The organism is Xanthomonas sp. NCPPB 3442 (assembly GCF_056725145.1).
Genome location: NZ_CM161514.1, coordinates 57,201 through 172,543 on the forward strand (window position 1 = coordinate 57,201; position 115,343 = coordinate 172,543).

General features: G+C 64.8%; 95 protein-coding genes and 1 other RNA gene (2 of these 96 cut by a window edge). 50 read left to right on the forward strand and 46 right to left on the reverse strand.

Annotated features, from left to right (window positions below; all coding sequences use genetic code 11):
• Positions 1-581 carry the 5' portion of a DUF1868 domain-containing protein gene (locus tag AC1POX_RS00245; protein WP_372356603.1) on the reverse strand. The gene continues 205 nt to the left of window position 1, outside the view, so 581 of the gene's 786 nt are visible here — the first part of the coding sequence; it begins with the start codon at positions 579-581; its stop codon lies off the left edge, out of view.
• A 10-nt stretch (positions 582-591) separates the two neighbouring features.
• Entirely contained in the window at positions 592-3,249 is a 2,658-nt protein-coding gene (locus AC1POX_RS00250) for a TonB-dependent receptor (RefSeq protein ID WP_372356604.1), read from the reverse strand.
• A gap of 102 nt (positions 3,250-3,351) precedes the next feature.
• Between AC1POX_RS00250 and AC1POX_RS00255 the strand changes: the two genes are divergently transcribed.
• Entirely contained in the window at positions 3,352-4,509 is a 1,158-nt protein-coding gene (locus AC1POX_RS00255) for an ROK family protein (protein ID WP_033478806.1), read from the forward strand.
• 142 nt (positions 4,510-4,651) lie between these two features.
• Positions 4,652-6,841, forward strand: a complete 2,190-nt coding sequence (avrBs2, locus tag AC1POX_RS00260; RefSeq protein ID WP_372356605.1) for a type III secretion system effector avirulence protein AvrBs2 — start codon at positions 4,652-4,654, stop codon at positions 6,839-6,841.
• 487 nt (positions 6,842-7,328) lie between these two features.
• Here the strand turns inward: avrBs2 and AC1POX_RS00265 are convergent, their stop codons facing one another.
• Both AC1POX_RS00265 and AC1POX_RS00270 read right to left on the reverse strand, forming a co-directional pair.
• A complete protein-coding gene (locus AC1POX_RS00265) occupies positions 7,329-8,786 on the reverse strand; it encodes a ribonuclease H-like domain-containing protein (protein ID WP_372356606.1) in 1,458 nt (485 codons plus the stop codon).
• Positions 8,783-11,278 carry a DEAD/DEAH box helicase gene (locus AC1POX_RS00270; RefSeq protein WP_218489497.1) on the reverse strand — a complete coding sequence of 832 codons (2,496 nt, stop codon included), beginning with the start codon at positions 11,276-11,278 and terminating at the stop codon, positions 8,783-8,785. The genes AC1POX_RS00265 and AC1POX_RS00270 overlap by 4 nt, the downstream gene beginning before the upstream one ends.
• Before the next feature lie 177 nt (positions 11,279-11,455).
• On the opposite strand from AC1POX_RS00270, the gene trhA reads away from it, so the two are divergent.
• The 4 genes from trhA (at position 11,456) to AC1POX_RS00290 (ending at position 12,870) form a co-directional block, all read left to right on the forward strand.
• Complete coding sequence (gene trhA / locus AC1POX_RS00275; protein WP_011345814.1) at positions 11,456-12,118, forward strand: PAQR family membrane homeostasis protein TrhA; 663 nt, start codon at positions 11,456-11,458, stop codon at positions 12,116-12,118.
• A 65-nt stretch (positions 12,119-12,183) separates the two neighbouring features.
• Complete coding sequence (locus AC1POX_RS00280) at positions 12,184-12,441, forward strand: type II toxin-antitoxin system prevent-host-death family antitoxin (protein WP_008574056.1); 258 nt, start codon at positions 12,184-12,186, stop codon at positions 12,439-12,441.
• Complete coding sequence (locus tag AC1POX_RS00285) at positions 12,429-12,731, forward strand: type II toxin-antitoxin system RelE/ParE family toxin (RefSeq protein WP_218540448.1); 303 nt, start codon at positions 12,429-12,431, stop codon at positions 12,729-12,731. The genes AC1POX_RS00280 and AC1POX_RS00285 overlap by 13 nt, the downstream gene beginning before the upstream one ends.
• A gap of 63 nt (positions 12,732-12,794) precedes the next feature.
• A non-coding RNA gene (locus AC1POX_RS00290) (sX9 sRNA) lies at positions 12,795-12,870 on the forward strand.
• Positions 12,871-12,912: 42 nt separating this feature from the next.
• On the opposite strand, the gene AC1POX_RS00295 is transcribed toward AC1POX_RS00290, so the two are convergent.
• Together AC1POX_RS00295 and AC1POX_RS00300 are read right to left on the reverse strand one after the other, a co-directional pair.
• Positions 12,913-13,812 (reverse strand): SDR family NAD(P)-dependent oxidoreductase, encoded by a 900-nt coding sequence (locus AC1POX_RS00295; RefSeq protein ID WP_372356607.1) that lies wholly within the window; start codon positions 13,810-13,812, stop codon positions 12,913-12,915.
• A 59-nt stretch (positions 13,813-13,871) separates the two neighbouring features.
• Positions 13,872-14,609 carry an SDR family oxidoreductase gene (locus AC1POX_RS00300; protein ID WP_008574050.1) on the reverse strand — a complete coding sequence of 246 codons (738 nt, stop codon included), beginning with the start codon at positions 14,607-14,609 and terminating at the stop codon, positions 13,872-13,874.
• A 125-nt stretch (positions 14,610-14,734) separates the two neighbouring features.
• On the opposite strand from AC1POX_RS00300, the gene AC1POX_RS00305 reads away from it, so the two are divergent.
• Together AC1POX_RS00305 and AC1POX_RS00310 are read left to right on the forward strand one after the other, a co-directional pair.
• A complete protein-coding gene (locus AC1POX_RS00305; protein ID WP_372356608.1) occupies positions 14,735-15,646 on the forward strand; it encodes a LysR family transcriptional regulator in 912 nt (303 codons plus the stop codon).
• 199 nt (positions 15,647-15,845) lie between these two features.
• The gene (locus AC1POX_RS00310; RefSeq protein WP_136733083.1) at positions 15,846-16,556 is read left to right on the forward strand and encodes an SEL1-like repeat protein; all 711 of its coding nucleotides are present in this window, start codon (positions 15,846-15,848) and stop codon (positions 16,554-16,556) included.
• 221 nt (positions 16,557-16,777) lie between these two features.
• On the opposite strand, the gene AC1POX_RS00315 is transcribed toward AC1POX_RS00310, so the two are convergent.
• Both AC1POX_RS00315 and AC1POX_RS00320 read right to left on the reverse strand, forming a co-directional pair.
• Positions 16,778-17,386 (reverse strand): NAD(P)H-dependent oxidoreductase, encoded by a 609-nt coding sequence (locus tag AC1POX_RS00315; protein ID WP_372356609.1) that lies wholly within the window; start codon positions 17,384-17,386, stop codon positions 16,778-16,780.
• A 250-nt stretch (positions 17,387-17,636) separates the two neighbouring features.
• Positions 17,637-17,771: a hypothetical protein gene (locus AC1POX_RS00320; RefSeq protein ID WP_008574043.1), complete on the reverse strand. Its 135-nt coding sequence runs from the start codon at positions 17,769-17,771 to the stop codon at positions 17,637-17,639.
• Between the two features lie 502 nt (positions 17,772-18,273).
• On the opposite strand from AC1POX_RS00320, the gene AC1POX_RS00325 reads away from it, so the two are divergent.
• Positions 18,274-18,417: a hypothetical protein gene (locus AC1POX_RS00325; RefSeq protein WP_338339432.1), complete on the forward strand. Its 144-nt coding sequence runs from the start codon at positions 18,274-18,276 to the stop codon at positions 18,415-18,417.
• Between the two features lie 1,152 nt (positions 18,418-19,569).
• On the opposite strand, the gene AC1POX_RS00330 is transcribed toward AC1POX_RS00325, so the two are convergent.
• The 7 genes from AC1POX_RS00330 to AC1POX_RS00360 form a co-directional block, all read right to left on the reverse strand.
• Positions 19,570-20,019 (reverse strand): hypothetical protein, encoded by a 450-nt coding sequence (locus AC1POX_RS00330; protein WP_011345820.1) that lies wholly within the window; start codon positions 20,017-20,019, stop codon positions 19,570-19,572.
• 124 nt (positions 20,020-20,143) lie between these two features.
• Entirely contained in the window at positions 20,144-20,365 is a 222-nt protein-coding gene (locus tag AC1POX_RS00335; RefSeq protein ID WP_005921785.1) for an XAC0095 family protein, read from the reverse strand.
• A 399-nt stretch (positions 20,366-20,764) separates the two neighbouring features.
• Positions 20,765-22,597: an XVIPCD domain-containing protein gene (locus AC1POX_RS00340; RefSeq protein WP_372357125.1), complete on the reverse strand. Its 1,833-nt coding sequence runs from the start codon at positions 22,595-22,597 to the stop codon at positions 20,765-20,767.
• 77 nt (positions 22,598-22,674) lie between these two features.
• On the reverse strand, positions 22,675-23,313 hold the full coding sequence (locus AC1POX_RS00345; RefSeq protein ID WP_031420504.1) for a hypothetical protein: 639 nt from the start codon (positions 23,311-23,313) through the stop codon (positions 22,675-22,677).
• A 262-nt stretch (positions 23,314-23,575) separates the two neighbouring features.
• A protein-coding gene (locus tag AC1POX_RS00350; protein ID WP_372356361.1) for an IS3 family transposase occupies positions 23,576-24,678 on the reverse strand; the annotation gives its coding sequence in 2 pieces (ribosomal slippage) (positions 23,576-24,420 and positions 24,420-24,678; 1,104 coding nt in all).
• A gap of 1,162 nt (positions 24,679-25,840) precedes the next feature.
• On the reverse strand, positions 25,841-26,029 hold the full coding sequence (locus AC1POX_RS00355) for a CsbD family protein (protein ID WP_008575250.1): 189 nt from the start codon (positions 26,027-26,029) through the stop codon (positions 25,841-25,843).
• Between the two features lie 240 nt (positions 26,030-26,269).
• Positions 26,270-27,439, reverse strand: a complete 1,170-nt coding sequence (locus tag AC1POX_RS00360) for an HDOD domain-containing protein (RefSeq protein ID WP_218196626.1) — start codon at positions 27,437-27,439, stop codon at positions 26,270-26,272.
• A 213-nt stretch (positions 27,440-27,652) separates the two neighbouring features.
• Here AC1POX_RS00360 and AC1POX_RS00365 point away from each other — a divergent pair, with 213 nt between their 5' ends.
• Positions 27,653-28,183, forward strand: coding sequence for an SRPBCC family protein (locus AC1POX_RS00365; protein WP_372356610.1), 531 nt, complete (start codon positions 27,653-27,655; stop codon positions 28,181-28,183).
• A gap of 300 nt (positions 28,184-28,483) precedes the next feature.
• On the opposite strand, the gene AC1POX_RS00370 is transcribed toward AC1POX_RS00365, so the two are convergent.
• From AC1POX_RS00370 to AC1POX_RS00380, 3 genes are all read right to left on the reverse strand, one after another.
• Entirely contained in the window at positions 28,484-28,795 is a 312-nt protein-coding gene (locus AC1POX_RS00370; protein ID WP_014088915.1) for a protealysin inhibitor emfourin, read from the reverse strand.
• On the reverse strand, positions 28,792-29,862 hold the full coding sequence (locus AC1POX_RS00375; protein ID WP_277574200.1) for a M4 family metallopeptidase: 1,071 nt from the start codon (positions 29,860-29,862) through the stop codon (positions 28,792-28,794). The genes AC1POX_RS00370 and AC1POX_RS00375 overlap by 4 nt, the downstream gene beginning before the upstream one ends.
• 109 nt (positions 29,863-29,971) lie before the next feature.
• Positions 29,972-30,628 carry an SDR family oxidoreductase gene (locus AC1POX_RS00380; protein ID WP_372356611.1) on the reverse strand — a complete coding sequence of 219 codons (657 nt, stop codon included), beginning with the start codon at positions 30,626-30,628 and terminating at the stop codon, positions 29,972-29,974.
• 257 nt (positions 30,629-30,885) lie between these two features.
• Between AC1POX_RS00380 and AC1POX_RS00385 the strand changes: the two genes are divergently transcribed.
• The 5 genes from AC1POX_RS00385 (at position 30,886) to proP (ending at position 38,486) form a co-directional block, all read left to right on the forward strand.
• The gene (locus AC1POX_RS00385; protein WP_057682005.1) at positions 30,886-31,329 is read left to right on the forward strand and encodes an NUDIX domain-containing protein; all 444 of its coding nucleotides are present in this window, start codon (positions 30,886-30,888) and stop codon (positions 31,327-31,329) included.
• Positions 31,330-31,608: 279 nt separating this feature from the next.
• On the forward strand, positions 31,609-35,331 hold the full coding sequence (locus AC1POX_RS00390) for a M48 family metallopeptidase (protein WP_372357126.1): 3,723 nt from the start codon (positions 31,609-31,611) through the stop codon (positions 35,329-35,331).
• Between the two features lie 383 nt (positions 35,332-35,714).
• Complete coding sequence (locus AC1POX_RS00395) at positions 35,715-36,113, forward strand: host attachment family protein (RefSeq protein WP_008577854.1); 399 nt, start codon at positions 35,715-35,717, stop codon at positions 36,111-36,113.
• A gap of 20 nt (positions 36,114-36,133) precedes the next feature.
• On the forward strand, positions 36,134-36,463 hold the full coding sequence (locus AC1POX_RS00400; RefSeq protein WP_071117546.1) for a thioredoxin family protein: 330 nt from the start codon (positions 36,134-36,136) through the stop codon (positions 36,461-36,463).
• A gap of 532 nt (positions 36,464-36,995) precedes the next feature.
• Complete coding sequence (gene proP, locus AC1POX_RS00405; RefSeq protein WP_014088919.1) at positions 36,996-38,486, forward strand: glycine betaine/L-proline transporter ProP; 1,491 nt, start codon at positions 36,996-36,998, stop codon at positions 38,484-38,486.
• A 343-nt stretch (positions 38,487-38,829) separates the two neighbouring features.
• Here the strand turns inward: proP and AC1POX_RS00410 are convergent, their stop codons facing one another.
• The gene (locus tag AC1POX_RS00410) at positions 38,830-39,303 is read right to left on the reverse strand and encodes an SRPBCC family protein (protein ID WP_008577858.1); all 474 of its coding nucleotides are present in this window, start codon (positions 39,301-39,303) and stop codon (positions 38,830-38,832) included.
• 170 nt (positions 39,304-39,473) lie between these two features.
• On the opposite strand from AC1POX_RS00410, the gene AC1POX_RS00415 reads away from it, so the two are divergent.
• Both AC1POX_RS00415 and AC1POX_RS00420 read left to right on the forward strand, forming a co-directional pair.
• Positions 39,474-40,268 (forward strand): EcsC family protein, encoded by a 795-nt coding sequence (locus tag AC1POX_RS00415; protein ID WP_017157982.1) that lies wholly within the window; start codon positions 39,474-39,476, stop codon positions 40,266-40,268.
• 220 nt (positions 40,269-40,488) lie between these two features.
• Positions 40,489-41,145: a DUF938 domain-containing protein gene (locus AC1POX_RS00420; RefSeq protein ID WP_014088921.1), complete on the forward strand. Its 657-nt coding sequence runs from the start codon at positions 40,489-40,491 to the stop codon at positions 41,143-41,145.
• 259 nt (positions 41,146-41,404) lie between these two features.
• Here AC1POX_RS00420 and AC1POX_RS00425 read toward each other — a convergent pair whose 3' ends face one another.
• From AC1POX_RS00425 to AC1POX_RS00470, 10 genes are all read right to left on the reverse strand, one after another.
• On the reverse strand, positions 41,405-43,186 hold the full coding sequence (locus AC1POX_RS00425) for a carboxypeptidase regulatory-like domain-containing protein (protein ID WP_372356612.1): 1,782 nt from the start codon (positions 43,184-43,186) through the stop codon (positions 41,405-41,407).
• Positions 43,187-43,343: 157 nt separating this feature from the next.
• Positions 43,344-45,602, reverse strand: coding sequence for a hypothetical protein (locus AC1POX_RS00430; RefSeq protein WP_372356613.1), 2,259 nt, complete (start codon positions 45,600-45,602; stop codon positions 43,344-43,346).
• Positions 45,599-46,798: a BatA domain-containing protein gene (locus AC1POX_RS00435; RefSeq protein ID WP_031420520.1), complete on the reverse strand. Its 1,200-nt coding sequence runs from the start codon at positions 46,796-46,798 to the stop codon at positions 45,599-45,601. The genes AC1POX_RS00430 and AC1POX_RS00435 overlap by 4 nt, the downstream gene beginning before the upstream one ends.
• Before the next feature lie 43 nt (positions 46,799-46,841).
• Positions 46,842-47,738 carry a DUF58 domain-containing protein gene (locus AC1POX_RS00440; RefSeq protein ID WP_372356614.1) on the reverse strand — a complete coding sequence of 299 codons (897 nt, stop codon included), beginning with the start codon at positions 47,736-47,738 and terminating at the stop codon, positions 46,842-46,844.
• Positions 47,739-47,751: 13 nt separating this feature from the next.
• Positions 47,752-48,744, reverse strand: coding sequence for an AAA family ATPase (locus AC1POX_RS00445; protein ID WP_372356615.1), 993 nt, complete (start codon positions 48,742-48,744; stop codon positions 47,752-47,754).
• Positions 48,745-48,856: 112 nt separating this feature from the next.
• Positions 48,857-49,675, reverse strand: a complete 819-nt coding sequence (locus tag AC1POX_RS00450; protein WP_136733077.1) for a DUF4159 domain-containing protein — start codon at positions 49,673-49,675, stop codon at positions 48,857-48,859.
• The gene (locus tag AC1POX_RS00455) at positions 49,672-51,006 is read right to left on the reverse strand and encodes a TldD/PmbA family protein (protein WP_008573991.1); all 1,335 of its coding nucleotides are present in this window, start codon (positions 51,004-51,006) and stop codon (positions 49,672-49,674) included. Before AC1POX_RS00455 ends, AC1POX_RS00450 begins: the two co-directional genes overlap by 4 nt.
• Before the next feature lie 14 nt (positions 51,007-51,020).
• On the reverse strand, positions 51,021-52,655 hold the full coding sequence (locus AC1POX_RS00460; RefSeq protein WP_372173194.1) for a TldD/PmbA family protein: 1,635 nt from the start codon (positions 52,653-52,655) through the stop codon (positions 51,021-51,023).
• A 718-nt stretch (positions 52,656-53,373) separates the two neighbouring features.
• Positions 53,374-55,002, reverse strand: coding sequence for a TldD/PmbA family protein (locus AC1POX_RS00465; RefSeq protein ID WP_372173195.1), 1,629 nt, complete (start codon positions 55,000-55,002; stop codon positions 53,374-53,376).
• Between the two features lie 371 nt (positions 55,003-55,373).
• Entirely contained in the window at positions 55,374-55,763 is a 390-nt protein-coding gene (locus AC1POX_RS00470) for a hypothetical protein (RefSeq protein ID WP_011345843.1), read from the reverse strand.
• On the opposite strand from AC1POX_RS00470, the gene AC1POX_RS00475 reads away from it, so the two are divergent.
• A complete protein-coding gene (locus AC1POX_RS00475; protein ID WP_481108593.1) occupies positions 55,763-56,164 on the forward strand; it encodes a hypothetical protein in 402 nt (133 codons plus the stop codon). The genes AC1POX_RS00470 and AC1POX_RS00475 overlap by 1 nt on opposite strands.
• 36 nt (positions 56,165-56,200) lie before the next feature.
• Here the strand turns inward: AC1POX_RS00475 and AC1POX_RS00480 are convergent, their stop codons facing one another.
• From AC1POX_RS00480 to AC1POX_RS00495, 4 genes are all read right to left on the reverse strand, one after another.
• Positions 56,201-56,587 carry a hypothetical protein gene (locus tag AC1POX_RS00480; RefSeq protein ID WP_372356617.1) on the reverse strand — a complete coding sequence of 129 codons (387 nt, stop codon included), beginning with the start codon at positions 56,585-56,587 and terminating at the stop codon, positions 56,201-56,203.
• Positions 56,588-56,666: 79 nt separating this feature from the next.
• Positions 56,667-57,134 carry a hypothetical protein gene (locus AC1POX_RS00485; RefSeq protein WP_031420529.1) on the reverse strand — a complete coding sequence of 156 codons (468 nt, stop codon included), beginning with the start codon at positions 57,132-57,134 and terminating at the stop codon, positions 56,667-56,669.
• Between the two features lie 322 nt (positions 57,135-57,456).
• Entirely contained in the window at positions 57,457-58,467 is a 1,011-nt protein-coding gene (locus AC1POX_RS00490; protein WP_008573980.1) for a class 1 fructose-bisphosphatase, read from the reverse strand.
• 267 nt (positions 58,468-58,734) lie between these two features.
• The gene (locus tag AC1POX_RS00495; RefSeq protein ID WP_277575496.1) at positions 58,735-59,937 is read right to left on the reverse strand and encodes an amino acid aminotransferase; all 1,203 of its coding nucleotides are present in this window, start codon (positions 59,935-59,937) and stop codon (positions 58,735-58,737) included.
• A gap of 156 nt (positions 59,938-60,093) precedes the next feature.
• Here AC1POX_RS00495 and AC1POX_RS00500 point away from each other — a divergent pair, with 156 nt between their 5' ends.
• The 5 genes from AC1POX_RS00500 (at position 60,094) to AC1POX_RS00520 (ending at position 65,840) form a co-directional block, all read left to right on the forward strand.
• A complete protein-coding gene (locus AC1POX_RS00500) occupies positions 60,094-62,232 on the forward strand; it encodes a TonB-dependent receptor family protein (protein WP_372173198.1) in 2,139 nt (712 codons plus the stop codon).
• A gap of 110 nt (positions 62,233-62,342) precedes the next feature.
• A complete protein-coding gene (locus tag AC1POX_RS00505) occupies positions 62,343-62,639 on the forward strand; it encodes a hypothetical protein (protein ID WP_031420532.1) in 297 nt (98 codons plus the stop codon).
• Positions 62,640-62,833: 194 nt separating this feature from the next.
• Complete coding sequence (locus AC1POX_RS00510; protein ID WP_014088935.1) at positions 62,834-63,352, forward strand: hypothetical protein; 519 nt, start codon at positions 62,834-62,836, stop codon at positions 63,350-63,352.
• A 386-nt stretch (positions 63,353-63,738) separates the two neighbouring features.
• Entirely contained in the window at positions 63,739-65,268 is a 1,530-nt protein-coding gene (adh, locus tag AC1POX_RS00515) for an aldehyde dehydrogenase (RefSeq protein ID WP_008573955.1), read from the forward strand.
• A 176-nt stretch (positions 65,269-65,444) separates the two neighbouring features.
• Entirely contained in the window at positions 65,445-65,840 is a 396-nt protein-coding gene (locus AC1POX_RS00520) for a DUF779 domain-containing protein (protein ID WP_372356618.1), read from the forward strand.
• Positions 65,841-65,942: 102 nt separating this feature from the next.
• On the opposite strand, the gene AC1POX_RS00525 is transcribed toward AC1POX_RS00520, so the two are convergent.
• The gene (locus AC1POX_RS00525) at positions 65,943-66,122 is read right to left on the reverse strand and encodes a hypothetical protein (protein ID WP_008573948.1); all 180 of its coding nucleotides are present in this window, start codon (positions 66,120-66,122) and stop codon (positions 65,943-65,945) included.
• A 150-nt stretch (positions 66,123-66,272) separates the two neighbouring features.
• Between AC1POX_RS00525 and AC1POX_RS00530 the strand changes: the two genes are divergently transcribed.
• On the forward strand, positions 66,273-66,671 hold the full coding sequence (locus AC1POX_RS00530) for a hypothetical protein (protein ID WP_033478792.1): 399 nt from the start codon (positions 66,273-66,275) through the stop codon (positions 66,669-66,671).
• Positions 66,671-67,630: a non-homologous end joining protein Ku gene (gene ku, locus AC1POX_RS00535; RefSeq protein ID WP_008573931.1), complete on the forward strand. Its 960-nt coding sequence runs from the start codon at positions 66,671-66,673 to the stop codon at positions 67,628-67,630. The genes AC1POX_RS00530 and ku overlap by 1 nt, the downstream gene beginning before the upstream one ends.
• 137 nt (positions 67,631-67,767) lie before the next feature.
• On the opposite strand, the gene lldD is transcribed toward ku, so the two are convergent.
• The 4 genes from lldD to AC1POX_RS00555 all read right to left on the reverse strand — a co-directional run bounded on the left by lldD (position 67,768) and on the right by AC1POX_RS00555 (position 71,819).
• Positions 67,768-68,934 carry an FMN-dependent L-lactate dehydrogenase LldD gene (gene lldD / locus AC1POX_RS00540; RefSeq protein ID WP_008573929.1) on the reverse strand — a complete coding sequence of 389 codons (1,167 nt, stop codon included), beginning with the start codon at positions 68,932-68,934 and terminating at the stop codon, positions 67,768-67,770.
• Between the two features lie 139 nt (positions 68,935-69,073).
• Complete coding sequence (locus AC1POX_RS00545) at positions 69,074-70,588, reverse strand: carotenoid oxygenase family protein (protein WP_011345856.1); 1,515 nt, start codon at positions 70,586-70,588, stop codon at positions 69,074-69,076.
• 26 nt (positions 70,589-70,614) lie between these two features.
• Positions 70,615-71,037, reverse strand: a complete 423-nt coding sequence (locus AC1POX_RS00550; RefSeq protein ID WP_031420540.1) for a DUF2141 domain-containing protein — start codon at positions 71,035-71,037, stop codon at positions 70,615-70,617.
• Positions 71,038-71,252: 215 nt separating this feature from the next.
• Entirely contained in the window at positions 71,253-71,819 is a 567-nt protein-coding gene (locus AC1POX_RS00555; protein WP_008573922.1) for a methyltransferase family protein, read from the reverse strand.
• A 60-nt stretch (positions 71,820-71,879) separates the two neighbouring features.
• Between AC1POX_RS00555 and AC1POX_RS00560 the strand changes: the two genes are divergently transcribed.
• The 4 genes from AC1POX_RS00560 to AC1POX_RS00575 all read left to right on the forward strand — a co-directional run bounded on the left by AC1POX_RS00560 (position 71,880) and on the right by AC1POX_RS00575 (position 75,545).
• On the forward strand, positions 71,880-73,079 hold the full coding sequence (locus AC1POX_RS00560; RefSeq protein WP_372356619.1) for a sensor histidine kinase: 1,200 nt from the start codon (positions 71,880-71,882) through the stop codon (positions 73,077-73,079).
• Positions 73,076-73,708: a response regulator transcription factor gene (locus AC1POX_RS00565; protein ID WP_014088941.1), complete on the forward strand. Its 633-nt coding sequence runs from the start codon at positions 73,076-73,078 to the stop codon at positions 73,706-73,708. Before AC1POX_RS00560 ends, AC1POX_RS00565 begins: the two co-directional genes overlap by 4 nt.
• Positions 73,709-74,308: 600 nt before the next feature.
• The gene (locus AC1POX_RS00570; protein WP_218557703.1) at positions 74,309-74,707 is read left to right on the forward strand and encodes a hypothetical protein; all 399 of its coding nucleotides are present in this window, start codon (positions 74,309-74,311) and stop codon (positions 74,705-74,707) included.
• Positions 74,708-74,996: 289 nt separating this feature from the next.
• The gene (locus AC1POX_RS00575; protein ID WP_218557702.1) at positions 74,997-75,545 is read left to right on the forward strand and encodes a hypothetical protein; all 549 of its coding nucleotides are present in this window, start codon (positions 74,997-74,999) and stop codon (positions 75,543-75,545) included.
• Positions 75,546-75,666: 121 nt separating this feature from the next.
• On the opposite strand, the gene AC1POX_RS00580 is transcribed toward AC1POX_RS00575, so the two are convergent.
• Both AC1POX_RS00580 and AC1POX_RS00585 read right to left on the reverse strand, forming a co-directional pair.
• Complete coding sequence (locus AC1POX_RS00580; protein WP_031420549.1) at positions 75,667-76,065, reverse strand: hypothetical protein; 399 nt, start codon at positions 76,063-76,065, stop codon at positions 75,667-75,669.
• A complete protein-coding gene (locus AC1POX_RS00585; protein WP_372356620.1) occupies positions 76,062-79,409 on the reverse strand; it encodes an nSTAND1 domain-containing NTPase in 3,348 nt (1,115 codons plus the stop codon). The genes AC1POX_RS00580 and AC1POX_RS00585 overlap by 4 nt, the downstream gene beginning before the upstream one ends.
• A 279-nt stretch (positions 79,410-79,688) precedes the next feature.
• Between AC1POX_RS00585 and fabV the strand changes: the two genes are divergently transcribed.
• Both fabV and AC1POX_RS00595 read left to right on the forward strand, forming a co-directional pair.
• Entirely contained in the window at positions 79,689-80,897 is a 1,209-nt protein-coding gene (fabV, locus tag AC1POX_RS00590) for an enoyl-ACP reductase FabV (protein ID WP_057681988.1), read from the forward strand.
• A gap of 167 nt (positions 80,898-81,064) precedes the next feature.
• The gene (locus tag AC1POX_RS00595) at positions 81,065-81,352 is read left to right on the forward strand and encodes a hypothetical protein (protein ID WP_008573901.1); all 288 of its coding nucleotides are present in this window, start codon (positions 81,065-81,067) and stop codon (positions 81,350-81,352) included.
• 182 nt (positions 81,353-81,534) lie between these two features.
• Here AC1POX_RS00595 and AC1POX_RS00600 read toward each other — a convergent pair whose 3' ends face one another.
• The gene (locus AC1POX_RS00600) at positions 81,535-82,557 is read right to left on the reverse strand and encodes a PfkB family carbohydrate kinase (protein WP_372356621.1); all 1,023 of its coding nucleotides are present in this window, start codon (positions 82,555-82,557) and stop codon (positions 81,535-81,537) included.
• 286 nt (positions 82,558-82,843) lie between these two features.
• On the opposite strand from AC1POX_RS00600, the gene AC1POX_RS00605 reads away from it, so the two are divergent.
• From AC1POX_RS00605 to AC1POX_RS00635, 7 genes are all read left to right on the forward strand, one after another.
• Entirely contained in the window at positions 82,844-85,624 is a 2,781-nt protein-coding gene (locus AC1POX_RS00605) for a TonB-dependent receptor (protein ID WP_014088948.1), read from the forward strand.
• A 364-nt stretch (positions 85,625-85,988) separates the two neighbouring features.
• Positions 85,989-89,855: a LamG-like jellyroll fold domain-containing protein gene (locus AC1POX_RS00610; RefSeq protein ID WP_372356622.1), complete on the forward strand. Its 3,867-nt coding sequence runs from the start codon at positions 85,989-85,991 to the stop codon at positions 89,853-89,855.
• 187 nt (positions 89,856-90,042) lie between these two features.
• Positions 90,043-90,252: a hypothetical protein gene (locus AC1POX_RS00615; protein WP_180968550.1), complete on the forward strand. Its 210-nt coding sequence runs from the start codon at positions 90,043-90,045 to the stop codon at positions 90,250-90,252.
• Positions 90,253-90,312: 60 nt separating this feature from the next.
• Positions 90,313-90,696, forward strand: coding sequence for a hypothetical protein (locus AC1POX_RS00620; RefSeq protein WP_323550314.1), 384 nt, complete (start codon positions 90,313-90,315; stop codon positions 90,694-90,696).
• A 119-nt stretch (positions 90,697-90,815) separates the two neighbouring features.
• On the forward strand, positions 90,816-90,950 hold the full coding sequence (locus tag AC1POX_RS00625; protein WP_372357127.1) for a KTSC domain-containing protein: 135 nt from the start codon (positions 90,816-90,818) through the stop codon (positions 90,948-90,950).
• 96 nt (positions 90,951-91,046) lie between these two features.
• The gene (locus tag AC1POX_RS00630; RefSeq protein WP_323550313.1) at positions 91,047-91,313 is read left to right on the forward strand and encodes a hypothetical protein; all 267 of its coding nucleotides are present in this window, start codon (positions 91,047-91,049) and stop codon (positions 91,311-91,313) included.
• A gap of 73 nt (positions 91,314-91,386) precedes the next feature.
• Entirely contained in the window at positions 91,387-92,556 is a 1,170-nt protein-coding gene (locus AC1POX_RS00635; RefSeq protein WP_372356623.1) for a DUF4062 domain-containing protein, read from the forward strand.
• Between the two features lie 351 nt (positions 92,557-92,907).
• Here AC1POX_RS00635 and AC1POX_RS00640 read toward each other — a convergent pair.
• Positions 92,908-94,010 (reverse strand): IS3 family transposase gene (locus tag AC1POX_RS00640; RefSeq protein WP_372356259.1). Its coding sequence is split into 2 segments (ribosomal slippage): positions 92,908-93,752 and positions 93,752-94,010, totalling 1,104 coding nucleotides; the frame shifts between segments, so codons are not numbered across the junction.
• Positions 94,011-94,110: 100 nt separating this feature from the next.
• Here AC1POX_RS00640 and AC1POX_RS00645 point away from each other — a divergent pair.
• The 3 genes from AC1POX_RS00645 (at position 94,111) to AC1POX_RS00655 (ending at position 96,268) form a co-directional block, all read left to right on the forward strand.
• Positions 94,111-94,467: a DUF4279 domain-containing protein gene (locus AC1POX_RS00645; protein WP_244149636.1), complete on the forward strand. Its 357-nt coding sequence runs from the start codon at positions 94,111-94,113 to the stop codon at positions 94,465-94,467.
• Positions 94,468-95,232: 765 nt separating this feature from the next.
• Positions 95,233-95,442 carry a hypothetical protein gene (locus AC1POX_RS00650; RefSeq protein WP_014088960.1) on the forward strand — a complete coding sequence of 70 codons (210 nt, stop codon included), beginning with the start codon at positions 95,233-95,235 and terminating at the stop codon, positions 95,440-95,442.
• A 349-nt stretch (positions 95,443-95,791) separates the two neighbouring features.
• Complete coding sequence (locus AC1POX_RS00655; protein WP_218499697.1) at positions 95,792-96,268, forward strand: hypothetical protein; 477 nt, start codon at positions 95,792-95,794, stop codon at positions 96,266-96,268.
• A gap of 172 nt (positions 96,269-96,440) precedes the next feature.
• Here AC1POX_RS00655 and AC1POX_RS00660 read toward each other — a convergent pair whose 3' ends face one another.
• Positions 96,441-97,298 (reverse strand): SDR family oxidoreductase, encoded by an 858-nt coding sequence (locus tag AC1POX_RS00660; protein ID WP_014088962.1) that lies wholly within the window; start codon positions 97,296-97,298, stop codon positions 96,441-96,443.
• Between the two features lie 7 nt (positions 97,299-97,305).
• On the reverse strand, positions 97,306-97,794 hold the full coding sequence (locus AC1POX_RS00665; protein ID WP_372356624.1) for a MarR family winged helix-turn-helix transcriptional regulator: 489 nt from the start codon (positions 97,792-97,794) through the stop codon (positions 97,306-97,308).
• An 865-nt stretch (positions 97,795-98,659) separates the two neighbouring features.
• Here AC1POX_RS00665 and AC1POX_RS00670 point away from each other — a divergent pair.
• The 5 genes from AC1POX_RS00670 (at position 98,660) to AC1POX_RS00690 (ending at position 109,225) form a co-directional block, all read left to right on the forward strand.
• Positions 98,660-101,776 carry a maltotransferase domain-containing protein gene (locus AC1POX_RS00670; protein WP_372356625.1) on the forward strand — a complete coding sequence of 1,039 codons (3,117 nt, stop codon included), beginning with the start codon at positions 98,660-98,662 and terminating at the stop codon, positions 101,774-101,776.
• Positions 101,773-105,123, forward strand: coding sequence for a maltose alpha-D-glucosyltransferase (treS, locus tag AC1POX_RS00675; protein ID WP_372356626.1), 3,351 nt, complete (start codon positions 101,773-101,775; stop codon positions 105,121-105,123). The genes AC1POX_RS00670 and treS overlap by 4 nt, the downstream gene beginning before the upstream one ends.
• 11 nt (positions 105,124-105,134) lie before the next feature.
• Positions 105,135-107,318, forward strand: coding sequence for a 1,4-alpha-glucan branching protein GlgB (gene glgB / locus AC1POX_RS00680; RefSeq protein WP_372356627.1), 2,184 nt, complete (start codon positions 105,135-105,137; stop codon positions 107,316-107,318).
• A gap of 195 nt (positions 107,319-107,513) precedes the next feature.
• Positions 107,514-108,008, forward strand: a complete 495-nt coding sequence (locus tag AC1POX_RS00685) for a metallophosphoesterase family protein (protein ID WP_071118692.1) — start codon at positions 107,514-107,516, stop codon at positions 108,006-108,008.
• A 68-nt stretch (positions 108,009-108,076) separates the two neighbouring features.
• Positions 108,077-109,225 carry an aldo/keto reductase gene (locus AC1POX_RS00690; protein WP_014088968.1) on the forward strand — a complete coding sequence of 383 codons (1,149 nt, stop codon included), beginning with the start codon at positions 108,077-108,079 and terminating at the stop codon, positions 109,223-109,225.
• Between the two features lie 45 nt (positions 109,226-109,270).
• Here the strand turns inward: AC1POX_RS00690 and AC1POX_RS00695 are convergent, their stop codons facing one another.
• Both AC1POX_RS00695 and AC1POX_RS00700 read right to left on the reverse strand, forming a co-directional pair.
• Entirely contained in the window at positions 109,271-110,893 is a 1,623-nt protein-coding gene (locus AC1POX_RS00695) for a carboxylesterase/lipase family protein (protein ID WP_042841087.1), read from the reverse strand.
• Positions 110,890-111,966 carry an alpha/beta hydrolase gene (locus AC1POX_RS00700; protein WP_372356628.1) on the reverse strand — a complete coding sequence of 359 codons (1,077 nt, stop codon included), beginning with the start codon at positions 111,964-111,966 and terminating at the stop codon, positions 110,890-110,892. The genes AC1POX_RS00695 and AC1POX_RS00700 overlap by 4 nt, the downstream gene beginning before the upstream one ends.
• 138 nt (positions 111,967-112,104) lie before the next feature.
• Here AC1POX_RS00700 and AC1POX_RS00705 point away from each other — a divergent pair, with 138 nt between their 5' ends.
• The 4 genes in view from AC1POX_RS00705 to AC1POX_RS00720 are tightly spaced (at most 37 nt apart) and all read left to right on the forward strand, a layout consistent with a single transcriptional unit that may run on beyond the window.
• On the forward strand, positions 112,105-112,926 hold the full coding sequence (locus AC1POX_RS00705) for a 2-keto-4-pentenoate hydratase (RefSeq protein ID WP_008574478.1): 822 nt from the start codon (positions 112,105-112,107) through the stop codon (positions 112,924-112,926).
• A 37-nt stretch (positions 112,927-112,963) separates the two neighbouring features.
• Complete coding sequence (locus AC1POX_RS00710) at positions 112,964-113,962, forward strand: TRAP transporter substrate-binding protein (RefSeq protein ID WP_008574481.1); 999 nt, start codon at positions 112,964-112,966, stop codon at positions 113,960-113,962.
• Positions 113,963-113,972: 10 nt separating this feature from the next.
• The gene (locus AC1POX_RS00715; protein ID WP_031420591.1) at positions 113,973-114,494 is read left to right on the forward strand and encodes a TRAP transporter small permease; all 522 of its coding nucleotides are present in this window, start codon (positions 113,973-113,975) and stop codon (positions 114,492-114,494) included.
• Positions 114,494-115,343 carry the 5' portion of a TRAP transporter large permease gene (locus tag AC1POX_RS00720; protein WP_008574485.1) on the forward strand. It continues 434 nt past the right edge of the window, so only the first 850 of its 1,284 coding nucleotides appear in the window; its start codon is at positions 114,494-114,496; its stop codon lies off the right edge, out of view. The genes AC1POX_RS00715 and AC1POX_RS00720 overlap by 1 nt, the downstream gene beginning before the upstream one ends.

A 115,343-nucleotide genomic window follows, 5' to 3' on the forward strand; every position in this document is an offset into this window, starting at 1 on the left:
TGCAAGCGTGTCAGTTGCATCAGCGCCTGGCGCGCAGCTTCCAGGCGCTGCGCGGTTTGCGTGTCGGCCGGCTTCAACGGAATCAGCAGATTGTCGTTATTGCCGGTGCTGGCTGCGGTCGGGTTGACCAGGAAGCGGCAAGCGCCCAGCGGCGGTGCGGCGCGCTCCTTCAACCGCGCCAGATAGGCCGCGTTGATATCCGCCAAGGCATGGTCGCGCGGCAGATCGCTCGGCCAGGGCCCACGCGCACGATCGATCTCGTTGACCCCGCCCAGCAAGGTCACGTGGTAGCTGCTCGGCGGCAGCACGGCGAACTTGTGGGCAAAGCGCTGCTCGGGGAATTGGCGGTAGATGTTCAGCACGCGGTCGAAGCTGTCGTAGCCATCGCCCTGTTGTTCCAGATGACCCACGAAGGTATTGCCGGCAAACGGCATCGGCCGTCGCGAGCGCAGAAACTTGCGGCCCACATCCGAGGGCGGTGGCGTCATGGCCGGAGTGGCGAGACTGGTGGCCAGCAGCGAGGTGCCGGCGGCAGCCATCAGGCGACGGCGGCTGATGCGTGTGTCCAGAAACGACGACATGGGAAAACCCTCAGAGTTTGACGTTGACGCCGAGCATCACGGTGGGTGCCATTTTCCAGGCCGATTGCACGTATTCCTGGTGGCGGCCGATGCGGTATTCGTAGCCCTGGCCGGTCAGGTTGAGCACATCCAGGCTCACTGCCACTGCCGGCGAGACATCCCAGGCCAGTTTCAGGTCGAGACGGTCCAGCGGCTGTTGGTAGCGGTTGCGATAAAACTCCTGCTGGTTGCTGTAGTTGGGGTAGCGGTCGTCCCACAGCTCGCCGGTACGGCTCCAGGCCAGGGTGCTGCGCAGCGGCCCACGGGCGTAGTTCAGGGTCAGATTCCACAGCTGCTTGGGCTGCTGCGGCAGCACCGACAAGGTGGTGCGGCTGCCATCGCCGAGCACCACCGGGTAGTCCACGTCCAGGAAGGTGACATTGGCACCGACCGACAGCCCGGCCAGCGCGGGCAGCCACGGGCCCAGTTCCTTGATCGCGCCGAGTTCGGCGCCGCGCATGCGGACCGGCCGGTCGGTATTGCGCGGTTGGGTGACCAGCACCTGCTCGCCGTCGATGTTCTGCAGCTGGCCGTAACGGAAAATCTCGTTGTCGATGGTCTTGTGGAACAGCGCGATCGACAGCAGGCTGCCACCGTCGTCGAACGTCCAGTCGTGGCCAAGGTCCAGATTCTGCGAGCGACGCGGCTGCAGGTCCGGGTTGCCCTGGTTGAGCGTGGGCGGGTTGCTGCCCAGCGTGAGCACGCCGCCGTTCAACGCCATCTGGTCCAGGCGCGGTCGCCCGATCGAGCGCGAGGCGCCGAAGCGTAACGTGCCGTTGGCACTGGTCTGCACCTGGCCGGCCAGCGATGGCAACCAGTTGCGGTAGGTGCGTTGCGCACTGACAGGCGCCCAGACGGTGCCGCTCAATTGCTGGCCGCTGCTGCCGAAGCGGGTCTGCTCCAGGCGCACGCCGCCGGCCAACCGCCAGCGCTCGCCGCGCCACTGTGCTTGTGCGAAGCCGGCGCGCACCTGCTCATCCACGCTGTAGGTGCCACTGTTCTGCGCGGTGATGTCCGCCACGCCGCGCGCCTGGCCGGACACCGCATCCCAGCGCGCGTCGGCCAGGTCCGGGTCGATGATCAACATGGGCGCATTGCAACCCAGGGCGCAGGTGGGGTTGCCCAGCACATCGGCCAGCGAATAAGGCAACCCGCTCCAGGTCGTGCGCTGGAACGCGGTCTGCATGTGCGTGCGCACCTGTCGCAGGCCAAAGGCCAGTCCCAGCCCCTGGCTGTCTTCGTCCATGTTGCGACGGAGCTCCAGTTGCAGGTCGCTCACCCGTTCGGCGTAGGTCGTGCGCTCCTGCTGGTGGTTGAGGTTGGCGTAACGGGTCGGGTCGTCGGCCAGGGCCGGGTCCAGGGCCGTGAATGCCGGCAGGGTGCCATTCCAATCGAAGCCGTAAGCCAGGCCATTCTGCTGGAAGCGGTCCCAGGTCTGCGGGTTGTCCACCGTGGCGCGCGAGGTGCTTGCGCGCAGCGCGCCGCGCCACTGGTCAGGCAGCTCGGCCAGCAATTCGCCGTTGATGCCGGACAGCCCGCGCTTCCAGCGCAGCTGCCCCAACTCGACGAGCTGGTTGAGATTGTCCAGCGTGCCGCTTTGCGGGCCGCTGCGGGTCAGGCGCGCGCTGTTCTGCACCTGGGCGACCTGGGCATTGCGGTCGGAAGATTCGTGCTGGTTGAACGTGTAGCCGGACACATGGCCGCTGAGCGGACCATCCGGCTGCCAATCCACGCGTGCGGTCACGCTGCGCCGTTCGCGGGTGTTGTCGTAGTTGTACCAGCGCCGTTCGCTGGGCACCGCCGCGCCGGTGCCGCCATAGGCCGAAGACGCGCGCGTGCCGTCGGCGTTGTACCAATTGAGGGCGCCGCCATTTTCCTGCTGCGGCACCGAAATCTCACGGCGCCAGACACTGGCCGCCCCCAAAAACGCGAACTGGCCGTCACGCCCGAAGCGCTTGCCCCATTTCAGCTCGCCTTCGCCCACCGGCGTGCGGCCGCCATAGCGGCTTCCCATGAGGTTGGCGCCGCCCTTGGCCGAGGCGGTCAGCAGGCCGTCGGGCCGGGCAAAGCCGGTGGCGGTGACCAGATTGGTGACACCACCGATCGCGCCGCCATCGTTCTCCGGCAGCAGCGACTTCACCACATCGATGCGGTCCACGAAGTTGGCCGGCAGCACATCCATCAGCGCCTGGCGGCTACCGATGTCGTTGCTGGCGAAGGCAAAGCCGTCGATCAGCATGCTGTTGTAGTTGCCGTTGAGGCCGCGCACCGTCACATAGCGTGGTTCGCCCTGGTACTCGACCGTGCTCACGCCGGTGACCCGGCGCAGCGCATCGCCCACATTGAAGTCCGGCAGTTGCCCGATGCTGTCGGCGGCGACCGAATCGACGATGGTGGGCGCCGCCTGCTTGGTGGCGATGGCGCGCGTGTTCTGCGACTGGAACGGGTTGCGCACCTGCACCGCGTCCATGGTCAGCGCGTCGCCTCCGCCGGACATGTCGGCGGCGGTGGCGTGCGAGGGAAGCCAGCCGATCAAGGCCAGCCCCAGCGCAAGCGACAGCGCATGCGGAGGCTGTGGCCAAGACGGGGCAATGCGAGTGGGGCGGGAAGGGGGATGCAACAGGCGCATGGCACGATATCAACGTCGGTGGCCCCAACGCAGGGCCGCGGACGGATTAAATTAAGCTGCTTAATTAAAGCAATTATGACAACGACGAACGTTTCGCCCTGCATGCCCTCTTTGTTCGCAAACGCAGCCATTCGTTCGCATTACCGTCGTCGCAGCGATGGGCAGGCCGCCGGTTCCAGCGAGCGCCTGCTGCTGGATCTGATCCGCAGGGCAGGGCAATTCGAGCGTGCGGATCTGCCGCGCGCCAGCGGGCTCAGCGTGCCCGGCATCAAGGGCATCGTCGACCCGCTGGTGGCGCACGGCCTGCTGCAGCTGCGGCCCTCGCTGCGGCGTGGCCGTGGCCAACCCAGCGCGCAGGTGAGCCTGGTGCCGGGGTATGCATACAGCGTGGGGGTGTCGGTGATGGTCGATGGCTTTGCGGTGGTGCTGATCGACTTCGCCGGCCAGGTCCGCGGCATGCGCCAGCTCACGGCCTTCCCGCTGACGCTGGCGGTGGTGCGTGCACAACTGCCGGCCCTGGTGGAGGCGCTGCTAACGGCGGCCGGCGTGGATCGGCAGCATGTGTTCGGCGTCGGTCTGAGCATGACCGGCCCGCGCATCGGCGACGGCACCCGGGTCAATCCGCCCTTGTCGCTGGCAGCGGAATGGATGCAGGTGGAGCTGGACCGGTTTGTCGCCGATTGCCTGCAGCTACCGGTCTGGATGGACAACGACGCCCATTGCGCCGCCCTGGCCGAGGCCGTGTACGGCATTGGCCGCCAATCGCCGGACCTGGTGTATCTGTCGATCTCCGACGGCTTTGCTGCCGGCGTGATTGCGGCCGGCAACGTGCGCCGCGGCGCGCACGGCAATGTGGGCGAACTGGGGCGCATCTCGGCCATCACCGGCATGGCCCGGCCAACCCTGGAAAGCCTGCGCCAGGCGCTGGCCGCCGATGGCCACGCGCTGCCGGACCTGCACACCATGCTGCAGCACTACGATGCGGCCTGGCCGCAGATCGATGCGTGGCTGGATGCAGTGGAGCCGACCGTGACGCTTGCGGTGGCGGCGATCATTGCGTTGATCGATCCGCGTGTGATTGTTTTTGGCGCGCGCCTGCCCACCGATCTTGCGCAACGGCTGATCGCCCGCATCGCCTTCGAACCTGCGCCGCGGCGTGGCGTTGCATTGCCGTATCCCACGCTGCAGGTCGGGCAGGTGACGGCGCATGCCACCGTGCTGGGCGCGGCCATGCTGCCGTTCAAGGAAACGCTGTTCTAGCGCACCGCATGCGCGGCGATATGCGCGCCAAGTGCTGGCAACGCGTCAAAACAATGCCTGCGCCGCACGCCTGCCAGCGCGCGCAACGCAGGCATCGTTTCGCATCCGGGCGGTACTTTTCGCCTAATTTGCCAATTGTCATATGCCACGCGCTTTACTGGCCGCCCGCCGCGTTTTCGAGGTCATCATGCGTATCGGTCCTCTGCAACCTTCTATCGCGCACACTGCCGCGCCGGCACTACCGACGCACACCAGTGCGATCAGCCCGACGCAGGTGCCGCACATGCCGGGCAACACTCCGCCACTGCGAGAAAGGCCGCGTCGCCGCGCCACCAATATGCCCCCGCTGGTGCCGTTGAACGACAGCGCGATGACCGGCAAGCCGGCCCTGGTGGCGCTCGACAGCGAATTCTCAGAGCAGCGTCTGGCCGAAGTGCAGGCGCGCCAGATCACCGTGCAGACACTGCAAGCCAAGCTTGCCACGCATCTTGCGCAGGCCGGCACGGCGCTCAAACCCGACAGCATTGCCGCACGCTTTGTCGCCGGCACACTGGAGCCGGTGTATCTGGATACCGCCGCCTTCAATGCCATGTCGCGCGGGCTGCCCGCACGCGCACGTGCGGCCGCAGGCCCGGTGCTGATCGATGCACAACAAGGTCGCATCATCTTCAATCTGCAGCGCGCGTTTGCCCCTGGCGACACCTTCAGCGACGCGGCGCTTGCCGCGCTTGGCAAGCAGTTGAATCTCTCCGGCCACGGGCTGGCAACGCCGAACTGGCTGCAGCCTGCCGCAGGCACGCCGGGGCGGCGCAAGCTGCAGCAAGCCGCGCGCTATCACGGCCACGAGGTGCCGGCCCGCGACGGTGGCGCCGGGTTCTTCAAGGCCAACGACCATCGCCTGCTGGAAGGCAAGCAAGCGCTGTTGCGCAATCATCGAAAATCGCTCGTGCACGACCACTACTTCGAGGCACCCAGCACGCGTGCGTTCGGAAAGGACGTCATGGTGCATCGCGGGCTGTTCGATAATCACGCCGGCATTCCGGAAAACTCGCTGGCGTCCATCGATCATGCCTACGAGCAGGGCTACCGCAATCTGGAGCTGGACGTCGAAGTCAGTTCCGATGGCGTGCCGGTGTTGATGCACGATTTCAGCATCGGCCGCATGGCAGGCGACCCGCAGAACCGATTGGTGTCGCAGGTGCCGTTTGCCGAGCTGCGTGAAATGTCGTTGGTGATTCGCAACCCGTCTGATGGAAACTACGTCAAGACCGACCAGACCATCGCCGGTGTGGAGCAGATGCTGGAGCACGTGCTCAAAAAGCCCGAGCCGATGTCGGTGGCGCTGGATTGCAAGGAAAATACCGGCGAAGCGGTGGCGATGCTGCTGATGCGCCGGCCGGACCTGCGCAAGGCTGCGGCGATCAAGGTCTATGCCAAGTACTACACGGGCGGCTTTGACCAATTCCTGTCCAATTTGTACAAGCACTACCAGATCAACCCGTTGCACTCGCAGGATGCGCCGCGCCGCGCCGCGCTGGATCGCTTGCTGGCCAAGATCAACGTGGTGCCGGTCTTGAGCCAGGGCATGTTGAACGACGAGCGCTTGCGCGGCTTCTTTCGAAGCAATGAGCAGGGCGCCGCGGGGCTCGCGGACACCGCAATGCAGTGGCTGGACAGCTGGACCAAGATGCGCCCGGTGATCGTGGAGGCGGTGGCCACCGACGACAGCGATGCCGGCAAGGCCATGGAAATGGCTCGGACGCGGATGCGCCAGCCGGACTCGGCCTACGCGAAGGCCGCGTATTCGGTGAGCTACCGGTATGAGGACTTTTCCGTGCCGCGCGCCAATCACGACAAGGACTACTACGTTTACCGCAACTTCGGTGAGCTCCAAAAGCTCACCAACGAGGCCTTCGGCGTCAAGCGCACCACGGCCGGCGCGTTTCGCGACGATGGCGAAAGCCTGTTGACCGATCAGCCCGAGGCCGAATTGCTCGCCATCCTGGAAAACCGCGCGCTGGCCCGGGGCCATACCGGCAATGAACTCGACGTGCCGCCGGAAACGCCCATCGATATCAACCGGGATGCCGAGATCGTGAAGCAGCGAACCCAGCAATTTCAGGCCAGCTCCATCCCCGCTGACCCGAACCACATCTCCGCGGTTCGCGAAGGCAAGCAACACGATCACACCGCAGACATGGTCAATGACCCTGCGGCAACGCGTGCGCTGGACAAGCGCGCCAAAGCGCTTGGTTTGCTGACCGACAAATACCGTGGCGCGCCTGTGACCCACTATCTCAATGAGCAGGCCAGGCAGACGGAGACGGATTGAACCTTCCAATCACGGCTTCGGTTGGCAGGTCGAGCGTGTGGGGCAGCATGCAGATGCTCCAAGCCACGCTCGGGCAGCGTCAGGGATTGGGAGAGATCACGCGCCTGTACCGGCAAGCCGGCGCCGGGAGCGGTGGGGCGGCCGATCAGCCGCGTTGCAGTGCCCTGCGTGCAGGTGCCGCGGCGTGCGCTGTCGCGTTACCTGCATACGCATCCGCCGTTGCCTCCCATCGATTCATCGGTGGAGGCGACTGCGTGGCCTGATCGGAATGACCCGCGGACGCCTGCGGTGCGCCATCACGGCGTTGCATGTCGTCCACCGCAAGCATCCACCCATGGCTGGCGCGCCACGTGGCTCAACACGCCGCAATGAATGGCCGGACGGGTGGTCGTGGAGTGCACGCAGCGTGCGTCAAGCGCCCTGTCGTGGGGCAAGTCCGGCCAACCTCCTGCCCCGCACCAACTCCTCACCCAAATCGCATGACCGGTCAAGGCGTGCGCGCCAACGTCAGCGCATTGCGCTCCTGCGCGTCCACTGCCACCAGCCGTTGCATCAGTAGCGACAGCGTCACCACATCCTGGTGGTTGTGTTCGGCCACGCGGCGCAGGTTGCGCGCGCTGCCGCCGCGCAGGTAACTCAACCAGGCGGCCGGGGCCTCGGAGCCGGGCAGGTCGTCTTCGCGCACCACGCGCAGCAGTCGCTGTTCGATGGTGGACAGCTTGCAGTTCTCCCAGGTGCCGCGATAGCGCCGGCGCGTGGGGAACAGCAGATCCACATGGTCCAGTGCAGAAATCGGGTCGCCGCGACGTGCCAGGCGGTAGCGCGTCTTCAGCAGCGGGGCGTCGTAGCAGCGGCCGTTGTAGCTGGACAGGACGGTGCGCGGTGTCAGCCAGGTGCGGAACAGATCCAGCATCGCGCTTTCGGCCGCCATCGTGGACATCATCAATTGACGCACGCGCAGGCCGTTGCCCTGCACGGCATCGACCACCCAATCGGCCACGCCGATCATGAAGGCGCGGGTGCCGGTACCGCCGGCCAGGCCGGTGGTTTCGGTATCGAAGAACAGCAGGTCCATCGGGTCGACGGCATCGTCGCGTTTGGCGAAGGCCAGCGAGAGTGCCTCGGTGGGAATCGCCTGTGGCAGGAACGCCTGGATCAGATGCAGGCCGGGCGCGATCTCGTTGCCAGGCAGAGATCGGTCGGTGGATGGCGCGTGGATGGGTGCATGCGCCGAAACCGCGCGTTCGCGCAGGCCGATCATCTTGCGCAGGCCGGCGATATCGGTGCGGCGCTGTACCGGTGGTGCCGGCGACATCGATGCGGGCGATGTTGTCGCTGTGCTGCGCGCTGTGGGCCAAGGGCGCGCGCTATCCGTATTCGCGGCGATGATTGCATCGACATTCGAAGGCAGCGCCGGCTTGTGGCGCACATCGTGCTCCACCCACGCAAATACCGATGCCTCGCGCGCAGGCGGTGCAGGCATGGGCGCCTGCAAGGCGCGGCGCGTGCGTGTTGATGCGTCGCGCGCCTCGTTGGGGCGACCGGCCACGGCGCCATGACGTGCAGCCGCGTTCTCTCGCAGCGGCAAGCCCGCAGTAGGTAACGCGGCGCTGGAGACCGCGGCCCGCCGTGCACGTGTCGGCATGACCGCATCGTCCTTGCGCGCTGCCGGCGTCAGGCCGCCAACCTGACGGCGCAGCAAGCGCAGACGTTCGGCGCTGACGCCCGTGGCATGACCAGGCGCAGGCGTCGTGCCCTGCGTGTGGGCGCCGGAAGCTGGCTGCGCGGCCTCATCGACAGGCGAGGCATCCGCAGCCTGCGCATCGACCGCCGGCGCATCGTGCAGCGCATCGCCATCGCCATCGTCAGCCTTCGCCGGCGCAGGCACATCCGCCTGCCCGGCCTGACGCCGCAACAAACGCAGCCGGTCCGCACTCACACTCATGCAAGCACGTCCAGCGCCAGGTCCTCGTCCACCTGTGTGGCATGCCGCAATGGCGCATCGGCATCGAACAACAACGCCAGCACCGTCAGCGCCAGCGACTTGGGCGATTCGCCTTTGGCGGCTTCATGTGCGGCCAGCACCGGGCCCACGCAGGCCGGGCAGCCGGCGCTGCAATCGCACCGCCGCACCAATTCGTCCGCGCGCTGCAGCAGCTCGGCCTGGCGCAGCCACAGCGGCTCGCTCAAGCCCACCCCGCCAGGGAAGTTGTCGTACAGATACACCGTGGGCACGAAGGCCTGCTGCAATTCCACCGTGGCCGCATCGCCTTCTTCCACGCCGCGCAGTTGCCCACGCCCGGTCTGGTCGGCCACTGCAAACCAGGCGCCGTCGCCATTGCCCACCGCCTTTTGCAGATCGCGCGCATCGGCCATCACGGCGACCGTGGCGACCACGTGCAGTGCATAGGCAGCGCCCAGAAATCCATCCAGCGCATCCTGCTTGGATGCAAAGGCTTTGCCCAGCGTGGCCTGCGGCAACTGCCACCACACCGCGGTGGTGTGCAATTCCTGGTCGGGCAGATTCACCGGCCCGTAGCCGATGTTTTCGTGCGTGTAGTAGCGGATCTTCTTGTAGCCGGACACGCGCCGCACCACGTGCACTTCGCCGTGGTGGCAATCGCCACGGCCGGCCACGCCGCCGTCGAAGCGGTCCAGCACCTTCAACTTGGTGTAGTCGATGCTGTCGGTGTAGTAGTCCACATGCGTGCGCGTCACGTACGCCTTGCGGCCTTCCCAATCCAGCCGCTCCACCTGGTAGGGCGTGCTCTGCACCATGTGGATGGCGCCTTCGTACAAGGTGAGTGCAGCGGCCGAATAATCCACCTCGGCGATGATCTGCTGCTTGCCGTCGCTCTTGTCCACCACCACAAAGTTGCCATCGGCCACCGAGCGCAGGCTCACCGCATTGGCCGGGTAGCTGTCGGCGATCCATTCCCAGCGGTCGCCTTCCTGGTGGATCACCTCGCTTTCGGCCAGCGCTTCCAGGAACACCACCGGGTCGATCGGGCCGAATGGCTCGTCGGCAATGAACGGCAGCTCGAAGGCCGCGCAACGGATGTGATCGAACAGGATCAGCGGTTGGTCCGGTGCGGTACGCGCATGTTCGGGCGAGGCATCGGCAAAGAAATCCGGGTGTCGCACCACGTATTGGTCCAGCGGTTGCGAGCTGGCCACTAGCACGCCCAGCGCCGGTTGCTGGCGGCGCCCGGCACGGCCGAAGCGCTGCCAGGTGGCCGCCACGCTGCCGGGGTAGCCGTTGAGGATCACCACGTCCAGTGCGCCGATATCCACGCCCAGTTCCAGCGCCGAGGTGGAAATGATGCCGTCGATCGTGCCGGCACGCATTGCACGCTCCACCTCGCGCCGCTCGGTGGGCAGATAGCCGCCGCGGTAGGCGCGAATGCGTGCCGGCTTGCGCGGGTCGTGGTCGAAGATGTCCTTCAGATACTTGGTCAGCACTTCCACCATCAGGCGCGTCTGCGCAAACACCAGCGTCTTCAGGCCGCTCTTGATGGCAATGCGCGCGATGCGGTTGCTCTGCGAACGCGCCGAGGCACGCAGGCCCAGATCCGCATTGACCACCGGCGGGTTCCACAACAGCACATGCTTGTCGCCGGTGGGCGCGCCCGATTCGGTGATGGCATGCACCTGCTCTTCGATCAAGGCCTGCGCGTGCGCATGCGGGTTGCCGATGGTGGCCGAGCACAGGATGAATTGCGGGGTGGCGCCATAGAACGCGCAGATGCGCTTGAGCCGGCGCAGCACATTGGTGACGTGGCTGCCGAACACGCCGCGATAGGTGTGGATCTCGTCGATCACCACATAGCGCAGGTTCTCGAAGAACTGCGCCCACTTGGTGTGATGCGGCAGGATCGCCTGATGCAGCATGTCCGGGTTGCTCACCACGATGTCGCCATGCAGCCGGATCGCCTGGCGCGCATCGCCGGGCGTGTCGCCGTCGAAGGTGAAGGCCTTGACCCCCAGCTCGCCGGCGCGGTTCAACTCCAGCAGCTCGGCCACCTGGTCCTGCGCCAGCGCCTTGGTCGGGAACAGGTACAAGGCCTTGGCGCCGCTGGTCATCGCCGCGCTCACCACCGGCAGCGTGTAGCACAGCGATTTGCCCGAGGCGGTGGGCGTCACGATCGCCACATGCTCGCCGCGCTGTGTCGCTGCCCAGGCATCGGCCTGGTGGCTGTAGAGCTGGCTGATGCCGCGCGCCTGCAGCGCATCGGCCAGTGCGCTGGGCACATCATCGGGGATCGGCGCATAGCAGCCCGCGCGCCCGGGAATGGTGAAGCTGCCGGTGATGCGGTCGTGGTAACGCCGTTCCAGGCGCTGCGTGAGCAACGCGCCGTCGCGGCTGGGCCGGCCGTCGGTGGTGGCCAGCGCGCGTTCGGCGGTTTCGGTGCGGGGAGCGAGGGCAAACGGAGGCATACGGCAAGGGCTCCCAAAGAGGGAGATCAAACGAAAAGGATGTCTCAGGGTATGAGACCGGCGCGCCCGCGCCCAGCCTGCCTCACTGAGCGGATTCAGCAAGCCGGGTATCCTGTCGCCCCCACAGCGTCACGGCTGCCTTGCACGCTGTGGGATCCCCCACACCGAAGAAACGCCGTGCCCGTGCCTGCCAACGTCACTGCTCCGCATTACAAGTCCGTTTCTGCCCGCCGCGCCGATATCGCGGTGCATGCCGCCGGCCTGTTGCTGGCCATCGTCGGCGGCGCCTGGATGGTGGTGCGCGCGCACGCCAACCAGACCATGCTGCTGGCCACCTGCATCTACGCGCTGGGGCTGCTGGTGATGTTCGCCTGTTCGGCGGCCTACAACTTCGCACCGCCGCAGCGCCAGCCGATGCTGCGCAAGTTCGACCACGCCGGCATCTTCGTCATGATTGCCGGCTCCTACACGCCGTTTTTCCTGGTGGCGCTGGACGGCACCTGGCGCTGGGTGATGATCCTCAGCGTCTGGTGCGTGGCCCTGTTCGGCGTGTTCGCCAAGTTGTGCCTGCCCGGCATCGCCAAGGGCTTCTGGGTGGCGATCTATCTGCTGCTGGGCTGGGCCGGCATCGTGGTGATCAACCAGATGATCGCCGGGCTGGACAGCGCGGTGCTGTGGCTCATCGTTGCCGGCGGCGCCTTCTACACCGTGGGCGTGGCGTTCTACGTGCGCAAATCCATGGTCTACAACCGCGCCATCTGGCACGCCCATGTGCTGGGCGGCGCGCTGTCGCACTGGTGCGCCATCTGGCTGTGCCTGCGGCCGTTGGGCGAGGGGTGACCACGCAGTGTGGCGTCCTCGGGCCGGCCGCTTGCCCCGCCCGAAGTGATACTTGATGTCACTGCATGCGCACCGAACTTGTCACCACGCTCAAGCGTCAGGCGACCGAACCCCTTGCAGCTGCAGAGCGCGACAAGGAGCCAATCCTGATCACACAGCACGGTTTACCCAGAGCCTATGTGGTGGATGTTGCCAGCGATGAGCGCATGCAGCAGCGCATTGCGCTCCTGGAAGGAATCGCCCGTGGAGAAATGGCAGTCGCGCAAGGCCGTACGCTGCGCCATGAACAGGCACAGCAACACATGGCGCGATGGCTGAAATAATCTGGTCGGTGCCGGCATTGGCTGATCTGGACGCAATTGCCGACGACATCGCAATCGATAACGCACCCGCTGCAGCGGCGGCGCTGGTCAAATGGGTGTTGCCGCAGGTTGAGCAATTGATTGAACACCCCGACAGCGGAAGCCGGCCACAGGAACTCAAGCGCTCGCGCTATCGCCAGATTGTCGAACCACCTTGCCGCGTGTTCTACCGCGTGGATGGGCAGCACATTGTGCTGGTGCACGTCATGCGGTGGGAGCGCGCGCTTCGCAGGAACCGTCTTTCACGCTAAGAAGAGCGGCCAACAAAACCACGGCACAGCCACCAGGCGGGCGCAGCCGGTGCTCGGTGCGGCATGCACCGCGCCGACACGTCGGTTGTGAGTGCGCCGTCCACAACCAGCTGACGACTGCTCGCACCGTCTGTTAGCCGCTCTACGGCCGGCAGGCACTCCAAGCGCCTGCCGCATCCCATCATTCCACCACGCGCGGTGCCAACAGATCATCCAATCCCACACGGTGCAGCATCTCTGCGCGCAGGCGATCGAGGACCGCAAAGCCCACGTCCGCGCCATCGCCCGCCGGGTCGATATGCACCCGGAACGGCCGCTTGCCGAACGGTGCGTTCACCACCTGCACGATCGCCTGCGCCACCTCGGCCACGTCGGCGTCTTCGGGCACCAGGCGCGCAAATGCCTGCTGTACCTGTTCGCCAAAGCCCGCATACGGGCCGGCCTCGTACGCAGCGGCGCGCGCGGCATCGTCGGGCGTACCGGCATGGGCAAAGTGGTTGGTGCCCCTGGTGAAGGCGCCGGGCACGATGATCGAGGTCTCGACGCCCCAACGTGCCAACTCGCGTGCGTACTGCACCGCCAAGGCATCCATCGCCGCCTTGGCCGCGAAGTAAGGGCCCAGATACGGCGGTGTGCCGCCTGCCGAGCTGCTGCTGGACACCCACACCAACAGGCCCTGCTGCTGTGCCCGCAAGTGCGGCAGTGCCGCGCGGTTGACCCGCTGGGTGCCCAGCACGTTGATGTCGTAGACCTGCGCCAGCTGTTCGGCGGTGAACGCTTCGGCCGGGCCGAACACCATGTGCCCGGCGTTGTGCACCACCACGTCCAACCCACCGGCCTGCGCCACGATGGATGCCACCGCCGCGTCGGCCGAGGCCTGCGATTGCACGTCCAGCTCGACCGTGTGCAAGGCCAGCTGCTGCTTGTCCGCCAAGTCGGCCATCGCCTGCGCCACGCCGGCATTGCGGCCGGCGGTATCGCGCATGGAGGCGTAGACGGTGTGGCCGGCGGCGGCCAGCGTTTGCGCGGCCAATCGGCCAAAGCCGCTGGACGCGCCAGTCACCAGAATGCGTTTGCGCATGTCATTGCTCCTTGAGAGGGAAAACCAGCAGCGTGCGCACTGCCGCGCGCCACAGCGGGTCAGACCATGCCGCCGTTGGCGCGCAGGACCTGGCCGTTGATCCAGCCGCCATCCGGGCCGACCAGGAACGCCACCGCTGCCGCGATGTCGTCCGGGCAGCCAAGACGTTCCAGCGGGTTGGCCTTGGACAAGCGTTCGATCAATTCCGGCGACTTGCCGTCCAGGAACAGCGCCGTGCCGGTCGGGCCAGGCGCCACCGCGTTGACGGTGATGGCACGCCCGCGCAATTCCTTGGACAGGATCGCCGTCAGTGTTTCCACCGCCGCCTTGGTGGCCGCATACACCCCGTAGGTTTCCAGCTTCAGGCCGACCACGCTGGTGGACAGGTTGACGATGCGGCCGCCGTCGCGCAGCCGTCGTGCGGCCTGGCGCAGCGTGTTGAAGGTACCTTTCAGATTGATCGCGATGTGTTTGTCGAACAAGGCATCGTCGCTGTCGGCCAGCGTGGCCAGCTGCATGATGCCGGCGTTGTTGACCAGCACATCCACGCCGCCGAACGCAGTCTCGGCCGCGGCAAACAGGCGCTCGACGGCGACCGGGTCGCTGACATCGGCCTGCACGCTGATCGCGCGGCCACCGGCCGCTTCGATGCTGCGCACCAGTTGATCGGCCTCATCCGCATGGCCGGCGTAGTTGAGCACGACGGCAAAGCCATCGCCGGCCAATCGCTGCGCGATGGCAGCGCCAATACCGCGAGAGGCCCCGGTAATCACTGCAACAGTGTGCTGCTGAGTCATGCATGTTCTTCCGTTATGCCGCGGGCTGCGGCGTTGCGGAAACTATCCAATGCAATGACACGATAATCATCACACTAAACTGCACAGCACTGTTTCCAGCGCCCGAACAGTGGGCAAGGAGTGTCATGGATCGGTTCGACGCCATGCGGTTGTTCGTGCGGATCGTGGAGCGGCGCAGCTTCACTGCAGCGGCCAACGACATGGAAATTCCGCGCTCCACCGCCACCAAGGTCATCGCCGAGATGGAAGCGCGCCTGGGCGTGCGCCTGTTACAACGCACCACGCGCGTGGTGCGGCCCACGCTCGATGGCGAGCTCTTCCATCAACGCTGCATGCGCATCCTCGACGACGTGGACGATGCCGAAGGCAGCTTCCGTGGCGTGGCACCCAAGGGGCTGCTGCGGGTGGAAGTGCAGGGCACGCTGGCGCGGCACTTCCTGCTGCCCGGATTGCCGGCGTTCTTTGCGCACTACCCGCAGATCCAGCTGGTGATGAGCGAGAGCGACCGCTGGGTGGATCTGGTGGAAGAAGGCATCGACTGCGTACTGCGCTATGGCCCGCTGCGCGACAGCGAACTGGTTGCACGCCGCGTGGCCATGCTCGAACGCCTCACCTGCGCCACGCCGCAATACCTGCAACGTTTCGGCCTGCCTGCGCAGCTGGAAGCGCTGGAACACCACCGCATGGTTGGCTTGCGTTCGATCACCACCGGTGTGGTCACACCGCTGGAATTCCAGACCGCCCAGGGGCTGCGCACCTTCGCATTGCCCAGCCCGCTCAGCGTCACCGGGACCGAAAGCTATCTGGCCGGCATCCGGCTTGGCCTGGGCATCGCGCAGGTGCCGCGCTTCCATGTGGCGCACGACCTGCAGCAAGGCACGCTGGTGGAAATCCTGCGCGACACCCCGCCGCCCTCCAACCCGGTGTCGCTGCTGTATTCCCGCGCCCGCCAGCTGTCGCCACGGGTGCGCGTGTTTCTGGACTGGGCCGCTGGCGAATTCGCCAAACAGGCCGGCGTGACGGAGCCCGTGGGCTAGTCGCGCTGGCGGTGCTCTGCGTGACGTAGCCAGGCAGCAGCAAGCGCGAGGCGGATGCCCTGCCGGCAGAGCATGTCCACCCGCCGGTAGCGGTCTTGACCCTGCCAGCGCCGCCGCGCAAGGTGCTGGCTCACAGGGAGCAGTGCAGGGCCTGCAGTGTGCAAGCCCGGCACAGTACGCACGCCAACAGGATCGCCTCATGACATTCGCCCGCATCGCGCTGGCCGCATTCACCGCCGTGGCAGCAACCACCTGCGAACTTGCGCCGCCAACCTCGCCTGAGCACGCGCCGGCATCCATCGCGCGTGCAGCTCGCACGCGCACTGCCAGCGACAGCAACGCACCCAGCAGCGCGCCACCGTCGCAGGGAGCTCGGACCCTGAAGACCCATGCCGACACCGCGCCCTATCTCTGCCACCCCGGCTCAGACACCTGCGTCGCTGGCGGCCCGTTGCTGGCTAGCTCGCAGGCAGAAGCGCACTGGCTGATTGCCCACGGCTACCCATCGCCGGCCGAGCACGCACGCTTGAGCAAGCTGAATCTGGCCCAGTTGCAGGCCGAATCGCAGGCAGGCAATCCGGCCGCCACAGTGTTCTACGGCAGCAGGACCGCACGCAGCGGCCGCTTCGAGAGCGGCGTGGCGATCTTGCGCAAGGCCGCAGCCACCGGAAACATCTACGCCTACTACGGGCTGTCCGAGGCCTACAACGGCGACACCCCGCAAAAGAACCTGGTCGAGAGCGCAGCGTATCTGCGGCTCGCCTATCTGCTCGGCGATCGCAAGGCATCGGCGGCCATCGCACAAAGAGGCTTGAGCGGTATCGAAAACGTCGTTGCAGATGAGCGTGCGGCAGTGCTGTACCAGACCTTTGCCAAGTCCTCGCGCCCGTCTCCACGGCCGTTTGAGTGATGCGTGATGGTGGGCGACAGGTTGCTGCACGACCCCGGACGCGCGGCCGCGCAGGGTGCATGCGCTGCCAGCAAACGGTCATGCGGTTGCACGTCATGACTAGCGCGGCATCATGCAAGCGAGGTCATGACGCGCGCGCATCATCGGCACGCAGGCACGCAGGCAGCTGGCAGACCTGACCAATCACAATGACGCGGTAGCCGTAGCCTGGAGTCAGCCGGTCAGCTACATGCAGATGCTTTTGCGACAAACAACCGCGCACCAATTGCGCGCGCTGTGTCGAAGTGCGATTGCGGAAAGCCCGCATCCGGCACTGTCAGCAGCTCCGAGGTGCGCACCTGCGCACCGCAGAAATCGAAGATGCCGTGGTTGATCTGCGTTTTCATCGCACCGAAGTAGCCGTGCCGCGCGTAGGTGCGCTCGTCTGCGCCGCCAATGGCCAGCATGTGCACATCAAGGTGCTGCAGCTTCTTCATGATCTTGCCGTCGGCGCTTTCGTCGAACGCCCAGCCCAGCGTAAACACCCGGTCGATCCAGCCTTTGAGCAGTGCCGGAAACGACCACCAGTAAATCGAGAACACCAGCACCAGCGCATCGGCCCGGTCCAGCCGCGCGTGTTCGGCTGCTACATCTGGCGCAGGTGCCGCGCGCTGCTGAAAGAGCGCGATGTCAGCCTGGTTGAAGCGCGGGTCGAAACCTTCCTGCGCCAGGTCAGCAACCTCGAACGTGTGGCCGCCGCCGGCTTTTGCCAGTCCTGCGCCTACCTGCGCGGCAATGGCGTGCGTCAGCGAGCGCGGCTCGGGGTGTGCAACAACAATCAGGGCATGCATGCGGGGAATCACTCCAAAGAAAAAATAAGCGCGGCTTCACGTGCAGCCGCATCAATGCGACAGCACGCTACCGGCGTGTTGCAAAAAGCGCCGTCAACGCGAAACGGGATGCGGTCAGGTAGCGAGCCACGCCAGCGATGGCGGGCAAGGTCGCCCGACCACGCGCGGTGTAAAAAGGCCAGCAAGAAGCGAGCACAGCAGTGGCCATCTCACCCCACGCAGCGCCACACGCATCACCACGCAGAGCGCATCAATGAATTCGCAGCGCCGCAATCTTGCCGTCCACTAACCGGAACACATGCTCCAGCTGCAGCGGGCTCTGCGGGAAGGCGCCCGAAACCTGCGCCTCGGTGCTCGCGACCTTCGTCGTATACCACCACAGCATCGGCCAGGTGGGGCAGCAACAACGCCGCATCGCCGCTATTGCTGGCCGCAAAGAAGCAGGCAACCGCATCGGGCAGGGCAAATGCCATGGCGGGGTCTCCATTACAAAACGTGTGTGCCATCATCGGCAGCCGCCACGCCGGCCACAAGAACGCAGGCAAAGGTAAGTCACGCACCCATGGGAAAGCCGCACACCCCGGACACCGCACCGCTTTGGGGCAGGCGCTGTGCCCTGCGTCGGATGCAATGCTTACTTGGGGCGCGGCGCGGCAGCTATTGCCTGAGCCGTCGCCGCAGTCATTGATTGGCGCAGCACTGTTGCACGCGGACGCTAAAAACATCAGGCACATAGCACTGCGCATATCACCAGATAGCAGACACAGACAACGCATCGGCGGTCTCACAGTATCTGCCGTATCGCGCGCTGTAACCAGACTTGTGCGGCCGACATCATCGGCCTAGTTTCGCCTTGCCACCACTGGGGTGGCAAGGAGGTCATATACATGGCGACCAACGAGAAAACCGGCCCGAAAGCGGCCAAGGCCGCAAGCAAGGTCTTGCGTAGCGGCAGCACCGGCAAGGCTTCAAAAACCGCGGCCGCGTCCGCTTTGAGTCAGACGCCGGACAAGAAAGGCAAAAATAGATAAGCGAGCGCTGCAGTAAATCGGTAGAGGCGCTCGCTTAAAGACGGGCGCCTCTAGCTCTGCAATTTGGTGCGTGCAATCACAGCGGATGACACCGCTGATACAAAATGTCGGGTACTCCGCTGACAAAACAACTACACAACGGTAGTGTGCAGACTGGAACGGGGTTTCATGCATAGGAAGCAGGCGATGAAGGACTAAACCAGATGTTGTGCAGCTACTGCCATAGGTGTTGGGGCATGAAGTAGACATCGGCGTTTTGGTATCCGTAATGGCGCGCTGCGGATGCCGTCGCGACACAGTGGCTCACCCACACGATATTTTAATCAAAGCACCAGCGTGGTGCTTGCACCTTTACATGGATGAAGCAGGGCATTTGCGGGTTGCACGCTTTCTAGATTGGTCGGTAGTCATTAATGGTTGAGGATTATGAAATCGCATCGCCTTAGAGATTAGTCGCCTCGGGTGCAGCTACTTCATATCATTCGCACGCGAGGCTGCCTCAATCACTTTTATGTGACGGAAGAAACTGGCCTGAGAAGTTGAAGCGGAATAATTGATCCACTCGCGCGCGAGGGACACGCCGGCGGAAGTCGTCACTGTGCAGGCACAGAAGCGCAAGTAGATAAGTGTCAGCGTCGTAGAAGAATGTGTAGCAATGAGATTTTCCCTGAGCTATATGTGCTTGACGCATGATATGCACTTAAAGATATCTAGGTTAACTAGTGGGTGTAATTTTCCCTAAAATGAGGATCTAACAAGAATGCCTTCTAGCTTAAGTCGACTTACTTTGTACGCTCTGATATCCAGTCTTGAAGAAGATATGCGAGATATTCTGTGTAGATTTCCCGCCAGCGCTATGGGAACTAAGGATTTTTTTAGTAAGGAGTTGCACGAAACTTTGCTCAATAGAGCTGGGTCCGAGCCCCTTGGAGATTCAACTCCCCCAGATACATCAATGTTAATCGAATATATTGATCTTGGCGACCTATTCTCGTTGACACGCCGCCACATGTCGCATTTTCCTGAGCGATATAGCCAGCAAATAAAAGCACTTCAGCAAGATCTTGACCGTCTTATTTTGACTAGAAATAGAGTGATGCATTCCCGGCCGCTAGAGTTTAATGATCTTGAAAATAACGGGGTCAGGTTTACTTACCCACCCAAACACCGCTGCCACCCACCGGCAGGAGCCGCCACCTGCTCCCATCCATTGCGCAGCCGCTTCATCGCTTGCCCGCCCACGCATGCATAACCCAGCTGCTTGGCTTCTGCAGTGCCAAGACCCGGCAATGTGATGACGGAGTCCGATGGGGCAGGGCGCCCCTGACGTTGCGCTTCATTGCGCAGCATCATGTTCTCGACGCCTTGGCAGTAACGCACCATGCCCGGATGCGGGTGCGTGCGGTATTGCTCGCAGTTGAAGGGCGTGGTGTCGTGCGCCATCGAGTTATACGGCTGTTGCGTTGGCGCAATGTACTTGCTTGTTGCCGTGCCGGTGGCCGAGCGCATGCCTTGTGCATGCGCCGGCTGCACGTATGCCGCGCCACACAGCACTGACGTTGCCAGCACGAGGCATCGTGCGATGGTGGTGATCCTGTCCATGGTGTTCCCCCTGTATGCACCGATCCTAGCCCACGCGCTGCATGCGCGTGTGGATCAGGTCGCTTGACGGTGCGAGCTTGCGTGCTCGATCACATGGCGCCTTGCTTGCATCGAAGAAAGTGCGTTACCGGGCGGTGCCCAAATCCCCCAGCACATCATCCACCTGCTCAGCCAAGTGCTGCAGGCAATGCGCCCACTGCTGCAGGGGAATGGCCGGCATGCCCATGGCGCCTTCCTCGCGGGTGCGCGGTGTGGCCAAGGTGGCCAGCAGACGCAGTTGGTCGCGTACGCGTAGCAGGTGGTATTGCGTGCCTTCGGACATCCAGTAGCCGGGTTCGTCGTGCATGCCGCTCTCCTTGCCATGGGCTGGCTCCCGCTGCACAACGCAGCGGGATGCCGGGAGGCTAGAAACCGCAGACAGCCGGCGGGCTTATTCCCCTTGCGGGTGTTGTATTCGCCGCCCTCCCGGCGCAAGAACGCCGAGCCGTGCCAGGCCTTTCGGCCAGGCACAAAAAACCCACCAAATTCTCGGAGGTGGGTGCCGCTGTCTGTGTGGAGTTTCTAGGCTCCGAGCGGGAGTGTGCGGGCGGTGGTGGCTAGGGTCAAGTTACAGCGCTCGCCCTGCGCCGGTGCGCAACTAGCATATGCGTACTGCGGGTTTGGCGTGTATCAAGCGGTGTGAGGTGATGCAACGCAGACCGCCATCGGGCTCTGATGGCGTCGTGGTGCTCCGCAAGCGTGCGATCTAGCGGGACAGGCTGCCCTGGTTAGGCTCGTTCATTCCACGCGCCAGCTCTTGCTGCTGCGTCAGCGCCCTTTCCTGCGCAATGGCTTGGTTGGCCGCCAGGAGTTTCTGGTCCGACTGTTCCACCGGGGTGCGGATTGCCTGGTCGATCTCCACGTGCACCCGCCTGTGCGCTGGGTCATCCAGCCGCCCTTCTACCGCAAACACGTTGCCGGTCTTGCCCATCACAACATGGTCCACGCGGCTCAACGCATTGTCTGCCAGCGAGCGATCCCCTGCAGCCGGGTAGGCCTCGCGGTTGTCTTTGCACACCGCCAGCAGGCTACGGCTGACGCGCTCGCTCATGTCGTCGTACGGCTTGCCCACGCTTTCGTCGATCTTGCGGACGCCACTGCGAATCTGCTCCAGCATGCGGTGATCCGGGTGCGCAGGATCGTCCGGCCCGAGCGAGCCCGTTGCAGCAGGCGCACTGGGCACAACCGGAACATAGGTATGGTCGTGCGCGGGATTCACGCTTCCATCCTGGGTATGGTCGAAATGATGCAGCGTGGGCGGCCGGGTACTTGTGTCCTGATACGGAAACGGTGACTTGTTGACGCCTCGGTCCAGCCCTTCGTTCTCGATCAAATGTTCTTTGAGCCCCAGCGCTGCCATATCGATGGTCACTTGCGGCCGGGCACCTTGATACATCACGTTCGCGCGATCTTCGGCCTGCAGGATCTGCTCGACAGCCCAGGTGCCGTAGTAATTGGTGTAATCCGCAGTGGGCTGCAGCTGGCCAGCTTGATTGCGGTGCTCGCCGAGGCCTACCGGGTGCTGGCCTGGCTGCGCGTAGAGGGGAGATGGACGGTCGAAGTAATGCTGGCCCATTGCGGCGATGTTGCTGACCGTTGGAGACAAACTGCCATCCTGATTGAAGCCGAGGCCAGGATTTGCCACTGCCTTAGTGGTAAGCGGATCCCTGTGTACGAAATCTAGCGTCCTCGCATTCTTGGTGTTTAACATGAGATCAAGGCCATTGGCAGTCGGATTAGACTGTCTTTCGTGGCTGAGTAACGCATTCCAACCCGCGATTTCTGCTTTCGCTTCGTCCTCGCGTCCCGACTGGATATATGAACGCAGCTCGTTGGTGTAGTCGTGCACAGGAGTCTTGGCGATTGCCTGACTCCTTACATCATTCAGAAAGTTGGCGGTAGCTTTTGTTTTATCCGCATGATTAAAGCTGTGTTGAATTTCATGCCCAAGTACGAACACCATATCTTTCTCAGAGAATCTGCCCTGAGGGTTGTTGGCAGATGCTGTCTGCAAGCCAATCGGCGGCAAATTCATAACCTTGTTGTTGCCATCATAGGTCCCGCCGGCGGAGACACCCGGTCCAACAAATCCAAAGCTCTCAAGTTGTGCACGTTTCGGGCTTGATGTATCCGAAGGATCGACGGTGGTTGCCGCTTTCTTAAGCTGATCAGCAAGGAACGGTGATCTGTTTAGCGTGGACTGCAAGTTGTCCACCATATCCTGCGTCACAGGATGACTGACTCTGGCCACATCTTGATACGTGCTCCGAGCAAACACCAGAGTCATATGTTGGACTTGCAGCGTAGCCTTTAAATCACTACTAGGAGTTGTGCCTGCTGGCTGAAAGCTTGCCGTCGGGAGCGTGATAACTCCGCTTTGCATGTCGTAACTGCCCACTAAATTTGGGGCTCTATTAGCTGATGACTGTAAGGAAAATCCCTGCAAATGCCCTTTTTTAGCCTCTTTCTCGAAATCTTTAAGAAGCGTTGTGTTGGAGATAATTGCCGTGCGCAGTTGCTGTGCTTGATCCCGCGTCACACTTGGATCAGTTGAGAAACGGGCAAGCGCTGCTTCGAGTTGGGGGCTGACGGCTGCCATCTTTCGTTCCTTGTTGATTAGTTCAACGTACCGATAGATTTGACGCAAAGTCGACCAGGCTCACGGACCACAATGTTCCTCGGGACAACGGAAATAACGATATCCCCACCAACTCCATCTTTTGCAAATTTTGTGTAACGCCAATCCTCAAGCTGACCAATCGGTCCGTAAGTGGGTGAGGCATTAAAGCCCATTGCTTTAAGTGCCTTGTCATAATGATCAAAATCAAGCCCGCAGACAGCAGACATATTAGACCAATCGTCTTTATCGTTTTGAAAAGTCAAGTCCACGCCTTTTAAAAGCGAGGGCGATTCTGGAACATAGGTAAATGCATAGCGCCACCCATCTTGCAGATCGATGCTCCAGTACGCCACTGACAGCTCTGCTGGATCTGGTTTCTTAAGAGTGATCCCCATAACTTCCCGAATACGTTCGGGACTCAGGTCATCACGGGACTCTAGCCCCTCGATCAGTTTCAAGAACCGATTGCCTATTTCTTCAGCGCTAAGCGTAATTTTGTTGGCGGTGACAGCCTCTGGCAAAGTCATGTCAGCGTGCTCCTTCGGAAGCGGCTTCAGTGGTCCATGGGCACAAGCACTTAGTGCAGGTGCGCAGAGTGCGGTTAGGAAGAGCAGGGCTGCTCGGGGGAAGCGCATTGGCAGATCCTAAGGGGTCACAGACGCAGCATACAATGTGTGAATTCATACGTAGAAAAGCTGGCGAGAGCTGCTTCGAGTTGCGGGCTAGGCGTTGCCATCAGCTTCCGTCCTTGGTTAGTTCAGTGTTCCAATTGATTTGACACATAGCCTGCCGGGAGAACCTGGCACTTCATTTTGAGGAAGGAGCGAAATCACAATGTCGTTTCCGCTTCCGTCTTTCGCGAACCCGACGTCCCCCCGCTCTGAGTAGCGGCCGGGTTTAGAGTCCGGAGTTGATGATATCGGTGTTGGCCAGCTGTTGGGCATACGCAGATGGCGTCATGCCGCCAATGGCCTTCTTGGGTCGCTCCTCGTTGTATTCGCGTCGCCAGCGTTCGATCTCGGTACGCGCATGCAGCAGGGTTGGGAACCAGTGCTCGTTGAGGCATTCGTCGCGCAGCCGGCCATTGAACGATTCGACGTAGGCGTTCTGGTTTGGCTTGCCAGGCTGGATCAGCCGTAACTGCACGCCACGCGCATGTGCCCAGGCCACCATCGCTTTGCCGCAAAACTCCTTGCCGTTATCTGTGCGGATCACCTGTGGCAAGCCGCGACTGTGCGCCAGCCGATCCAGCACGCGTGTCACGCCATGGCCCGAGATTGCGCGCTCCACCTCGATGGCGATCGCTTCGTGGGTTGCATCGTCCACGATCACCAGACACTTGATCACTCGGCCTTCGGCGCTGCGGTCGAACACGAAATCCATCGACCACACCTGATTGGCCTGCGATGGCCGCAGCAGCGGCTGACGCTCTCCTATCAGCACCTTTTTGCGCTTGCGGCGCCGGACCTGCAGCTGCTGCTCGCGGTACAACCGCTCCACACGCTTGTAGTTCACGATGCGTCCTTCCTGTCGTAATTTGAGATAGATCATCCCCACACCATAACGGCGATGGCGATGCGCCAACGCACAGATGCGTTCGCGCAGTTCGACGTTGCGATCTTCGCGCGGGCAATATCGCAGCGCACTGGCGCTCATGCCGATCACTGCCAACGCACGACGCTCGCTGGCACCACGCCCGATCCACTCGCGCACCAGCATGCGACGCGCCGGTGCGCTCACCACTTTTTTCGCAGTGCATCCTTGATCAGGTCGTTCTCGAACAGCTGCTCGGCCAGCAACTTCTTCAGCCGCGCGTTCTCGGACTCAAGGTCCTTGAGCCGCTTGGCATCGGGCACGCTCATCCCGCCGAACTTGCTGCGCCACAGATAATAGGAAGCCTCGCTGAAGCCATGCCGCCGGCACAGGTCCTTGATCGCCACACCGGCATCAGCTTCGCGCAGGAAGCCGATGATCTGTTCTTCAGAAAAACGCTTCTTCACGTCCAATCTCCTCGAGTTAGGGAATTGGACTCCAAACTGAGGTGCTACTCAAAATCGGGGGGGCGTCGGGGTTGACCATTGAAGTATCAGGCGTCGTCATTGCACGCGGCTTTTTTGGAAGTGGCGAAGTAGGTTTAACAAGTGTATGTGCGCATGCACATAGCGAAGTTACGCAGAGGATGGCAACTGAGAACATTGCAACCTTGGTGGGTCTCATACGCGATCCGTACACGTAGGCAGGTCATCGTACTTGAGCAAGGCAGGTCGCGGGATCACTTCCCCGCAAAGGATTCACTCATAGCATCGCTGCTCCACTGAGCATGTGACTCAGCGGCAGATCGGTGCACGCATACCATCTCGAATCCGTCCTGACATAACGTCATCGGCCCGGGTCGAAGTCGCGATGATCTTGAGCAGCCACGTCACCTGCGGGAACACTACGCGTTCCTCTCTGCTGTCTTCCATCAACCACAGCTCCGATGTCTTTCGGATGCTGGTGAAGTTAGGGATACTAACTCTTGTTGTCAACAGGCAGATTCTTCGAAAAGCGTGGCTTCCAAACGGTATCGCTTGCTCTAACTCATGCCCTTCAAAGCAGCCGACGTCACCACTCATCGCGTCGCCTCGACGGCATGCCTGTCGCGCTCATGCCGCTGCGCCGCTTCCAGCGCCGCCACGAATCCTGCATCGGCATCGGTACATGGGCTTGTAGGTGCAGGTGCCGATGTCTTCTGCAATGCGGAAGCCTTCGCCCAGGCTGCTGCATTGGTGCGGTTCGCATTGCCGCGTGCTGCACCGTGTAGCAGCTGGCGTGAGGCAGCGAAGCTGCGGCCGCGGGTGATGAGATGGTTACCTTCCGTCTCGCATCCGTCACGCCAGGCGCTGCCATCAGTGAGTAGCCCCCATAGTCCCGGTGCTGGCAAGGCGCTCGCCAATATGCATACCCACCTTCAGACCCGGTTCGGTATGCACGCCAGCCTGCTGTTCTATACGCGCGATACAGCGTCAGCGCCGCGTGCCAAAACGCCAACGCCCCGACCAGGTCGGGGCGTTGGTGATCGAGCGCTGCTTGCGCTACATCACTGCGTGCGATGTACGCGACGCATAGTCCTGATGCGGTTTACAGCACGGCAGGCATCCGCCTACCGATCATGCACCCGATTTACTTATTCGATTTGACAGCGTCGCGCACGTCATCGGCAACTTCGCCGGCCTTGCGCTGCACCTTGCCAACATTCTTTTCGGCGGCGCCTTCCAGTTCGGTGCTCTTGTCGCCAGTGACGCGGCCGATGGCTTCCTTGACCGAGCCCTTGACCTGCTTGGCGGCACCGTCGATACGATTCTTATCCATGGATGTTGCTCGTCGTTTGGGGAACCCGGCCAGTCTGTGCGCGCCGGCGTGAGCATGATGTGCGCTTGCATCCGGATGCCCCAGTTGCGAATGCACTAATTGCGTTAGTGCATTTGCGCCAGCTGCATTCAGCCAGCAGGGCCTGGCTAAGCCGAATCTTCAAGGCATGCAGTGGACATGGTCATCGGCTGATTGACGCTGGGATGCTGCGGTAAGCAACGGCCGTAGCGTTACTGCAACTCACTCCACGCTCGCTGCCACCAGCCGCTGCCACAGTGCGGCGTTGGCGTCGCTGTCCGGCTCCAGGGTGGCCAGGATGCCGAGCGCGCGGTCTTCGTGCTCGGCACCGTGGCGGGCGAGCATGGCCAGGGCGGCGGCGAGGCGGCCGTAGCGCAATGCCAGGCCGAGCGGGGTGGCGAGCAGGCTGGTGTCGTGTTCGGGGCGCTGTTCGTCCAGCGCGGTGCCGAGCTGTGGCGGCAGGTCCCAGGCGGTGGCAATGGTCTTGGCCACGGCGGCGGTATGGCGTTCGACCAGGGCGGCGGCTACCTCCAGGTTGTAGGGCACGCCGCGGCGCTCGGCGTAGGTGTCGCGCAGGACGCGCAGGATCACGATCGCGCCCAGGCCCTGCAGCAAGCCGGCGAGTTGACCGGACAAGGTGTCGCCGCCGCGTTCGCGCAGGTAGGCGGCAGCGGCGGTGGCGGTGCGCAGGGCGTAATCCCACACGGCGGCAGGCAGGCGTGAGTACAGCCCGCCATCCAGGCTCAGCACCGGCTGCATGACGGCCGCGGCGACGATCTGGCGCACGCCTTCGGTGCCGATATGCACGACCGCGCGCTCCAGGCTTTCCAGCGGGCCGCCTTGCGGGCGGTACAGCGCACTGTTGGCGATGCGCAGCAGGTTGGCTGCCAACGCGGGGTCCTGCGCGATGATCGCGGCGATGCCGCGGCCGGAGGCATCGGGATCGTTCACCGCACGCATCAGCTGCGGCAACAGGTGCGGGCGACGCGGCAGCAATTGCGGCCGCAGGTCGACTTGTTCGAGCGCGGCGGCGACGGCGGCCAACACCTCGGCCTGGGCGGGGTCGGTGGGCAGCGTGCCCTCGGCCAGCGATGGCGTGGCCATCACCGCCGCATACATGCGCCGCAACAGCGGGCGCATCGGCGGTGGTTCGATCTGCAAGGTCTGCGCAGCCGGCGGCGGCACGGGCTGCTGCAGCGGCGCGGCGGGCGATGGCTCCGGTGCAATCGGCGAGGGCGACGCATGTGCTGTGGACGCATTGCTTGCCGACGGCGGCGCGATGTCATCGGCCTTGGCGTCGCGGCGTCGCGCCAGCAACCACCACAGACCTCCGGCGAGCACAACGGCACCTAGCAGTCCGGCGGCGAGCAGCAACACAGTTACGAGCATCATGGAAAAATCGTCCGATCAGTGCGGCGACTATCCGCGAAGCCGGTCGCGGCGGCAATGCGAGGGTGTGTCGCTGGACATTGCCGTCGGACTCTCGGGCAGGCTGGCGCGCACATGCAGCAGGCCAACGTCGCGTCGTTGCGGGCTGGGGCAACGCAGTGCGTGCAGCAGGCAGCAGCTCATACCTCGCCGAGCCGCCGCCGCCCGGGCGCGATAGTGGCGCACGCGGGCCATGGCCTGCCGATGATGTGCAACGGCCGGTTCATGGCTAGCATGCAGAGACGTTCTCTGCCCAAGCGAGTGCCCATGTCCACCGTCACGCTCCACCGCGTCATACGTGCCAGCCCCGAGTGGATCTATCGCGCCTTCCTCCAAGCCGATGCGGTGGCCAAGTGGCTGCCGCCCAATGGCTTCACCTGCACCGTGGAGCATTTGCATGCGCATGTCGGCGGCACCTTCCGCATGGCGTTCACCAATTTCGCCAATGGCCAGCGCCACGCGTTCGGCGGCACCTACCGCGAGCTGCAACCCAACGTGCTGTTGCGCTACGACGATGCGTTCGACGACCCCTCGCTGCCTGGCACCATGGTCACCACGGTGCAGTTGCATACGCTGCCGTGCGGTACCGATCTGCACGTGGTGCAGGAAGGCATTCCCGCGCAGATTCCGCTACACGCCTGCTACCTGGGTTGGCAGGATTCGTTGATGCTGTTGGCGCATCTGGTGGAAGCGCATCCGGAGAATTGATCGGCTGCCGCGTACCGCGTGCTTGGTGCAGTGCAGCGATGAGAGGCATGTCTTCAGACTGACCGCTGCGCTGCACGTCGCGCTAACGCGGCGCGCGCCACTATGCATCACCAGCTGTGCAGCCCTAGAGCATCTAGGCAGCTTAAAGGGTGCAGGCATCCGCAGTTGGACCACATTCGCTCACCGACAGACACCGCGCACCGCGCGGTGTCTTCGTTTGGGTAAGAAGCCAATGCCGCGCATCGCACGCGCCGCTGTAGAGCGGTGCCTTCCAGGTCACATTGCGGCCATCGACCTGCGCTACAGCGTGCCCTGCTTCCACAGCTGCACGATTTCCGCAGGTGCATGTTCTTCGGGGATGCGCAGCGGCTCGCTGGCGCCATCCCAGACGATGCTGAAATAGCGGCGATCGCCACCGCCGGCCTGCGGCGCCGGCAGCGCGTGCGCCATGCACTGATCCAGCACGCTGCGCAGTCGCACCCGCTGCGCATCGTCCAGCGCATCCATCGCCAAATGGCGCTCGCGGCGCATGGCCGGAAACGCCGCCACCCCGCCTTCGCGCGCCAGCCGCAAGGTCACGCCGGTTTCCACCGGTGGCCGTTGTGGGCTCATGCGAGCACACCCACGTCGCGCCAGGCTTGCTGCACTGCTGCGGTTTCGCTGCTGTTGGCGCCGTAGTCGGCGCTGGCCACCTCGACGGTCAGCGCGGCGAAGGTGGCGAAGTCCGCGCTGGCGGCCAGCTCGCCACCGGTGAGCGCGCGATACCAGATGCGCCCGGTCTTCTCCCACGCCGCCCCACCGATCGCGACGGCGGCCCGATAGAACGCGTGATTGGGAATGCCGGAGTTGTAGTGCACGCCGCCATCGTCCTCTTGCGTGTCGACATAGCCGGCCATGGTCGCCGGCTGCGGGTCCTTGCCCAGGGCCGGGTCATCGTACGCGCTGCCGGGCGCCTGCATCGAGCGCAGGCCCACGCCCTTGATGCCGGGCATCAGCAAGCCGGCGCCGATGATCCAGTCGGCCTGGCCGGCGCTCTGGCGCAGCGTGTACTGCTTGATCAGCACGCCGAACACGTCCGAAATCGATTCGTTCAAGGCACCGGACTGGCCTTGATAGATCAGGTTGGCGGTGCGCTCGGTGACGCCGTGGGTGAGCTCGTGCCCGACCACATCCAGGGCGATGGTGAAGCGGTTGAACACCTCGCCGTCGCCGTCGCCGAACACCATCTGCTCGCCGTTCCAGAACGCGTTGTCGTAGCCACGCTCGTAATGCACGCTGCCGATCAGCGGCATGCCCGCCGCGTCGATCGAATTGCGCCCGTACACGGTCTGGAAAAAATCGTGGGTCGCGCCCAGGTAGTCGTAGGCTTCGGTCACCGCCACGTCCTGGGTGGCGGCGGCACCTTCGTCACGCACCAGGGTGCCGGGCAGGGCGGTGCCTTGCTGGGCATCGTAGATGCGCCGCTGCACCGCCGGGGCGGTCTGTTGCGCCTTGGCATCTGCCGCCGGCGCATCGGCGCGTGCCAGCAGCCCCAGTGCGCGCTGCTGCCGTAGCTGGGCGGTGATTTGCCGCGAAAGCAGCGCGCACTGGCGCGCGTGTGCGGGCGCAGCCTGCGCCACATGTTCGAGCAGATACGGCGGCAGGATCCCGGCGCGGCGCGCGCTGACAAACGCGGACATAAGCGACCTCCACAATGGCTGCGCCAGCGACTATGCGGGCGCCGGCTTTAGGAATTCGTTAGCCGGCGCCGGTGGCCGCGTGCAGTGCGGATCGCATGGGGTGTTGCGTTCATCCCAGCTGCGACAGCGCCTGCGCAATGGGGGTCTGCCCGTCGATAAAGCCGATCGTTTTGCCGATGCTGCCCGGCGTTGCCAGTGCGGCGGCGATCACCTGCGCCACGTTGGCACGCGAGACGCCGCCTTCGGCATCGCTGCCCGGGTCGCGGGTGATGCGGCCCGAGGGTGGGTCCAGCGTGAGCCGGCCGGGGCCGAGCACGGTCCAGTCCAGCGTGGTACTGCGCAGGTGCGCATCGGCAGCGGCCTTGGCCTGCGCATAGGCGAAGAAGGCATCGTCCGGCCCGATGCCGTGTTCCAGCCCGGCGCCGAGATAGGACACCATCACATAGCGCCGCACGCGCGCCTGCTCGGCCGCATGCATGGAGCGAATGGCCGCATCGCGATCCACCGCGTAGGTGCGCGCCGCATCGCCGCCGCCCGCCCCGGCCGACCACACCACCGCATCGTGACCGGCCAGCTGCGCGGCGATGGCATCGGTCTGTGCGTGTTCGATATCGAACACCACCGGCGTGGCGCCATCGGCCATCACGTCGTCTTCGTGTGCAGGGTTGCGGAACAGCGCGGTGACCTGATGCCCGCCTTGCACCAACAGCGGCGTGAGCAGGCGCGCCACCTTGCCGTGACCACCGATGACGAGAATTCGAGACATGCACCTCTCCAACAGCTGCGCGCCGACATGGCGCGGAAAGGCGGCCATCCTCGCCAACGCGGTGCTAAGGCGGTGTAATCGCGCACCGGCACTGCCATACCGCGACAGGCGCATGCCCTCCGCAGTTGCGCGCTGCCGCCGTTGCTTCCTGGGTGGTGCTCCTCAGTGCCAGGCGTGGCGATCGAACAGGCCGGCCAGCATTCCCCGCAGCCACCACATCTAGGACACTGACGGGCCAGAGTCTGCGAGAGTTGCTGATGCCGATGTCTTCCGAGTTACGCCCGCGCGTTGGCTGCGGTGCCTTCATCCAGCGCGCCGATGGCCGCCTGTTGCTGGTGCTGCGCGGGCGTGCGCCCGAGCAAGGCCATTGGGGGCTGCCCGGCGGCAAGGTGGACTGGATGGAAACCGTGGAAGCCACGGTGGTGCGCGAAGTGCTCGAAGAAACCGGCCTGCAGGTGCACCCGCAACGCGTGCTCTGCGTGGTCAGCCACTTCGAGCCGGACATGGACCCGCCGCAGCATTGGGTGGCGCCGGTGTATCTAGCCAGCATCCAGGGCCCGGAACAGGCGGTGCTGCGCGAACCGCAGGTGCTGCTGGAACTCGGCTGGTTCGCACTCGATGCCCTGCCCACGCCACTGACCCGCTCGGCCATGCAGGCGGTGCAGCAGGTGCAGGCCGAGCGCGCCGCAGCCCGGGCATGACTGCCTGACAGCCGCGCTGCGGCTCTCCTGCGGCGGCATGTGCGCCGCGTAGGTCACATGGATTTTGTCGCCGCGCTCGGCTATTTTCTGCGCTGCCGGGGCGAGGGGACAGCGCGCCCGGCGGATCGAATCGCACGGCCGGGATGCCGAACGACTGCGTGGCGCCCGGCCACTCATCAGGGGACACGAATGGAATCGCTCTATCCGCAAGGCCCGGCCGTGGTGCCGGAACAGCTCACTGCGCCCAGCAGCAACTATCGTCGCAACGCCTGGCTGGCCATGCTCGGCCTGGGCGGTTTCATCGCCGTGTACCTGGGCTTGCTGGTGTGGTTCGGCTGGACCGCCTACCGGCTGGTCGCCGGCTTGCTGCAGGGTTCCGGCGGCGAGCAAGCGTTCTGGCTTTGGGTGGTGGCCGCCGGCGCGGCGTTTCTGGCGGTGTTCATGGCCAAGGCGCTGGTGTTCAACAAGCGCGCCGAACGCGACACCCGCGCGCTGGAACTCACCCCCGCCGAGCAGCCGGCGCTGTTCGCCTTCCTGTACCGGCTGGCCGACGATGCCGGGGCACCGCGCCCGCACAAGGTGTACCTGTCGGCGCAGGTCAACGCCGGGGTGTTCTACGACCTGTCGCTGATCAATCTGCTACTGCCCTCGCGCAAGAATCTGGATATCGGGCTGGGCCTGGTCAATGTGCTCAACCTGGGCGAATTGAAGGCGGTGCTGGCCCATGAATTCGGGCATTTCGCCCAGCGCACCATGGCGGTCGGCCGTTGGGTGTATATCGCCCAGCAGATTGCCGCGCACATCGTGGGCAAGCGCGATGCGCTGGACCGCGTACTGGCCACGCTGTCGCGCATCGACCTGCGCGTGGCGTGGATCGGCTGGGGGCTGTCGTTGATCGTGTGGTCGATCCGCTCGCTGGTCGAAATCGCCTTCCGCGGCGTGGTACTGGCGCAACGCGCCCTCTCGCGCGAGATGGAATATCAGGCCGACCTGGTCGCCGCATCGCTCACCGGCAGCGATGCGCTGGTGCATGCACTGCACAAGCTGGAAGCGGCCGATGACGGCTTCCAGCGCGCGCTGCGCTTTGCCGCGCGCGAATTCGCCCAGGACCGCCCGGTCAAGGATCTGTTCGCCATCCAGTCGCGCATCATCGAACACATGCGCGTGGTGTTGAACGACCCCGGCCATGGGGCGGTGCCGGCGGTACCGACCGAGACAGCGCCGATGCACCGGCTGTTTCATGGCGAAATCGCACAGCCCTCGCAGATGTGGGCCACGCATCCGCCCAGCGCCGCACGCGAGGAGAATCTCAAGCGCCGCTACATCGCCTGCCCCATCGATGCGCGCCCGGCCATGGAGCTGCTGCATGACGCCCAGGCGCTGCGTGAACGCGTGTCGCTGGGCATGTTCAACGGCCAGGCGCCCACCTGCGTGGACACTGCCGTTTCGCTGGAGCAGTTGGAACGCGACTTCGCCGCGTTGTCGTTGTCGCGGCGCTACCAAGGGCTGTACCTGGGGCGCTCGTGCACGCGTACCGCGCGCACCCTGGACGAGCTGTATGCCACGCCGCTGCCGTCCGGCGACCTGCTGCAGGCGCTGGACGGCCTGTACCTGCCCGACGATGGCCAGGCGATCGAACAACTGCGCGAGCGCGAGCGCCAACGCGCCACCTTGCAAGGCCTGATGGATGGCGGGTTGCGCGCCGCCGGCGGGGTGGTGACCTGGAAGGGCACCACGTTGTCGCGCACGCAGCTGCCGGCGGTGATCGCCGAGCTGGACGACGAGCTGCGGGTGCTGCGTGCGCGCGTCAGCGGCCATGATCAACGTTGCCGCAGCGTGCACCTGGCGGCAGCCAACCGTATCGGCGGCGGCTGGCCGGCGCTGCTGCGTGGCTATCTGGCCGTGCTGCATTACACCGACCACACCATCGCCGATCTGGAAGACGCCAATCTGCTGTACCTGCAGACCTTCCAGAGCGTGATCGCCGATGGCCGCGTCTCGTCCAAGGAATTGCGCAAGCTGGTGGCGGCCTGCAATCAGGTGCAACGCGCGCTGGGTCAGGTGTATGCGCAAGCCGGCCAGGTGCAGATGAACGCGCCGCTGGCGCAGGCCCTGGGCAAGCCGCAGTGGTCGCAGTGCCTGCCGGAATTTGGTCTGGTCGAGGCCGACGAGAACAACATCAATGCCTGGATGAAGGCCGCCGGCAGCTGGGTGCAAGTCACCCTGGACGCCCTGGGCACATTGCGCGATGCCAGCCTGGAAGAGTTGCTGCGTGCAGAAAACGCCGTGGCCGAGCGACTGCGCAGCGGCGACACCTCGCCAACCGACGCCACCCCTCCGGCGGCACCGACCGACTACCCGATCCGCCTGCCGGGCGAGATGCGCCAACGCGATCTGCGGCAGAACCTGTGGCAGCGCTTTCTGGCCGCCGACGGCGTGTTTCCGTCGGTGGCGCGGGTGGCGGTGGCCGCATCGATCGTGGCTGGCGTGTTGTGGGCCGGCGGCGCGGTGGGCATGGCCGAAGTGGTCGCCTACAACGGTTTGCAGCAGACCGTGACGGTGGCTATCGACGGGCAGTCGGCCACCATCCCGGCCAATGAGCGCCATGTGTTTCGCCTGTCAGAGCGTTCGACCCATCATGTGGAAACCCGCACCGCCAACGGCGCGGCGATCGAACGTTTCGATGCGCCCAGCGGCGGCCACGGCGGCCAGTTCGCCTACAACGTGGCCGGTGCCGCGCTGCTGCTGAACTGGCGTGCCAGCTACGGCTCGGCCAGCGAAGACACCACGCGCAGCCTGAGCACCACACGCTGGGAACGCACCCAGGCGCAGGACATCTTCAGCGAGCCGCCGCAGAAGGTCAGCGGCAAGGGCGGCCAGTACCGCGACGTGCTCACGGCCGTGTCCGGGCGTTCGCCCCACGAGCTGTTGGGCGAGCTGGGACCGGAGCGCGATCTGGCGCTGATCACCGCGCACGCGCGCTGGGACGCTGCGGACTCGGCGTATCTGGAGCAGTGGATGGAGCAATTGCGCAGCGCAGCGCCACAGGCCTTGCCCGCCATTTTGACCGAGCGCCTGCAGCGCAACCGGCAAGACGTGGTGGCGCTGCGGATGCAGCAGGACATCGCCACGCCCGAGCAACGGGCGCAGGTGTGCGGCCAGCAGACTACCGCTGCGCAGGCGCATCCGGATGCGCCTGCATTGCAGTACGCGGCGATCCGCTGCCGCAGCGATACCCCCGAACGCGACCAGGCGTTTGTCGCCGCACAGGCGCGCTGGCCGAATGACCCGTGGCTGCAGCGCGCTGCAGCGGCCGTGCAGGTCGGTCAGCTGCATCTGCCGCAAGCCCAGGCGCTGTACGAACAGGCAGCGCGCGCGCCGGCACTGGCCGATGAAGTGCTGCCGCTGCTGGCGCGTTTGCAGCGCTACCGCGGCCTGGCGACGGACCTGCCAGGCATGGCGCAGCAGTCGCCATCACTGGCATCGATCGTGGCACTGGAGGGCGGTGAGCGCACCCAGGGCACGCCGTACCACAGCTATTACGCCCTGGCCCACGGGCAACTGGACACGGCAGTGACAGAGGCGGCCGCCGATGCCGACGTGCAGGCGCGCATCGTCCGGCTCGCGGCCGCGTCCCATGGCGCCAGCGCCGCATTGCTGCAGCAGGCACGCGTGCTACCCGAAAGCGCCGGGCTCGACCCGATCACTGCACCGAGCGCCTGGGCACTGGCCGCGCGCGAGGGCTGGCAGACGGATGCGTTGCGTGCGGCAACCCTGCAAGGCACCGGCGAAGATGGCGCCTACATCGCCCGGTTCTTCGACGCGGTACAGGCCGGCGGCAGCCAGCAGCAGGCCGAAGCGGCGTTGGGCGGCGTGAGCCTGGTCGGCCGCGGCCTGGCCTACACGATGGCGGCGGTCCTACTGGGCCAGCGCTGCCCGGATGCATGGCGGCGTGGCGCCCAGCAGCTGTTGTTTGCCAGCGAGCGCCCCTATCTGGGCTGATGCAGTGCCCGGTGTACGACGATGCAATCGCTCAGGTGAGGGCGCCACGTCCCTCGCTCGGACACTGCCGGCGTAGCGCACGCGATGACGCCGCGTTGCCGAGCGGATGCCCAGCAACGAACAACACCTGCGCTCGCCGCCGTGCGGGTGCGGGCCGGCCGCGGCACAGCTTCCATTTCCCACGCCCCACGGAAAAAGCCAGCAGGCGCTACGCGCCATCGCGCGTTTTTTTCAGCAGGCAGCGCAGCTGCCGTTGCCGAAGTTCGACGCGCAGCCCTAACGCGCTGCTGACACCGGCTAGGCGCAATCCTTACATCTTCTCGCCTAGGTTGAGATCGACCGGCGCTGCAGTGGCAGCGTCAACATCGACCAGGAGAAATGGGATGAGTCTGCAAATTCCTCAGGGCGCCTTGGTAGTGGTGGCCGACGGCGGCGAAGCCCGCTGGTTCACCAACACCGGCAACGAATCCAAGGTGGTGTTGCGCCAGCACGCGCGCACCGACGTGCAGAACGTCGATGACGACGGCCCGGCCGGCAAGGCGCCGCAAGATCTCACCGAAACAGACCTGGACGAAATGACATTCGCCAAGCAGCTCTCGCACGCCTTGAACGATGGCGCCTTGAAGCACGAGTACACGCACCTGGTGCTGGTGGCCGACCCGACCACCTTGGGCCGCGTGCGCCCGTTGCTGCACAAGGAAACCCAGCAGCGCCTGGTGGGCGACCTGGCCAAGGATCTGACCAACCTGCCGCTGGAAGATATCCAGCGCGCCTTGTCGTAATCAAGCGGAGCATCCAGACGATGGGCTTCGTTCGCCAGTACGCCTCCCAGGCCCCGGAACGCAGCGCAGTGGAGGCACAGACCGGTTTGCAGGTTCTGGAATTCGGTACCGACTGGTGCGGCCACTGCATTGCCGCGCAGCCGCTGCTGCAAAAGCTGTTGGGCGGATACGAAGCGATCGACTACCGCAAGATCGAAGACGGGAAAGGGCGGCCGCTGGGCCGCTCTTTTCGCGTCAAACTGTGGCCCACCATTATCCTGCTGCGCGACGGGCACGAACTGGCACGCGCAGTCAGACCGCAAACGCGTGAGGACCTGCAAGACCTGTTGTCGCTGCTGGATGCAGCCTGATTGCACGCAACATCGCATCGCCTTGAGATGCGCTTGCACGGCGCTGAGCATCGCTGACGAACGTTGGCGTGCGGTCGCCTGACGCAGGCGCAGCAGGTTTTCATTCTCTGTAAAAAGCGGGCTTGCGATGCATCGTGCTGCTGCAGGTGCTGCGTCACGCAGGGCGTGCGCGACATCGTCGCAGCGGATGCGTACACAGCGGACGGGCGCGTACGCATCGCGCACCAGTGCAGATGAATCGGCCAGAAAACAAGGTGTTTTGCGCGCCTGGCGCCGTCGCGCCTGCATCGATCGGCCGGCTGTAGTAACATAGCGCACTGATCAAGCCCTTGGGCAATGCCCATCCCTTGGTCGTCTGTCCCGCAGCGTCGTTGAATCCACGCGGCCGTCCGGGAATGCCTCCGGTGTCATCTAAGTGCAATGCGTTGCCGTACTTGCGTGATGTGCCGTGTCCTGTGCGTTGCCAGGGCGTGTGGGTAGCGACGGCCTGCGCCCGACGAGATATCCCGGGCGCAACTTACGGAGACCATAAATGCACGATGCCCGCGCGATGCGTTCGCACTTTGGCTGGTTCAAACGCCGCCGCCAGCTGCAACTGGATGACGTCACCGTGGTGGACCGCAGCATGCTGCGCAAGGCCGTCGGCGCTGCGGCGCTCGGTAATGCAATGGAGTGGTTCGACTTCGGCGTATACGGCTATTTGGCGGTGACGCTGGGCCAGGTGTTCTTCCCGGCAAGCAACCCCACCGCACAATTGATCGCGACCTTCGCCACCTTCACCGTGGCCTTTCTGGTGCGGCCGATCGGCGGCATGGTCTTCGGACCGCTCGGCGACCGTTACGGGCGCCAGAAAGTCCTGGCCGCCACGATGATCCTGATGGCGCTGGGCACCTTCAGTATCGGCCTGATTCCGGCTTACGAGCGCATTGGCTTATGGGCGCCTGCACTGCTGTTGCTGGCGCGTTTGCTGCAGGGATTTTCCACCGGCGGCGAATACGGCGGCGCGGCCACCTTCATTGCCGAATACGCCACCGACCGCAATCGCGGCCTGATGGGCAGCTGGCTGGAGTTCGGCACGCTGGGTGGCTACATCGCCGGCGCCGCCACCGTGACCGCCTTGCACATGAGCGTGACTCCGGCGCAGATGCTTGATTGGGGCTGGCGCGTGCCGTTCCTGATCGCCGGGCCGTTGGGGTTGCTGGGCCTGTACATGCGCATGAAGCTGGAAGAGACCCCGGCATTTCGCGCCTATACCGAACAATCCGAGCAGCGCGAACGGCAGACCGCCGCGCAGGGCCTGACCACGCTGCTGCGCCTGCATTGGCCGCAACTGCTCAAGTGCGTGGGCCTGGTGCTGGTGTTCAACGTCACCGACTACATGCTGCTGACCTACATGCCCAGCTATCTCAGCGTCACGATGGGTTACGCCGAGAGCAAGGGCTTGTTGCTGATCATCCTGGTGATGCTGGTGATGATGCCGCTCAACATCGTCGGCGGCATGTTCAGCGACAAACTGGGCCGGCGGCCGATGATCATCGGTGCCTGCATCGCGTTGTTTGCGTTGGCGATCCCGTGCCTGTTGCTGGTCGGTAGCGGCAACGACGGGCTGATTTTCGCCGGGCTGATGCTGCTTGGCCTGGCCCTGGTGTGCTTCACCAGCTCGATGCCGTCCACCTTGCCGGCGCTGTTCTACACGCCGGTGCGCTACAGCGCGTTGTCGATTGCCTTCAACGTGTCGGTGTCGTTGTTCGGCGGCACCACGCCGCTGGTCACCGCCTGGCTGGTGGAGCGTACCGGCGACCCGCTGGTGCCGGCGTACTACCTGATGGGCGCAGCGGCGATCGGCTTGCTGACCATGCTGTTCGTGCGCGAAACCGCGGGATTGCCGCTACGCGGCTCGCCGCCGGCGGTGGCCAGCGATGCCGAAGCGCGCGCCTTGCTGCAGGCCGACAGCCCGGTGACGGTGGATGCGCAATTGCCGGTCACCACCACAGCGTCGATGGGCCAACCGCGCACGGCGTGAGTTGTCGGCGATTCGCACGGCATGCATTTGTGGCTTCAGGCGCATGTGGTGCGGTTGCAGCAACCGGTGAGGTCACGCCAGACGCGATGCGGGCGATGGCACTGCGCATCGCCGCCAATGTGAGGGCAGGTGACGGCCGGAACCTTCGAAGATGACGGTCGGCGGGCTAATAAAACCGTCGCGAGCAACCGCTTGGCGGTTTGCGTAGCAGCGGTGTTGGCTGTGCTTGTTCGTCACGCACAGGATGGGTGGAAACTTCGCTTCGCCAAGTTTCAGGTCCACATGCTGTTGCCCGTGATCGACGCAGCGCGTTGCACGATGCTGCGGTTCGCCGCTGCTGCCTTTAGCGTGCGGTGTACGGGTTGTGCTCTGGCAACACGGGCATGCGCATATCGGCCGACGGCGCGCCTTCGCCGGTTTCCACATAGCGTTTGAGGCTGCTGCCGAGAAAGAAACGCCAGCCACGCGCGCAGGCCTCCTTGCACGGCGAATCGCGATACCCGGACTGCACGAAATCCACCTGCGTGCCCTGGCTGATGGAGCGCAGCTCAAAGCGCATCACCGTGCCTTTCCAGGCGTCGGTGTCGAGCATGTTGGAGTCGTGGCAGCGCCAGCACACCAGTTGGTGATCGGCGCCTTCGTCGATGCTCAGTTCCACACGCCAGCCCTGCCGGCTCCAGTCCAGGCGCACCAGATCGTCGGCCAGGCTCACTTCACGGGTCCACCAACGCGCAAGCTGCCTGGGCTCGGACAACGCGGCGCAGACCACTTCCGGCGCGGCGGCAATGACGATGCTGTGGCGGATCTCGCAATTCATCTGGTGAGCATTCGCTGCTTGGACGCCGATGATTGCCGCATTTTAACAGCCAATTGCGCTGCAGGCCCAACAGGGTCCGGTTCGCTTGTGCGGCACTCACATCGCGCTGGGTACCATCGGCCAGGTCCCAACCATGATGAGCAGGCATGACGACGCTTCCGATACCGGTGATGGACGCTGCCGCGCAGCGCGATCTGGCCACGGCCCACGCATTGCTGGAAAACCCCGGCGTGGCAGCGCAACTGGCCAATGCGCTGGGCGCGCCGATCGAGAGCCTGATCACCAAACGGCTTCCCAAGGTAGTGACCCGCAGCATCGACGGCGTGACCCGTCGCGCACTTCAGGTGGCGATGAAATCGGCGTTGCTGAGCCTGCGCGGCAAGGCCGATGCGCAGCAACCGGCATCCACGACGCGGCATACGCTGGCGGTGGCGGTTTCCGGCGGTGCAGGCGGGTTTTTCGGCCTGCCGGGCTTGATGGTGGAGCTGCCGGTGACCACCACGGTGATGCTGCGCTCCATCGCCGATATCGCCCGTGCCGAAGGTGAATCGCTGCACGACCCGGACACCGCGCTGGCGTGCCTGGAAGTGCTGGCGCATGGCGGGCGCAGCGCCAGCGACGACGGCGCCGAATCCGGCTACTTCGCAGTACGTGCGGCGATGGCGCAGCAATTGAGTGCGGCGGCCAGCTACGTGGCCGCACACGGTTTTGCCAGCAAGGGCGCACCGGCGTTGGTCTCGCTGGTCTCGCGCATCGCGGCGAAGTTTTCGGTCAACGTGGGCGAAAAACTCGCCGTGCAGGCAGTGCCGCTGGTCGGCGCAGTCAGCGGCGCCACGCTCAATACCGTGTTCATGCGCCACTTCCAGGCGATGGCGCGCGGACATTTCATCGTGCGTCGGCTGGAGCGCCGCTTCGGCGAAGATGCGGTGCGGCGCGCGTACGAGGCATTGCCGCCACCGCGGTGATGCGTGCCGCTGCATGCGAAGGTCGCAGATGACTGCAAGGTCATCGTGCAGTAGGTGTCGCAGCCACGGGTGAAGCTGGCCCAACGCAGCACAACGCAGCCCAACGCAGCCCAACGCAGCCCAACGAAACGCGCTGCGGGCGAAGGGCCGCGGCATCCGGTTCACCGAACGGTTGCCGCCAAGCGATGCTTGGGCGCGATAATCGCCGCAACCACGACAGATGCCGATGATGCCCAAACCGTTTTCGCCAGCGTCCGCGCGCAACCGCGACCCCATTCTCGAGGTACTGCGCACGCATTTCGCCGACCGGCAGCAGGTGCTGGAAATCGGTGCGGGCACCGGGCAACACGCAGTGCATTTCGCTGCGGCGATGCCATGGTTGCAGTGGCAGGCCAGCGATCACCTCGATCATCTTGCCGGCATGCGGCAATGGCTGGACGAGGCGGCGCTGCCGAACACGCCGCCACCGATTGCACTGCAGGCCGTGCCCACGCCCACGCCCGGGCTCGCACCGCCGCCCAGCCTGCCGGTGCTGCGTGGCGGCCAGCGCGGCTTCGATGCGATCTACAGCGCCAATACCTTGCACATCATGGGCTGGCCGCAGGTGCAGGCCTTGTTTGCCGGCTTGCCGGCGGTGATGGCGCCCGATGCGGTGCTGGCGATCTACGGGCCGTTCAACCGCAATGGGCAATTCACCAGCGACAGCAATCGCGCCTTCGACACCATGCTGCGCGAGCGCGACCCTGCCTCGGGTATTCGCGATGCCGAAGCGGTGGATGCGTTGGCGGCATCGGTGGGGTTGCAGTTGATCGATGACGTGGCCTTGCCGGCGAATAATCATTGCCGGGTGTGGCGGCGGCTGACGGCGGCGAGTTAATCGCCGGCACTGCTGGGCGGACTTGATGGGCATGTTGTTGGTTCGGCGCGAAGTCTCACCGTGTAGCGACAAGCCTGCGCATTTGCGTGTGGAATCCAACGCGTGCTGCGTCGCGAGGCGCAAATGACGCACCGGTGAGCCGTCTGCTGCGAATCGCACCGCGGGATTCAAGACCACACGCGACTCTGTGCAGCGGGCCATTCCGCCCTTGGCAACGTCGATCTGCAACGCCGCCTTTCCTAGGTCGTTCAAGCGCTTGTTACGGCACCCGTTGCGAAGGTCGCTTTCGCTCAAACCACCACAACGCGGCGGCCGCGCCGAGCCAGACCAGCAGCCACGGCCAGCGCGCGCCGGGTTGGCTAGCAGGGTGTGCAACGGGTGCGGAGGCAGCGCCGGCCGCCAGGGCGATGGTGGCGAGGCGGCTTTGCTGTGCGTACAGGGCCGGCGCTTCATTGGGCGCGCGGACATGGAGCCAGCGTTGGGTGTTGCCGCTCTCCAGGCGATGCCAGCCGGGGGTTGCCGGCCAGTAGCCGGCGCAACGCGGCCCATTGCCGTTGCGTTCCGGCAGTAATGGGTGGCGAGCCCGGTCAGGGTCGGTCACCCAGGCGTCGGCGCGCAGGTCGCACAGGGTCATGCGTTGTTTCGACCAGCCGTCCTGCACCGGGGTGGGCATCGCACCGCCCGGGCGGGCGACGGCGCCGGACAACTGCGCCCAGAGCGCGGCGTGCAGATCGCTGCGGCCGGCCAGCACCAGCGCGAAGCTGTCTTCCACCAGGCCGATGCCGATGCGCCCGCGGCCCTGGGCCCGCCACCAGCCCAGGGCGCTGCCATCGTCGGCGCGGGCGGCGACCAGGGCGTCGGTGGCTTGCGGTTGCAGGTCGCGACGTTGCAGCGGCGCCAGCGTCAGGGCGTCGCCGGGGCCGCCGGCAGGATTCGCGGGCGCGGCCGGCGGCGAGAGTCGCTGCGGTGCGGGCACCGGGCTGCTGGTGCTGCCGCCGCTGACGCCGAGGCCGAGCGCGGCCAGCGCAGCGCGGGTGTTGGCGTCCAGCGGCCCGTCGGTGCGCACCAAGACACCCAGGCCGCGCTGGATCGCGGCGCGTAAGGTCTGGCGCTGCGCAGCACCCAGTGCGACCAGGCGGCGCGGGTCGACGATCAGCAGGTCCAGCCGGTCCAGGCTGGCCGCATCCAGCGCGGCGCCCTCGCCGAGTTGCACGCCAGCGCCGACCGCGATCTGGCTACGCACGTCCAGCCCGGCATCGCTGGCCCAGCGGCGCAGGTATTTCAGCTCCGGCTGCGGCGCGCCGGCCAGGAGCAGCACGCGCATCGGCGCCATGGCAGCGATCAGCACCGGTACCTCCACGCGGCTGCGTTCTGCACCGGCGGCATCGCGTGCACGCACGGCGAACAGCACCTGGCCCGGCGCGCGCGCCAGGCCGCGCAGGCGCACGCGGCCGGCGCGGTCGGCCACGGCGCTGTCCACCACCTGCCCGGCCGGATCGAGCAGTTCCACGCGCGCGTCGGGAAGGCCCTGCACCTGCGCAGACACCGCAATGGTGTCGCCCGGGGCGACTGGCGGTGGGGGCGAGACCGCGACCACGCCGCGTGGGGCGGGGCTGAGCTTCAGCCGCAGCGGAATGTTCAGGCCCTCACGGTCGCGCGCGGGCAGGCCGCTGCCATGCACCACCAGCGCCGTGGTGCCGGGTGCGCGCCGCAGTGCGGTGGCCAGGTCCGGCACGCGCATCACGCCGGGTAATGCGGGCGCCTCGGGCAGGGCGACCCAGCGCGCGAGGTCGCCGGTGGAGATCTGCCCGGCCGTGGTGCCGGCGGTGGCGACATGCAGTTCCCCACCGGTACCGGCGCGCGGCGGGGGCAGCAGCACAGGATAGAGCAGTGCCGCGAGCAACGGTTGGGCGGCGAACAGCAGCCAGAGCCGGGTGCGCGCATACGGCTGCCGGTGGTGCGCCCGCAGCAGGCGCACGCAGCCGATGACGGCGATCAGCAGCAATGCCGCACCGACCAACCAGGGCAAGGAGGGCGTCATGGTTGGTGCTCCGGGCGCAATGCATCCTGAAAGCGCCCGCCGTACAGCCTTGGCGATGCGGTCCGCGCGCACGACCGCGGACCGCCTGCTGCCAGGTCTACAGACCACCTCGGTCCGATCGAGCGGTGCACCGGGAGCAGGCGGATCAGGGCGGGACTCACGGCTGCATCTCCTGCCGCAGCGCATCCAGGTAGCGCTGGCCGCGCGGGTCGGGCGCGGCGCGGCGATGCGGTGCTGCCGGCGGGGCGAGCAGGGTGCGCCAGACCTGGGCGCGCAGCTGGGTGCGGCAGCGGGCGCAATCGGGTTCGGCGCGCAGGGTTTCCACGGCGGCGGCCAGGCCCAGCGGGTCGTGCAGGCGGTCGTGCTGGGTCTGCAGCCACTGCGCGTAGCGGGCCAGGGTGGCGTCGGGCACTGGGGCTGCCTCGCCCAACGCGTCCCACAGCTGCAGCGCGGACGGGTCCGGGGCCGGGCGGGTGTCCAACCCGGCGGCACGGTCGCCCAGGCCGGCGCGATCGCCGCTCAGCCGCCGGCTGGGGTCGATCGGCGGCAACCGCGTGCCCACGCGCGCCAGGTAGATGCGTTCGGCTTGCTGCACCTGTTTGATGAAGCCCAGCGCCTTATTGGCGTACGGCAGCGCGCGCTCGGGGTGGCCCTGGCGCAGCTCGCCTTCGGATTGCCACATCTGGTCCAGCGCCGCGCGCAGCAGGGCGCGGGTTTGCGGGTCGAGCAGGGTGGCGGCTTCGGCGTGGTCGTGGGTATGGCCGAATTCGGCCAGCACGTTCTCTGCTTGGCCGAAGCTGCTGCGCTCGGGCCGGCCGTTGCTGCCGCCATGGTCGTGGTCGTCCAGTGCGGCGGCGCCGGGCTCGCTGGCGTGGGCGTCGTGATCGTGATCGTGATCGTCGTGGTCATGCGCGGCGTGCGTGTCCGAAGCAGCGGCCGGCGCGCTTGGCGCATCGGCGGTGGGTAAATCATCGGCCGGGGCGTCGCTGGTGGGTGGCGCGTCGGCAGTCGGCGGACCTTGCGGCGCGCCTTCGCTCTCTTCGCCGAGGAATTGGCCATAGCGCAGCCGCAGCAGGCGCTGGTCCACCCCAATGGCATCGGAGCGCTTGAGGAAGCTGGCCGCGTCCAGGCGCGGTTTCTCCTTCAGCAGTGCCTGCGCGTCGATGATGATCTGGCGCTGGCTGCGGAAGTAGGCCGGCAAGGTCTGCTTGACGCTGGCTTCCAGGCCGGCGGCCATGGTCTGTTCGGGCGGCGGCCAGCGCAGGATCACACTGGCGCTGCGGCCTTCCTGCGGGCCGGGCTGGCGGGTGTCGTGGACGATGAGCTGGGCAATCAGGTCGTCGCCCGCGGCCATGCCCAGCGCCTGCGGCTGCACGGTGGCGGCGAAGCCGCGTTGCCGGGCCGGGCCGCTGCCGGTGAGCGTGCGGCGCTGGGTGCTGAAGGTGATGTTCTCGCCGCTGCCCTGGGCCAGGGTGAGGCGCAGCTCGGCGCTGGCGGCCACGGCGTAGTCGTCGCTGGCTTCGAAACGTAGCGTCCAGCTGCGGTTGGCCGGGGACCACAGCACCAGGCTCTGTTCGGGGGCAAGCACACGCACCTGCGGTGGGCGGTCGGGCAGCACGTCCAGCCGATGCAGCTGGCGGTCGGCCGGCGCGCCGTCGATGAGGATGCGGTACAGGGTGGCGCGCTCGGCGACCCAATGGCCTTGCCACGTCTCGCTGCTGCCTTCTCGCGCCAGCGCGACGGTGCGGCCGTCGGTAAGCCGCAGGGCCACGCTGCGCGGCGCCGGGCTGACCTGCAGTTGCCAGTCCAGCCGGGTGCCGGCCGGCACCTTCGCATCCAGGCCGGGCAGGCGCGCGGCCGGCAGACCGGTGTAGGCCGGCGGGCTGCTGCGTAGCTGCGCCTGCCGCAGCGTGGGGGCGCCACTGCTGGCACGCGCGGCGGCAACGCGGTCGGTTGGCGGAGTGCGTTGGGTGGCCGGTTGCGGCCACAGCAGCAGCGCACCGCAGGCGAGCGCACCCAGCACGCTCCAGGGCCAGGCGCGGCGCCACGGCCAGGCCGGGCGCAGATCGCGCGGGGTGCTGCGCAGGCGCTGCTCCAGCCGTTGCCGTTGCAGGGTCTGCAGCGGACCGAGTTGAGCGATCGGCGCGAACAGCAAATCGCTGCTGTCCTCCAGATCTGCATCGCGGTCCAGCCGGCGGATCAGCCAGGCCTGGTCGAGACGCCGCGCGGCCAGCAGCGCCGCGCCGCCCAGTGCCAGCAGGCCCAGAAGCAGCAGCACCACGACGGCGACCTGCGCACCGGCGCGCCACGCCAGCGCCGCCGGCAGCGCTGCCCACGGCAGCCCGAACAACAGCACGCCTGCGGCCTGTCGCCGCCGTGCCGCCTGCCACGCCCGCTGCAGTGCCGGCGTGCTCATGCGGGAGTGGCCCGGCGCAGCGCGGTGGCCAGCCAGCGTTCGAGCGCGAACAGCAGCAGCACCAGGCCGATCAGCCACGGCGCCAGCGGTCGCGGGGTGGTCGTCAGGCGGGCGGCGGCACCGCGCTGCGGGTGCTGGGTCTGCGCCAGTGCGCGCTGCGGTGTGGGTGCTGGTTGCAGAGCGTCGTGCAAACGGGTGGGGAAGCCGGCATCCAGCAGTGCCGGCAGTTGCTGCGGTTGCAATGGTGCGGCCCAGCGCAGCACGCGTCCGCGGCCGAGCGCTGCGGCATCGAGCCATGGCGCGCCAGAGGCGGTCTGTTGCACGGGCTGCAGCGTCGCGGCGAGGTTGGGCGGGAGAGGTGTCTGCGCATCCACCAGCAACTGCCCACCGGCTGCGACCCAGGCCATCACCGGCGCCGGCGGGGCACTGCGCGACAGCCACGCCACCACGGTGCCGGGACCCCAGCGCGAAGGCTGTGCGTTGGCCGGCGTGCTTATCGGCAAGCTGCCCGGCAGCGCCCAGGCGGCATGTACGGCGCGCAGATAGCGCAGGGCCGGCGTGGTGCTGTCGTCGGCAATCGCCTGCAGTCGTAGCGGCGCGGCAGCAACGGGCGCCGCAAGCGGCGACTGACCGGGCACGACCTGCCAGCGCACCTGATGCGACAACTGCAGCCGTTGCGCATCCAGCGGGCCCCACTGGGCCGGCACGATCACGCTGAGCGCCGCATCTGGCGGCAGGCTGGCATCGAGCTCGCGCAACAGGCTGGAGACCGGTTGCGTCGCGCCCGCAGGCGTGGCGAGAGTCTTGGGGGTCTTGGCATTGGCATCGGCATCGACCGGCGGGAAGCCCGGCGCCAGCCATACCCACCGCGCGTCCGCGACGTGGCGCAGCTGGCGTGCGGCGGCCACATCGACTCCCGGGCTGAGCGCAATGCGTGGGCGTGCATCGTCGTGATCGCGCACGGCCGGTTCGGCCAGCAGCAGCGCCACCGCAACCAGCAGCAACAAGCGCGCCAGCAGCAGCGGCCATTCGTCCAGACGCACGCGGTGGCGTGGGCGCGGCAGCGCACGCAACCAGCGCAACGCGGCGAAGTCGGTCGGCCGGTGTTCGCTGCGCCGGGCCAGATGGATCAGCAGCGGCAGCAGCAACGCGGCCAACGCGGCCAGTCCCGCAGGGAAAAGCAACAGCAGGTTCATCGCGGCACCCGCCTGGCGACATGCGCGCAGCCGACCTGCCAGCTCATCGCCGCGCGCCTTGCCCGAACAACTGGCGTAGTGCCGCCTCGGGTGCTGCGTCCAGATACTGCACTGCGTGCGCGATGCCGGCGGCCTGCCAGCGCGCCTGCTGCGCGCGCTGTGCCGCGCCGAAGCGGTGCAGATAATCGGCGCGCATGGCCGCGCCATCGCCCAGCAATTGTTCGCCGGTTTCCGGGTCGCGAAACCGGTGCCCGCCGCTGAAACTGAAATCGCGTTCGTCGCAGGTCAGCACCTGCAGTTGCATGACCTCGCGGCGCGCGGCGGCGAGTTTTTCCAGTGCAGCGTTGAGGTCTTCGTCGAAGCCATCGCCGATCGACAGCACCAGCGCATGCGTGGCGATGCGTTCCCACAGCGGGCGCACGGCGGCCATGCCCGGCCAACGCCCCCCGGCGCGCAAGCCATGCAGGGCCAGCCATAGCCGGTCGCGTTGCCGCGGCCCGGCGCCGGCCGGCACTGCCACCAACCCGCCGCCATGCACGGCGAACAGACCGACCTGATCGCCCTGCTGCAGCGCGATTTCAGCAGCGCAGGCCGCCAGCATCGCCATTGTTTGAAGCCGCGTGCTGCCGGGGCGCGCGTGATCGGCCTGGCCGGCGGAGGCAGTGGCATCGAGCAACAACCACAGCGTCAGCGGGCTTTCGCGCTCGGCTTCGCGCACGAAGAAGCGGTCCGAGCGCGCGTAGAGTTTCCAGTCGATCTGGCGCAGCGCATCGCCCGGTTCGTAGGCGCGGTATTGCGCAAATTCCAGTCCAGCGCCGCGGCTACGGCTGGCATGTTGGCCGATGCCGTGCGCACCCTGTGCGTGACGCGCACGCAGCTGCAGACCACGCAGGCGGCTGCGCACGTCGCTGGGAATCAAGGCCGGCACGTCCACACTCACGCCGCGCGACGCCTCAGGTAGGGAATGGCACGGCGCGCAGCAATGCGGCGACCACGTCGTCGGCTGTGCGTTGTTCGGCCTCGGCCGCGAACGAGAGCAACAGGCGGTGGCGCATCACCGGCGCCGCAAGCGCCACCACGTCTTCGCGGGTGGCTGCAAAGCGTCCATGCAGCAGTGCGCGCGCCTTGGACGCCAGCACCAGCGACTGCCCGGCGCGCGGGCCGGCGCCCCATTTGATCCACTGACGCACCTCGTCGCTGGCCTGCGGGCCAGGACGGCTGGCACGCACCAGACGGTTGATCCAGGTCAGCAACTCTGCGCCCACATGCACCTGCCGCACATGCTGTTGCAGCGCCTGCACGCTGGCCGCGTCCATCACCTTGGGTACCTGCGCGATTGCGCTGCCGGTGGTCTGGCTAAGGATGTCGCGCTCTTCCTGCTCGCTGGGATAATCCACCCGCACATGCAGCAGGAAGCGATCCAGCTGCGCCTCGGGCAACGGGTAGGTGCCGGCCTGTTCGATCGGGTTTTGCGTGGCCAGCACGAAGAACGGCGCCGGCAGCGCATAGGTGGTGCCGGCATAACTCACCGTGCGTTCGCTCATCGCTTCCAGCAATGCGGCCTGGGTCTTGGGCGGGGTGCGATTGAGTTCGTCGGCCAGCAGCAGATTGGTAAAGATCGGCCCTTGCTGAAAGCGAAAATGCCGATGTCCGGTGCCGTGGTCTTCTTCCAGCAACTCGGTGCCCAGGATGTCGCTGGGCATCAGGTCGGGGGTGAATTGCACGCGGCGAAACTGCAGTTCCAGCGCCTGCCCCAGCGAGCGCACCAGCAGCGTCTTGCCCAGGCCCGGCGCGCCTTCCAGCAGGCAATGGCCGCCGGCGAGCAGGCTGATCAGCAATTGCTCCACCACCGCGTCCTGGCCCACCACGGCCCGGGCCAGGGCGGCGCGCAACGTGCCCAGCTGGGAGAGCTGCGCGGTGAGGATGTCGTCGTTGGGGGAGGTCATGCGCGAATTCTCGTTGGATGGTTGCTGATGCGCGGCGCGCTTGCGCACGAGGCCTCAGCGGTGATTCTTGATTGCGCAAGCCTGGTTCGACATGGCGAGCACCCTGCGGCGATCAATTGGTCAATGCATACATCACGATGTTGACGCCGAACTTGGTGTTGTCTTCGGCCAGAAAACGCTTGTTGCGCCAGTCGTAATCCCATTCGCAACCGTAATCCTTGTTGCTGTAGAGCACCCCGAGCCGGCCATCGATGCTGATGCCTTTGAGATAGTCGTGCACCAGGTCGTCGCCCCAGCCATTGAGTTCGAAACCGGTGGCCGGCGGGCCGTCGGGGAAGGTGAAGAAGGCGCTGTAGAGTCGATGGTTCTTTGGCAGTTTCTGCAACGCCGTCTTGCCGAAGATCGAGGTCATCTGCGCTTCGAACGAGGTGGCGAACAAACCATCGATATCGTGGTTGCAATCGTCCACGAACACAAAGCCGCCGTTACGCACATAGCGCTCGAAGTTGCGCCGCTCGGCCGGGTTGAACTCCACCAGCTTGTGACCGGACAGATAGCAGAACGGCGCCTGCAACATGCGCGGGTCGGCCAGATCCAGCACATGTTCCTGCGGGTCCACCCGCAGCTGGGTGTAGTCGATCAGCGAGGTGATCAGGTTGGACGGCATGCGCGCGTCCACATCCCAATCGCCGGAGTCGTAGCGCAACCGGGTGAACCAGAAATCGTAATTGCCAGCCGCCCGCACGCGCTGCGGCAGCGCCAACGCAGCGACGCTACCGAGCAACAGGCCGAGAAAGTGGCGGCGCGTCGCAGGCGCCGCCAAGTGACGTAGACCGGAAACGGGAGGTGCAGGAAAAGTATCACGATGCAGAGAGCCTGCTGTGCTCTCCCATTCTCGAATCCCGACTCCCGATTCCCGGCTTCTACTCACACCGCATCCGACAACGAAGTAAACGTAAAGTCCCGCAGCCGCATCGGCGGAATCATCATCACGAAGTTGGATTCATCGCCAGCCACGCGCACCGGCTTGCCCAGCTCGTCGATGTTGTTGAGCATGATCACCGGCGATTCGTTGAAGCGAAAATTCTTCACCGGATATTTGATCTGGCCGTTCTCGATGTAGAACGTGCCGTCGCGGGTGAGCCCGGTCAGCAGCACGGTCTGCGGGTCGACCATGCGGATGTACCAGGTGCGCGTGACCAGGATGCCCTTCTCGGTACCACGCACCAGCTCGGCGATGTTCTTGTCGCCGCCGGCCATCAGCAGGTTGCCCGGCTCGCCGACCGCACGCTTGCCGTTTTTCTGCGCCCAGAAGCGCGAATACTGCAGGTTGGCGATCTTGCCGTTTTCCACGATGGACATCTTCTCGCGCGGCAGGCCTTCCTCGTCCCACGGCATCACTGCCGCACGTGGGTCCCACGGGTCGGCGGTGATGTTCACGCGCGGGTCGTAGACCTGTTCGCCGAGCTTGTTGCCGCCACCTTTCTTGGACAGGAAGCTGCGTCCCTCATCGGCCATGCGCGCGTCGAAGAAATTCATCATGAACGAGATCAGGCCTGCGGCCGCCGCCGGCTCCAGGATCACCGTGTACTTGCCCGGCTCCAGCGCCTTGGCTTCGGCCGAATCGCTGGCCTTGCGCATCGCGATGCGGATGTCCTGCTCGGCCTTGAAGTCGGCGGCATCCTTTAGATTGCGGCCCACCCAGCCCGAGCCGCGACCATCTTCGGTGCGCACGGTGCAGGTGTAGTCGAAGCGCGCACCGCGCTGATAGCCGAAGTTGCCCTTGCTGTTGGCGAATGCGGTAAAGCTCTGGCCGTCTTCGAGGAAGCCTGCGGCGATCAGCCCCTTGCCCTTGCATGGGGCGATCGAGTCGGCCGCCACCTGCGCGCGGAACGCCGGATCAACCGCTGCCGTGGATTCGCTGAAGGTCGGGCTGGGCCTGTAGGTCTGCTTGTCGACCGCCGGCATGAATTCCGGGTTTTCCGGCGCCAGCCGTGCGAGGTCTTCGGCACGGCGCACCACGCGCTCCAGCGAGGCGTCGTCGAACGCGTTGATGGTGGCAACGCCCACGCGCTTGCCGAACGCCACCTGCACCTGCAGGTCGGTGTTGTCGACGATGCCGCTGGTGGACACGTTGTTGAGCGCAAAACGGATATTGCCGTCGATCGAGCCGGTGAGCGTGGCGGTGCACTCGTCGGCCTTGGACAGCTTGATGACCTTGTCCAGGATGGCCTTGGCCTGCGCTTCGGTAAGGATGCTCATGTGGGTTTCTCCTGTCAGCCGAGCGAGCGGGCGGTGCTGATGACGTTGATGCCATCGAAGCGGGCGGTGGACGAACCGTGCGAGACCGCCGAGACCTGGCTCGGCTGGCCCTTGCCGTCGAAGAACGAGCCGCCCAGGCGGTAGTCGCGTTGATCGGCCACGGCGCTGCAGGCGTTCCAGAATTCCGGGGTGCGGATCTGGTAGGCCACGTCTTCGAGCATGCGGGTGATGGCGCCGTTCTTGATTTCGTAGAACAGCTGGCCACCGAACTGCGCGTTGTAACGCTGCTGGTCGATGGAGAACGAGCCATCGCCGATGATGTAGATGCCGTTTTCCACGTTCTTGATCAGATCGCTCACGCTCAGCGGCGTCTTGCCGGCGGCCAGCGACACATTGGCCATGCGCTGGAACTGCACGCTCGACCACGAGTCGGCATAGCAGCACCCATCGGAGGCGGTCTTGCCCAGGATATGCGCCTGATCGCGGATGGCCTGGTAGTCCACCAGCTTGCCGCCGCGGATCAGGTCCCACTGCTTGGTCTTGACGCCTTCATCGTCGTAGCCCACCGCACCGAGGCTACCGGGTTGGGTCTTGTCGGCGAGGATATGCACCTTGTCGCTGCCGTACTGGAAACCGGCCTTGAGCTTGTCCAGCGTGGCGAAACTGGTGCCTGCGTAGTTGGCTTCGTAGCCAAGCACGCGGTCCAGCTCCAGCGGGTGGCCCACCGACTCGTGGATGGTGAGCCAGGTGTGCGAGGGATCCAGCACCAGGTCGTACTTGCCCGGCTTGACCGACGGCGCCTTGAGCTTCTCCTGTGCCTGCTTGGCCGCCGCAATCGCATCTTCCTTCATGTCGTAGGACAGGCCGTAATTGACCACGCCGTTGGGCGAGACGAACTTGCCGGAGGCGGCGCCATCGAGATATTCATAGCCCAGCCCCATCGGCGCGGACAACCCATCGCGGGTGCGGAACTTGCCGCTGGCCTTGTCGATGGCCGTCACGCTCATCGGCGCCCAGATGCGGTGCACGTCCTGGTCGATGTAGGAGCCGTCGGTGCTGGCGAAATACTTCTGCTCATTGACCACGAACAGCATCGAGTTGACGAAGTTGGCCCCGGCGGCCGTGGCGGCGGCATTGACGCCGAGCAGCAGATCCACCTTGTCCTTGATCGGCACTTCCATGGCGTTTTTCTTGATCGGCGTCTTCCAGCTCACCTCGCCCACGCCCGGCGTCGGCGCCAGTTGCACCGGCGTGCCCTGCACCTTGGCATTGGCCTTGGCGATTGCCGCCGCCTGCGCGGCGGCCTTGGCCACGCCCTGCTCGGTGAGCTCGTTGGTGGCGGCAAAGCCCCACGCGCCGCCCACGATGACGCGGATGCCGGCGCCGATGGACTCGGTGTTGACCACGTTCTGCACCTTGTCTTCGCGGGTGATCACGAACTGACGCAGGTAGCGGCCGATGCGCACATCGCAATAGCTCGCGCCGGCCTGGCGCGCCGCGTTCAAGCCGGCATCGGCCAGACGCTTCTTGCGGCCCACATCGAAGGGCGTGAGCAACTGCTCGGCGGCAATGGCCTTGCCGAAGTAGGCAGGCACGATCAGCCCGCCCATGGTCAGCCCGGTGAGGGCCAGGAAATCACGTCGCTGCACGGGCAACTCCCCAATAGTCCCGCGCGGCGCGCAGGTGGTGTGGTGACACGCACATGGCTCTGCGCGCGGTATCGGCCGATTCTTGCCGGGCGATGAATGCTGCGTCAAATGACTTTCGGCAGGGGTGCATGTGCAAACGTTGTGCGCAGGCCGATGGCGTGGCACAACCGGCGTGCATCGAGTGGATGGCGAGCGCGGCTGGCGGTGTGCGATGACTATCGTTGCACATTGGATGCGCAGATCCATTCCTTAAATCAGGTGCAGAGCGCATGCTCTGCGCGCTCACTGCAGGGTCCTTGCCCGCCCACCATCGCAGGACACGCTGCAAGTACGTCCCTGTAAGCTCCGTGGCGGCATCCATGCCGCCAAGGGTCCCGCGACGGTGAGCAGGCAAGGACCAGTCAAGTTGGTCGGTGTGCAAAGTTTTCAGCAAGCAAACAGCAATGGTCTCGCGCGGTGCTCTCTGTTCTTCAACAAGCAACCAGCGGACTTTCTGGTGCAGTCTCCTCGCCGATTGCGGGACCGTTGGCGGCATGGATGCCGCCATCGAGCCCCCATGGACGGGTTCACGGCGTGTCCCGCAAACGGTGAGGGCACCGCGCGCTCGACTGACCAAGCTTGAAGATAGTTAAGCGACCGCAACAAACACAATCTCAGTGCCTAAATGTGCTGAGCCAACGCAGACAACTCAATCACCACGCAGTCGATCCACCAACCCTCAACCCAACGAACGCGCGGTATTGATCACGTTGATGCCATCGAAGCGCGCGGTGGACGCGCCATGCGACACCGCCGAGACCTGGCTCGGCTGGCCCTTGCCATCGAAGAACGAGCCACCCAGGCGGAAGTCGCGCTCGTCGCACACGGCGCTACAGGCATTCCAGAATTCCGGCGTGCGGATCTGGTAGGCGCCGTCTTCCACCAAGCGGGTGACCTGGCCGTTTTCGATCTCGTAGAACAGCTGCCCGCCGAACTGCGCGTTGTAGCGCTGCTGGTCGATCGAATACGAACCGCGCCCATGGATGTACAAGCCGTGCTCCACGTTCCTGATCATGTCGGCAACCGCCAACGGCGTCCTGCCTGGCGCCAACGACACATTGGGCATGCGCTGGAATTGCACGTTCGACCACGAATCGGCGTAGCTACAGCCATCGGACGCAGTCTTGCCGAGCAGGTGCGCCTGATCGCGCGTGCATTGGTAGTCGACCAGGATGCCGTTCTTCACCAGCTCCCATTGTTTGGTCTTGACGCCCTCATCGTCGTACCCCACCGCACCCAGGCTGCCCGGCTGGGTCTTGTCGGCGACGAAGGTCACTGCATCGCTGCCCCAGCGGTAACCTGCATCGCGCTTGTCCAGGGTGGCGAAACTGGTGCCGGCGTAGTTGGCCTCGTAACCCAGCACGCGATCGAGCTCCAGCGGGTGCCCGACCGACTCATGGATGGTGAGGAACAGATTGCTCGGGTCGATCACCAGATCGTACTTGCCTGCCTTCACCGACGGCGCGGTGAGTTTGGCGCGCGCCTGCCTAGCCGCGGCGATCGCATCTTCGCGCGCATCGTAGCTGTGCCCGTAACCGATCAGCCCGCCTGGCAGCTGGTGCTTCTGGCCGGCATCGCCATCCAGGTATTCGTAGCCCATGCCCATGGGCGAGGACAGCCCATCGCGGGTGCGGAACTTGCCGCTGGCCTTGTCCACTGCAGTGACGGTGAAGGGCAGCCACAACCGGTGCACGTCCTGATCGATGTAGGAGCCATCGCTGCTGGCGAAATATTTTTGCTCATTGATCGCAAACATGCGCGAGGCCACGAAGGTGGCCCCGGCATTGAGCGCAGCTGCATTGACGTCCATCAGCAGTGCCACCTTGTCCTGCAGCGGCACTTCCATGGCGTTCTTCCTGATCGGCGTCTTCCAGCTGACCTGTCCGGCCGGCGTCACCGGCGCCAGCTGCACCGGCGTGCCGCCCAAGCGCGCATTCGCCTTGGCAATGGCCACCGCCTGCCGCGTGGCGGTGGCCACGCCATCGCTGGTCAACGTATTGGTGGCCGCAAACCCCCAGGCGCCATCGGCCAGCACGCGCACGCCCACCCCGATGGATTCGGCATTGACCACGTTTTCCACCTGCGCCTCGCGGGTGATCACGAATTGACGCAGATAGCGCCCCACGCGTACGTCGCAATAGCTGGCACCGGCCGCCTTGGCGGTGGTGAGCGCGGCATCTGAAAGGCGCCGGTTGCGTGCTGCATCCCCTGGCGCAAGCAGCTGCTCGGCGGCGATTAGCCGCGTGTTGGGGAGCAGCAGCCCGGCGGCGCCGATGCCGGACAGAGTGAGGAAGGTACGACGGTCCACGTGCGGTCTCTCCAATCGATGCGTGCAGCGCGAGAGGCGCACACCGGCATCCGAGCGTTACCGCGTACACCGATTTGGTCAAGTGCTAGCGGTGTTCGATCCAAACAGTTCCCTGCAATGCAAACCGAACGTGGCCCGCATAAGCGAACGCGAGCAAGCGTGAATCGTGCGCATGGCGGTGGGCCGCGACGACGCAACCTTGACTCGGCTGCGGATGTACCAGCGCTCCAGCGGGGCGTGCGCTGTCTATCGTACGCAGGGAAATTCGACGACACCCTCGAATCACTGCACTGCACTGCACTGCATCTGGGCGCAGGCGCACTACCGGACAGTGTCGGACGGGATGTTGAAGCCGGCACTTCAGCGCAGTCTCAGGGCGTCCCGCTACGGCGGAGCTTTCGGTCCAGTACATAGCCGAGTACGCCGCCCAATGTGATCGGCAGCAACGCGTAAATCGGAATGAAGATCAGCGCCAATGCCGACTGTGCATCGGCGCGTAAATCGAGGGTTGCATGCGCCCAGGCGAGCACACCAAAGCCAAGCAGGCACGGCACCAACAATGCAATCGGCCGCCGGTACAAAAAGCTGATGCACAGCAGCGCACCCCAGGCGATCGCATTGAATCCACCCAACAACAGCCAACCACCGAGGCCGACATCCGTGTACTGGCGCAACCACCCCAGTCCGAATGGCAGGCGTGCCGCATACGGCAGCACCACGCCGGCGATCACGAGCAGGAAGCGGGCACTCGCTAAAGTCATTGCAGTCTTCCCTATCTGTCGTTCAAGAGGAAACGCTAGCGCATGCGCGTGAACCGGAGAGGGTCCTACCTTATGAAATCGGTGGGTCGTTCCAGCTGGAATATCGATTCGCCCAAGTCGTCCAGCTTCTTGGCAACGATGGCCTGCGCATCGCAGATACCCCGATTGTAGAAATAGGCTCCCACCTCTTCGGCGAAGAAATCCAGCAGAAACTCCGCATCGAAGTGTCCTATCTGCTGCTTCAGTTCCTCGGTGAAATACAGCTGGATCTTGCGCGTGATGCCGCCCACTCGCCTTCGCTGAATTTGATCTCGATCATGGATGCTCTGGCTGGCTCAACCGCGGTATCGGGGCGATTTGCGTCGCGACACCGGCAGCTTGGGGCGATTGCCGGCGGTTGAACCCAATCACTTGCTGGTCGGCATCGAGATGAAGGGTCAGATGGCAACCGGCCAGCGGGAAGGCCGCCCTGCCCGAATGTAGTCAAGGTATTCGGACTCGGCAATCCCGAGGTTAGTCCAGCGAGTAGGGTCCGCCGCCAGGAATTTGCTGGCATACGTCACGGCAGCGGCAGCGTCCGCAAAGATGGCGGCAGGGGCACAAGGCCCGTCTGGCTCGAAATATGCGAAGTCATGCAGATCCGAAGAGTCTTCGCTGCCAATGTCCTCGACGTCATACATCCATACCTCGATGCAATCGTTTGCCGGCCGTAGCTCGACATGGCGAACGTATGCTGCATCGACTGGGCTTTTTCCGAGAAACTGCTCGACCGACGTGCTGCGCCGTAATGTAGCTGGAATATCGATCGGCAAAAGATGTCGCATACAGGCTCCCTGCCTTCAAATTGCCGTTGCTCCTCAAGTAAATCGAGCCGCGCCGCGAGCGGCGTCGGCTCGATTGTGCTTACTTGGACTGGCTTGCCGCGCGCTTGAAATAGGCCGTGCGCATCATCGGGTTGCCGTCCTTGAAATACGCTTCGATTTCGGTCATGACCTTGCCGTCGGCACTGACCGTATAGGTGCGGGTGGAGGCCGGGACGCCTTGATACATCAACTGCATCACCAACACTCCGGGCTCGGGCATTTTGACCGCGGCACGGTCCACCAGGTAGGTGCCCGACGCCTGGCCCGGTGTGCCGTCCAGCAGTAGCGTGGATTGCGCCTGCAACTTCGTGTCGTCGTGTTCAACGATGTCGGCAGTGGTTGCCCATTTGTTACCCGGAACCTGCTTGAACTGCAGGACGACACGTTTGGGGCGTACAGCTTCCGGCATCGGCAGGCTGCTGGTGTCCAGCAGCCAGGTTCCGACCAGTGGTGATGGCGTGGTTGATGCGGAGAAGGCGGGGGTGGCCTGCAACAGGACGGCAGCCACCAGTGCAACGCGTGCGGTCTTCATGAGAACTCCCTGATCCAGACGTGATCCTTGCGGTCAGTCGGCCGACTGGTGCAAGGCAGTGCGATTGGAATCGACTTCGCGTAGACCGTCCCACTCCGGCTCCGGCCCGAGGGCGATACTCACTGCTGCCACACGTGGAGTCAAATGACGACCCATGAAGACATGTCGCGCCGGCGGCCCTCGTTTGCCATCGTCTAATGAGCGCTGCAATCAGCGGGCGCCATGAACCAAGACACCCGCACTAGGCGGGTGTCTTGTGGAATCCAGTTTGCGTGCCTTGCAAGCTGCACCCGCAGCCTTACGCCTTATCGGCATCCAGGTGATATCGCGTCGCTTCGGCCACTTCGTTCTTCGAGCCCAGGAACACCGGTACGCGCTGGTGCAGTTGTGTCGGCTGGATGTCCAGAATGCGTTCGCGTCCGGTGGTGGCGGCGCCGCCGGCCTGTTCCACCAGCATGCTCATCGGGTTGGCTTCGTACATCAGGCGCAGCTTGCCCGGCTTGCCCGGATCCTTCTTGTCCCAGGGGTAGATGAAGATGCCGCCGCGGGTGAGGATGCGGTGCACGTCGGCCACCATGCTGGCGATCCAGCGCATGTTGAAATCCTTGCCGCGTGCGCCGTCCTTGCCGGCCAGCAGGTCGCCCACGTAGGCCTGCATCGCCGGTTCCCAGTGGCGCTGGTTGGACATGTTGATGGCGTATTCGGCGGTGTCTTCGGGCACGCGCATGTTGGCCTGGGTCAGCAGGAAGCTGCCTTCTTCGCGCTCCAGGGTGAAGGCGTGGGTACCGTGGCCCAGCGTGAGCACCAGCATGGTGCTGGGGCCGTAGATGCAGTAGCCGGCGGCGACCTGTTGGGTGCCCGGCTGCAGGAAGTGCTCATCGCCCGGCTTTTCGGTGCCCTTGGGTGCGCGCAACACCGAGAAGATGGTGCCGACCGAAACATTGACGTCGATGTTGGAACTGCCGTCCAAGGGATCGAACAGCAGCAGGAAATCGCCGCTGGGGTATTGGTCGGGCACCGGCTGGCTGTGGTCCATTTCTTCGGACGCGCACGCGGCCAGATGGCCGCCCCAGGCGTTGGCTTCGAGCAGGATGTCGTTGCTGAGCACATCGAGCTTTTTCTGTGCTTCGCCCTGTACGTTGCCGGTGCCGGCATCGCCGAGCACGCCGCCCAGGGCGCCCTTGCTCACGGCGATGGAAATGCGCTTGCAGGCGCGCGAGACGATGGTGATCAGCTGGCGCAATTCCGCATCGATACGGCCGGCGTGTTGCTCTTCGATCAGGAAGCGGGTCAGCGAGGGACGCGACATGGGAACGGGCAGCCTGTGTAGGAAGTGGGCCGCCATTGTCGCCATTGCCGCGTTAGATTTCGATCACTTGATGCGCGGTTTGCATCGCCGGTGATCGAATATGTGCGGATGGCGTGTGATAAGCGGGGGGTTGTCCCGCGCTACCGCATCCAGCACGCCGTGCGTCGTCGGGGCGAGGGTGCAGCAGCAAGCACAAAAAAGCCGGGAGGCTTGCGCGCTCCCGGCTTATGACTTCAGCCGCTGTCGCCGATGGCGCTCCGCGCTGCATTACACCCGGCTGACAGTGGCCACGGCCTGGGCCACGTAGTCCAGGTTGCGCTGGCTCAGTGCGGCCACGCAGATGCGGCCGGTGCCGACGGCGTAGATCGCGAACTCGTCGCGCAGGCGGTCCACCTGGGTCCGGGTCAGGCCCGAGTACGAGAACATGCCGGCCTGGCGCTGGATGAAGTCGAACTCCGGCGCGCCCAGCGTGGCGAGTTTTTCCACCAGCCCGGCGCGCAGGGAATGGATGCGCTCGCGCATTTCGGTCAGTTCCTGCTCCCACAGATCGCGCAGCTCCGGGCTGGTCAGCACGCCGGCCACCAGCGCGGCGCCGTGCGTGGACGGGCTGGAGTAGATCGTGCGGATGATGCGCTTGACCTGCGACTGCACGGCCTTGGCTTCGGCGGCGGTGGCCGAGACCACCGACAGCGCGCCCACGCGCTCGCCATACAGCGAGAACGACTTGGAGTAGGAGCTGGCGACCACGTAGCTGTCGATGCCTTCGGCAGCCAGCAGGCGCACCGCATAGGCATCGGCCTCGATGCCCTGGTCGAAGCCCTGGTAGGCGATGTCGACGAACGGGAACAGGTTGCGTTCCTTCAACAGCCCCGCCACCTGCTTCCACTGTTCGCGGCTCAGGTCTGCGCCGGTGGGGTTGTGGCAGCAGGCGTGCAGCAGCACCACGGTGCCCGGCTCCAGCTTGGCCAGGTCGGCGAGCATGCCGTCGAAGTTCAGGCCATGGCTGGCGGCATCGAAATAGGTGTAATCGACAACCTCGAAGCCGGCCGCGCCGAACACCGCGCGATGGTTTTCCCAGCTGGGGTTGCTGATGGCGATGGTGGCGGTGGGCAGCAGCTTCTTGAGCAGGTCCGCGCCCACGCGCAATGCACCGCTGCCGCCGACGGTCTGCGAGGTCGCCACGCGGCCGGAGGTCACCAGCGCAGAGTCGGCGCCGAACAGCAGCTCCTGGGTGGCCTTGTCGTACGCGGCCAGGCCGTCGATGGGCAGGTAACCGCGCGGTTTGGCGTCCTGCGCGAGCTGCTGCTCGATCTGGTGCACGGCGCGCAACAGCGGGATGCGTCCGTTTTCGTCGTAATAGATGCCCACGCCCAGGTTGACCTTGTTGGGGCGGCTGTCGGCGTTGTAGGCCTCGGTCAGGCCCAGGATGGGGTCGCCTGGAACCTGTTCCACGTTTGCAAAGAAGGACACGGCATGACTCGCTGAAGGACGAAAGAGTGGGGTACTTCCGGATCGTTGACCGCTGTTGGGCCAAACCACTTCATCGTAGCAGCCCATGGCCGGCGTAGCATGCTTCGTTCCGCACGCAACAATGCACTGCCAGTACGGATGAGGGACACTACCTGCATGTCCAGACTCACCTTGTTGGCCGCCGCCTGCGGCCTGTTCGCCACGGGCGCCACATCGCCCGTCCTGGCTGCCGATCCGGTGCCGCCCGCCTCCACGCCGATCCAGCGCCTGCCTGCCGTGCAGGTGGACGCAGCGCGCGTGCGCGGGGTGGACGACTTCGACCTGCCGGCCTCGTTCACCGTGGTGGCGGCCGATGATGACAACCGCCGTGGCGCGCAGGTGTCCGAGCTGCTGGACGGCATCCCCGGGCTGGTGGCGCGCGACCGCCAGAACTACGCGCAGGACACCCAGCTGTCGATCCGCGGCTTCGGCGCGCGCTCCACCTTCGGCGTGCGCGGCGTGCGGCTGTTGGTCGACGGCATCCCGGCCAGCATGCCCGACGGCCAGGGCCAGCTGTCGCACTTCAACGTGCTGGGCGCGCAACGGGTGGAAGTGCTGCGCGGGCCGTTTTCGGCGCTGTACGGCAACTCTTCCGGCGGCGTGCTGCAGCTGTGGAGCGCCGATGGCCAACCGGACGACCCGTGGCGTCTGCGCGCCACCTATGGCAGCAACGCCACCGTTAACGTCGGTGCGCAATTGCTCGGCCAGCAGGGCGCGGTGCACTACAACGTGGCGGCCAATCGTTTCGACACCGATGGCTTCCGTGCGCATAGCCGCGCCAGGCGCGACTCGGTCAACGCCAAGCTCGGCTTCGATCTGGCCGAGGGCCGCCGGCTGGACCTGGTGCTCAACTATCTGGACGCACCCGATGCCCAGGACCCGCTCGGTCTGACCCGCGCCCAGTTCACTGCCGACCCGGCACAGGCCACGTCGGTGGCCACCCAGTTCGATACCCGCAAGTCGGTGCGCCAGTCGCAGGCAGGCGCCATCTTCACCCAGCAATTGGATAACCAGACGCTGCGCCTGATGGCCTATGGCGGCCAGCGCAGCGTGGAGCAGTTCCTGGCCATTCCGGTGGCGGTGCAGCGCAACCCGCTGCATTCGGGCGGGGTGATCGATCTGGACAGCAATTACGAAGGGGCCGATGCGCGCTGGGCCTGGCAGGGCGAAGCGCTGGGCCGGCCGCTGCAGCTGACCGTGGGCACCAATGTCGACCGCCAGCGCCAGCACCGCACCGGTTACGAGAATTTCGTCGGCGACACACTCGGCATCAAGGGCACATTGCGCCGCAACCAGCGCGATGAGGTCCAGAACGTGGACCAGTTCGCGCAGCTGTGGTGGCAGTGGAGCGAGCGCTGGTCGGCGCTGCTGGGCGTGCGCCATAGCGACGTGCGCTTCGAATCGGACGACCACTACATCGTGGGCCGCAATCCCGACGACAGCGGCAAGCGCGACTATTCCGCGACCACGCCGGTGGCCGGCATCGTGTTCCGCGCCGACGAGGATCTGCGGTTTTACGCGTCGGTCGGGCGCGGTTTCGAAACGCCCACCTTCAACGAACTGGGGTACCGCAGCGATGGCGGCGCCGGCCTGGCGCTGGACCTGGGCGCGGCCACCAGCCGCAACTACGAAGTGGGCAGCAAGTGGCGCGCGCAAAGCGGCGCGGCGCTGGAATTTGCGGTCTTCCGCGCCGATACCGACGACGAGCTGGCGGTGGCCAGCAATACCAATGGGCGCAGCACCTATCGCAACATCGGCGCCACCCGGCGCCAGGGCGCGGAGCTCAGCTGGCAACAGCCGATCGGTGCCGCCCAGCAGCTGCAGCTGGCCTATACCTTCGTCGATGCCACCGTGCGCGACGGCTACCTCACCTGTGCCAGCAGCGGCTGCGCCACGCCCACCGCACTGGTGGCCAGTGGTTCGCGCCTGCCGGGCGTGCCGCGCCAGCAACTGTTTGCGCGCTGGCAATGGCAGCCGGCGCAATGGCAGTTGGCTGCCGAATCGGTGGCCTCCGGCGCCACCGTGGTCAACGACCTGGCCACCGAACGTGCACCCGGCTACGCCTTGGTGAACCTGGAAGCCTCCCGGCGCTGGACCACCGCGCAGGGCGCATTGCGCGCCTTCGCACGCATCGACAATGTGCTGGACCGGCAGTACGTGGGCTCGGTCATCGTCAACGATGGCAACGGCCGCTACTACGAGCCCGGCCCGGACCGCACCTACACGGTGGGATTGCAGTGGGATTTTGGCGGCTGAGAAACATTCCACGCACCGCACGCCACTATGCACCGTGGCCTTGTAGGAGCGCCCCCGGGCGCGACGAGGCTGTCCCGATCAGACCAATCCCTACGCCATACCGCACCAGCATGATCGTCATCGACCACGCCCCTGCCGACTGGTTTCTTCTCTCCGAGGGTGATCGCTCTTGGCTGGATATCAACTGCGCGATCTCGGCCGCCGGCTTTTCGATCCTGCTGCTGTTGGACGCCACCGAGCGTGCCGCCGTGCTGGCAGGCCAGCATGCCGCCTGCGCAACGTTGGCGGCCCACGTTCAAGCCAGGCCACACGACTACGCTGCACGCGACAGCAGCGCGACCGACGGCAAGCGCGTGCTTGCGGCAGTGCGGCAATGGCGTGCGAGAGGAAGTACCGCGGCCGGCTAGTGCGCTATTGCGCGGTGCCGATGGGACTAGCCGATGGCGAGACTGAAGGTTGCGCTGCTGCCTGTACGTGCTCGCAGCGCGTTGCGCTCTGGTAGACAGCCTCCTGCGCAAGTCCGAGCAAGTCGGCGCCGAGCCAGGCACCGTCAGATCGGCATGCTAGCCTCTGCCGCGCATTCACGGCATGGAGCGCAACGATGATGGTCTGCAAGCGAACGGTCATGGTGGCGGCGATGGCGGCCGGCCTGCTGGTCTGCCACGCCGCGTGGGCAGACCACGTGGATATGCGCATCGTGCGCGACTATCCGGCCGGCACTCCGGCCATTGCACAAATCCACGCGTGGTTGCAGCAGCAATCCAGGCTGGGGACGCAGCCCAGGCAAACGCCGCCGCCGGCCGATGCCGCAGCGCTGGGCGCGGTGCGCATCAGCACCGCCATCTTCGATCGTCCGTTGAATACGCGCGCCGATGACATCAGCAACGCCGCGCCGCTGCCCGCACGCGGCCAGCCGCGCGACGAAATCACGATCGACGCCTGTACTGCCGGCCAACGCCATCGTTGGGTCTATTCCTGGGAGCAGTCCGGTCGGAGTGCCGCATGGCAGCTGCGCTCTTACCGGCTACAAACGGCAACCGACTGCCAAGTGCCACCGGAGCAATCCATGGCCATCGGCACGGCAGCAGAGCACGGTGTGACGGTAACTGGCAAACCTTAGCGCGGTTGGCAGCGTCAGCTCGGTGAATGCACAAGCCTGGCAGTCGTGTCACCGCCCGCGTTGCGTTGATTGACTCGACGTGCTTGCCGCGTGCGCTACACGCCTTGCTCTCCTCGCCGATGTTCAGTGTGTCAGTGCCTCACTGGCGAACCTGCGTTGCGACAGATGCCGCAAGCCGGCGGCCAGACGAAACGGCGCGGCATACGCCATTCTGCTGCAGTGCCATCGACGTCAGGCCGATGACGCGCTGCAGCGTATTTTCTGCGGGAATGGCAGGGTCAATCCCGGTTCCACGATGACGCAGCGCAACAGCATCGCACATGACATTGCGCTAGCACTTGCGCGGGTATACACGTTCGCATCGGACCACTTGCCAGGAGATCACGATGAACGCGCAACCTGCCACCAAGCCGCTCAACACCGATCCGCAGTCGATCTTCAAACCGCGCTACGACAACTTCATCGGCGGCAAGTGGGTCGCGCCGAAGGATGGTCAGTATTTCGACAACACCACGCCGATCAACGGCAAGGTCTTTACCTCGATCGCGCGCTCCACCGCTCCGGATATCGAAGCGGCGCTGGATGCTGCGCACGCGGCCAAGGAGGCGTGGGGCAAGACCTCCACCACCGAGCGCTCTAACGTACTGCTCAAGATCGCCGACCGCATCGAACAGAATCTCGAACTGCTCGCGTACGCCGAGACCTGGGACAACGGCAAGCCGGTGCGCGAAACGCTCAATGCCGACGTGCCATTGTGCGTGGACCACTTCCGCTATTTCGCCGGTGCCATCCGCGCGCAGGAAGGCGGTATTTCCGAGATCGACAGCGACACCATCGCGTATCACTTCCACGAACCATTGGGCGTGGTGGGGCAGATCATTCCGTGGAATTTCCCGCTGCTGATGGCGTGCTGGAAACTCGCGCCGGCGCTTGCCGCCGGCAACTGCGTGGTGATGAAGCCGGCAGAGCAGACGCCGGCTTCGATTTTGGTGTTGATGGAACTCATCGGCGACCTGCTGCCGCCTGGCGTGTTGAACGTGGTCAACGGCTTCGGCCTGGAGGCCGGCAAGCCGCTGGCCAGCAACCCGCGCATCGCCAAGATTGCGTTCACCGGCGAAACCACCACCGGCCGGCTGATCATGCAGTACGCCAGCCAGAACCTGATTCCGGTGACGCTGGAGCTGGGTGGCAAATCGCCCAACATCTTCTTCGCCGATGTGATGGCCGAAGACGACGATTTTCTCGACAAGGCGGTGGAAGGCTTCGTGCTGTTCGCCTTCAATCAAGGCGAAGTGTGTACCTGCCCGTCGCGCGCGCTGATCCAGGAATCCATCTACGACAGGTTCATGGAAAAGGCGCTTGCGCGCGTGGCGGCGATCAAGCAGGGCAATCCGCTCGATCCCAACACCATGGTCGGTGCGCAGGCGTCCAGTGAGCAGCTGGAAAAAATTCTCTCCTACATCGATATCGGCAAGCAGGAAGGTGCGCAAGTGCTGATCGGCGGCGAGCGCAACACGCTCGAGGGCGACCTGGCCGGGGGCTTTTACGTCAAGCCCACGGTGTTCAAGGGGCACAACAAGATGCGCGTGTTCCAGGAGGAGATCTTCGGCCCGGTGGTCTCGGTCACCACCTTCAAGGACGAAGCCGACGCGCTGGCGATCGCCAACGACACGCTATACGGCCTGGGTGCCGGCCTCTGGAGTCGCGACGCTTCGCGCCTGTATCGGATGGGCCGCGCGATCCAGGCTGGCCGCGTGTGGACCAACTGCTATCACGCCTACCCGGCGCATGCTGCATTTGGCGGGTACAAGCAGTCGGGCATCGGCCGCGAAAACCACAAGATGATGCTCGACCACTATCAACAGACCAAGAACCTGTTGGTGAGCTATTCGCCGAAGGCGCTGGGGCTTTTCTAACGGCAGCTGCGTGGCTGACCGCCTCGATGTTTGCGCACACGAAAGCCAGCCGGGCTTGTTCTGCTGCACCATCGATGCAAAGGCATGCACACGGTGTCCGCGTGCATGCACGCCCGCACATAGCGGCAGGGTATTGTGCTCGACAAGGCGGCCGGAGCGGCCGCAGGAGTTAGCCGATGCAAGACAGCACCTCGCGCACTGAGCTGCCGGCCCAGGTAACGGCCACGCTGGCGGCACTGCAGCTGATCGACAAGCTGCGTGCCCAGCATGGCGATGTGTTGTTCCACCAATCCGGCGGCTGCTGCGATGGGTCTTCGCCGATGTGTTTTGCGGTCGGCGAATTCATCGTCGGCGACCGCGACGTCTTGCTGGGCGAGATCGGCGGCGCGCCGTTCTACATCAGCGCGCCGCAATTCGAATACTGGAAGCACACCCAGCTCATCATCGATGTGGTGCCGGGGCGCGGTGGCATGTTTTCGCTGGAAAATGGGGAAGGTGTGCGCTTCCTGGTGCGGTCGCGGCTGTTTGATGATGATGAATTCGCACGGTTGCAGCAGGCCGGCCGGGCGTGAGCCACGCGGTGAGATTTGCCCCGTGATCACGGATCGGCCTGGTGCAGGTTGGTTTGTCTTTCAACCCACGCTTTCAGCCAGAGACCCGCCAGGAACACCTCTTCAGTCATCGGTCCCCGTCGATGGCGCGCTTCCCGGCTTCTTGGCCGGCGTCTGGTCATCGGCAGGAATCAGGCGCCCGGGCGCATCGCCGGCGCCGCGGTCTTCATAGTGTTCGGCGTCGCGCTTGCCGTGTTGTTCGCCCGGCTGGGTGGGTTGGTCGCGTAACGGGTCGCGGGACATGGTGGACTCCTGACAGCAAGATGGGCGAGCAGTTCACCGCGCCTGCGGTGAAGGGCACGCAAATCGCGCAATGCAAGCGAATTTCTCACGCATGGCTCACGGCAGCGGCGTTACTGATGTCAGCCCCCATGCCGCCCCGTGGAGCCGCCCATGCGCCCCCAGGATCGCCGTCCCGACCGTCGCCTGTTCAGTGCCCATGTCGAGCCCGCTCCGCCCAGGCGCGCGCCGCGCAAGTCACGCATGCCGGATACGGCTGGCGTGGCGCAGGATTTCCATTGCTACAGCCTGGCCGACTACCAGCGCCGCCGCCGGCGTGGCGGGCCCACCTGGCGCGATTTATCGCCGGCCTATGCGTTTGCGCGGATCACCCACGCTGCCGATTGGCCGCGCGGGGCCGATATCGATTGCGAGCAGGCCCTGGCTGCGCAGTGGGACAGCATGCGTGGAGCCTCGCGACTGGACTGGCCGCATGTGCGCGACATTGTCGAAGATGCCTGGCTGGCCCTGGACCACATTCCCGAAGCCGCAATTCATGGAGCAGCGCACTGATGGCACGACCGATCTGGACCGGCACCCTTTCCTTCGGCTTGCTCAACGTGCCGGTGTCGTTGATGTCGGGCGAGCGCAAGGTGGATCTGCATTTCCGGATGCTGGATTCGCGCGACAAAAAACCGATCCGCTTCGAACGCGTCAATGCCGACACCGGCGATGAGGTGCCGTGGAAGGAGATCGTCAAGGCATTCGAATACGACAAGGGCAGCTACGTCATCGTCGAAGAACAGGATATCCGCTCTGCGGCGCCGGAAAGCCATGAAACGGTCGAGGTGGAAACCTTTGTCGATGCAGCCGACATCGACCCACGCTATTTCGAAAAGCCCTACATCCTGGTGCCGGGCAAGAAGGCCGAAAAGGGGTACGTGCTGTTGCGCGAAACCTTGCGCGACACCGGCAAGGTAGGCATTGCCAAGGTGGTGATCCGCACCCGCGAGTATCTGGCGGCGGTGATGCCGCAGGGCGATGCATTGATCCTGTTGTTGCTGCGTTATCAGCAGGAGGTGGTGGACCCGCAGGACTTCAAGCTGCCGGCCGGTGCGGTGGGCGAGTACCGCATCACGCCCAAGGAACAGGAGATGGCAAAGCAGCTGATCGAGTCGATGTCCGGCACCTGGCAGCCGGAGGATTACCACGACGAATTCCGCGGCAAGCTGGAAAAGATCTTGCGCAAGCGCATCCAGGAAAAGGGCGGCACGACCACCGTGGACGTGGAACCCCCTCAGCACGAAGACGCCACCACCAACGTGGTGGACTTCATGTCGTTGCTGCAGAAGAGCCTGCAGGCCAATACGCGCACGCCAGCCAAGAAATCCAGCACGGCCGAAACGGCAAGCGCACCTGCAAAGAAAGCGGCGACCAAGAAAGCGGCGAAGAAAGCCGTCAGGAAGACCGCAGGCAAGGCGGCCAAGAAGACTGCCGCCAAGACGGCCGCGCCCAGGCGCAAGGCGGGATAGGCGGGGGCGCAGCACGGACGGTACGGGCGGCATGCCCGCCTGTCGGCGCGCGCTTGGCCGCGAATGGTGAGGCACTTTCTGTCAGCTGCCTGGCGAACCGCTCACAGCGCTCGATCACGCGCTACGGTCTTGCGGCGTCAAGGCGAGATCGTCTCTGCCCGCTCGCGCGTCACCCGGCTCAACGCGTCGGCGCTGATCTCGGCGATGGAATGCGTGCCGGTCAGCGTCATCGCCACGCGCATTTCCTTTTCGATCAGGGTCAGCAGGTTTTCCACGCCGGCCTGCCCGGCGGCCGCCAGCGCGTAGACGAACGCGCGGCCCAGCAATACCGCATCGGCACCGAGCGCGAGCATGCGCACCACATCCAGCCCGCTGCGGATGCCCGAATCGGCCAGAATCTTCAGTTCGCCCTTTACCGCATCGGCAATGGCTGGCAGCGCGCGTGCGCTGGACAGCACGCCGTCGAGCTGACGGCCGCCGTGGTTGGAGACCACGATGCCGTCGGCGCCGAAGCGCACCGCATCGCGTGCGTCCTCCGGGTCCAGGATGCCCTTGATCACCATCGGCCCGGTCCAGAATTCGCGGATCCATTCCAGGTCTTTCCAGGCAATGGACGGGTCGAAGTTGGCGCCCAGCCAGCCGATGTAATCCTGCAGGCCGGTGGGGCTGCCGCGGTAGGCGGAGATGTTGCCCAGATCGTGCGGCCTGCCGAGCAAGCCCACGTCCCACGCCCAGCGGGGGTGCGTCACTGCCTGCAGCATGCGCCGCAGCGAGGCATTGGGCCCGCTCATGCCCGAGTGCGCATCGCGGTAGCGCGCGCCCGGCGTGGGCATGTCCACGGTGAACACCAGCGTGGTCACGCCCGCGGCCTTGGCCCGTTCCAGCGCATTGCGCATGAAGCCACGGTCCTTGAGCACATAGAGCTGGAACCACATCGGCCGTTCGATGGCCGGCGCCACTTCTTCGATCGGGCACACCGACACCGTGGACAGGGTGAAGGGAATGCCGCGCGCGGCCGCCGCACGCGCGGCCTGCACTTCGCCGCGGCGTGCATACATGCCGGTGAGGCCGACCGGCGCCAATGCCACCGGCATCGCCAGCGTTTCGCCGAACAGCTCGGTGCTCAGGCGCAGATCCGACATATTGCGCAGCACCCGCTGGCGCAGCGCTACATCGGCCAGGTCCGAGACATTGCGCCGCAAGGTGTGCTCGGCATACGCGCCGCCATCGATGTAATGGAACAGGAAGGGCGGCAGGCGTGCTTGCGCAGCGGCGCGGTAGTCGGAAGCGGCGGAAATGATCATCGAAGACGGGACGGCAGCGGCGGGGAGCGGCCGAGTGTAAGACGATCCATCCAAGACGGCACGGCACCGGGGCAGCGAGTCGGCACTCTAGGTCTGGATGCGGCTCGACGCAGTGCCATGCCCGTTGCAGTGCGCCCGCTTAGGCGGGCGCAAAATGCCCGTGAAACCCTAGCGGTAGCGCGTACGGAAGCCATGCCTGGGCCACCGGCCCGGCATCGATATGTCGTGCGTCCAGCACCATCAGCCCGGTGCGGCCGCGGCGGGTGTCCAGCACGGTGCCGACCAGCCAGCCATCGTCTGGGCGGTCGCTGCCGGGCCTGGGGACGAACACATGTTCCTCGGCCAGCACGTCCGGCCCGTAGCGATGCACCTGGCGGCGGTCGCGTTCCAGGTCATAGCCGGCCACGGCATTGAGGAACGGCGAGTTGTCGGGCCCATCGATGCATGGCGCATACAGGCGTGCGCCGGTGGTGGTCGGGGTGCGGCGGTCGTACAACGGCAATTCCAGGTTATCCACCGGATGCGGCTGCCAGTGCGCGCGGCCGTTGCTCAGGTCCAGATGCAGGCTGCGCAGTTGCACCTGTGATGGTGCGGCCGCCGGGTCGCCGTGCATGGCCGCACGCATTGGCGAGCGCGCCTGCTCCGGATCGTCGTACACGATGGCGCGCACCACGATGCGGTCGCGATGCGCATAGGCGTCGGCAAAGTGGTATGCCACCGCAAAGTCGGCTTCAAACCAGCGTGGTTGGTCCAACGCATCCTTGGGCACCACCGCAATCCGCGATGGCGCTTCGGGCGTAAAGCGCAGTCTTTCGAAGAACGCGCCCTCGCCGTCCAGCCGGCGGTACGGCGCCATGACCAGAATCAAATGCCGATCTGTCATGGCAAAGCTGTGCATATAGCCGGGGGCGTCGGTGTGCAGCAGCTGCACGTGACGCAACGTGGCATCTGCGCCCAGGTGCCAGAGCACCACGCCGCTGGCGCCTGCCGCATTGATTGAGCCGAAGTTCCATGCGCTGCCGTCGCGGTCGATCAATGGGTGTGCGGAAAACGGCATCGCAGCCAGATCGTCGCGCCAGGTCACCGGGCCGAGCGTGCGCAACGCATCCGGATCCAGCTCGATCGCCGATCCCGCTTCCCATAATGCGAACAACCGGCCATTGAGCATCGCCACCGAGGTATTGGCGGTGTTGACGTCGTCGTTATTGCGGACCGGCTGCATGTCGGGCACGGAGGTGCCAGCGGCGCGATACAGAAAACGTCCGGCCTGCTGTTCCTGGGTGAATTTATGCGTCGCCACCATGCGCCCGACGTGCTGCACCTGGGTGCCGCCCAGCTGCCAGCGATGCACCATGCCATCGCCATCGAACCAGTGTTCGTAGCGGAACCCGGCGCGCTCGGTCCAGGCCGGGCCATTGCGATACAGGCTGCCTGCCAGTCCTTCGGGAAGCTTGCCCTGCACTGCCGTGGTGGTCGGCCCGAAGGTGGGGCTGGTCACGCTGCGCCAGCCCAGCAGCCACGGTGTGCGCTGCAACTGTGTATGAAACGCTGCCGCTTCTGCGGCGTGTGCAGGCAGACTGCGTAACATCCAGCTGCCGAGCGCAGCGCTGCCGCCGGCGGCCAACAGGGATTGCAGAAAGCGACGACGGTGCATGGCAGCGCTCCTATCGCGTGCCGGTGTCAGCGCATTTGCACGCTGATGCGCTTCCCGCTGGCCGGCAGGTCGAAGACGATCTCGTCCAAGCCAGGCTTGCGCATGCCGGTGGGGTTGTTGCTGAAGCCGTATCCTTCCACCGGCATGCCGATCAGGTTGGTGTCCAGCTTGCCGTTGGCGTTTTCGTCGTGATTGATCATCACGGCATAACGGCCGGGCGGAAGATTCTTGAACTGGATGTGCGGTGTGCTGCTGGTGATCGGCAGCGTCTGCGCCTGCACCGGCGGCTGTGCACTGTCCAGTTGTGCGGCCGAGGCGATCACCGCGATGCGCAGCTTGCCTTGTTGCGAACGCAAGCCGCTGACGTCCACGTTCAGGTCGGCGGCGTGCACGCCGGCGCTGCCGAGCAGCCATGCGAGCGCAACAACGGGATAGGGACGGGCGAGCATGCAACTCTCCTGGCAACGATAGGGATGCGACGCGGTGGGACCGATCGTACGCAGCGTATCCACCTTGCTGCGCTGGCGGCCGTCGCAGATCGGACCGTGTGGGGCCGCCCATACTCGCAGCAGCCCGCCAGGTGGCATGTCGTGTGGGCCGAACCTGGGTGCAAGCAGACGAAGCACTGCCTGGCATCCATGCGACGCCGCTGCTGTCTGCGCCGTCACCACACCAGCGGCAGCAGGCGCCGGCTCTGCTTCGCATACGCCGGGTAAGCCACCGGGAAGGCGCGCTGCAACGCGGCCTCTTCGATGCGAATGCGGTACAGGAAGACCCAGGTCACCGGCACCACGATCGCCATCACCGACAACGCATTGCCCATGCCCAGCGCCAGCCCGTAAAACGCCAGCAGCGCGCCGGTGTACGACGGGTGCCGCAGCCAGCGATACGGGCCGCGACGCACCAACTGGTGATCGGGCTGGATGGTCACGTCCACCGTGAACCAGCGCGCCAGCACCTGGATGGCCCACACGCGCAACGCCAGCCCGCTGCCGATCAAGGCGCAGCCGGCCCACTGCAGCGGCCCCGCCCAACCCAGCGGCCAGTGCGCCAGGCCGCTGTAGGCCAGCATCACTGCAACGGCCACCGCCGCAGACAACACGCGCCACAGGTATTTCAGGGTGCCTTGATCGTGCGCGCCACCATCGCCGGCGCGGCGACGGCGGCTGAGCAGCAGCTCATAGCCACCCCAGACCAGATTGAGCGCGATGAACAGACTGGAAGCGGACATGGTGTGACTCCTTGGCAACGCGGTGAGTGGATGAGGCCAGTCTGCGCGCGCACTGCACCCATGCCAGGGGCCGCAGGTCATCGATCCCACCTGCCAGAAGTCACCTTCTGCCTGCGCACCATTGCCGAGCGCCTGCATGGCGGTCAGCATCGCCGCATGAACTCTTCCTTCCGCCACCTGTTGCACCCCCTGCGCCTGGCCGCTGCGTTCACCATTGCCGCGGTCGCGCTGTCGTTCATGCCCGATGCGTCTGCCTACGGTGCCTGGCGCTGGGGCGCGCTGGCCGGCTTTACCGCATTGTTCGTCGTGCACACCGTGTTGCCGCAAACGCATGCATTGCGCACGGTGGCCACCCTGCTGCAGGCGGCGTTGGCATTGCTGCTGGTCTGGATGGAGCCGCGTGCCGGCACCGCGCCGGTCCTGCTGGTGATGCTGGTGGCGCAGGCGGGCATGACCTGGCCGCCGTTGCGCGTGCTGCTGCTGGCGCTGGTGTTGAACGCGGGCATGTACGCGGTGCTAGTGCACGCCGGCTTCGATCGGGCCTTGTTGATCGTGAGCATCTATGCCGGCTTCCAGGCCTTTGCCGCACTCACCGCGCATTACGCCCGCAGTGCCGAGCGGGCGCGCGACACCTTGGCCTACGTCAACGCCGATCTGCTGGCCACCCGCGCGCTGCTGGCCGACAGTGCGCGCGATGCCGAGCGTTTGCGGCTGGCGCGCGAGTTGCACGATGTGGCCGGGCACAAGCTCACCGCCATGCGCATCAACCTGCGCCTGCTCAGCGCCGACCCGGCCCTGGCGCAGCGCGACGAGGTGGCGGTGGTGGAGCAGTTATCGGCCGAACTGCTGTCGGACATCCGCAACGTGGTGCAATCGCTGCGCGACGACCAGGGCCTGGACCTGCAGACCGCCTTGCGCGCGCTGGCCGCCCCGTTCCCGCGCCCGACGCTGCGCCTGCAGATCGATGCCGACGTGCGTGTCACCGATGCGCGCGTGGCCGAGCTGCTGCTGCGGCTGGTGCAGGAAGCGCTGACCAATTCCGTGCGGCATGCCGACGCCGATGAAGTGGCCGTGCACCTGCATTGCGTAGGCGCACAGTTGCACGTGGACATCTGCGACGATGGCCGCCGCGCCGAGCGCATCCGCGAAGGCAACGGCATTACCGGCATGCGCGAACGCCTGGCCGCATTGCACGGCCAGCTGGACCTTGGCCGCACACCCACGGGCGGCATGCACCTGATTGCGAGACTACCGGTATGAGTTCACGTCGTATTGCCCTGGCCGACGACCAGATCCTGGTGCGCGCCGGCCTGCGCGCGTTGTTGCAGCAGCAGGGCGTGGAGGTGGTGTGCGAGGCCGACGACGGCCAGGGCCTGCTGGATGCGCTGGCCATCCATACGGTGGACGTGGTGCTCAGCGACATCCGCATGCCCGGCCTGGACGGCATCCAGGCACTGGAGCAGCTGCGCGCCCGCGGCGACCGCACCCCCGTGCTGCTGCTCACCACCTTCGACGACAGCGACCTGCTGCTACGCGCCAGCGAGGCCGGCGCGCAGGGCTTCCTGCTCAAGGACGCCGCCCCGGAAGACCTGCGCGAGGCGATCGAGCGCGTTGCCGCAGGCGACACCCTGCTGCAGCCGGTCAGCACCGACCCGGTGCGCGCCCGCTACCAGTTCCGCGACCAGCAGGCCCCGCGGGAGACCTTCAACGAACGCGAGGTGGCGATCCTGCGCCTGCTGGCCGGCGGCTATTCGAACAAGGAAATCGCCCGCACCCTGTTCCTGGCCGAAGGCACGGTGAAGAACTACGTCTCCACCATCCTGGAAAAGCTGGGCACCCGCGACCGCACCCGGGCGGTGTTGAAGGCGATCACGTTGCGGGTGATTTGAGGGCGGGGAATCGGGAATGGGGAATGGGAATCGGGATTTGGGACTCGGAAAAGCGGGCAGGTGGGGACCGGATCGGAAAGCCCTAGAGCTAAAGAGAACCTAAGCCCCTCTCCCTCCGGGAGAGGGGTTGGGGTGAGGGTACGGCGGAAGACAGCCACCTCGGACAAGCTCAGCCGTGGCCTTAACTTGCAGTCGGCCTCACCGGCCGATCCCGCTTTGCATCCCAGAACAGTGCGCAGCCTTGCACCGTCTTCCTGTAACTACGCGCCACCTTGTCCCGCGGTAGAAGGACCGAAGTTCGCTTGCTGCCCGACACGACGCAAGCCCCTCTCCCCTCGGGAGAGGGGTTGGGGGTGAGGGTACGGCCAATACCACTTGCTGCCGTTTCGCCCCGCCCACACGCTGTCCCGAGTGCCGAGCTCGTTCAGGCCTGCATTTCTATGTGACTGTTCCATAAGGGTTTATGGGCAACCGCCAGCGTCGGCCAGCAACCGTAAGGTTGCCGTCAGGTCTGGCGCGGGGCCGCGCATGAAGGGTGATCCGGCGGCCAGCGACGCCGCCCGGGGACGCGCCGCGCTCCGGTCTGCTGCGGAGTCCGTCATGCGCCTGGTCCGGTCGTGGTTCGTGTTGATCGTCGTGCTGTTCACCAGCGCCTGGGGGGCGTCGACCCAGGCCGAATTGCCGGTCAGTTGGCCCCGCGCAGCCCTGCCGATCCAAACGGTCGCCGAACGCGACATGCGGGTCGTCGTGGGATGCGCGTCGGCAGTGCGGGGAACTGCTGCCCATGCCTGCGATCGACTGATCAGGCGCTTCGATGGAGAAGGTTGCCGGCAAGGTCTGGCGAGTCGCCCACGCCAGGTCGGCCAAACCGATGACCCTGAATGCGCGGGCATCGGCACGGGCACGGCCGGCACGTGGTCGAGCCGTGGCCAGATCAAGCCGGCTTTCAGCAACGGAACCGAGCGCGACGAGCGGCTGCGCAGGTCGGCCGACATCTAACCACGCTCCTAGGATTACCTGGAATGCACCACGCCCGCAGCGGCGGCAAGGAGCAGGCGCCACGCAGTGCATGCGGCGCCAGATCGATGCCGCGGGCTGGCAGCAGCACGCCGTCATCCTGCAGGATCGGGCGACACGCGCTAGACGCGCAGCAACACGGTCGATGCGAAGGGACGTATAAAGACGCAAGGCCGCATGGAGCGGCCATGCTGGTGTGCAGCGTTGAGGAAGTGACACGATGGGCAGGTATCGGATTGGCTGCGCCGTTTTGGCTATCGCATGTTTGCTCATGGCCGCCACCGGCTGTGCAAAGCAGCCGACGTTATCGTCGCGACTGATCGTGACCCTCGACGCGCCGATACTGGAACAAGGGGGCGCGATCATCGTATCGGCGCGTCCGATTGCCGATCACCAGTGGCGCCTGCTTGAGGGCGCCAGGTCAACCAAGGCCGGGTACGAGAAAGAATTTCAAGTCACCGTTGCCTCGCCGGCATCGATCATCGAGCTGTATTACCCTGAAAGCGGAACCTATAGCTTCAAGCTGCAGCCAGCAGCACGTGCCAAAACACATCCTCTCCAATCGCGTCGGGTGCTGATCGGCCAGGCCGACCTGACGGATCCGCAGACAAAACGCCAAGTGCATTGGCCTTCGATGAGTGTTGTCCATGTCAGCGGCAGCACCTACCCGGAAGGGTGGGCGCGCACTCTAGCGTCCACGTTCGACGTGCCTTTCAAAAGCGATGCGCCAGACAACTATGTGATATCCAGTTTTCCTGCAGGTCGCGTGATTGCCCTGACGCCCAAGGCAATCGATACCTACGTTCGGGACACCAACTGAGCACCTGCATGCAGGCGCTCCGCGGCGGTCGGGTCTCTTATTGTGTGCAACTGAGCCATCGCTCGATCGCGCGGCGGCTCCCGTCCGGCGGCGAACCGTCGGACGGAGATGGACTCAAGGATCAGTGACGCCCGAATTCGGTCGGCGAAATTTCCGGATCGTTGCCGACCTGGGGGTCGCAGCTGAAATGCTTGCCGGTGTGGGTATCTTTCACCACCACGCTGAAAAAGATCAGTGTCCGGTCTTTATTGGCATTGACCACCTGCACCCAACTGCCGTCGGAGGCAATTTCCGCCGGGCCGATCTGCCCCGTCGAATCGGAATTCAGCAGGCTGATGATCTTGAAGCGGTGGGGCACCGATTTGCAGAACGCGTAGCGCAGGGTCACGCCCTGTTCGCCTTTGCCACAGATGAGCAGGTCCGGCGAGAAGCTGTAGAAGTAGGCGCCCCTGCCGGTATTGCCGCCGAACTCAACGTGCGCCACGGTCAGTGTGATGGGGATGATCTTGGGATCGGTCATGACGTTGGTGATTCCTTGAAGAGCGGGGCATAGAGGGAAACGAATCCCGGGTGGCGGTAGCCCGCTTGATACAGCCATCCGAGCTGTTGCGTCACGGCAGCGCGCCGACCCAGATGAATCTGTGCGCGAATCCAGGGGTCGAGCAAGGTCTTGTCGCGACTATTGCCGATATCGGCGCCGAGCACTGCCACGGCACGTTGCCAGGCGGCGCGTGCACCGACGTGATCGCCGCTGGCGTCCAGCTGTTCGCCATACCAGACCAATGCAGTCGCCAGCGCCGACACGCCGATCAGGTCGGCCGGTTTGGCCTGATGCAAGGCATCCAGCCGCGCCACGATCGCCGCCAGACTGGCCGTCTGACGGTCGCCGTGCAGTCCCTGCACCCGATTCAAGCGCAGTGCGATGATGGCGTCCAGCCATTCCCATTCCGGCAGCGGCTGGTGCGCCAGCACGCCTGCCAGCGTTTGCCGCGCCTGGGTGAGTTGGCGTGTGGCAGCAGCGGCGTGCCCGTCCAGCGCGGCCACCCAGCCGGCCTGCGCATAGGCATGCGCCAGATCGCGGCGCCAGGTGCGGTTGTCCGGCTGTTGCGCGACCAGTGGTTCCAGCATCCCCACGCTGGCTTGCGCGTCGGCTTGCGCCTGCGCCAGGTGACCGCGTGCCAGCGCCAGATTGGAGGTGCGCACCAACGAGGTGGCCATGCGCCGTCGCCAGGCGTTGGCATCGGGATCGTGCTGCACTAGCAGGCGCAGTGTTTCGATCTGTTCGCGATAGCCCTGTTCGGCCGGTGCCAGCAGGCCCTGGGTTTCCTGCGCCAGACTCAGCCAGGAAAGGCTGTCGACAAGCTCATAGCGCACGGACGCGTTGTCTGGGGTACGCGCCAATACTTGGCGTTTGAGCGCGATCGAGCGGGCGAACAAGCCGATCGCCGTGTTGACCTGCCCTTCGCTACGCGCCAGCGTGCCAAGATTGTTGAGCGCGTACGACAACTCCAGTTGCCAGTGTGGATCATCCGGCGCGGTGCGCACCAACCATTCGCTGGCGGCCAGATACTGCGACCAATGGGTGCGCGCCAACGGAAACTGTTTGCTGCGATAGGCCATGTTGCCCAGCCAATACGCCGTCTGACCTATTTCCGCATGCGCGTCCACTGCGTCCGGCGCCTGGGTACGCGCCTGCTCGGCAGTGGACGCGGCACGCGTGAATGCGGCCTGCGCCTCTTCCAGCTTGCCCTGATTCATCAGCACTTCGCCGGTGGTACGCAGCGCACGTGCGTGGTTGATCAGATCACCGGTTGCCATGCCCGACTCGGGCAGATCCTCCAGATAACGCAGCGCACGGCTGCCGACGCTATCGAGCAGTTTGAGGTTGCCCACGGTGCGCAACTGCTCGGCCAGATCGCCCAGCATGTAGCCCACCAGTTGCTGCGCTTGATCGCGGCGTTGTTCGGCCACTTGCTGGGCCTGGCGCGCCTGCCAGCCGAGCAGCAGCGAGGCGCTGGCCAGCACCGCCAGCAGTGCGGCGGCGGCGGCGTATACGCTGCGGCGCTGGCGTTGCGAGCGTTCGCAGGCGCGCAGGAAGGCATGATCCAGTGCGTCCAGATCCTGCGGCATGCGTCGCGCAGCCTCGCGTGCTTCGCTCAGCGGGCGGCCGCTGTTGAGCAAGTGATCGCTGCGCCGGCCTTCGGCGGCCCAGCGTTGTGCCGCCAGTTGCAGCCGCTTGCGCGCCTGCAGCAGGCGGCGGTTTTCATGGATCCACTCGGCCGCACGCGGCCACTGCCGCAACAAGGCTTCGTGCGCGACCGCAAAGCCCGGTTCGCCGGCTACCAGCTCGCTGACGAACAGGCGCGCATGCACGAACGCATCCACCAGCACGCGCGCTGCGCCACTGGCCGGCAATGCCGACCACAGCGCACGCCGCGCGGTGACGGCATCGCTGTCGGGGTGGATCACGCTCAGCAGCGTCAGCACTTCGCCCAACGCGGCCTGCGCATTGGAGGGCAATGCGCGAAACGTCTGCTCGGCATGATGCGCCAGCGCGCCTTCCAGGCCGCCCAGGGCGCGATACGCGGCAAATGTCAGCAAGCCGTCGTCGCTGCGCTGCGCATGCAGGGCATGCAGCAGATGTTGCAGCAACGGCAACGCATCGGGCTGGCGCGTGGTGGCATCGCGCAGCACATCGTCCAGGCGGCCGGCGCCGCTGTGGTCTTCTTCGAAGCGCAGCCCGGCCATCGCTGCCGGCACGCGGATGATCTGGCCAATCTCGCCATCGCGTGGCGGCAGCAGATCCACGTGCCCATCGCCGCGTTTGAGCTCGACGATGTCCGGCAGCGCATCGATCAGGCGCGGATAAAAATCGCTGCGGGTGAGCATCAGCACGGCCACGTGCGCGCTGGCGCACAGCGCGTGCAAGGCGGCCGCCAGCGCAGCGCGATCGGCGGCCGTGATGCCGGGCGTAGCCACCATCGCTTCGGCATGGTCGATGACCAGCAGCAGATGGCGCCGGGTGTGCACGTTCTCGCGCGCCGGGCCGGTTTGGCGCATCGCCTCGTCGATGGCCGCATGCAGCGGCGCAGGTTGCTGCAGCCATTCGGGCAGGCGTGCCGTCTGCGCCGGCGACAACACCGTGCGCCCGCCTGGTGCCCACTCGCTTAATGCGCGTGCGAGCGTATCCAGCACATCGCCGCCGCGGCATTGCGCCAGGTTGCAGTACGCCACCGCGGTGGCCTCCAGCCCATCCAGGCCGCCGGGCTGGCACAGCAACGGCACCACGCCGGCGCGCAGCAACGAGGTCTTGCCGCAGCCGCTGGCGCCGCTCACCAGCACCAGGCCACGCTGGCTGTGCAATTGCGCGCGCAACGCGCCCAGCACCTGCGCAATCGCATGGCTGCGGCCGAAGAACACGTCTGCATGTGCCGGGTCGAATGCCTGCAGCCCCATGTACGGGTTGCCGTGCCCCCACGCCTGCGGACCGATCACCGCACCGCGGTAATCGTCGGGAAACACCACCTTCGGCAGCAGCCGGTAGCCACGCTTGCGGATGGTTTCGATGAAGCGCGGCTGGCGGCTGTCATCGCCCAGCTTGCGGCGCAGCTGGGCGATGGTCTTGTGCACCGGGTTATCGCCGTAGAAGCTGCCGTGCCACACCTCGATCAACAACTGCTCGGCGCTGATGACCTCGCCGGCGCGCTCGGCCAGCGCGATCAGCACTTCCATCATGCGCGGTTCCAGCGTGATGGTCCGGCCGTCGTCGATCAGCGTCAGCCGCTCCGGCTCGACCAGCAATGGCCCAAGACGGAACCGCGGAACGGAGCCCAGCTGCGTGACGCGCTCGCTTCGAAGAGACATCGCTCAAATAACCGGTCGCACAACTGGAAGGGGCCTCGACAATCGCCCTCAGGCGCGGCCAGGCACGGCACGGCAGGGCCGAAACGTAGCACAGCCCGCTGCCGGGTAAGTCGATTGCGGTCGCTGTTCGTTACGGCGCGCGCGCAGGTGCTGGCGTCAGGCTGCCCCGCGGTGGGCCTCACGTGCTTCCATACAGCGGCGTGTGTTACGCATCAGGCTGTTTCGCGCGCGCCACACGCACTAAGATGCCGCCAGCATCTTGCTGACCAGGAGTCCACGTTGATCATCCATCCCAAAGTGCGCGGTTTCATCTGCACCACCACGCATCCGCTTGGCTGCGAGCGCAATGTGCTCGAGCAGATTGCCGCAACGCGTGCGCGTGGCGTACGCACTGACGGGCCCAAGAAAGTGCTGGTGATCGGCGCGTCCAGCGGCTACGGCCTGGCCTCGCGCATCACCGCTGCCTTCGGGTTCGGTGCAGACACGCTGGGCGTGTTCTTCGAAAAACCCGGCACCGCCAGCAAGGCCGGCACGGCCGGCTGGTACAACTCGGCCGCATTCGACAAGCATGCCAAGGCGGCCGGGCTGTATAGCAAGTCGATCAATGGCGATGCGTTTTCCGATGCCGCACGCGCGCAGGTGATCGAGCTGATCAAGACCGAGATGGGCGGCCAGGTCGACCTGGTGGTGTATTCGCTGGCCTCGCCGGTGCGCAAGCTGCCGGGCAGCGGCGAAGTGAAGCGCTCGGCGCTCAAGCCGATCGGGCAGACCTACACCGCCACCGCCATCGACACCAACAAGGACACCATCATCCAGGCCTCGATCGAGCCGGCCAGCGCGCAGGAGATCGAAGATACCGTCACCGTGATGGGCGGGCAGGATTGGGAATTGTGGATCGACGCGCTGGAAGGCGCCGGCGTGCTCGCCGATGGCGCGCGCAGCGTGGCCTTCAGCTATATCGGCACCGAAATCACCTGGCCGATCTACTGGCATGGCGCACTCGGCAAGGCCAAGGTCGATCTGGACCACACCGCGCAGCGCTTGAATGCACGCCTGGCCAAGCGCGGTGGCGGCGCCAATGTGGCGGTGCTCAAGTCGGTGGTCACCCAGGCCAGCGCGGCCATTCCGGTGATGCCGCTATACATCTCCATGGTCTACAAGATCATGAAAGAAAAGGGCTTGCACGAAGGCACCATCGAGCAGCTCGACCGCCTGTTCCGCGAGCGCCTGTACCGCGAAGACGGCCAGCCGGCGCAGGTGGACGACGCAAACCGCCTGCGCCTGGACGACTGGGAATTGCGCGACGACGTGCAGGACGCCTGCAAGGCGTTGTGGCCGCAGGTCACCACCGAGAACCTGTTCGAGCTTACCGACTACGCCGGCTACAAGCACGAGTTCCTCAAGCTGTTCGGCTTCGAGCGCACCGACGTGGATTACGACGCCGATGTGGAGACGGATGTGAAGTTCGATTGCATCGAGTTGGCTTGATTGCCGGGATTAGAGATTGGGGTTTAGCGATTGGCAAGAGCGGTGGATGGCTGCATCGCTGATCTTCGACGGACCCGAACGTTTTGCGGCAAGGACAACCGGCACGCGATGCTGGTTGCCTTTGCTGTGACGAATCCCCATTCCCTCATCCCAAATCTCCGCCCCCAATGGACAAACTCATTGCCCACCTCGTCCTGGCCTTTCTGGTCAGCGGCGTCTGCGCCGTGCTGTTGCGCTTTATCCGGATGCACGGCGCGCTCAAGGCACTGATCAATCTGCTGATCACCACGACCGTGGTTTGCTCCGTGGTGATGCAGGACGGCTCGGCACCGCCGTGGCAAAACGCGCTGGTGATTGCGTCGTTCTTCAGCATTCCGGCATCGGTCTGCGTGGTGTTGGTGAGTACCGCAATGGCATGGATCATCAACAAACGCCGCGCACGCAGACCGGCTTGAAACCCGTGAGCGCTGCAGACAATACCTAGCGAGCATCTGCCCACTGCCCGCAGACCACGCCTGCTGGCACGCAACGCCTGCTCGTCATTAGAGAACGCGCGCTGTGATTACCACCTTCAGAAAAAGCGCAGAAATCCAGCGCTCTTCCGATTCCCGATTCCCCAATCCCGATTCCCAGCGCGTCAGCGCTTCACATCAAACCGCGCATCGCCCACGCAGGCCTGCACATCGGCTACCGACAGCGGATTGAAATCGCCGGGAATCGAATGCTTCAGGCAACCGGCGGCCAGGCCGAAGCGCGCCGTGTCCTCCAACGACCAGCCTTCGATCAGGCCATGCAGCACGCCGGCCGCAAACGCATCGCCACCGCCGATGCGGTCGATGATGGGGGTGAGTTCCTCGCTGGGCGCACGCGCCACCGCGCCATCGCGCGGCACCAGCATCGCGCCCAGGCTGTGGTGGTCCACGTTGTGCGCCACGCGTTGCGTGCACGCCATCAACTGCAGCTGCGGGAAGGCAGCGAAGGCTTGCTGCGCGGCCGCTTCCACGCGCGCTTCCAGCGTGTCCTGCGCAAACTCGCCGCCCAGCACCACGCCGATGTCGCGGTAGTCGGCAAACACCACATCCGCGCAGGCAAACAGCTGATGCAGGATGCCGCGCGCATCGCCCTGCCAGCGTTGCCACAGCTTGGGCCGGTAGTTGCCGTCGAACGACACCTTGACCCCGGCCGCACGCGCGGCACGTGCCGCCGCCAGCGTGGCCTGTGCCACCTCCGCGCCCAATGCCGGGCTCACCCCCGACAGGTGCAGCCACTGCGCGCCTTCCAGCAGACGCGGCCAGTCGTAGGCGTCGGCCGGTGCCAGCGCAAAGGCCGAGTCGGCGCGGTCGTAGATCACTTCGCTGGGGCGATGGATCGCCCCGGTGGTCAAGAAATACAGGCCCATGCGGCCGTCCACGCGCCGCACATGGCGGGTATCCACTTCGTTCCGGCGCAGTTCGCCCAGCACCGCGGCGCCCAACGGGTTGTCCGCCACCGTGCTGACCATCGCCACCTCGTGGCCGAAATGCGCAAGCGATACGCCGACGTTGGCCTCCGCACCGCCGCAATGCACGTCCAGCCGAGGCTGCTGCAGCAGCAACTCATGACCAGGCGCCCCCAGGCGCAGCAACAACTCACCAAAACACAGGATACGGGCACGGCTCATGCGGCAATTACCTCGGCTGGGTGATGCGTGACGCGGTGGGGGCGCCGCCACGCATTTGGATGACCATCGGTGTCATTCTAGCCGGCACGAAATGCCGGCTGCTACGGCCATGATGCGACGTGAAGTGACCGCTTGCACCCGTTTTTCGGAAATTTGGTGGCGTTTTCTGCTGCGCTGCAAGATGTTACGGGACGATTCAGCTGGTAACGTCGTTTTGACCAGCGGTGTCATTGCCGCTCTCAACCCGCTATTTCACATTGTTCATGGACCCTTGGGAGGGGAGGACATGCAATTTCGGACCACCAGCCGGAAGACACCGGTTACCTTGCTTGCGCTGTCGATCGGCCTGGCGCTGAGCGGCCAGGCTGCCGCACAAGACGCCGCCCAATCGCCCGCCGAGCCCGCCGTCGACCTGGACACTGTTACGGTGACCGGTTACCGCGCCAGCGTCGAGAAGGCCCTGGACATCAAGCGCGGCGAAGCCGGCGTGGTCGATGCCATCGTGGCCGAGGACATCGGCAAGTTCCCCGACCTCAACCTGGCCGAGTCGCTGCAGCGCATTCCTGGCGTGGTGATCACCCGCGACGCTGGCGAAGGCCGCGCCATCACGGTGCGTGGCCTGGGCCCGGAATTCACCCGCGTGCGCATCAACGGCATGGAAGCGCTCACCACCGTGGGCGCCGGCGACCAGAGCGGCGGCACCAACCGCGGCCGTGGCTTCGACTTCAACGTCTTCGCCTCGGACCTGTTTTCGCAGCTGATCGCACGCAAGACGGCCTCGGCCGATGTGGAAGAGGGCTCGCTGGGGGCCACCGTCGACCTGCGCACCGCGCGCCCGTTCGACTACAGCGGCTTTACGTTTGCCGCCAGTGGCCAGGCGGCCTACAACGCCATGGCCGAGAAGGCCAACCCGCGTGTGGCTGCGTTGATCGCCAATACCTGGGCCGACAACACCTTCGGCGCGTTGCTGTCGGTGGCCTACACCGAGCGGCAGGTGCTGGAAGAAGGCTCCAACACCGGCCGCTGGGCCAACGGGACGAGCAACGGCAACTTCAGTGCGGCATCGCCATTTGCGGCCGCACGCTCGGCCGACGTGTACCACCCGCGCTTCCCGCGTTATGTGCAGATGGAACACGACCAGCAGCGTCTGGGCGTGACCGGGTCGTTGCAGTGGAAGCCGACCGACCGCACCACCATCTCGCTGGACGCGCTGTACTCCAAGATCGACGCCACGCGCGATGAGCATTACATCGAGGCCATCTCCTTCAGCCGCGGTCGCGACAGCGGCACGCCGCGCCGCGCCGACCGCGACGGCAAGCCGGCCACCATCGTGCGCAATGGCGAGATCCGCAACAACGCGCTGGTGTACGGCGAATTCGACAACGTCGATATCCGCTCGGAAAACCGCCACGACGAGTGGAACACCGAATTCAAGCAGGTCAGCCTGGATCTGGAGCACCGCTTCAGCGATGCCTTCTCCGTGTCCGGCCGTGTCGGTACCTCGCGCTCGGCGCACGAGAACCCGGTGCAGACCACCATCATCATGGACAAGTACGACGTCGACGGGTACAGCTACGACTATCGTGGCAACAACCGCGCGCCGGTGCTGAACTACGGCATCGACCCGACCAATCCTGCCGGGTGGGAACTGGCCGAAATCCGCCTGCGTCCGCAGACGGTGGACAACGATTTCGATACGGCGCAGATCGACTTCAACTGGAACATCAGCCCCGGCTTCCGCCTCAAGGGTGGCGTGCTGGCCAAGGACTACACCTTCAGCACGGTTGAGCTACGTCGCGCCAGCGAAGTGTCGGTGCCGACCTTTGCCAATGGCACCCGCATCGTGCCGACGGACCTGACCGAGCAGGCAGGCCTGAAGGGCATCAACGGCAGCCCGTCCAACTGGGTCGTTCCCAATCTGGATGCCGTGGCCAACCAGCTCGGCATCTACAGCAACACCGGCACCTACGCCGTGGCGCCGCGTGCCAACAACACCCGCAGCGTCGAAGAAAAGGACCGCGGCGTCTGGTTGATGGGCGAGTTCTCCACCGACCTGGGCTCCATCCCGCTGTCGGGGAATTTCGGCGTGCGCTATGTGCGCACCGAGCAGGAGTCCACCGGCTATGCGTTGATCAACAACGCGCCGGCACTGACCACGGTGGGCCGCAAGTACAACAACACGCTGCCCTCGTTCAACCTGGTGGCCGAGCTCGCGCCCGACCTGCTGCTGCGTCTGGGCGCGGCCAAGGTGATGTCGCGTCCCGGTCTGGGCAGCCTCACGCCCGGTGTGACCGTGGCCGTGGCCGGTGGCGCACGCACCGTGTCCGGCGGCAACCCGGATCTGGATCCGATCGAAGCCACCAATGTCGATCTTGGCCTGGAGTGGTACTTCAACGAAGGCGCGATGCTGGGCGTCGGCGTGTTCTACAAGGACATTGAAAGCTTCATCCAGACCGCACGCGAAGTGCGCCCCTATTCCAGCAGTGGCCTGCCGGCCTCCTTGCTGGATGGCACCGGCGCCAGCATCAACGACGACTTCACCTTCAGCATTCCGTTGAATACACCCGGTGGCGAGTTGAAGGGCGTGGAAGCGAATTATGTCCAGCCATTTACGTTCCTGCCGGGCAAGTGGGCCAACCTGGGCGTGCAACTGAACTACACCTGGGTGGATTCGCAGATCCAGTACCTGTCCAGCACCGGCGCACCGGTGATGAAGAACGACCTGACCGGGCTGTCGCGCTCGTCGTGGAATGCGACCTTGTTCTACGAGGGCGAGTCCTTCGCTGGCCGCATCTCGGCCACCAATCGCGACGATTACCTGACCCAGGCCCCCGGCACGGAAGCGGGATTCAACGTGGATGGCGTGCACGGCATGACCGGCACCACCATGATCGACGCCTCGCTGCGCTACAAGATCAGCAAGCAGCTGGAGTTGAGCCTGGAGGGCATCAACCTCACCAACGAAGCGTCCGACGAATGGGTGTGGTCGCCGCAGACCGGCGAGTTGCCGCTGCAGTACACCGAAACCGGCCGTCAGTACTTGCTGGGCCTGCGCTACAAGTTCTAAGTGCAGCCAAGTCGCGCCAAGAGATATCCGCCCGCTACGTACATCGCGTAGCGGGCGCGAGATCGACGGTGCAACGCATCTGTACGACGCACCGCTGGCCGCACACCGCTGCACGCAATGCAGTGGTGGATGGCAACCCGCCCGCGCCGCGCACAACGCACCGCCCTGGTCATCAGCGTGCGTCCAGTGGCGGCCAAGGTGCGATGCACGCGCAGGCTGGCACCGCGTAGTCTATGCAGGCCATCGCGGCGCCGGGCAAGACATGTGGCAGACCCGTGCCGGCGTGGGGCTGTCATCCCCATGCAGTTTCGAATATTCGCCGCGCGGTGACCCCGTGCGGCGATGCTTTTTGAGGAGTCAGGCAGTGAGCGTGCAGAAGTGGTGGACGAGTGTGCTGTTGTTGATTGCGCTGCCGATGCGTGCGGCCGCCGCCGATGCACCGGAGTTGTTGTTCCGCGTCTCGGCCGACCAGAGCCTGCAAGCCGATGTCGCCCGCGGCGATGGCGTGCCCAATTTCCGCGACAAGATCGCGCTGGTGCCCACCGGCAAACGCGGCAACGCCATCGAGTGGGCCGACGACGGCGTGCTGTCGTGGAATGCGCCCGGCAACCTCTACACCCAGCGCGGCACGCTCAGTTTCTTCTGGCGTTCGCGTTACCCGGTCGGCGAAGCGCCGTTCGTGATCTTCCGCGTCGGCTACGCCGATCACACCAGCTGGGATATGGCGTGGCTGCGCATCGACTGGAACGGCCACGGCTTCGATGCCTTCGTCACCGATGCCAATCTCGCGCGCACCCGCGTCTCGTTCAAGCTCGACAGGAATCCGGCCGCCAGCGACTGGACCCACATTGCGTTTGCCTGGGACGAAACCCGCGGCGTGCGCCTGTACGTGGACGGTAAGGAAGCCGCACGCGTGGACTGCGGCGCGCCTTGCGCCAATGGCGGTTCGTTCGATTACGACGCCGCGCTCGACCAGTTCGGCCTCGCCGGCCGCGTGATGTCGCCGCACCAGGTGCAGAGCCGCTATAACTTCCTGCGCGGCAGCGACTTCGACGAGATCCGCATCTACGACCGCATGCTCGACGCCGGCGGCGCGGCCGCACTCGCGCGCCTGCAGGAACCCACCACCGCACCCGCCATCGCTGCGGACGCGCAATACGCCGCCTTCCTGCATCGCTACGGCTGGGACAACGGCCATGCACCGCCCGCATTGACCGCGCCGGTCACCCGCATCCGCAAGGTGGAATTCACCGACGCGCGCGACCTCAAGCAATGGATGTGGAAGGCCACCGACGGCATCGCTGAAACCACCTGGCCCGGCGTCTACAACCGCTCGCGCCTGCCGGGACGCAACGACTACTTCCAGCTGCCCGACTGGAACACCTACGTCGAAGGCGGCAAGGCGCTCGACCTTACCCTGCCGGACGAGCCCTTCAACCGCATCGAGCTACGCGGCGCCGCCTACGGCCAGGCCACCTACGCTGCACCTAATGCACAGCCGCAACCCCTGTTCTCACGTCAACAAGGCGTGGTGCGCAGCGTGGATCAGTTCCCCGAGCGCCGCGGCGGCACCCTGCGCTTTGCCAACACCGCGCAGGAAACCCCCATCCAGGAAATCTGGGCCTATGACGTGCAGCCTGGCGAGGTGCCCAAAGGCAGCGCGCAACTCAGCTACACCGTGCGCAGCGACATCCAGCCCGACTACGACAACCTCGCCGAACTGCGCGCTGTCATCGCTGGCCGCTACCCACCAAGCGAACGCCAGACCGTGATTGCGCTGCCCACCAAGGCGCCGGCCCGCAAGCGCCCCAGCGACAAGACCGCAACAACGAACCAGCACCCCATCGTGCACATCCTGGTGCCCTCCAGCCTTGGCGACCCGCCGCCGGACCAGCCGCTGATGCGCAGCTGGTCCTACGGCTGGGAAAACATGCACGACGGCCTGGACGGCATCGCCATCACCCTGCCGGCGCTGAACCTGCCGGCCACCCACAACGGCAGCATCCCGCTCAACATCCGCATCAAGGACCCCATCTGGCCCGCGCGCGACATGATCGATGTCTCGGTCGCAGTCGTCCCTGGTCAAGCGCGCACGCTATGGCTGGATCTGCGCGACAGAATCCTCAGCAACGACAGCCTCATGCTCAGCATCGCCGCCGCCGCACCCGGCTTCGATGCCCAGGCGCTCGACGGCACCCAATTGCAGCTGGTGTTCAAACCGCGCGCTGAGGCCATCAAAGAACACGTGGCCGACCGCTTCAACCAGGTCAAAGACAACTGGGGCTTTTTGGTCGAAGAACACACCACCTCCAAGCGCCAGCTGCTCTACAAACGGCTGGATGCCGACATCACCGACCTGCTGCGCGTCGACCCGGACCATGCCCTCGGCCGCCAGTACTGGAACGACATCAGCTACGCCAACCAGAGCGAGTTGCCGGTCGAGATGCCCAGCGTGCCCAAGGGCGTGCCCGCCTGGGCGTTCTGGCAGCTGCAAGACCTCAAAGCCACGCGCCGCTATACCCGCTGGTGGATCGAGCAGCGCCAGGTGGCCTATGGCGATTTCGGCGGCGGCATCTCCGACGACTCGGACCTGGTGCAGCAATGGCCCGGTGTCGCCCTGATGGGTGTGGACCCGGACATGCTCAATGCCTCCATGCTCGCCCTGTCCGATGCCAACTACCGCAACGGCATGTTCACCAACGGCCTGTCCACCATCGAAACCGACGAGCTGCATTCCTACGAGGAGGGCATCAACCTCAACAGCGCCCTGCTATATCTCAACTGGGGCGACCCGCGCACCGTCGAGCGCCTGATGCAAACCGTCAAAGCCTTCGACACCATCATCCAGGTCAACCCGCAAGGCCACCTGCTGTTTGCCAGCAACTGGTTCGGCGGCCGCAAGGTCTACCGCGAGCCCAACTGGCAATGGCAAAAACCGTATTCCTTCCCCATCGTGCACCCGGCCATCCTGCTGGGCGGCTATAACGCCGACCCCAACAGCCGCCGCATCGTCACCGGGTTAGCGGATGGCTATCTCGCCCACGCCTACACCAACGCCAAGGGCAACTGGGCCCTGCCCAACGAGATCAACTGGCAAACCGGCAAAACCCGCGGCGGCGAACTGTTCGAAGGCAGCGGCGGCGCCGACACCTTGCACACCTTCTGGGCCGCCTACCGCTTCACCGGCGAGCAGCGCTATCTCAAGCCGATCGACTACCGCGTCGCCAACAGCGGCCCCAACGGCCTGTCGCTGCTCAACGAAAACTTTCTCGACGTCATGGGCAAGCGCAGCGACTGGAGCGGCAAGCTCATCGACGCTGCCAACAAGGACGACGGCAGCGCGCCGGACTTCCCGCACCACGTGGCCTGGGAGCAGACCGGCAACCTCGAATATCTCGCCGCCATTTACCGCAGCGAGGCGCGGGAGAAACTGCAGAACTTCTACATGAACACCGAAGGCCACTGGTGGAGTGACCGCGTGGAGTCCCCCACGGTCAACCTGCAACGCGCACGCCTGGGCGGCGTGGCGCTCAAGCGCAACCAGACCTACCCCGGCCACACCGTGAGCTGGCGCTTCGCCGATCCAGAGGCCGCCACCCAAGTGGCCATCGCCATCCCCGCACCCCAGCACGACCGCTTCGCCGTCATCGCCTACAACACATCGAACAAAAACCAGCGCGCCAGCATGACCGGCTGGAACGTCGCCCCAGGCCAATGGCACATCACCCAAGGCGTGAGCAAAGGCAACGACGGCAAGCTCGACAGCAACGCCAAGACGCAAGAGCTCGCTTTCGAGAAAAGCGCGGCCATCGACATTGACTTCCCCGCAGGCCGCACCACCGTCCTGCAGCTCGAACGCATTGCAGAAAGCAGTCCGGTCGAACTACGCCCGGACCTGGGTATTGGTCATGGCGATGTGCGGGTGACTGCAGATGCGATCGAAGTGACGGTGCACAGCCTCGGCCACGCGGATGCGCCGGCCGGGTTTGTGGTGTTGGAGGATGCGCGTGGGAAGGAGCTCGCAAGAGCCGCGTTCCAGGCACTCGCGGCACCACGCAATCTGCAGCCGATCACCACGCAAGTCCGCCTGCCGCTAACCAACGCCGCAAACACAAAAGCCGCGCAACTGCGCGTCATCACCGATGGCAACACCGCAGAGATTACCGACCTCAACAATAAATTGCCGCTGCCAACCCCAACCACCGCGCCAACGACAAAAAACAGCCCATAACCAAACCCACCCATCCCTTCTCCCGCACGCGGGAGAAGGTACCCGAAAGGCGGATGAGGGCAAAGCCGATAAAGCCAACGATCAATCGCCAAAGCGCATTGACGCAATCCAAAAACTCGGCGAGGATCAAGTCACGCAGTATGTAATGCAGCCGCAAAGCCACACATTTCTTCAGGGGGAAGAAACAATGTTGAGCAAGGCATGGAGCATCGTGGCACTGAGCGTGGTCGCACTCGGTTTGTTTACCGCATCCGCGCAAGCGCGCGTCAGGGCCGCCGGTTCGCACCACACCACCAGTCACGGCGGTCACTACAGCGCAGGCCACGGCGCCTCGCACAAGGGTGGCAGCTACCGCAGCACAGGTACCAACAACCACTATCGGCGTCACAAGTCCTAGCAGGCCTCAAGCCAACGCCACTCGGAAGTGCAGCGTGATGCCAGAACTAGGACGCAAAGAATGCGCTATCAAAAACTCCTGAAGCTGCTCGCCGGTCTTGCCGGTGTCATGCTCGCAGCGACAGGCGCATTGCTGGTGGCGCTGGTTGCAGCAGGCCAGGTACGTGAGGGACAGACGGGCGCATTGATCAGCGGAATTGGATTTCTAGTGATGGCCGCTCCCGCGCTGGCAATGCCGTTTTCCTTACGCGTCGCCAAGCGATTGCTGATGCTGACGCTGTGCTGCCTCGCGGCACTCGCGATTTGGCTTTCTTTCTGGTCGAAAGGAGGCGTCACGCCGACGCTTCAGCTGCAAGTCGCTGTCCTTGCATTTCCTGCACTCCTGATACTCCGCATGCTTCTAGCTCGCCGTCGCAAGATGACGAAGCTTAGCACTGAAAATTAATTCAAATTGCAGCCACGACGTAGGCCCACCTAGTTGGAGTGCTAAGAGAATCGATGGATATGATTCGCGTAATCTCGTCAGCCATCATGGATATTGGCTACGAACCGGCTAGCATGCGTATGAAAATTCAATTTGCGCAGGGCCCCACATACGACTTCTGTCGTGTGCCCTCGCACAAGTTTCAGGGGCTTCACGATGCGGACTCAAAAGGCCGTTACTACGACGATCATATCTGTGACCGCTATCAGTGCTGACCGCTTGCCTTTGGGGCGTGTTCCACCAGTTCATTCAAGCCGACACCGCTTCACGGCGAGGCTTAATTCTAGAGTTAGGCGCCACAGGAGACATCAATGTTTACGGAAAGAGGACAAAACGAAACAATCTTCTACACTGGCGGCACGTTGGTCGCGCACAAGATCATCGACGGAGATGATTTGACTCTTCGTTCCGGCGACCAAGACGTACTCGTGCGTTCGGTCAATATTCTCGGGCCGGACCATTACAGTGGAACTATTTATGGATTTGAACCTAGTCGCGCTCTTGAGCATAATGGCTTGCAATTAGATCAGGTCATCGAGTTCTACGACAAAAATATATTCGGCGTACGTGGCGCCTAACAGTTAATTTAAGCCGAAACCGCTTCGCGGGTTGGCTTAATTCCGGCGTTATCTTTGGGGGGGCGGGGAAAAAATGGCTAGGCTTCGAGTGTTCGTTTCATCCACATGCTATGACCTCGACATCCTTCGAGGCGAGTTGCGTCCTTTCATAGGTGGGCTAGGTTACGAGCCTGTTATGAGTGACTATGCGGACGTTCTGTACGATCCTCGTTCGCACACGCATGACAGCTGCCTTAAAGAGGTTCCCGGCTGTGACATGGTTGTTCTAATCATTGGTTCGCGATTCGGGGGCACTGCCGTGCCCTCAGCGCTAACTCTGATAGATTTCGACAAGGTCGCAGGTGCATCTACAAAGAGCCAGATCGCTGAGAGCAAAGAGCGCCTTTCAATCACTCAACTCGAAGTTCTTAAGGCAGTTGAGGCGGGCGTACCAATCTATACTTTTATCGACGAGCGGGTTCTGCATGATCATCATCTATACGAGAAAAACAAAGATAAGCCAGGAGTGATCGATCAAATTGACTTCCCCTCAATACAGAAGAGGGAGACTGCAAAATACATTTTCGAGTTCATCAATTTCTTGACGCATCGAACAGCCAACAATAGCACCTTCTCTTTTTCCAAGCTGGAAGATATTCGAGCACAACTGCTAAGCCAATGGTCACAGCTGTTCCAGAGACTAGTACTAGAAAGTCGTACGCAGATCCAAGAGGAGCGGCGGTACCGCGACTTCTCTGATCGAATTGAAGATCTGAAAGCAGTTGTCCTAGCTTCTCTTGCCACGCCGGATCTGCGAGATACGGCCAAGGGCGCGGTCATGTTTAGACATCTAATCGCCTTCGTGTCGAGCCTCCACTTCGTGAGCCACCGCGACGTTTTGCTTTCTAAGGATTCATGGGAGGAGGTCTTGGCCGAGGCACGAATCAAGACGATCAAGGTCATAGACCGTAAAGACAATGAGCGCATGTTCCGCCCTGAGTTATATCTCATCCTTGAAGATGGAACTTTCTACCACTGTCGTGTGAGTTTTTCTGCCTTTGATGATTTTCAGAACCAGTGGTCCGCCTTCAAGCAACTTGACACCAATGCGCAAAAAGCGATTGTTGACGCGCTTCTTGAGGACTCAGAGGGCCGAAGGTTCGGTCCAGTGAAGTACGTCGCACGCAGTTTCGACGAAGTGATGGAAGAGCGAGAAGGCATCGACTATGAACTTCGTAGCGTCGACGCTAGGGCACAAGGCTAACAATTAGTTCAAAATAACGGTGTCAGGTTCACTTAAAAAGTCGACCTGACCCCGCTCCCTGGTAATTACACTTTAAAAAATCGCTTCTCGGGAGGCGTGGGAAGGCCTAGGACGCGGCGTCGACGATGAGCTTCCACCTGGCTGGTTAATAACTTCATGGAGAGGGGGAATAATCGTGAATCAGGGTGCAACTTGGGGAAAGTGGGATCTGCACATCCACACGCCTGCATCGTATCAATGGAGCGGCAAACGCTTGCGCGATGCCGCCACAGTCGCCGACCGAGATATTTTGCTGAAGCAAGTTGTTGACGGCATCAATCGACGTCCCCCCGCTCTGAGTAGCGGCCGGGTTTAGAGTCCGGAGTTGATGATATCGGTGTTGGCCAGCTGTTGGGCATACGCAGATGGCGTCATGCCGCCAATGGCCTTCTTGGGTCGCTCCTCGTTGTATTCGCGTCGCCAGCGTTCGATCTCGGTACGCGCATGCAGCAGGGTTGGGAACCAGTGCTCGTTGAGGCATTCGTCGCGCAGCCGGCCATTGAACGATTCGACGTAGGCGTTCTGGTTTGGCTTGCCAGGCTGGATCAGCCGTAACTGCACGCCACGCGCATGTGCCCAGGCCACCATCGCTTTGCCGCAAAACTCCTTGCCGTTATCTGTGCGGATCACCTGTGGCAAGCCGCGACTGTGCGCCAGCCGATCCAGCACGCGTGTCACGCCATGGCCCGAGATTGCGCGCTCCACCTCGATGGCGATCGCTTCGTGGGTTGCATCGTCCACGATCACCAGACACTTGATCACTCGGCCTTCGGCGCTGCGGTCGAACACGAAATCCATCGACCACACCTGATTGGCCTGCGATGGCCGCAGCAGCGGCTGACGCTCTCCTATCAGCACCTTTTTGCGCTTGCGGCGCCGGACCTGCAGCTGCTGCTCGCGGTACAACCGCTCCACACGCTTGTAGTTCACGATGCGTCCTTCCTGTCGTAATTTGAGATAGATCATCCCCACACCATAACGGCGATGGCGATGCGCCAACGCACAGATGCGTTCGCGCAGTTCGACGTTGCGATCTTCGCTCGGGCAATATCGCAGCGCACTGGCGCTCATGCCGATCACTGCCAACGCACGACGCTCGCTGGCACCACGCCCGATCCACTCGCGCACCAGCATGCGACGCGCCGGTGCGCTCACCACTTTTTTCGCAGTGCATCCTTGATCAGGTCGTTCTCGAACAGCTGCTCGGCCAGCAACTTCTTCAGCCGCGCGTTCTCGGACTCAAGGTCCTTGAGCCGCTTGGCATCGGGCACGCTCATCCCGCCGAACTTGCTGCGCCACAGATAATAGGAAGCCTCGCTGAAGCCATGCCGCCGGCACAGGTCCTTGATCGCCACACCGGCATCAGCTTCGCGCAGGAAGCCGATGATCTGTTCTTCAGAAAAACGCTTCTTCACGTCCAATCTCCTCGAGTTAGGGAATTGGACTCCAAACTGAGGTGCTACTCAAAATCGGGGGGGCGTCGTAGCAACACTCCGATTCTTTGGAGACGATCTGGTGCCTGACGAGATCAGCGCGTTGCTTTCGGGCAGCCCCACAGCCTCCCAGCATAAAGGGCAAGAACTTAAGTTGAAGAACGGCGCAGTGCGCATTGCCAAGACTGGCAGCTGGAGACTGACTTCAACGCAACGCGAGCCTGAGGATCTCGAGGCACAGATTTTCGAAATCCTGAACCAGCTCACCCAAGACTTGACCGTGTGGGAACACTTGAGCAATCGCTATCAGCCCGATCTGTTCTGCGGCATCTTCATGGCTGGGAGGAATGACGGTTTAGCGCTTTCCGCTAAAGCCCTGTTGGCGCTTGGACAAAGAGGTATTTCCTTAGGCCTGGATATCTATGACCCAACCAGCTAGAGATCCTCTATCACGTTAGCAGATCTATTGAATGCCAACCTGTTTTGGGGAGCGGCTTAACCCAGAGGTCAGATGCGTGCGACTGTGCCGCCGCCCACGAAATGGGCTGGCACTCGCTCGACCCCTCGATCACGCCGCGGCGCTACCTCGATCGCACGCCCATCTCCGAGGCGTATGAGCCGATCAATATTTGGAGTTTTGTATTTAGTTTCATGCGGCAGAGCAACGCAGTCAGGAGCAACTAGTAAGTCAAATTAACTGCAGTCTTCGCCCACATCCCATCACCACGCGGCGGTCACAGGGCGTCGTGATGGCAGAACCCTTGCAACGCTGGTTCATGTCGCTCATGAGCATGGCGGCCGCGGTCGAATGCAGTCACAGACGGAAGGATCAGGCGGCGCGCGTCTTACGCCCCGCAGGGCTGGACTGCCGCCAGCGTCCATTGTCCCGGTGGCTCGCCAGCCGTGCCAAATCCTCACACCGCGCACGGTCGACGTGATAACCTGACCACCGCCATTCGGCGAAGACGGAAAACCAGGTGACCAGCCGACGCCATAGCAAGCGGCGTTGGGAGCTGTCTCGCTGAGCCACGCCTAGCGCAAGTTGCCAAGAGACATGCATGTCATTTCAACCATTACCAGGGAGGTATTCATCATGAAGCCACGTTCTATTGGCGCCACCTTTGCACTAGCTGTGGCTCTCGGCCTAGGCCTGGCTGCCCCAGCTCGCGCTCAGACCGCAGATCCTTGCTCGGTTTTTCTTTGCATGGCCGCCGTGTCCGGCTTCGGCACACCGAGTGCCGAATGCGCAGCGCCGATCGCAGCCTTCCACGCCATCCAGATATGGGACCCGCACTTCGATTCGGCGGCCACAGCGGCGGCGCGCCGGACATATCTGATGACATGTCCAGGTGTCGTCCCGGTGAATCAAGCCACCCTGGAAGCCATCATCGGGCAGTGGGGCTACACACCTTGACGGGGTTGCCCGCTGACTCAGGAATTTGCTTCTGAGCCAGCGGGAATAGCGCCACGCCCTGTTTGCCATGGACATCGCACCACACACAACACCTTTATGCGCCGTTGAGCTCCCACGCCTCGATCAGTGGGAAGTGAACGCAGTAGCGTTATATGTTCGTGCGCAGGGAGCACATTCTGCCCTGTTTTGCTCGCTCAGGTGGCTGTGCTCCCAGTGAGCGTGGCAGGCGCTATGCGCTTATCTACAACGTGAAAGAAACGGTGCCGGGGTTACCTAAAAACTTAATCTGACCCCATTATCGCCGTTGTCGTGCTTTGCAGAACTTGTCTTAATCTATCCGTCTGGTGTTATGACAGTTATTGAAATTTTTCCATCGGCTGGTGTCGGCCTTGTAAAGCTCGGCATGTCCCGCGCCGAAGTTCATGCTGTCATGGGGGCGCCTCCAACTAGCTTCAGAAAAGTTCCCACGTCTGCCTATCCTACAGACGCATGGCATCACAACGGGTTTCAGGTTTTTTATGGGGGCATCGAGCCGAGCGTGGAGTTCATAGAGCTCTCCGCGAATTGCGGATTTGAGGTTCTGTGCCTCGGCCAACGTGTATTTAGTACGCCAGCATCAAGGCTCGTCGAGAAATTCCTTGCAGTTACTCCTTTCGATCCTTTTGATAAAGAGTTGGGGTACAGCTACGTGTTTCCAGAACTTGAGCTTGCGTTGTGGCGTCCGGATATGGAAGAGCCGCAGGGAGAATATTTTTCCACGGTGGGCATCGGGTGCGTTGGCTATTTTTCACGCAAAATACCCGCTGAGAGTACGGGGGAAACCTAACTTGAAGCCAGCATGATCCCTTTCGGCGGCCCCCCAGAGCTGGATAAAATTGAAGACAGAAAGGGCAAGAAAAAGGGGGCGGGTTTAGGCCGTTAAATAGGTCTACTGGAAGCAGAGTCTGGGCAAAAAGGCGGATCGGACCTACTGGAAGCCCTTGCTCCGGCCCCAATGGCTAACCCACAAACGCCTGCCGATGATCGCGAACAAAGTCATCGAATGTATGCGGGCGCTTCCCGGTGAGCCGCTCGACCTCAAACGTGGGATCGATGTCGTGATGGCCTGCCACCACATCTGCGAATTGCACGGTCAGGCCCTTGGCCATCCATGGCGAGTTGCCGGTCGCACGCATCAATACGCGAAACACAGGCGTTGGCAGGTCGAGATAACGCACCTTGCGCCCGATGATTTTCGATAGGCGCGAGGTTGCTGCCTGCATGTCGAGCGTCTCGGGACCAGTGAGGAAATAGGTTGCACCTGCGTGCCCTTCTTCGGTCAGTACCGTGGCCGCCACGCGTGCGATGTCGCGTGTGTCGATCCACGACACGCTGCCCCGGCCGGCTGCCATCGGGAACACGCCCTTGGCGATCGGATCCTTGAACCACAGGAAATTCTGCATATACGCGGTAGGCTTGAGGATGGTCCACGCGATGCCTGAGGCGCGCAGGTGGTGGTCGATCAGGGCATGCGATTTCGCCCACGGCACCGGCGAACGCACGTTGCAATCGGATGCCGACACTTTCACGATCCGACCGATGCCGGCGCGCTTGGCTGCATCGATGGCGGCCGTCTCCTGAGCGACTTGCTCGGGAGTGGGCGGGGTAATGAGAAACAGCGTGTGGCAGCCCTGCATTGCGCCTTGCAGCGTTTCGGGTGTGTCGAAGTCGCCCAGTACGGCATCCATGCCCTTCTGCTGCAGGTTGTCCACCTGCTCGTGCTTGCGGCACATCGCGCGGAATGGCGTGCCCGCTTGCTGTAACTGCCTACACAGTTCGCCGCCGATACCACCCGTGGCACCCGATACCAGAATCATGATTGCTTTACTCCTGCAGTTTGACGATGGAACTGGAAGCGCTGGGCGCTTCACCCAGATACTCCGAGATGACAGCGCTCATCTCCTCAAGGGTGCGGACGGCATCGCGGATGCGATTGATGCCGATCTTGTCCGCAATGGCTTGATCGACGGGGGCAACGGCCTTTTCGGCGCCGCTGACGGCCTTGATGCCTGCGCGGGTAAGGACAACGAGCTTGGCGCGTAGGTGATGTGGATTCGGCTGGAACTCGACCAGCCCCTGCTCGGCAAGTACATCCACGATGCGCTGCACTGCCTGCCGGGTGAGGCCCATGTTGCGTGCAATGGAAGCAGCGGGCAGCGGCGCTGGTGCGTAACGCAGCGCGGCTAGCACCTGCCACCACGCACTGGTGAGCCCCAGGTGGGCAACCAGCTCGTTGCCAGCGCTGACCAAGCGGCCATTGGCTGCGAACACCGCCAGCGCCAACGCGCGGACATGCTCGTTGTCGGTCTGCATACGAAGGCTCTTTCTCAAGTCGACAACATGTTGTCAATTGAAAAGTGAGCTGCGTGTGATTGTGTAGCGTAAGGTCTGGTTACGAGACATGGCTCGCCACGAATGAAAAGCGGGCCGCTCGGGTACTTCGTCTTGCGAGCGCATCTATGCAATCGACGCAGACCGGCCGAGCATGCTGGTGTCGAATGCAGAGAGAATTCCCTGCAAATCAATTGAAAAATAATCAATGGAATGGTTTTAGCGGTCCATTGTCATTGGACGAGCACGCAGCGTGAATGCAGCAGAGCACGCCGTGTTCCTGGTATCGCTCAAGCGTTATGTCACATGGACGTCAGGCCCACTGATGCGCAAGGTCTGATACTGAAGGTACTTGCTCGATCCGATGCCATTGGCCAGCGAGACGAACGGCGTTGAGAGACGCGCTTGTCTTGGTGGCAGCGACCCAGCTGATGTACTCCTCAGTTGGTCGAGATGTTGGCCTGCAGTGTGTGGGTCAGGCCTCCTTACGTGGCCTCTGTCACCAAGAAGCGCACGCGATCGTCAACGGTGATGGTAGGCGCTCCACTGACACACCACAGCCGCGCTTGTTTGATTTTCGTCAACTCCACCGACACATGAAATTCGCAGTGGGGGTGCTTGACTGCATGGGTCAAGAATCGTTGCGGAGTCGCGCATGAGTGCAGTCACGGGTGGCAGGGTCGGTCGGGCAGCGTGCCGGCATGTGTCAATACGGCAAGGTTCGGTACGTGTAGGCGATGGTGCGGGGTGTGGTGAGCAAAGGCTCGCATCACTGCCAAACGGCAAGCAGGCGCTGGCTTCACTCGTAATGGCGCCCCTGCGCGCCGTTGTTCGCTGAGGGGGCGCCATGCGCATCTGTGTTCTCAATGACGCACTGAAGGACCCGACCGGGCTGGAGCAGCGCTGCGTGGCGGCACGCGAGGCTGGCTGCGATTACGTGGTGATGGCCGCGCCCTTCGAGCGCGATGCCGAAGGCCGTTTGATCGAGCCGGCGGCCGGTGCCCCGACGCAAATGCAGCGCTTGCACGAGTCGGTGCAGGCGGCGCGCCGTGCGGGGGTAAAGCTGTTGATCGATGTGCGCCTGGACGAAGTGGGCGGTGCCAGTGCGGTGGTGCGCGATAACCCACAGTGGTTCCGCGCGCGCAGCACCGCGGTTCCGGACCCGCGTCAGCCGCGTGCGACGCCGGAAGTGGCCGAAGCCCGCTTTGCCTACGCACAGGAAGGTGCGGCGCTGGTGGAATGGTGGAGTGCGCGCCTGCTGGAGTGGGTGGGCCAGGGCGTGGGTGGCTTCCGGCTGCTGCAGCCGCAGCAGGTGCCAGTACAGCGCTGGCGCGAGTTGATCGCGCGCGTGCACGCGCAGGCGCCGGAGGTGGTGTTTGCGGCGTGGACGCCGGGTCTGGGGTTGGAGGCCTTGCAGCAGCTGGCCGGTGCCGGGTTCGATGTGGCGTTTTCGTCGCTTGCCTGGTGGGATGGCCGCGGCAGCTGGTTCTTCGACGAAGACAGCGCACTGCGTGCGTTGGCCGCGCAGGTCGTTGCCGTGCTGGACGCGCCCGATGGCAAGCGCGCCGCGGCGCCCGAGCAGCATTGGCAACTGGCGCTGGCGTTGGGCGGGGCATGGCTGCTGGACGATGCGCACCTGGCGGCATTGCCATCGTCGATCCGCATCACCGACGGCCTGCCAACCAGCAATGCTGGCATGCGGTTGCGCCCGCTGCTGCGTGAGGCGACCGGGCTCACCGCGGTGGCGATCGAGCCGCTGGGCGGCTTGCCCTCCTTGTTACTGATCAACGGCGACACCCGGCATGTGGTGCCGGTGCCGGCCTCAGACCTGTTGCGGCTGCTCGGCGATGCCGAGGCCTTGGTGGCCGAAGATGGCCGCACCTTGTCCGGGGCCACGCTGGAGGCGCTGGAGCCGGGCGAAGTGCGCGTGTATCGCAGCGTGCCGGCGCGCCATGTGCTGGCCGTGCCGCGCATGCGCCCGCGTGCGCAGACCGCCGGTACCTGGCCACGCGTGTGCATCGAGTCGGTGACGCCGTCGGTGGATAACGGCCGTTTTCCGGTCAAGCGCACGGTGGGCGACCGCATTTGCGTGGAGGCCGACGCGTTCTGCGATGGGCATGACCGCATCGCGGTGGCGGTGCTGTGGCGTCCGGCAGACGCCAAGACCTGGGCCAGCGCGCCAATGCGTGCGTTGGGCAATGACCGCTGGCGGGCCGAGTTTCCGTTGGAACGCATCGGCACCTACGAATTTCGCGTGGAAGCCTGGCGCGACGTCTTCGCCACCTTGCATGCGGATCTGGAAAAGAAACGTGCTGCCAATACGGTCCTGCCGGTTGATGTGCAGGAGGCGATTGCGGCAGTGCAGGCCGCACAGGCGCGCAGCGACGGTGCACTGGCCGAGCGCCTGCAGGCAGTGCTCACCCGCATCGGTGCGCAGAGCGAACCCCTGCAGCAGCTGGCCATCGTGCTGGAGCCGGACACCGCGCAGGCGATGGCGCTGGCCGACGACAAGCCATTCCGCTCGGAATATCCGGTCACCTTCCGGGTGGAATCCGAGCGCCGCGCGGCGCACTTCGCCAGTTGGTACGAACTGTTCCCGCGTTCGCAAAGTGGCGATGCGAGCCGGCATGGCACCTTCGATGACGTCATCAAGCGCTTGCCGCACATCCGTGCGATGAACTTCGACGTGCTGTACATGCCGCCGATCCATCCAATCGGCCTGAACAACCGCAAGGGCCGCAATAACTCGGTGACGGCGGTGGAAGGCGAACCCGGCAGCCCATATGCGATCGGTGCGACCGATGGCGGGCATACCGAAGTTCACGCCGAACTCGGTGGACTGGAAGGCTTTCGCCGTCTGATCCAGGCCGCGCGTGCGCAGGGCTTGGAAGTGGCGCTGGATTTTGCCATCCAGTGCGCGCCGGATCACCCGTGGTTGAAGGAGCACAAGGACTGGTTCACCTGGCGCGCCGATGGCTCGATTCCGTACGCGGAGAACCCGCCCAAGAAATACCAGGACATCGTCAACGTCGATTTCTACGCCAGCGGCGCGGTGCCGGACCTGTGGAATACGCTGCGCGACGCGGTGCTGTTCTGGGTCAACGAAGGCGTCACGCTGTTCCGTGTCGACAACCCGCACACCAAGCCGTTCCCGTTCTGGGAATGGCTGATTGCCGATGTGCGCGGCCGGCGCCCGGATGTGGTGTTTCTCTCCGAAGCCTTCACGCGGCCAAAGATGATGTACCGCCTGGCCAAATGCGGTTTCTCGCAGTCCTACACCTACTTCACCTGGCGCAACCACAAGCACGAGCTGCAGGCCTATGTGGAAGAGTTGAACGAGGGCGTGCCGCGCGAATGCTTCCGCCCGCATTTCTTCGTCAATACCCCGGATATCAATCCGCTGTTCCTGCAGACCAGTGGGCGCAACGGCCATCTGATCCGCGCCGCGCTGGCCACCACGCTCTCAGGCTTATGGGGCATGTACCAGGGCTTCGAACTCTGCGAAGCCACCCCGCTGGCGCCGGGCAAGGAAGAGTATCTGGACTCGGAAAAATTCCAGCTGCGCGCCTGGCCCGAACGTGCGCCCGGCGACATCGTCGAGGAGATCACCCGCTTCAACCAGCTGCGCCGCATGCATCCGGAACTGCAGTCGCACCTGGGCACGCGCTTCTACCAGGCGCATAACGAGCAGGTGCTGTACTACGGCAAATTCCTGGATGCCGGCTACCTGTCGCGCAGCCGCAGCATGGTGCTGGTGGCGATCAATCTGGATCCGCACGCCGGGCAGGACGCCGATATCGAAATTCCGTTGTGGGAACTGGGCCTGCCCGATCACGCCAGCGTTGCCGTGGACGATCTGTGGGATGGCCATCGTTTCGCGTGGCACGGCAAATACCAACACATCCGTCTAGAGGCAACGCGACCGTTCGCGTTATGGCGCATCCGCGCAGGAGAGGTCGCATGAATGCAGTGGCATCGTTACAAGCCGACGCAGAGCAGTCCGCCGTGGTTGCCGACCAGCGTTGGTACAAGGACGCGATCATCTACCAGGTGCATGTCAAGTCGTTCTTCGACTCCAACGACGACGGCATCGGCGATTTTCCGGGGCTGATTTCCAAGCTGGACTACATCGCCGAACTGGGCGTGGACACCATCTGGCTGCTGCCGTTCTATCCCAGCCCGCGCCGCGACGATGGTTACGATATCGCCGAATACATGGCGGTGCATCCGGACTACGGCAGCATCGAGGATTTCGAGCAGCTGGTGGCGCAGGCGCATGCGCGCGGCATCCGTATCGTCACCGAGCTGGTGATCAACCACACCTCCGACCAGCACCCCTGGTTCCAGCGCGCGCGTCATGCGCCCGCTGGCTCGCCAGAGCGCGACTTCTACGTATGGTCGGACACCGACCAGGAATACGAAGGCACGCGGATCATCTTCTGCGATACCGAGAAATCCAACTGGACCTGGGATCCGGTGGCCGGGCAATACTTCTGGCATCGCTTCTACTCGCACCAGCCGGATCTGAACTTTGATAATCCGGCGGTGCTGGAGGCGGTGCTGGAGGTGATGCGTTTCTGGCTGGATCGCGGCGTGGATGGCCTGCGTCTGGATGCGGTGCCGTACCTGATCGAGCGCCCGGGCACCTCCAACGAAAACCTGCCCGAAACCCACGCGATCCTGCGCAAGATCCGCGCCACCCTGGACGCGGAATACCCGGACCGCATGCTGCTGGCAGAAGCCAACATGTGGCCGGAAGATACCCAGCAGTATTTCGGCCAGAATGCCGACGAATGCCATATGGCGTTCCACTTCCCGCTGATGCCGCGCATGTACATGGCCATCGCGCGCGAAGACCGCTTCCCCATCACCGACATCATGCGCCAGACCCCGGAGATTCCGGAAAGCTGCCAGTGGGCGATCTTCCTGCGCAACCACGATGAGTTGACGCTGGAAATGGTGACCGATTCGGAGCGCGATTATCTGTGGCAGACCTATGCCGCCGACCGCCGCGCCCGCATCAACCTGGGGATTCGCCGCCGCCTGGCGCCACTGCTGGAGCGCGACCGCCGCCGCATCGAATTGATGACCTCGTTGCTGCTGACCATGCCCGGCACGCCGGTGCTGTATTACGGCGACGAGATCGGCATGGGCGACAACATCCACCTGGGCGATCGCGACGGCGTGCGCACGCCGATGCAGTGGTCGATCGACCGCAACGGCGGCTTCTCGCGCGCCGACCCGGCGCAGCTGGTGCTGCCGCCGGTGATGGACCCGCTGTATGGCTTCCAGGCGGTGAATGTGGAAGCGCAGATGCGCGACCAGCATTCGCTGCTGACCTGGACCCGCCGCGTGCTCAGCGTGCGCAAGCGCTACCAGGCCTTCGGCCGCGGCAGCTTGCGCTTCCTGTACCCGGGCAACCGCCGCATGCTGGCGTACCTGCGCTGCTATCAGGATGAAACCGTGTTGTGCGTGGCCAACCTCTCGCATACGTTGCAGGCGGTGGAGCTGGATCTGTCCGAGTTCGAAGGCCGGGTGCCGGTGGACATCATCGGTGGCGGCAGCTTCCCGCCGATCGGCCGGTTGACCTATCTGCTGACGGTGCCGCCGTTCGGCTTCTACGCCTTCCAGCTGGTCAGCGAAGGCACATTGCCCGATTGGCATGTCCCCAGCCCGGTGCCGCTGCCGGATTACCGCACGCTGGTGCTGCGCAGCGATGCCGACGAAAGCGCCGCACTGCTGCCGCATCTGCCCACCCTGGAAGGCGAAATCCTGCCGGCGTGGCTATCGGCACGACGCTGGTTCTCGGCCAAGGACCAGGCGCTGCGCAGCGTGCGCATCGCGCGCCGCACGCCGCTGCCGGGCGATGAGCCGATGACGCTGCTGGAACTGGAGGTAGAGCTGGAAGACGGCCGCCACGAGCGCTACATGCTGCCGGTGGGCATCGTGTGGGAGCGCGAGCAGCCGAGCACATTGGCCGAGCAGCTGGCGCTGGCGCGCGTGCGCAAGGGCCGCGAGGTGGGCTATCTCACCGATGCGTTTGCGCTCAAGCCCATGGTGCGCGGTGTGATCGATGCGCTGCGCAGCAATGCAGCGCTGGACTTCTGCGACGGCGACGATGCCTCGCAACAGGGGCAGGTCTGTTTCGAAGCCACACCGGCACTGGCAACGCTGGATATCCCGCAAGATCCGGAGATCCGCTGGTTGTCGGCCGAACAGAGCAACAGCTCGCTGGTGGTCGCCGACAGGGCCGTGTTCAAGCTGCTGCGGCATGTGGCCGTAGGCGCGAACCCGGAGATCGAGATCGGCCGCCGCTTGACCGAGATGGGCTATGCCAATGCCGCGCCACTGCTGGGCAGCGTCAGCCGCATCGACGCGCAGGGCACCGTCACCACCATCGCGTTGTTGCAGGGCTTCATCCGCAACCAGGGCGATGCCTGGCGCTGGACGCTGGACCATCTGGCGCGCAGCTTCGACGAATACGCCACCGCGCAGACCGACGAGGCGCGCGCCGAAGCGGTCGCCGGCTACGATGCCTTCGCCGCCGTGGTGGGCAAGCGCCTGGCCGAGTTGCACGAAGCGCTGTCGCGCGCCACCGACGATGCCGACTTCGCGCCGCAACGCATCGACCTGCCCACCGCCAACGATGTGGTGGCCGGCGTGGGACGCCAGGTCGAAGAGATGTGGGACACCGTCAACGCACGCCTGGCCGGCAGCGAAGACAGCGCCGAACGCGAGGCGCTGGAGGCGGTGCTCGCCGAGCGCCCGCAGCTGGATGCCTTGCTCGCCAGGGCGCCGAGCGTGCTGGCCGATTCCTTGCTCACGCGCGTTCATGGCGATTTCCACCTGGGCCAGATCCTGGTGGCCTTCGACGATGTGGTGCTGATCGACTTCGAAGGCGAGCCGGCCAAGCCGCTGGCCGAACGCCGCGCCAAGGCCAGCCCGCTGCGCGACGTGGCTGGCTTCCTGCGCTCGCTCGATTACGCCAGCGAAGTGTCGGCACGTGGCGAGGAAGGCACCGCCGCCCGCGCGGGTGTTGGCGTGGACACGCACCTGGACGAATTTCTGGTGCAATTCCGCCGCCGCTCCACACAAGCCTTCCTGGACGCTTACCATGCCGTGCTCGACGCCAGCGCCCATCCGTGGATTGCGCCGGCGGCGTTCAATGCAGCCACCTTGTTGTTCCTGGTGGAGAAGGCTTGCTACGAAGTGCGTTATGAAGCGGCCAATCGCCCTGGCTGGTTGATGGTGCCGATCGAAGGCTTGCGACGCATCCTGCAACGCGCACGCGCCGGTGCAGGAGACACATGATGAGTGGAGTAATGACAGCAGTGAGCAATCGATGGGATCCCGGCGCGGTACGCGCCCTGGCAGAGGCGCGCCATGGCGACGCGTTCGCGGTATTGGGCGCACACCCGTCCGACAACGGGCGCTTGTTGCGCACCTATCTACCCGGCGCCGACCGGGTCAGCGCGGTGCTCGACGACGGGCAGGTGGTGGCGCTGGACGCCGGCCCGGAGCCGAGCCTGTTCGCCGGCGAGTTGCCGGCGCACGGTGGGTATCGCCTGCGCATCGGCTGGCCCGGTGGCGAGCAGGAGACCGCCGACCCGTACGCGTTCGGCCCGCAGCTCAGTGACTTCGACCTGCACCTGATCAGCGAAGGCCACCACTTGCAATTGGCCGACGCGTTGGGCGCCAACGTGGTCGAAGTGGACGGCGTGCGCGGCACGCGCTTTGCCGTCTGGGCACCGAATGCCTCGCGCGTGGCGGTGGTGGGCGACTTCAACAGCTGGGACGCGCGCCGGCATCCGATGCGGCTGCGTCACCAGGCCGGCGTGTGGGAGTTGTTCGTGCCCGACGTCGGCCCCGGCGCGCATTACAAGTACCAGCTGCGCGGTCCGCACGGGCACGAACTGCCGGCCAAGGCCGACCCGGTGGCACGCCGCGCGGAGCTTGCGCCGGGCACTGCGTCCATCGTGGCCGATCCCACGCCGCATCAGTGGAGCGACGACGGCTGGATGGCCACGCGTGCGCGCCGCCAGGCCCATGACGCGCCGATGAGCATCTACGAGATCCATGCCGGCTCGTGGTTGCGCGAAGCAGGCCTGGATCTGGATTGGGACGGGCTGGCCGATCGCCTGATTCCGTACGTGGCCGATATGGGCTTTACCCATGTCGAGTTGATGCCGGTGAGCGAGCATCCGTTCGGCGGCTCCTGGGGCTACCAGCCATTGGGTCTGTTCGCGCCGACCGCGCGTTTCGGGACACCCGATGGATTTGCGCGCTTTGTCGACCGCTGCCACCGCGAAGGCATCGGCGTAATCGTCGATTGGGTGCCGGCGCACTTTCCCACCGATGCGCACGGGCTGGCGCATTTCGACGGCACCGCGCTGTACGAGCATGCCGACCCACGCGAAGGCTTCCACCGCGACTGGAATACGCTGATCTACAACCACGGCCGCCGCGAGGTGTCCGGGTTCCTGATTGCCAGTGCGATGGAATTTCTGCAGCGCTATCACGTCGATGGCCTGCGCGTGGATGCGGTGGCCTCGATGCTGTATCGCGATTACAGCCGCAACGCCGGCGAGTGGATACCCAACATCCACGGCGGGCGCGAGAACTACGAGACCATCGCGTTCCTGCGCCGGCTCAACGAGGTGGTGCGCGAGCACACGCCGGGCGCGGTGATGATTGCCGAGGAATCCACTGCGTTTCCCGGTGTCACCGCCGACGTGGCGCACGGCGGCCTGGGCTTTCACTACAAGTGGAACATGGGCTGGATGCACGACACCCTGCATTACGCCGGGCTGGATCCGATCTATCGCCGCTACCACCACGGTGAGCTGACTTTCAGCATGGTCTATGCGTATTCGGAGCGCTTCGTGCTGCCGATCTCGCACGACGAAGTGGTGCACGGCAAGGGTTCGTTGCTGGGCCGCATGCCGGGCGACGATTGGCAGCGCTTCGCCAACCTGCGTGCGTACCTGGGTTTCATGTTCACCCACCCGGGGCGCAAGTTGCTGTTCATGGGCTGCGAATTCGGCCAACCGACCGAGTGGAACCACGACGCCGGCCTTCCGTGGCATTTGCTCGACGACCCTCGCCATCGTGGTGTGCAGACGTTGGTGCGCGATTTGAACCGGCTGTATGTGCAATACCCGGCGCTGCATGCGCACGACGACGATCCGTCCGGATTCGCCTGGGTGGTGGGCGACGATGCCGGCAATAGCGTGGTGGCGTTCCTGCGCAAGGGCAAACGTGGCGACGCACCGGTGCTGGTGGTGATCAACTTCACCCCGGTCGTGCAGCACGGCTATCGCATCGGCGTGCCACAAGGCGGCCAGTGGCGCGAGGTGTTCAACAGCGACGCCGGCATCTACGGCGGCAGCAACCTGGGCAATGGCGGCAGCGTGACGGCCGAGCAGCAATCCATGCATGGGCACGCGCAATCGCTGCCGCTGCTGTTGCCACCGCTGGGCGCCATCGTGCTGACGCCGTATGGCTGATGCTTCCTGCGCCTACCACCGGGCAAACGGCCCGGCGGTAGGCGGCAGCTGCGTCATGCCTCCAGCTTTCTTCATCGACAGGGTGGGCCATGTGCTGGCATCGCTTGCATTGCTGCGCTCCCACTCGACTGTGATGGCATGGGTCTGTGCAGGCGGACGCTTGCGCAGCAAGTCATCCAGCAGCAGGTCATCCCGATGATCACGCGCAAACACGATGATGGCGAGACGGGCACCGGTACGCGCATCGGCGTGATCTCCGATACGCATGGCCTGCTTCGGCCCGAAGCGCTTGCCGCGCTTAAGGGCTGCTCGCAGATCATCCACGCCGGCGATGTGGGCAAGCCGCAGGTGCTTGAGGCGTTGCGGGCACTGGCACCGCTGCATGCCATCGCAGGCAATATCGACGACAAGCCGTGGGCGAACGGCTTACCGCAGACGCTGGATCTGCACATCGCTGGTGTGCGTATCCACGTGCTGCACGATCTGAAGACGCTGGCACCGCAGGTGCAGGCGGATGTGGTCATCAGCGGCCATTCGCACAAGCCGTCGGTGCACATGCACGATGGGGTGCTGTACCTCAATCCGGGCAGCGCCGGGCCGCGTCGCTTCAGTCTGCCGATCAGCGTGGCCATGCTCTGGCTGGGCGATGGCGCGCCGCGCGCGCACGTGCAGCCATTGGCCCTTGGCTGAGTCCGCTGACTTGGCATGCACATCGGCGGGGCCATGCTCGTGGGCCACGTTGTTGCAAGGGATTCCCCATGAATACACGTCGCCAATTCCTTTCTGCTGCCGCGGCCGGTACTGCGGCATTGGCCGCTGCACCGTTGATGGCGCAATCGTCGGCGCCCGGCAGCGTGATGCCCACGCGCGGGAAAACCGATGCGGGCGCATTGCCGACCAATCCGCGCGTCGAGGGCGCACGCTACCGGCCTCGCAGTCGTCTCGGCTTCGGTGGCGTGGCCATCGGCAATGGCTTTGCGCCTGCCACCGACGCCCAGAGCGAGCAAACGCTGGCAGCGGTATGGGAATCGGGCGTGCGGTATTTCGATACCTCGCCTTGGTACGGGCTGGGCTTGTCGGAGCGACGTACCGGCCATCATCTGCACAACCATCCGGCCGACGATTACGTGGTGTCGACCAAGGTCGGGCGCCTACTCACCGCGACCGACACGCCGCCCAAGACGATGTGGCAGCAACCTTCGCCGTTCGACTATCGCTACGACTACAGCGCGTCCGGTGTACGGCGCTCGATCGAAGACAGCCTGCAGCGTCTGGGGGTGTCGCAGATCGACATCGCGTATATCCACGATCTCTCGCCGGAGAACGAAAAAGACCTGGGCATGCCATGGGAGCAGCGGTTCGCCGAGGCGGTGAAGGGCGCGATGCCGGAGCTGACCAAGATGCGCAAGGAGGGCTTGATCAAGGCCTGGGGCTTTGGCGTCAATCGTCCTGAGCCGGCCTTGCGCGCAATCGAAGAAGCCGACCCCGACATCTTCCTGCTCGCCTGCCAGTATTCGCTGCTCGACCATGCGCAGGCCTTGCATGACACCTTCCCGAAGATCGCAAAGCATGGCGCCTCGGTGGTGGTCGGTGCGCCATTGTTGGCTGGCTATCTGGCCGGGCGCGAGCGGTATCTCTACGACGGCACCATTCCGCCATGGGCGCCTGCCAAGCGGCAGAAAGCGCTGGCCATCTGCGACCGGCATGGCGTGGATCTACGCACCGTTGCGCTGCAATTTGCTGCAGCTCCGCAGGTGGTGTCGGCGGTGATTCCCGGTGCGCGCACGGCCGAGCAGGCCCGCGCCAATGCAACCTCGATGCAGGTGGCGATTCCGCCGGCACTGTGGGAAGCGCTCAAGCGCGAAGGCGTGATGGAGGCAGACGCGCCGGTGCCCGCGGCGCGTTGAGGGCCGGGCCCGCGCGCAGCGCATGGTGTTTGCGCTGCATGGCAATCAAAACGTCCCGCGTTGAATGAACGGCGCTTGTTGATACAACACGCGCTCGCCACCACGTGGATCCAGTTCCAACCGGCTCGGCGTATCGAACACCAGCGTTTCGCGCCGTTTCAAGGAGTAGGGCCGCCAGTGCGGCGCACCGCGGCGGTTGGGTTCGCCATGCCGGGCAAACGCAATCAGCGCTTCGCTCATTTGCTCGGCCATGCGCTGCGCATCGGCACCATCGCCGGTGCGCGAGCCCGGCTGGCGCACGTTGTCGAACACCAGCGGAATATCCAGGGTATGGAAGGCGCCGAACTTGCCGCCATCCAGCGGCGAACCCCAATCCAGTTGATAGACCCAGGTGGGCGCGCCCTGACGGGCACGCGCCTCGGCTTCTTCGACAGCGCCGCGCCACGAGCGGCCGGCGGTGGTGGCTGCGAAGAACACCTGCGACGGCGTGTACTGCGGATAGAGCCGCCGATATTCGGCAATGACCACCTGCGGCAACAGGTCCACGTATTGCTGCGCCTCCAGCCTGGCCGGCAGCTCGTCCCAGCTCAGCGCGAAATTCTTCGCATCGTTACCGAGAAAGCCGCGTGTTTCATCGCGCGTATTGCCGATCACCATCGGGATGCGGGCCGACTGCACCGGCGCAGTTGGCCAGAACGGATGCACCGGCACGTTGCGCGCGTCCAGCACCGGGCCGAAATACAGCGCGGTGTTTTCCACCCGCGAAGGGTCGCGCACACGTGCGGCGGCCAGCAGCTGGGCCACAGGTAGCGTGCGCATGCGCGCGATCTCGCCTGGCGCAATCTTTAACGCATCGAGCAACAGTTGCGCGCGCTGGGTGGCCGCACGCGGCCCGGCCACGGTGACCTGTTGCCCGCTCATGGTCCAGGCGCGATGAAAGAGCCCGCGCGCGGCCGGCATCGCCATCAGCGTGGCGATCTTGGCGCCACCGCCCGATTGCCCAAACACCGTGACATTGTTGGCGTCGCCGCCGAATTCGGCCGCATGCTGGCGCACCCATTGCAGGGCCTGGATCAGGTCCAGCTGCCCGGCATTGCCGGAGTCGGCAAAACCGGCATCGCCCAGCTGCGCCAGCGACAGGTAGCCAAACAGATTGAGCCGGTGATTGACGGTGACCACCACCACATCGCCGCGCTTGCACAGGCGCACGCCGTCGTAGAGCGGGTCGCTGCCGGAGCCGGTGGTGTAGCCGCCGCCGTGGATATAGAACAACACCGGCCGCTTGCCGCCATCGCGCAGGCCAGGTGTCCACACATTGAGGAACAGGCAGTCCTCACTGGTGGGCTCGTTGGCCTTGAGCTGCGGCGCCGCTGCACCGAATCCGCTGGCATCGCGCACGTGGTGCCACGGCGTCTCCGGCAACGGCGCCTGGAAGCGACGCGGGGCAGTGTCGCCGCCATACGGGATGCCCTTGAACACGCAGACGCCCTGGTCGCGGTAGCCGCGCAGCGCGCCGCCACGCACGCGTGCCAGCGGCGCGCCATCGTCGCGTGGCGGCGCAAGTACGGCCGCGGCAGCGAAGCCGGGAAGCGTTGCTGCCGCAGTCGCGAGCAGGCCACCACGCAGCAGCGTGCGGCGTCGCGTGTCGGGGGTGGCTTGGGTCGTCATCGCGCCATCTCCTTCGCCGGTGAAGGTGGTGCAGGCTTGGCTACAGGCGGCTGCGGCTTGGTGACATGCGCGATCCAGGCTTGCGCCAGCTGCGGCCATGCGGACACGGTAAGACCGCTGCCGCTGGCAGCACCGAAACCATGGCCGCCCTGCGGGAATACGTGCAGCTCGCTGGGCACCCCGGCGCGCAGCAGCGCAGCGTGCATCAGCAGGCTGTTGCGCACCGGCACCACGCTGTCGTCCTGCGCATGCAGCAAAAAAGTGGGTGGCGTGTGCGCGTCCACGTGCAGCTGCGGCGAATAGGCCTGCACCTGCGCCTGGCTCGGGGCGCTGCCGATCAGGCGTTCGCGTGAGCCTTTGTGCGCGTTGGCGCTATCCATGTCGATCACCGGGTAGATCAGCAACTGGAAGTCCGGTCGTGCGCTCAGTGCATCGGCCGCGTCGATGGGCGGATACACCCGCGCGGCGTAACGCGTGCCCAGGCTGGCGGCGACATGGCCGCCGGCCGAAAAGCCCATCACGCCCACGCGTTGCGCATCGATGCCATAGCGCGCCGCATTGGCGCGGATCAGCCGCAAGGCACGTTGCGCATCGGCCAGCGGCACGTCGGCGCTGTTCGGGTGGCCTTCGCCCGGCAGCCGGTAGCGCAGCACGAACAGGGTGATGCCGGCGGTGTCGACGAAACCGGGCACCAGCGCGCTGCCCTCGTTGTCCAGCACGATGCGTTGATAGCCGCCGCCAGGCGCAACCAGCAGGGCGGTGCCATTGGGCTGTTTGGGCCGGTAGACCACCAGGTACGGCCTACTGACCTGCTGGATGTAGCGATCCGGCTGCGCCGGGTCGCTGCTGCGCTCGACGATGCGCTGCGGTTGCGGCAGCGCCGTATCCCCCGGTGCCAGCGGCGTTGGCCACAGCGCGATCCGGCTGGCCTGTTCGGCGGCAGTGTCGGCGCTCGGTCGCTCGGCCGCCGGCGCGGGGCGCGCCAGCAGCACGCCCAGCACAACGAGCGCCAGGCCATGCCGCGTGGCGCGCGAAAGCGCGGTCAAAGCCCGCGTTTGGCGTGTCTGTTCCATTCACCCCTCCCAGGGCCACTTCGTCACCGCGACCACAATGCCGCAGTGCACATTGCCAATGACACCGGTTTACCATATACAGCACACCGTGCCGCTGTCGATTGGCAGTGCAACAAGACACCTATCGGGGAGACACCCTTGAGCAACGACGCCGCCACTCCGCCACCGTCCACATCCACGCTGTCCGCCATCGCCCAGCGCTTTGTGGAAGCACGCCGTGCAGGGGCATCGCTGCCTGACTTTCCCGGGCAAATCCCCGACGATCTGGTCACCGCCTACCAGGTGCAGGACATCGCCATCAGCCAATGGCACGACCATGTCGTGGGCTGGAAGGTGGGGTATATCGCCGCCGAGCGCCGCGATGCATCCGGCGACGAGCGCCTGCTTGGCCCGATCTTCTCGCAGAAGGTTTGGAATGCTACCGGTGGAACAACCGAGTTCCCGATCTTTGTCGGCGGCTTCGGCGCGGTGGAAGCCGAATATGTGCTCGTGCTCGGCGCCGATGCCCCGGCCGAGCAGACCCACTTTACCCCGGAGCAGGCCGCGCAGGTGCCGGCCACCTTGTTCATCGGGGTGGAAATCGCCAGCAGCCCGCTGGCCACCATCAACCAGTTGGGCCCGCGGGTGGTGATTTCGGACTTCGGCAACAACAACGGCCTGATTCTGGGCCCGGAAGTGACCGATTGGCTGGCGCGCGACGAGGCTGCGCTCACTGCGCAGACGCTGATCGACGACCAGGTGGTCGGCACCGGCGGCGCCACCACCTTGCCCGGCGGCCTGCGCGCGGCCTACGCATTCGCGCTCAGCCGTTCGGCACAGCGCGGGCGTCCGCTCAAGCGCGGTGATCTGATTGCCACCGGCAATGCCACCGGTATCCACGACATCGAAGTGGGGCAGCGTGCCCTGATTCGCTTCGCCGGCATCGGCGATATTTCCTGTACGGCTGTGTCCGCCAGTTGACGGCGGCCCCCGTGACCAGACGCTTGGGAGGGCGCCAATGATCACACGCAGACATTTTCTTGGTGCCGGGCTCGGCGCCGCGGCTGCCGCCCCCTGGTTGGGTGCCGGCGCCACCACGCCGATTCCCGGCGGGCAGTTGCTCACCGCCACCGATGTGCACGTCGGCGATTACCCCACCGTGGAAGCGGTGCGCTGGTTCGGCAAGCAGCTGGAAGAACGCACCCATGGCCGGCTCAAGCTGCGCCAGTACCACTCCGGCCAACTGGGCCGCGAGTCGGAGGCGATCGACATGGCGCGCTTTGGCGCCATCGACATCACCCGTGTGTATTCGGGCGCGTTGAACAACACCTTCCCGCTCACGCAGGCGCTATGCCTGCCGTATGTGTTCGATTCGGTACCGCATCTGCGCCGGGCCATCGACGGGCATGTCGGCGACAGCGTGCTGCGCAGCTTCGAGCAGCGCGATCTGGTCGGTCTTGCCATCTACGATTCGGGCGCGCGCTGCTTCTACAACACCAAGCATCCGCTGCATCGCCCGGAAGATCTCAAGGGCCTGAAATTGCGGGTGGCCTCGTCGGACATCTTCCTCAAGCTGATGCGCATGCTGGGCGCCAACCCCACGCCGATGTCGCTGGGCGAGACGTTCTCGGCGATGGAAACGCACATGATCGACGGTGCGGAAAACAACATGCGCAGCTTCCAGTCCAGCCGGCATTTCGAAGCCGCGCATTACTGGTCGCAGAGCGAACACTCCTACGCGCCGGACATCCTGGTGATGTCGCGCCAGAGTTTCCAATCGCTGAGCGCGGCCGACCGCGGCCTGGTGGTGGAACTGGCGCGTGCCTCGGTGCCGGTGATGCGCAACTTGTGGGATGCCTCCGAGACGGTGGCGCGCAAGCAGGTCATCGACTACGGCGTGAAGCTCAACCAGGTCGACATGCCGGCGTTCCGCGCCGCCGCTGCCCCGCTGCTGGCCGAATACCGCAAGCAGCCGGAGATCGAAGCGCTGTACCGCCGCATCCGCGATTTCGCATAGAGGTGACCCGATGACCGAACCTGAGACTGTTGCCGTCCCGGTCGCGCCGTTGCAGCGCGCGCTGGACCGCGTTTCCGATATCGCCGTGGGCGTGGCCTCCTTGGCGCTGCTGGGCCTGGTGGTCGTGCAGGGCTGGCAGGTGTTTACCCGCTACGTGCTCAACGACTCGCCCAGCTGGACCGAGCCGGTAACCCTGTTGCTGCTGAGCACCGCCCTGAGCCTGGGCGCGGCGGCCGGCGTGCATACCAACCGCCACTTCGGCTTCTACCTGCTGGGCGAACACGTGCCGCTGCTGGTGCGCAAGATGTTCGAAGTGATCCGCCCGCTGATGATCATGTCCATTGGCGCGGTGCTGGCGTGGTGGAGCGCGGCGCTGCTGTTGGACGGGCTGGATATCAAGATGGCCGGTGCGCAGATGCCGCAGAGCATCAACTACCTGCCGCTGTCGATCGGCGGTGCGCTGATGGTGCTGTTTGCCGTGTTCAAGTTGTGGCGTGTGCTGCGCCCGGTCCATGCTGGAGGAGTGCGCTGATGGGCATCGCCATGTTGTTGGGCACCTTCGTGGTGCTGCTGTTGATCGGCGTGCCGGTGGCCTACGCCCTGGGCGCGGCGGCACTGGCCACGCTGCTGTATCTGGACCTGCCCACGGTAGTGCTGGTGCAGCAGATTTCTGCCGGTAGCGGCTCGGCGTCGTTGATTGCGATCCCGCTGTTTATCTTCGCCGGCGAGTTGATGTTGCGCGGTGGCATTTCCGAACGCCTGATCGCCTTGGCCTCGTCGTTGGTCGGGCGTGTGCGCGGCGGTCTGGGCCAGGTCAGCGTGCTGTCGTCGCTGTTCTTCGGCGGCGTCTCCGGCTCGGCGATTGCCGATGTCTCGGCGGTGGGCGGCACCATGATTCCGCAGATGATCAAACGCGGTTACGACCGCGATTACGCGGTGAACGTGAGCATGACCGCTGCGCTGGTGGCCTTGCTGGTGCCGCCTTCGCATAACCTGATCCTGTTCTCGGCCGCAGCCGGCGGCGGCTTGTCGATTGCCGATCTGTTCGCGGCCGGCATCTTTCCGGCGTTGTTGATGACCGCCGCGATGATGGTGACCGGCTATGCAGTGGCGCGTCATCGCGGCTACGGCACCGAAGCCTTTCCCGGTTGGCGTGCGGTGGCCCTGCGCCTGATCGGTGCGCTGCCCGGCCTGGGGTTGGTCGGATTGATCTTCATCGGGATTCGCGCCGGCATCTTCACCGCGGTGGAAAGCGCCGCCATTGCCGTGGTGTACGCATTGATCGTCACCGCATTGCTGTATCGCCAATTGCGTTGGGCCGAGTTCTTCGCGGCGGTGACGCATGCGGCGCGCACCACCGGCGTGATCCTGTTCGTGATCG

Coding starts and splice junctions, on each gene's coding strand:
- AC1POX_RS00250 (WP_372356604.1), bottom strand. CDS start 3,249: ATGCGCCTGTTGCATCCCCCTTCCCGCCCCACTCGCATTGCCCCGTCT.
- AC1POX_RS00255 (WP_033478806.1), top strand. CDS start 3,352: ATGCCCTCTTTGTTCGCAAACGCAGCCATTCGTTCGCATTACCGTCGT.
- avrBs2 (WP_372356605.1), top strand. CDS start 4,652: ATGCCACGCGCTTTACTGGCCGCCCGCCGCGTTTTCGAGGTCATCATG.
- AC1POX_RS00265 (WP_372356606.1), bottom strand. CDS start 8,786: ATGAGTGTGAGTGCGGACCGGCTGCGTTTGTTGCGGCGTCAGGCCGGG.
- AC1POX_RS00270 (WP_218489497.1), bottom strand. CDS start 11,278: ATGCCTCCGTTTGCCCTCGCTCCCCGCACCGAAACCGCCGAACGCGCG.
- AC1POX_RS00280 (WP_008574056.1), top strand. CDS start 12,184: ATGCGCACCGAACTTGTCACCACGCTCAAGCGTCAGGCGACCGAACCC.
- AC1POX_RS00285 (WP_218540448.1), top strand. CDS start 12,429: ATGGCTGAAATAATCTGGTCGGTGCCGGCATTGGCTGATCTGGACGCA.
- AC1POX_RS00295 (WP_372356607.1), bottom strand. CDS start 13,812: ATGCGCAAACGCATTCTGGTGACTGGCGCGTCCAGCGGCTTTGGCCGA.
- AC1POX_RS00300 (WP_008574050.1), bottom strand. CDS start 14,609: ATGACTCAGCAGCACACTGTTGCAGTGATTACCGGGGCCTCTCGCGGT.
- AC1POX_RS00305 (WP_372356608.1), top strand. CDS start 14,735: ATGGATCGGTTCGACGCCATGCGGTTGTTCGTGCGGATCGTGGAGCGG.
- AC1POX_RS00310 (WP_136733083.1), top strand. CDS start 15,846: ATGACATTCGCCCGCATCGCGCTGGCCGCATTCACCGCCGTGGCAGCA.
- AC1POX_RS00315 (WP_372356609.1), bottom strand. CDS start 17,386: ATGCATGCCCTGATTGTTGTTGCACACCCCGAGCCGCGCTCGCTGACG.
- AC1POX_RS00320 (WP_008574043.1), bottom strand. CDS start 17,771: ATGCTGTGGTGGTATACGACGAAGGTCGCGAGCACCGAGGCGCAGGTT.
- AC1POX_RS00325 (WP_338339432.1), top strand. CDS start 18,274: ATGGCGACCAACGAGAAAACCGGCCCGAAAGCGGCCAAGGCCGCAAGC.
- AC1POX_RS00330 (WP_011345820.1), bottom strand. CDS start 20,019: ATGGACAGGATCACCACCATCGCACGATGCCTCGTGCTGGCAACGTCA.
- AC1POX_RS00335 (WP_005921785.1), bottom strand. CDS start 20,365: ATGCACGACGAACCCGGCTACTGGATGTCCGAAGGCACGCAATACCAC.
- AC1POX_RS00345 (WP_031420504.1), bottom strand. CDS start 23,313: ATGCGCTTCCCCCGAGCAGCCCTGCTCTTCCTAACCGCACTCTGCGCA.
- AC1POX_RS00355 (WP_008575250.1), bottom strand. CDS start 26,029: ATGGATAAGAATCGTATCGACGGTGCCGCCAAGCAGGTCAAGGGCTCG.
- AC1POX_RS00360 (WP_218196626.1), bottom strand. CDS start 27,439: ATGATGCTCGTAACTGTGTTGCTGCTCGCCGCCGGACTGCTAGGTGCC.
- AC1POX_RS00370 (WP_014088915.1), bottom strand. CDS start 28,795: ATGAGCCCACAACGGCCACCGGTGGAAACCGGCGTGACCTTGCGGCTG.
- AC1POX_RS00375 (WP_277574200.1), bottom strand. CDS start 29,862: ATGTCCGCGTTTGTCAGCGCGCGCCGCGCCGGGATCCTGCCGCCGTAT.
- AC1POX_RS00380 (WP_372356611.1), bottom strand. CDS start 30,628: ATGTCTCGAATTCTCGTCATCGGTGGTCACGGCAAGGTGGCGCGCCTG.
- AC1POX_RS00385 (WP_057682005.1), top strand. CDS start 30,886: ATGCCGATGTCTTCCGAGTTACGCCCGCGCGTTGGCTGCGGTGCCTTC.
- AC1POX_RS00390 (WP_372357126.1), top strand. CDS start 31,609: ATGCTCGGCCTGGGCGGTTTCATCGCCGTGTACCTGGGCTTGCTGGTG.
- AC1POX_RS00395 (WP_008577854.1), top strand. CDS start 35,715: ATGAGTCTGCAAATTCCTCAGGGCGCCTTGGTAGTGGTGGCCGACGGC.
- AC1POX_RS00400 (WP_071117546.1), top strand. CDS start 36,134: ATGGGCTTCGTTCGCCAGTACGCCTCCCAGGCCCCGGAACGCAGCGCA.
- proP (WP_014088919.1), top strand. CDS start 36,996: ATGCACGATGCCCGCGCGATGCGTTCGCACTTTGGCTGGTTCAAACGC.
- AC1POX_RS00410 (WP_008577858.1), bottom strand. CDS start 39,303: ATGAATTGCGAGATCCGCCACAGCATCGTCATTGCCGCCGCGCCGGAA.
- AC1POX_RS00415 (WP_017157982.1), top strand. CDS start 39,474: ATGGACGCTGCCGCGCAGCGCGATCTGGCCACGGCCCACGCATTGCTG.
- AC1POX_RS00420 (WP_014088921.1), top strand. CDS start 40,489: ATGCCGATGATGCCCAAACCGTTTTCGCCAGCGTCCGCGCGCAACCGC.
- AC1POX_RS00425 (WP_372356612.1), bottom strand. CDS start 43,186: ATGACGCCCTCCTTGCCCTGGTTGGTCGGTGCGGCATTGCTGCTGATC.
- AC1POX_RS00430 (WP_372356613.1), bottom strand. CDS start 45,602: ATGAGCACGCCGGCACTGCAGCGGGCGTGGCAGGCGGCACGGCGGCGA.
- AC1POX_RS00435 (WP_031420520.1), bottom strand. CDS start 46,798: ATGAACCTGCTGTTGCTTTTCCCTGCGGGACTGGCCGCGTTGGCCGCG.
- AC1POX_RS00445 (WP_372356615.1), bottom strand. CDS start 48,744: ATGACCTCCCCCAACGACGACATCCTCACCGCGCAGCTCTCCCAGCTG.
- AC1POX_RS00455 (WP_008573991.1), bottom strand. CDS start 51,006: ATGAGCATCCTTACCGAAGCGCAGGCCAAGGCCATCCTGGACAAGGTC.
- AC1POX_RS00470 (WP_011345843.1), bottom strand. CDS start 55,763: ATGACTTTAGCGAGTGCCCGCTTCCTGCTCGTGATCGCCGGCGTGGTG.
- AC1POX_RS00480 (WP_372356617.1), bottom strand. CDS start 56,587: ATGCGACATCTTTTGCCGATCGATATTCCAGCTACATTACGGCGCAGC.
- AC1POX_RS00490 (WP_008573980.1), bottom strand. CDS start 58,467: ATGTCGCGTCCCTCGCTGACCCGCTTCCTGATCGAAGAGCAACACGCC.
- AC1POX_RS00500 (WP_372173198.1), top strand. CDS start 60,094: ATGTCCAGACTCACCTTGTTGGCCGCCGCCTGCGGCCTGTTCGCCACG.
- AC1POX_RS00505 (WP_031420532.1), top strand. CDS start 62,343: ATGATCGTCATCGACCACGCCCCTGCCGACTGGTTTCTTCTCTCCGAG.
- AC1POX_RS00510 (WP_014088935.1), top strand. CDS start 62,834: ATGATGGTCTGCAAGCGAACGGTCATGGTGGCGGCGATGGCGGCCGGC.
- adh (WP_008573955.1), top strand. CDS start 63,739: ATGAACGCGCAACCTGCCACCAAGCCGCTCAACACCGATCCGCAGTCG.
- AC1POX_RS00520 (WP_372356618.1), top strand. CDS start 65,445: ATGCAAGACAGCACCTCGCGCACTGAGCTGCCGGCCCAGGTAACGGCC.
- AC1POX_RS00525 (WP_008573948.1), bottom strand. CDS start 66,122: ATGTCCCGCGACCCGTTACGCGACCAACCCACCCAGCCGGGCGAACAA.
- AC1POX_RS00530 (WP_033478792.1), top strand. CDS start 66,273: ATGCGCCCCCAGGATCGCCGTCCCGACCGTCGCCTGTTCAGTGCCCAT.
- ku (WP_008573931.1), top strand. CDS start 66,671: ATGGCACGACCGATCTGGACCGGCACCCTTTCCTTCGGCTTGCTCAAC.
- lldD (WP_008573929.1), bottom strand. CDS start 68,934: ATGATCATTTCCGCCGCTTCCGACTACCGCGCCGCTGCGCAAGCACGC.
- AC1POX_RS00545 (WP_011345856.1), bottom strand. CDS start 70,588: ATGCACCGTCGTCGCTTTCTGCAATCCCTGTTGGCCGCCGGCGGCAGC.
- AC1POX_RS00550 (WP_031420540.1), bottom strand. CDS start 71,037: ATGCTCGCCCGTCCCTATCCCGTTGTTGCGCTCGCATGGCTGCTCGGC.
- AC1POX_RS00555 (WP_008573922.1), bottom strand. CDS start 71,819: ATGTCCGCTTCCAGTCTGTTCATCGCGCTCAATCTGGTCTGGGGTGGC.
- AC1POX_RS00560 (WP_372356619.1), top strand. CDS start 71,880: ATGCCAGGGGCCGCAGGTCATCGATCCCACCTGCCAGAAGTCACCTTC.
- AC1POX_RS00565 (WP_014088941.1), top strand. CDS start 73,076: ATGAGTTCACGTCGTATTGCCCTGGCCGACGACCAGATCCTGGTGCGC.
- AC1POX_RS00570 (WP_218557703.1), top strand. CDS start 74,309: ATGCGCCTGGTCCGGTCGTGGTTCGTGTTGATCGTCGTGCTGTTCACC.
- AC1POX_RS00575 (WP_218557702.1), top strand. CDS start 74,997: ATGGCCGCCACCGGCTGTGCAAAGCAGCCGACGTTATCGTCGCGACTG.
- AC1POX_RS00580 (WP_031420549.1), bottom strand. CDS start 76,065: ATGACCGATCCCAAGATCATCCCCATCACACTGACCGTGGCGCACGTT.
- AC1POX_RS00585 (WP_372356620.1), bottom strand. CDS start 79,409: ATGTCTCTTCGAAGCGAGCGCGTCACGCAGCTGGGCTCCGTTCCGCGG.
- AC1POX_RS00595 (WP_008573901.1), top strand. CDS start 81,065: ATGGACAAACTCATTGCCCACCTCGTCCTGGCCTTTCTGGTCAGCGGC.
- AC1POX_RS00600 (WP_372356621.1), bottom strand. CDS start 82,557: ATGAGCCGTGCCCGTATCCTGTGTTTTGGTGAGTTGTTGCTGCGCCTG.
- AC1POX_RS00605 (WP_014088948.1), top strand. CDS start 82,844: ATGCAATTTCGGACCACCAGCCGGAAGACACCGGTTACCTTGCTTGCG.
- AC1POX_RS00615 (WP_180968550.1), top strand. CDS start 90,043: ATGTTGAGCAAGGCATGGAGCATCGTGGCACTGAGCGTGGTCGCACTC.
- AC1POX_RS00620 (WP_323550314.1), top strand. CDS start 90,313: ATGCGCTATCAAAAACTCCTGAAGCTGCTCGCCGGTCTTGCCGGTGTC.
- AC1POX_RS00625 (WP_372357127.1), top strand. CDS start 90,816: ATGAAAATTCAATTTGCGCAGGGCCCCACATACGACTTCTGTCGTGTG.
- AC1POX_RS00630 (WP_323550313.1), top strand. CDS start 91,047: ATGTTTACGGAAAGAGGACAAAACGAAACAATCTTCTACACTGGCGGC.
- AC1POX_RS00635 (WP_372356623.1), top strand. CDS start 91,387: ATGGCTAGGCTTCGAGTGTTCGTTTCATCCACATGCTATGACCTCGAC.
- AC1POX_RS00650 (WP_014088960.1), top strand. CDS start 95,233: ATGGCCGCCGTGTCCGGCTTCGGCACACCGAGTGCCGAATGCGCAGCG.
- AC1POX_RS00655 (WP_218499697.1), top strand. CDS start 95,792: ATGACAGTTATTGAAATTTTTCCATCGGCTGGTGTCGGCCTTGTAAAG.
- AC1POX_RS00660 (WP_014088962.1), bottom strand. CDS start 97,298: ATGATTCTGGTATCGGGTGCCACGGGTGGTATCGGCGGCGAACTGTGT.
- AC1POX_RS00665 (WP_372356624.1), bottom strand. CDS start 97,794: ATGCAGACCGACAACGAGCATGTCCGCGCGTTGGCGCTGGCGGTGTTC.
- AC1POX_RS00670 (WP_372356625.1), top strand. CDS start 98,660: ATGCGCATCTGTGTTCTCAATGACGCACTGAAGGACCCGACCGGGCTG.
- treS (WP_372356626.1), top strand. CDS start 101,773: ATGAATGCAGTGGCATCGTTACAAGCCGACGCAGAGCAGTCCGCCGTG.
- glgB (WP_372356627.1), top strand. CDS start 105,135: ATGACAGCAGTGAGCAATCGATGGGATCCCGGCGCGGTACGCGCCCTG.
- AC1POX_RS00685 (WP_071118692.1), top strand. CDS start 107,514: ATGATCACGCGCAAACACGATGATGGCGAGACGGGCACCGGTACGCGC.
- AC1POX_RS00690 (WP_014088968.1), top strand. CDS start 108,077: ATGAATACACGTCGCCAATTCCTTTCTGCTGCCGCGGCCGGTACTGCG.
- AC1POX_RS00695 (WP_042841087.1), bottom strand. CDS start 110,893: ATGACGACCCAAGCCACCCCCGACACGCGACGCCGCACGCTGCTGCGT.
- AC1POX_RS00700 (WP_372356628.1), bottom strand. CDS start 111,966: ATGGAACAGACACGCCAAACGCGGGCTTTGACCGCGCTTTCGCGCGCC.
- AC1POX_RS00710 (WP_008574481.1), top strand. CDS start 112,964: ATGATCACACGCAGACATTTTCTTGGTGCCGGGCTCGGCGCCGCGGCT.
- AC1POX_RS00715 (WP_031420591.1), top strand. CDS start 113,973: ATGACCGAACCTGAGACTGTTGCCGTCCCGGTCGCGCCGTTGCAGCGC.